Genomic DNA, 115,343 nt, shown 5'->3' with positions numbered 1-115,343 from the left:
TCAAAACAACTAAATCAACAAGATAAACCATATACAATTAGACAACTTTTAGATTTTGATTTTTCAAAAAGAAAAGCAATATCTATAGATGAAGTAGAAAGTATTGAATCAATTGTAAAAAGATTCAAAACCGGAGCTATGTCATATGGTTCAATTTCAAAAGAAGCACATGAATGCATGGCTATTGCCATGAATAAATTAGGTGGAAAATCAAATTCTGGTGAAGGTGGTGAAGAAATAGAACGCCTTTATGGAAAAGCTAATAGTGCAATTAAACAAGTTGCTAGCGGCCGTTTTGGAGTAACTAGTGAATATCTTGTAAGTGCAAAAGAAATTCAAATAAAAATGGCACAAGGAGCAAAGCCAGGTGAGGGTGGACATTTACCAGGAAAAAAAGTCTATCCTTGGATTGCTAAAACACGATATTCAACACCCGGAGTATCTTTAATCTCACCACCACCACATCATGATATTTATTCAATTGAAGATTTAGCACAACTAATTTATGATTTAAAAAACGCTAATCGTGAGGCACGAATTTCAGTTAAATTAGTTTCTAAAAATGGTGTAGGTACAGTAGCTTGTGGAGTAGCAAAAGCAGGAGCTGAAGTTATTTTAATTTCAGGATATGATGGAGGAACCGGAGCAGCAAATCAAAGTTCAATTCACCATGCTGGATTACCTTGGGAAATTGGTTTATTACAAACCCATCAGACATTAGTAGAAAATAATTTACGAACACGAGTGGTATTAGAAACTGATGGAAAATTAATGACGGGTCGTGATGTTGCAATTGCAACATTATTAGGAGCTGAGGAATTTGGTTTTGCTACTGCACCACTAGTTACCATGGGATGTATCATGATGCGAGTTTGTAATTTAGATACTTGTCCAGTTGGCATTGCAACTCAAAACAAAGAGCTTAGAAAAAGATTTAAAGGTAAACCGGAATATGTAATGAATTTCATGATTTTTATAGCTAGTGAGTTACGAGAAATTATGGCTAGTCTTGGTTTTAGAACGATTGAAGAAATGGTTGGTCATCTTGATTGTTTAAAAGTTAAAGATAAGATTGGTCAAGATATTGATTTAAAAGCAATTTTAAATCAAAAAGCTTATCCTGTTCATTTTAAAAAACAAGATATTTATCAATTTGAATTAGAAAATAAATTAGATATGAAAGAAATCTTACCACGTTTTAAAGATGCATTGAATAGAGGGACAAAACATCAAGAAACAATTCATGTTTCTAGTCTTGATCGAAGTGTTGGAACATTATTTGGTAGTGAGGTTACTAAAAAATATCAGCAAAAACTAAACGATGATACTTTTACCATTAATTGTATCGGTGGTGCCGGTCAATCATTTGGAGCATTTTTACCTAAAGGAATTACGATGAATTTAGTGGGTGATGCCAATGATTATTTTGGAAAAGGTTTATCAGGAGGGCATTTAGCGATATATCCTAATTCTAAAGCTAAATATAATAGTCATGATAATGTAATTATAGGAAATGTAGCTTTATATGGGGCAACATCTGGTGAGGTTTATGTAAATGGTCTTGCCGGAGAGCGATTTGCGGTAAGAAATTCTGGAGCAATTGCAATTGTAGAAGGGTGTGGAGATCATGGTTTAGAATATATGACAGGTGGAAAAGTTGTAATTCTTGGTAAAACAGGTAAAAATTTAGCGGCTGGAATGAGCGGAGGAATTGCATATGTTTTAGATCAGGATAACGATTTAGATAAACGGTTAAATAAAGAAATGGTCTTGATGGAAGAAGTTACTAATAGTCAAGATCAAGCAGAATTATATGATTTGATTAATAAACACTTTAAGGCAACAGCTTCATCTTTTGCTAAAACAATCTTAAATGACTATGCAAATTGGTTGCCTTGTTTTAAAAAGCTTGTACCAAAAGATTATCAAAAAATTATGACAATAATAAAAGAATATGAAGATAGAGGCTATCCACTTGAAGTAGCAAAACTTGAAGCGTTCAATAGAATTCACGGAATAAAGGAGGAATATCATGGCTAAACCAACAGGGTTTTTAGAATATCAACGTGTTGATAATTTTTCCATTAAACCACAAAAGCGAATTTTAAATTTCGATGAATTTCATCAGTCTTTAAATCCATCATTAAGGAAACAACAAGGTGCACGTTGTATGAATTGTGGAGTACCTTTTTGTCAATCTGCCATTTCTATAAAAGGAACAGTTTCAGGGTGCCCCTTACATAATTTAATTCCTGAATGGAATGATGAAATATATCGTGGTAATGAAAAACAAGCACTAGCAAGATTATTAAAAACAAATTGTTTTCCTGAATTTACTGGCCGTGTTTGTCCTGCTTTATGTGAAAAAGCTTGTGTATGTGGATTGAATGATGATCCTGTTACAATTAAGGATAATGAATTATATGTCATTGAAACAGCTTTTAAAAATAGTCTAATTAAAGCCAATTTACCAAGTTTTCGTACAGGTAAAAAGGTTGCAGTAATTGGAAGTGGTCCAGCTGGTTTAACGGTTGCATATCAATTAAATCAAAAAGGACATGAAGTTACTGTTTATGAAAAAGAAGATCGTTTAGGTGGCTTGTTAATGTATGGAATTCCAAATATGAAACTTGATAAAAAAATAATTGAACGACGTATTCAATTAATGAAAGAAGAAGGAATTATTTTTATTACCAATAAAAATGTCGGTGTTGATCTTACAAAAGAAGAATTATTGTTGAACTATGATGCGATAGTTTTATGTTGTGGGGCTAAACAAGCACGTGATTTAAAAGTACCTGGTCGAAATAGCAAAGGAATATATTTAGCAGTTGATTTTCTTGCATCAACAACTAAAGCCTTGCTTGATAATACTTATGAAAAAGGAAATTATATTAGTGCTAAAGATAAACATGTAGTTGTTGTCGGTGGTGGTGATACAGGAAATGATTGTGTTGCTACGGCTATTCGTCATGGTTGTATCTCAGTAACACAGTTGGAAATGATGCCACAATTGCCTTCGACAAGAACAAAAGAAGAGCCATGGCCACAATGGCCTCACGTTAATAAAATTGATTATGGTCAAGAAGAAAGTATGGAAATATTTCATCATGATCCACGTCTTTATAAAACAACTGTTAAAGAATGTATTGATGAAAAAGGACAACTTAAAGCAGTAAAAATTGTTAATATTGAAATTAATAATGGTAAGATAATTGAAGTTGAAGGTAGTCAAAAAATTATCAAAGCAGATTTATTGTTAATTGCTGCTGGTTTTACTGGTATTGATTTAGAATTAAAAAATACTTTTAATTTACAAACTACTGCTAAAAATACTATTGCAACTAAACAATTTTCTTATCAAACAACTGATGATAAAATTTTTGTTGCTGGAGATAGTCGTCGTGGTCAATCATTAGTTGTATGGGCGATTATGGAAGGTAATGAATGTGCTAATGAAGTAAATGAATATTTAATGAAAGATTTTGATTAAAAGAATTAACGATTAAAGTTAATTCTTTTTTGTTATAAGATTCTTTTTTTTGGTAAAATAAATATAAAGGGTGAATGAATAAATGAAACAAGATAAACGAATATATATGGCAATTGATTTAAAGTCGTTTTATGCATCAGTTGAATGTGTTGAAAGAAATCTTGATCCTTTAACAACTAATCTTGTTGTTGCTGACGTAAGTCGTAGTGAAAAAACAATTTGTTTAGCAGTATCACCATCATTAAAAAAATATGGAATTCCAGGAAGAGCAAGATTATTTGAAGTAATTCAAAAGGTCAAAGAAATAAATCAACAAAGAAAAAATAAACTAGGTAATAAAAAATTTACTGGTGAATCATATGATGATAATTTACTTAGTCAAGATCCAAACTTATCATTATCATATATTATTGCAACACCACGAATGGCTTTTTATATTGAATATAGTACTAAAATTTATGAAATTTACTTAAAATATGTTTCTGTAGATGATATGCATGTTTATTCGATTGATGAAGTTTTTATTGATATTACATCATATCTTAAAGTTTATAATGTAAAGCCCCGGGAATTTGCAAAAATGATTATTTTAGATGTTTTAAAAACTACTGGGATTACAGCTACCGCTGGAATTGGAACAAATTTATATTTGTGTAAAATTGCTATGGATATAGTTGCTAAACATACAAAAGCAGATCAAGATGGTGTTAGAATAGCTCAGTTAGATGAGATGATGTATCGAAAATATCTTTGGTATCATCAGCCAATTACTGATTTTTGGAGAGTCGGCAAAGGCTATCAAAATAAATTAAAAAAAGTTGGCTTATATACAATGGGAGATATTGCGAAATGTTCAATTGGTAAAGAAGATGAATATTATAATGAAGATTTACTTTATGATTTATTTGGCATTAATGCTGAATTATTAATTGATCATGCTTGGGGCTATGAACCATGTACGATTAATGATATTAAAGGCTATAAACCAGAAAATAATAGTATTGGTAGTGGCCAAGTTTTAGATTCACCATATGATTTTAATAAAGCAAAATTAGTTGTAAAAGAAATGCTTGATTTGCTTTCATTAAACTTAGTTGAAAAAAGATTAGTTACTGATCAAATTGTTTTAACAATTGGTTATGATATCGAAAATCTTTCAAAATATAAATATTACCAAGGAGAAATTACAACTGATTATTATGGTAGAAAAATACCTAAACATGCTCATGGAACAGTAAATCTTAATGAAAAAACTGCGTCTGCAAAATTAATTATTGATGCTGTAATGAAATTATATGATAAAATCATTGATAAAAACTTAACAGTAAAAAGAATTAATATTTCAGCTAATCATGTTGTAAGTGAAGCGACATTAATTAATCAAAAAACAATTGAACAATTAGATTTATTTACTGATTATGAAGCTTTAAAAAAACAACGAGAAAAAGAATCAAAAGAATTATTAAAAGAAAAAAAGTTACAGCAAGCAACATTACAAATCAAAAAGAAATATGGTAAAAATGCAATCTTAAAAGGAATGAATCTTAAAGAAGGTGCTACAACAATTGAACGTAATAAAACAATAGGGGGACATAAAGCATAAAGGAGAAAATAATGAAGAAAGATATTCATAACTATGATGATATTATAAATATGCCACGTCACATATCATCAAAACATCCTCAAATGAAAATAATTGATCGAGCTGCTCAATTTGCCCCTTTTGCAGCCTTGACAGGTCATAAAGAATCAATCGATGAAGCTAGTCGAATTACTGATTCAAAAAAAGAACTAGATGAAAATCAAAAAGAAATACTAAATAATAAATTAAACTATATTTTATTAAATCTTGATAAGTTATTTGAAATAAAAATAACTTATTTTCAAGCTGATTTAAAAAAATCAGGAGGAAAATATATCACAGTTTTAGCTAATATAAAGAAGATTGATGAGTATAATAAGGTATTAGTTTTAAACAATGGAATGAAAATAAAGCTAGATGATTTATATTGGCTTGAATGGTAAAAATAATGATAGAATCTATTAAAAATATGTGTTATAATAAATTTAAAGATAAGTAAATACTAGTGCTTGTTAAATGTTTTAGCTATTATTTTATAAATCTTCTTGTTAGTGTAGGTATTGCTTTTGATATTAATAAGAAAAATATAGTTAAAAAAGTCGTGTAAGAATTATTGCTAGTATTTACTTTTATTTTTATAAATGATTTTAACTAAACTTTAGGCTGAACTGTATTGAAAATTTAATCTATTAATATGTTTAGTAGAAACTATGATGATATTTCATCATAGTTTTAATTTATATAAAATAATGAGAAATTGCATATTTTTGGAAGATAATGTTTACTAGTGTTTTCTAAATTAAAAAGATGTATAATATATTAAAATAATATTTTATAAGTAATGATTGTATGGAGAATAAAATGGGTTTAAAAAAAATATTATATAAATTATATAGTTTATTAGAATTTGAACAAAAAAGAAATTTTATTATAATTATTTTTATTATGATAATATCAGCATTTTTAACGCAATTAACACCTAAAGCGATTGGTTGGTTGACAGATGATGTTTTATTACGAGAGCAGATTGATTTTTTAGAAATTATACCATTATTAATATTAATTTTAATTATTAATATAGTAAATGAATTAATTAAAATATTACGAAGAATATTGGTTGAAGATACAGCTACAAAAACTGAAAAAAAAGCTCGAGGCATTGTAATAAAGTCACTTTTAAAAGCACCGCTTTCATATTTTAAAAATAATATGACAGGGAATATTCATGGGCGCCTTAATCGATGTTTAGAAGGTACTGTAAAGCTTGAAAAATTAATATTTATGGATTTTGCACCAGCAATATTTAATAGTTTAGCGGCAATTATAGTTATTTTAACTACTTTACCAGTGGTTTTAGCTTTGATAATGTTACTAGTTATTCCAATTGGGATATTAATCGTATTTAGACAAATTAGTACACAAAGAGGAATACGAGTGGAATTACTGGATACTAAATCAGAAATGGATGGTAGTTTAGTAGAGTTATTAAATGGGATAGAAGTAATTAGAATTACTAATAGTATTAAATTAGAAGAAAATAGATTTGATAATAAATCTGAATTTTTGAGAAGTAAAGAGATGAAGCATCATTTACAAATGGCAAAATATGATAGTATGAAGTTTATAAATGAAGCAGTATTTACAGTTTTATTAATTGGTGCAGCAACTTTTTTAGCAACTAAAAATATTATTACAATTGGAAGTGTTTTAACTGCTTATTTATGTTTCGTTCAATTAATTAAACCACTAGAAGAATTACATCGTATTTTAGATGAGTTATCTGAATGTATGGTATTAACAGAAGATTTTTTTCAAATGACTGAAATCCCTAATGATTTTTCGTATGAGAATTTAGAAAATAACGAATGTATAAACTTAAATAATAATGAAATCATTAATATTCATAATTTACAATTTAGTTATGAAAACAAAAAAGAGATTATTAAAAATCTAGATCTTAAAATAAAAAAAGGGATGTTTTTAGGAATTGCAGGACCAAGTGGTTGTGGTAAATCATCATTAATCAAAGTTATTTGCAAATTAGAACAATGTAAAGGAAATGTTATTATAGATAATTATGATATTAATAGTTTGTCACGTAAAGATATTGCCCAAATTATTGCTTTGGTGCCTCAAAATCCATTTATTATTGCTGGCACTATTTATGAAAATATTTGTTATGGGTTAGATCGAAAAGTATCACAATTTGAAGTGGAAGAAGCAATAAAAAAAGCCTATTTATTTGATTTTATTAATAGTTTACCAAAAAAATTAGACACTTTACTTTCAGAAGGAGGAAGTAATTTATCTGGTGGTCAAAAACAGCGTATTGCAATAGCAAGAATATTTTTACGAAAACCAAAAATTTTAATTTTAGATGAAGCTACCTCGGCATTAGATAATACTTCTGAAAAATATATTCAATCAGAAATAGAAAAGTTAAAAAAAGAAAGCAAGATGACTATTATTTCTATTGCTCATCGACTCACAACTTTAAAAAATTGCGATGAAATAATTGTAATGAATCATGGTAAAATTGTGCAACATGGTAAATATAATGAATTAATAAAAACAGAAGGTATTTTTAGTGATATGTTTTATGGAAGGTTGAAATAATGAAATATATTTTATTACATGGCTTAGGACAAAATAGTTTTAGTTATAATAAAACAATTGAGTTTATGGAAATGAAAGATGATATAATTTGTTTAGATTTAGTTAAATTACTTCATTGCAAAGAGGTAAATTATGCTAATTTATATCTAGCCTTTGTTGGATACTGTAAACAAATTGATGAACCACTTAATATATGTGGTTTATCATTGGGTGGTATTTTAGCAATGCATTATACAATTGAAAATCCAGATAAAGTTAATTCTTTAGTATTAATTGCAACTCGATATATAATGCCTAAAAAATTATTAAATTTTCAAAATATATTATTTAAACTAATGCCAAATAATATGTTTAAAGAAATTGGATTTAATAAATATGAATTTATTAATTTATCAAAATCAATGATGAATTTAAATTTTGAAAATGATTTAGAAAAAATAACCTGTCCAACACTTATAGTATGTGGAGATAAAGATAAAACTAATAAACCAGCTTCATTGCAACTTAAAAAAAGAATAACTAATAGTAACATAGAAATAATTGAAAATGCAGGTCATGAAGTAAATATAGATAATCCTCAAAAATTAGGAATAATATTAAATAAATTTTTTAAAGAAGGAAATGAATATGAAAAAATGTAAGATAACTGTTGTAAAAATTGCATGTTATAAAGATTTGATGGAAAAATATGAAAATCCTATTGAACATGCTTGCAATATGAAAGAAGGACAAGTGTTTATTGCTAATGGTTGGCAAAAACCTGAAGAAATGTGTGAAAGTGCATGGACAAGTATTTCACCTTTTGTGATGACTTTAGCCCATGGTGGAAAAAATATTTATAATGGCTGGATGAAAAATCCAAAATCGGCACTGATATCGTGTAATGATGGATTTAGGCCGGTTAGTTTTTTAATAGAAACTTTAGATGAAGATGCCGATGCGTAAGAATATTTAAAAGGTATTGATGATGAGATGTATTTTGTATAATGATATCTTTACAAGTTGAAACAATATAAAAAGTAAAGAACATGTTGGTATACAAAAGTTTTGCTTTTGTATCAAATATGCGTAAATTATTTTAGTAGTGCGAGATTTGTAAGAGTAAGTATCTTTGATAGTATAAATGAATTTAAAATTTTTAGTTTTTTTAACCATATATCAAATGCTTTTTTAAAATATTATGTTATAAGCTATGATAACCTACAGTATGTAATTAAAAATATTGATAAAAATAAAGTGTATTTCAATGTTTTTTGATGTGTTTGACTTTTAACTATCAAATATTTAATAGTAAAAATAATTATAGAGTTAAGTAAAAATATACTATAATTTTTTTAAAAAAAATAAATATTAGTATTGTTGAATGCTTTGACTATTATTTCTAATGAGGTATTGCTTTTAATTAATGAGGAAAATATGGATAAAAAACTGTGCAAAAAATTATCGCTAGTTTTATTTTTATTAAATTTACTTATTTTATATGTAATTTAAAATAATTTGATTTAGATAAGGTGGAGGAGTAATCTTCCAGTTTTTTATTTTGATTACTATAGTATTATTCTATGTGACATTTGTCATGTAAAAATGTTACATATTATACATTACTAATCAAACTAATAATTATATAATAACCATGTAAGCGGTTTCCAAAAAAGAAAGGGGAAAAATATGATAAAGAAAGTATTGAGTTTTATATTAGTTTTTTCGATGTTTTTTACAAATCTAACGTTTGTAAATGCATTTAATATGCCAGATGAAAAAACTGATGTTCCTGATGGAACATTTGAAAGCAAATTAGAAGCAAAAGAATTATCAAATTTTGTTTCTAAGAGTAATGGTGAAGTTACATCAAATGAAGATGGTGTCATGTTGAGCAAAAAAAATAATGATGATCATCATGCTTTATTAAATGAAGAAAATAAATATAACAGCTTTATTTATGAAGGGGATGTAAAACTTATTGATGGGATTAGTGCAGGATTAGTAATAGGAGTTGCAGATCAAGAAAATGTTACTAATTCTTGGTATGCGATTAGTTTTAATACTGAGGATACACAAAATCGTGCTCGATTATTTAAAGTAGAAAATGATGTTACAAATTACGCTTACATTACAAGTGATGAAGCTAGTTCAATTGATTTTAGTGATACAGTTCATATGTATATTGAATTTGATGAAATAGGTAATTATGTTTTTAAGTTATCAAATAACGTTACTAATGAAGTTATTAAAACAGGTAAAGTTGATAATTGGAGTGGTGGATATATAGGATTATTGACATTTGATAGTAGTGCTTTATTTAGTAATATTAAAATTACAGATACTAGTAATTCTGATAATTTAAAGACAAACTTAGATGGTATTAAAGAAAATGACAATTATCCAATTAGTGATATTGGAATTACAGGAAATTCTAATGGAGTAAATGATGTGTTTTTGTTAAGTGAAACAGATGGAGATAACTTTGTTTATGAGGCAGATGTTAAGTTTAACGAACGTTGTGGTGCAGCATCATTAGTGTTTAGAGCAAGTGAAGATTTAAATAATAAAAGTATGTATGTAGCAAATATTAATGGTGCAAGTGGAGAAGTAAGGCTATTTAAATTTGGACAAGATGACAATTATGATTTAGCTAAATCACAATTTATCGCATTAGATGAAAATAATGAGTATCATTTAAAAATAACTGTTATTGATAAACATATTGTTTATTATATCAATGGTCAACTTGTAATAAATACAGCTGATTATACAATGAATGATCGTAATGAGGATTCTCATTATGGACAAAATGATGCTCTTACAAGTGGTAAGTTTGGTTTACTTACTTGGAATGGCAATGTAACATATCAAAATATTGAATATACACCTATAGATGATACTAATTCACCTCAATTAGATGATTTGAGTGTTGAAAGTATTAATGGTAAAGTTGATAAACAAATTGCATTTTCTAAAGGTCAATATGTTTACATTACATATGTTACAAATAGTACTACAGCAGTAAGTTTAATTCCGGAAATTAAAAATGATAGTGAAATTGTTGCGACTAATGAAAATGGAGAAATTGTCGATATTAATAATTTACCAGTTACAAAAGATTTACAAACTTATACATTAACAGTAAGAAATGGAAATGCAAAAGTTTTATATCGAATCCGTGTACATCGTATGCAAGTTGATGAATCATACTATAATGAAGATTATCGTGGTCAATACCACTATTCTGTAAAAAATGGATGGGGTAATGATCCATGTGGACTAGTATATTATAAAGGAAAATATCATTTATTTTACCAATACTATGATTCGCCAAATTGGGGACCAATGCATTGGGCTCATGCGACAAGTACAGATTTGATTCATTGGGAAGAACAGCCAATTCAATTTTATCCAGATGAATATGGAACAATGTTTTCAGGGTGTGCAGTAATTGCTGATCATGAAACAGCACCAGCAATATTTAATGAAGGTGAGGAAAGACTTGTATTCTTTATTACTTCTAATGGTGGTAATGGTAGTGATGTTCAAAAAATTACTGCAGCTTATAGTAAAGATGGTGAAACTTTTTATAAATATGATGAAGGAAAAGTTTTAATTAATTGGACAGATGATTCTTTAAAAAATACTGCATTTAGAGATCCAAAAGTATTTAGATATGAAAATAAGTGGTTTATGGTAATAGCTGGAGGACCACTAAGAATATATTCATCAGATGATTTGGTTAATTGGCAAGTTGAATCAGTTTATGGAGATTTACATACTGAATGTCCGGATTTATATCCATTAGTAGTTAAAGATGAAAATAATCAAGAAACAGGCGAAGTTAAATGGGTTTTAGATCGTGGAGGAAGAAAATATAAAATAGGTGATTTTAAACAAGTTAATGGTAAATGGTCTTTTGTTCCTGATGAACAATATGCAAGTACTAATGCTGATGGAATGGGAAATGAAGATAATGATGGAATTATGAATTTTGGTCCTGATTCATATGCAGCAATGACATATTATAGGGGAGATTTTGGAACTGCAGAAAACTTTAAAGCTCAAGATATTATTGCAATAAATTGGATGAATACTTGGGACAGTGGTTTTAATAATGCAATTCCTAATGCTAATGGTAATACTATTTTTAACGGAACATATAATTTACAGTTAAGATTAGGAATCAAGAAGGATAGTTATGGGAAATATTATTTAACTCAAACACCAATCGATGAATATAAAACATTAAGAGATGAAGCAAATAAAGTTGAATTAAATGGCGTTACTATTAATGAAACAAATAATCCATTAAATAATTTTAGTGGTGATAGTTATGAAATTGTTGCAAATTTAAAACCAGATAGTACATGTAGTGAAGTAGGTTTTAAAGTTAGAACAGGTTATGATCAAGAAACAGTTATTAAATATAATCTAGAAAATAAACAGTTAACTATTGATCGTTTAAAATCAGGAGTTATCGTTGTTGAAGGTGAACGACTTAATGTATGTAGTCAAAATGTTGAATTGAATGCTGATGGTTCAATTGATTTACATATTTATGTTGATCGCAGTTCTGTAGAAGTATTTACAAATGATTATACAGTTGCAGGAGCAATGCAAATTTTTGCTAGTCCAGTAAGTAAAGGTTTAAGTGTCTATAGTATAGATGGTAATGCTACTGGAAATATTACAATATATCCAATGAAAACAATTTGGACAGATAAATTAACACCAACTAAACCTCTATCTGTAGGAATTGATAAAACTAATATCAATGGCTATGTAGGTGATGAGTTTACATTAAATAGTTGGGTTTCACCAGCTGAATTATCTCAAGATTTAATTTATACAGTTGATAATAATGATGTTATTTCGTTAGAACAAAATGGTAGTCAAGCTACATTAAAAGCATTGAAAGCCGGTGAAGCAACAATCACTGTTGCAGCTAAACAAAATCCAAATATTACAAAAAAATGTTCTGTTCATATTTATGAAAATAATTTTAAAACAAACTTAAGCGATTTTGAAGCTGTAGGTGGTAACTGGTATGTTGATGATGAAACATATATAGCAAGTCATAATGACAATGGATTCATGTTTGCTAATAAAATTAGTACAAATAAATTTAAATATGAAATTGATGCTACATATCAAACAGGTATATTAAATTTTATTTTCCAATCACAAACAAAAAATGTATGGGATGGATGTTATTCATTACAATTAAATGGAAATACAGTACGTTTATTTGATTTTAAAGATGATTATACATTTACAAGTACAAATAATTTAGCAATAGCACCTGACAACAAATATCATATGGAAATTAATGTTGATGATAATAAAATTGTTGCATTAGTAAATGGTGTAGAATACATAAATCATGTAATTAGTGAATCTGATCGCCAATATGATGAAGGTTATGTAGGTTTAGGAATATTTAATACAAATGCTAAATATCAAAATTTCTACGTTACAACAGATACACCAATAACTCAAATAACATCTAAAATACCTGATCTATACCCATCTATCAATGCTAATTTAGAAGATATCAAAGCACTTTTACCAACAATGGTAACAGTTGCTGGGGATGATAATTTAAATAAAAAAGAAATGGCAGAAATTACATGGAATTTAGATACAATTGATGTTAATGTGCCAGATACTTATAGCGTAACAGGAACAATTGCAAATGGTGTTACAACAACTGTAAAAGTAATAACTCGTTCAAATAAAGCTTTAGCTGATTTAGTAGCTAAAACATATGATGAAAAAGATTATACATCAGTTAGTTATCAAGAATACTTGAAAGTATTAGCAAATGCTAAAGAAGTATTGAGTAATGATGATAGTAGTCAAAAAGAAATTGATACAGCATATTTAAATTTACAGTTAGCTATTGAAAATTTAATTCCAATCAATAGTATCAACAAAACGGCATTAAAAATTGCAATTGATTTAGCAAATGTAATCACAAATGAAGATTTAGAAAATGTAGTACCAGCAGTAGTAGAAGAATTCAAAGTGGCATTACAAGAAGCTAATGCAGTTTACGATAATGCAAGTGCTTCACAAGTTGAAGTAAATAATGCATTTGACAGACTTGCAAGTGCAATGCATATGTTAGACTTTGTAAAAGGTGATAAAGCAACAGTAGAAGCATTTATTAATAAAGTAAATGACTTAGAAGCTAATGTAAATACACCAGCTACTTGGGAATCATTTGCAGAAAAATTAGCTAATGCAAAAGTAGTATTAGCAAATGAAAATGCTATGCAAGAAGAAGTAGATTCTGCATACAAAGAATTAGTAACAGCATTCTTGAACTTAAGATTAATTCCTAATAAAGATTTATTAGAAGATTTAATTAATAAAGCAGAGGGATTAAACGTTGCAAATTATACTGCAGATTCATGGAATATTATGCAAGAAGCATTAAATAATGCTAAAAATGTATTTGCTAATCCAAATGTAACTCAAGAAGAAGTTGATAATGCAAAAGATGTTCTTATAAAAGCAATTGCCCAATTACAAACAGTAACAACTGATAACACAGTAAAAACACAAATAAGTAAAGGGGATACTGCAAGTGTAAAAACGGGAGACAATGGTTTAGTTGCAATGTTCGCTGGATTAGCATTATTAAGTGTAGCTGGATATGCAGTATTGAAAAGAAAAGAAAAACAATAAGAATTAAATAATTGGGTGTTTTCTTAGATAAAAGAAAGCATCCTTTTTATATATCTTGAAGTTTTAATATTTAATTTTAGCAGAACTTTTTGATTATCAATTTAGTATTTTATTATTGTAAATAGACATGTTAAAATAATGATATCAAAGGTGATAAGGAGGGATAAATTTTGCAATTTAATCGAAAAATTTTTTTGTCAATCGTAACTTTACTTACTATAATTGTATTTATTATTGCTTATTTATTTTATGTTATGCCAATAAATGGTCATAGGGTATTTGGTGTTACATATATGACGATGAATAATCCTTTTTATGAAATAATTAATAATGAATTGAAAAAAAATATTGAGAAAAATGGTGATCGATTAATTACACTAGATCCTCAATTAGATATTGATAAGCAAAATGAACAGATTTATTCATTTATTGAACAAAAAGTAGATGGAATATTTATTAATCCAATTGATGCTAAAAAAATTGAACCAGCATTGAAAGCTGCTAAAAAAGCGCATATTCCAATTATTACAGTCGATGCACCGGTTACAAATAAAGATTTGGTCAATTGTACGGTAGTTTCAGATAATTATAATGCTGGTGTACAATGTGCAAAAGATATGATGAGTAAATTGAAAAGTGCTAATATAGTATTACTAAAGCATACAACGGCTTTATCTGCCAAACAAAGAATTGAAGGTTTTTTAGATACAATTGATGCTCATTCAGAATATAAAATTATTAATCAAGGAGAATGTAAGGGACAATTAGAAAAAGCAATGCCGGTTATGCAAAGAATTTTAAAAGAAACACCAGAGGTTGATGTTGTAATGGCATTAAATGATCCTAGTGCCTTAGGAGCATTGGCAGCATTGGAATCAATGGGATATGAAGATGTGATGGTATATGGAGTTGACGGAACTCCTGATATTAAATCATTAATCGAAGAAAGTCCGATGGTAGCTGGAACAGTAGCACAATCACCAATTTCAATAGGTAAAATAGCTGCAAAAAATATGTATGATTTATTATCAGGTAAAGAGATTGGTTCAAATATTGTTATACCAGTAGAAATTATTACTAAAGAGAACATTGCACAGTTTAATAAAACGGGGTGGCAGTAATGAATAAAAATTATTTTCAGTCTTTATCGTCAGTTAGATATTTAATGATTTTATTGAATTTAATAATTGTTATATTTTATGGATTTGTTTTTTTATTTACAACAAAATATATAATTACAAATCAATTATCAAGAAATTTTTTAGATACTGTTAATAGTATACCAAGAAATCCTCTTTTTGTGCTTTTAGTTTCAATTTTATTATACCTAGTACTTGTTTTTATGATTTATTATCACAATGAAAACAAAATTATAAATAATAAATTTCATATTTTTTATAATGTTTTGGAATTAGTTATTTGCTTTGTTATAATTTATTTGTTGAATATGAGTTATAATGGAATTATTTTATTGGTATTTAGTGACTGTATTTATCATTTTAAAAATGAAAAAACAAAATGGTTTTTATTAGCATTAGTAATAATATATTTAATTTCTAATTATGATATTTTTTCGATGTTTATTTCTATCCCTAATCCTCAGGCTTATTTTGAAGCTTGTGAAGCTTCAATGACAGGTATGTTAATGGTAAGCAAAAATTTGTTAGAGACATTAAATATATTATTATTTGTTGCCTCTACGGTATTATATATTGCTGATCAAATTCAGGAAAATGAAAATATTTCTAAAGAATTAGATATGATTAATCAAGTAAATCAGGAATTACAAAATTATGCAGCTATTACTGAAAAGATTGGTGAAAATAATGAAAGAAAGAGACTTGCACGTGAAATTCATGATACTTTAGGACATGCACTAACAGGGATTGCGGCTGGAATTGACGCATGTATAGCAATGATTGATATTAATCCTCAAACAACCAAACAGCAACTACAACTTGTTTCAAAAGTTGTTCGCCAAGGAATTAGTGATGTTCGTAATTCCCTAAATAAATTACGTCCAGGTGCTTTAGAAGCTAATAGTTTTAAGGGAGCTATTGAAACAATGATTGATGAATTTACAAATTTGAGTGATTTAGTAATTAATTTACATTATCAAATTGATAAACTTGATTTAGAAAATACTACTGAAGATATATTATTTCGAATAATTCAAGAAAGTATAACTAATGCAATGCGCCATGGAAGAGCAAAATGCATTGATATTGAAATTTTTGAATATGAAAATTTATTGTATTTAAAAATAAAAGATGATGGGATTGGCTGTAAAGAAATTCATTATGGATTTGGTTTAAAGCAAATGCAAGAAAGAGTAGCAATTATTAATGGCGAAGTTATATATGATGGACATGATGGTTTTTTAACAGAAGTTAAAATACCAATAGGAAGAGGTGAAAGATATGATTAAAGTTGTTATAGCAGATGACCAGGAATTGATAAGAGAATCGTTAAAAATTGTTTTAGGTACCCATGAAGATATTCAAGTTGTTAATATTGCTGCTGATGGATTAGAAGTTTTAGATATTTTAAAAAGGGAATCAGTTGATGTGATTTTAATGGATATTCGTATGCCACGTATGGATGGGGTAGTTTGTACTAAAGCGGTTAAAGAACAGTATCCTAATACTAAAATTATTATTTTGACAACTTTTGATGATGATGATTTTGTGTTTAGTGCTTTGAAGTATGGTGCAAGTGGTTATTTGTTGAAAGGTGTGGGCATGGATGAGCTATATCAATCAATTTTAACAGTTTACCGTGGAGGTGGAATGATAAATCCTGATATTGCTACCAAAGTTTTTGGGATGTTTTCTAAAATGTCACAAAATAATTATTCTATTCAAGTTGATGAAACAAATATTGATGAAATTAGTAAACCAGAATGGAAAGTTATACAGCAAGTTGGTTATGGTTTTTCAAATAAAGAAATTGCCCAAAAATTATATTTATCTGAAGGAACAGTTAGAAATTATTTAAGTTCAATTCTTTCTAAATTAAATTTAAGAGATCGTACACAATTAGCGATTTGGGCTGTACAAACTGGGCAAACAACTAAGAGGGTTGATGATGAATAAAAAAATAATTGGTTTATTTATTTTAGCGGTTTGTATAGCTATGGCAATTATTTATCAACCGGAAAAGATTACTATAAAATTGGGTGTTTTTTCTGGTAGTAACTGGGATGTTCCTAGTGGTGAAAGTAATCAAATTGTAGATAATGCAATTAAAATATTTGAAGAAATTCATCCTAATGTTAAGGTAAAATATGAAAGTGGTATTTTAAAAGAAGATTATTCTTCATGGTTAGCAGATAAGATTTTAACTGGTGATACTCCTGATGTTTATATTATTTTAGAAGAAGATTTTAGTTTATTAAGTTCGATAGGAGCATTAAAAAATCTTAATTCATACATACTTAAAGATAAAAATTTCGATGAACAGGAATATTATAAAAGTGTTTTAGAGGCAGGAACGTATAATGGATATCAATATGCATTACCGTATGAGTGTGATCCAACCTTGATGTTTGTAAATAAAACGTTATTACAAAAAGAAGGAATTGAAATACCTAATAATGATTGGACATTAGATGATTTTTATGAAATATGTCAAAAAGTAACTCGTGATAGTAATAATGACGGTATTATTGATCAATATGGTTGCTATGATTATGATTGGTTAGACTCTATATATAGTCATGGAATTCAAATATTTAATGATCAAGGTACAAAATGTGATTTAAGTCAAGACAGTGTAAAAGAATCAATAACATTTGTTCAAAAAATAAATAATTTAAATCAAGGTCATATTGTTAGTAGTGATGAGTTTGATAAAGGTCAGGTAGCCTTTTCACCAATGCCCCTTTCTCAGTATCGAACATATCAGCCATATCCATGGAAAATAAAAAAATATTCACGCTTTGAATGGGATTGTGTAAAAATGCCTACACATGCTAAAAATGTTGAAAACAGTGAAGTTTCAACTTTGCTAATGGGAATTTCTTCACGCAGTAAGCATGACAGTTTAGCGTGGGATTTGCTTAAAACCCTTACATATAATCAACAGAGTCAAGCTAAATTAGTTGAATATTCTCAAGGTTTATCACCTTTAAAAACAGTTGTCGAATCAAAGGCAACAATTAATTTATTAAAAGAAGAGTCAGGCGATAGTCAGGTGAGTTTAAATTTACTTAATGAAGTCATGGAAAATACAACAAGTCATGGTAAATTTAAAAAATATGAATCGGCTCTAGATCTTATTAATACAAGAGTAGATCAGATTATTTTAAACAATGATGATTTAGATACTTCATTGACAAAATTACAAAAAGAATTAAATCAATATCTTAAAGAGTAGCACAAGCTACTTTTTTTATGACAAATGTCATATAAATATATGACAAATATTATAAAAAAAATATGACATGTCACAGATGGAATGTAAACGCTTAGATGTTAGAATAAATGTGTCCTAGAAAGGAAGGGGGAAAAGAAATAATGAAGTATGTAGTTTTAGTAAGTCATGGAGAATTTGCAAATGGTTTAAAAAATGCTTTATCAATGCTTACTGGGAATAAACCCGAAATTATATCAGCAGGATTAAAAGATGGTATGGATGCTGATGCTTTTGCTAAAGAATTATTAGATAAACTAGATGTAATTGATCAAGATGATGAGGTTATTTTACTAGGCGATCTAGTGGGTGGTTCACCATTAACAACAGCAATGGATATATTGAATCAAAAAGGAATGTTAAACAGTGCAATTGTTATTGGTGGAATGAATTTACCTTTAGCACTAACTACTGTGTTGATGAAAGATGCATTTGATAATGATACATTGATAAAACAAATTTTATCAGAAGCTCAAGAAGGTTTAAAACAAGTATGTATAACAACTGATGAAGAAGATGATATTTAAAAGGAGGAAAATAATATGTCAGTTTCATTTATTCGTATTGATGACCGAATGATTCATGGTCAGACTTGTACACGTTGGGCGCGTGAATATCCTTGTGATGGTTTAGTTGCTGTAAATGATAAAGCAGCATCAAACGATGTATTAAAAGCAGCTTATAAAGCTGCTAGTGGTAAAAAAACTTTTGTTTGGACATTAGACGCATTTGAAAAAAAATCACAAAAAGTTTTAGATAGTGATACACAATATTTTTTAATCACTAAAAATCCAATTGATATGTGTAAAATTTTAGTGGATCAAGGTTTTAAATGCGGAATTGATACAGTTATTGTTGGTCCATGTAATGATCGTGAAGGGGCGGTTAAACTAGGTAACAATCAATCAATTACTCAAGAAGAAGCAGATGCATTCGAAAAAATTGCTCAAGCTGGTTATAAAATTAAATTTGCTTTATTACCTGATGTTTCTATTGGAACATGGGATGATTTTAAAAGTAAATTTGGTTATTAAAATAAAGGGGGATAATTATTATGGAAATTAGTTGGATTCAAGCGGCCCTACTTGGTTTATTTGCTTGTTTATCAAGTATGCCAGGATTAGGAGGAACTTCTTTTGGTAACTATACATTGGGTAGACCACTAGTTGGAGGTTTAGTTTGTGGTATTATTTTAGGAGATGTTGCAACTGGAATCTTAGTTGGGGTAGCAATGCAAGTTGTTTATATCGCTTTAGTTACTCCAGGGGGAACAGTTTCAGCCGATGTTCGTGCTGTTAGTTATATTGGAATTCCTCTTGCGATGATTGCCTTAAAAAGTTATGGATTAGATGCTGCATCAAGTGATGGACAATCTTTAGCAACATCTTTTGGAACAATGGTTGGAACATTAGGAACTGTATTATTTTATGGAACAGCAACAATCAACTTGGCATGGCAACATATTGGATGGAAAGCTGTTGAAAAAGGTAATTTTAAAAAATTATATGTAGTTGATATGGTTTTACCATGGATTTCTCATATTATTTGCTCATTTATTCCTGCAATGATCATGTGTAAAATGGGAGCACCAATGGTTGATTTGATTAAAACATATTTACCAATGGATGGAATTGCAATGAAAACATTATTTACAGTTGGATCATTATTACCATGTGTAGGGATTGCTATTTTATTAAAACAAATTGTTACTAAAGCAATTGATTTTATTCCATTTTTCTTTGGTTTCACTTTAGCTGCTGCTTTAGGAATAAACTTGGTATCTGCAACAATTATTGCAAGTATGTTTGCTTTAATTAACTATAAAATTAAAATGCTTACATTAAGAAAAACAACGATGGTTAGTGAAAATACAAGTATTGATGATGATGACGAGGAGGATATTTAAGATGGAAAAGAAATTAACTAAGAAAACTCTAAATAAATCATTTCATAATTGGTATTATGGAAACTTAACTTGTTTTTCACAGGAGCATATGCAGACTTTTGGATATTTATGTTCAATGTTACCAATTGTAGAAGAGTTATATTCAAAAAAAGAAGATCAAGAAAATGCAATGAAGACATATACAGCATTTTTTAACACTGAACCACAGATAGGTTCTGTTATTGTAGGGATTACAGCAGGACTTGAAGAAGCTCGAGCTTCTGGTGCTGAAGATGTTGATGATGAAACAATTAATGGTTTACGTGCTGGTTTAATGGGACCATTAGCAGGAATTGGTGATTCATTAGTTGTTGGTACAGTGATTCCAATTTTATTGGGTGTTGCAATGGGAATGTCTACTGGAGGTTCACCATTAGGAGCAATTTTCTATATCATTGTATGGAATTTATTTGCCTACTTTGGAATGAAGTTCTTATATTTTAAAGGGTATGAATTAGGTGGTAAAGCAGTTGATTTTCTAGTTGGGGATCAAGGTAAAGCTTTAAGAGAATCAATTACAATGTTAGGTGGAATTGTAATTGGAGCAGTTGCTGCAACATGGGTTTCTATTAAGACATCATTTGAAATGACTGCAGCAGGTGCTAAAGAACCATTTTTAGAATTACAAAAAACACTTGATGGTGTTTATCCAGGTTTTTTAACTGCAACCTTTGTACTATTGTGTTGGTATTTGCTTGCAAAAAGAAAAATGTCACCAATTAAAGTTATGTTATTATTAGTAGTTATTGCTTTTATTGGGGTATTAATTGGATTCTTTAATCCAGGATTAACATATTAAAGGAGAAATCGTTTATGGAAGCTAAGTTAAAGCAATCATATATTGAAGAAATTAAGTTTCAAACAAAAATGTTAAATAATTTAAAAAGATGGTTAAAAGTATCAATTATCCTTTCCTCACTATCCTTCGCATTTGTTCTTTTTGGCCCATCACTTGATTTTGTTTGTCAGATTATTGGTATAATTGGAATGATTTTAAGTACTATTGCTTGTGTGTTGATTTTACTTGGCTATAAAAATGGTAGAAATAATGTTAATAAAATTATTGATAGTTTAAATAAATAAGGTTTTATTCTTTTGAGGATAAAACCTTTTTAAAAAGGAGAATATAAATGTATCAGGTGGTTTTTAGTGATGTTGATGGAACTTTACTTAATGATCAGCATTGTATAACGCCATTAACACTTCTTGCAATTAAAAAAATTCAACAACAAGGAATACCTTTTGTTATTGTATCTGCACGTAGTCCCTCAGGAATCTATCCAATTTTAAAAGAAAATAATTTAGTTTGTCCTATGATCTGTTATGGTGGTGGAATGATTTTAAATCATGAAAATGAAATTATTTATGAGAAGGGAATGGAAACATCGTTAGCATTAAAGATTATCAATTATATTGAAGCTAATAATTTTGATATAGCTTGGTGTATTTATTCATTTGATGATTGGCTTGTTAAAGATTGTTTAGATCCAAGAATTATAAAAGAAGAACAAATTGTTAGGGCCAAATCTCGTCAAGGGAATCAAATAGAAATTAAAAAATTATCTAAAGTACATAAAATATTGTGTATTTGTAATCATGAACATATAAATGATTTAGAAACAAAATTAAAAATAATGTTTAAAGAATGTCAAATTGTTAAATCATCAAATATACTTATTGAAATTACACATCAAAATATTTCTAAAGCATTTGCAATTAAAAAATATTGTGATTTATTAAACATTAATATTAAAAATACAATTGCTTTTGGTGATCAATATAATGATTTAGAAATGCTGAAAATAGTAGGTTGTGGAATTGCAATGAAAAATGCACCTTTAGGAATAAAAAAAGAAGTGAAACAAGTAACTAAAGATAACAATCATGATGGAATATATTTTGCATTATCAAAATTAAATTTATTTAAGGAGTTATAAAATGAGTTATGACCGTTTTCCAGAAACAAAAATAATTGGCTATGATCATGAAGTTTTTAATGATGAACAAGCAATTTATCAAGAATTATTAAAATATAAAGATCTACATTGTATAGTTGTAGACTGTTATCCAGGGGTTGATGATGAAATATTTAGATTAATTAAAAACATATATCAACCGGAAATCACTATTAAAAGTGAAGATATTTTTTATGATAGTAAGATACTTAATGACAAAATGAAATCGAACCTTACGGATGATCGAGTAAGGGGAGTAATGTATTATGGTGTTATGGAAGATTTTGTTGATCACGATAAATTAGTAGAAACAAAGAAATTATTAGCTAGTAAAGATAAAAAGATTTTAATTTATGGTGTTGGAGCTGGATTAATTAGTACAGGTGATTTATATATTTATTGTGATTTAGCACGTTGGGAAATTCAGCTACGGTATCGACAAGGAATGCCAAATTTTAAATGTGATAATTTTGATGAAGATATTTTAAAAAAGGTAAAACGTGGTTATTTTATAGAATGGCGAATTAGTGATAAACATAAAATAAAAATGTTTAATAGTATTGATTATATAATTGATAGTAATGAAAAAGGGCATCCTAAAATGATAACGGGTTTAGCATTAAGAGAAGGATTAAAGCAGCTTGTTAAACAACCATTTAGATTAGTACCATATTTTGATCCAGGTGTTTGGGGCGGGCAATGGATGAAAGAACATTGTAATTTAGATCCGCATGAAAAAAATTATGCTTGGAGTTTTGATGGTGTTTTTGAAGAAAATAGTTTATATTTACGTTACAATGATACCCGTATAGAAATACCAGCAATGGATCTTGTATTGTATTTACCAATAGAATTATTAGGAATGAAAAATTATTGTCGTTTTGGAGCAGAGTTTCCAATTAGGTTTGATTTTTTGGATACAATTGAAGGACAAAATTTAAGTTTACAAGTACATCCTTTAATGGAATATATTAAGTCCCATTTTGGAATGACTTATACTCAAGATGAAAGTTATTATATATTAGATGCTGATGATGGAGGTGTCTATTTAGGGCTTAAAGAAAGTATAAATTTTAATGAAATGGTTGATGATTTAAAATTAGCTCAAGATGGAAAGCGCATTTTTGATGCGGATAAATATATAAATTATTTTCCTGCTAAAAAACATGATCACTTTTTAATTCCCGCAGGAACTGTTCATTGTTCGTCATCGGGGTGTATGGTTTTAGAAATAAGTGCAACTCCATATATTTTTACTTTTAAACTTTGGGATTGGAATAGGTTAGGGTTAGATGGGTTACCTCGACCAATCCATCTTGATGACGGTATTAAAAATATTCAACAAAATCGCACAACTAGTTGGGTAGAAAAACAGCTTATTAATAACATTCAAGTTATTTGTGATGGTGATTATTTAGAAGAAAAAACTGGTTTACACGAATTAGAATTTATCGAAACGAGAAGATTTACTACATCTACAATAACTTATCATGATTGTCAAGAAGGCGTTCACATGTTAAATTTAGTAGATGGTAAAGAAGCACTTGTCGAAAGTCCAAATCATGCATTTGAGCCATTTGTTGTTCATTATGCAGAAACGTTTGTTATCCCTAGTGCAATAGGTAAATATACAATTAGACCTGTTGATAATGAAAAGATAATCTTTATTAAAGCTTTTGTTAGAAATTAAAATAATAAAAGAAAGCTAGCTTTATTATAAAGCAGGCTTTTTTTGTTATAATAGTTAATAGTATTTTTAAAAGATGTATAATGTATTTAAGATAATTGTTTTATTCAAATTATCTAGAGCGTTATAATTTTAGTGATATGCTTTATGGATGGTTAAAATAATGAAATTAAATTTATATAATGTAAAAAATATTAAAGATGATGAAATTATTGGTAGATGTGATTTTAAAGATATTTTATTAGATGGATTGGTTTTAAAAGATATTAGAAATGAAAATTATCCTAATTTAAAAAAATGGCTTCGTTATCAATTGTTTCAAAGAAAAGATGCAGATATGATATTAAAAAAATCAGATGTTATTTTAAAATTAGGGTGGTATAAAGAATGTGTTGATGTTAATAAACGATATTTTGATTGTATTTTTTCAATGAAAACATATTTAAATATGTTTTTAAAATTATATAATTTACAAGCAATTAATTATGCTTGGTTATTGATTTATTTTGATGATATTTTTAGTAATGAAAATATTAGTAAATTTTGTAGGAAAAATAATATTAAAATCAAAGATTTTAATGTTTTATTTAATGAACTTGAAAGATTTGCGAAAAATACACATACTTTAGGTAATTATATGCCTGTTGCAGATAATAAATATAATCAAATAAAAGGGAGTAAGTGGGTTTATAATGATCGAATAGAGTGGTTTTTAAAAGATATATTTAATGATGTAAATAATAATTATTATAAGTGGTTTGATAATAATATTGAAAAACTTGATTTAGATGGGTTGTTTGATGATGTTGATAAAAGAATAATTTCTAGTGAATTATTGAATTTTGAAATTCATAAAACAAATAAATTTACAGTAAATGATATAATAAAATATTATCAATATCTTAGAATTGTAAATAAATGGATTGAAAAAAGAACAAATATTTTAATTAATAAAATTATTATATAGAATAATTTGCTTAGAAAGTGAAATATAATTATTAATTGACGAATTTAGTAGATTCATATAGAATTAGTGATTGTGTGAAAAAAGGAGACAATTTATGAAAAGAGAAAAATTATCTTCACGTCTAGGCTTTATTTTATTATCAGCAGGATGTGCAATCGGGCTAGGAAATATCTGGCGTTTTCCATATATGGTAGGAGAATATGGTGGCGGTGCATTTGTACTTGTATACTTATTTTTCTTAATTGTATTAGGTCTGCCAATTATTGTTATGGAATATTCAGTAGGGCGTGCTTCGAAAAAAAGTATTGCTCAAAGTTTTCAATTATTAGAAAAAAAAGGACAAAAATGGCATTGGTTTTCTTATGTAGCGATGATTGGAAATTATTTATTAGTAATGTTTTATACTACTATTTCAGGATGGATGTTAGCTTATTTTGTTAAAATGTTAAAGGGAGATTTTACGGGGTTAACTACAGTAGAAGTTGGTAAAGTATTTACAGATTTACAAGCTGATCCAATGGCTAGTATTTTTTGGATGATTTTAGTTGTAGTAATAGGATGTTTGATTTGTGTTCTTGGATTACAACGTGGAGTTGAAAAAATTACTAAAGTAATGATGGGATTATTACTTGGTGTAATGATTTTATTAGTTATTAAATCACTTAGTTTAAGTGGGGCAATGAAAGGAGTTGAGTTTTACTTAATTCCAGATTTCAATGCTTTAAAGGAAAATGGAATCTTTAATGCAATATATGCTGCCATGGGACAAGCATTTTTTACTTTAAGTGTCGGAATGGGTGGAATGGCTATTTTTGGTAGCTATATTGATCGTGATCATTCTTTAACCGGAGAAGGATTGAGAGTTTTAGCTTTAGATACTTTTGTTGCGGTAATGGCTGGTTTTATTATTTTTCCAGCATGTATGTCTTTTGGTGTTGATGCTGGAAGTGGACCAGGGTTAGTATTTGTTACGTTACCAAATATTTTTAATGTTATGGATAATGGTAGAATTTGGGGAACGTTATTTTTTATTTTTATGAATTTTGCAGCATTATCGACAATTATTGCTGTATTTGAAAATATTGTTTCTTTTTCAATTGATTTATTATCTTGGTCAAGAAAGAAAAGTGTTATTGTTAATTTTATTATCATCGTAATTGGAAGTATTCCATGTGCAATTGGTTTTAGTGTTTTATCTGGTTTTCAACCTTTTGGACCTGGTAGTGCAGTGTTAGATTTATTAGATTTTCTTGTATCAAATGTAATTATGCCATTTGGTTCACTAGTGTTTTTATTTTTCTGTACTAAAAAGATTGGTTGGGGTTGGAAAAATTTTATTAGTGAAGCTAATGCTGGTAAAGGAATTAAATTTCCTGAAAAAACTAAATTTTATGTTAGTTGGATATTACCAGTTATTGTAGTTTTTATTTTTATTAGTGGTTTATGGGAAAAGTTGTTTATGTAATTGTTTGAAAATTATTTTATAAGATTGTATACTTAAAGTGACGATAATAAGAAGTGATAAATTTTAATAATTGATATTGAGGTGATTATTATTATTTATCTATTCATTATAGGAAGTGTGATTGCAAGTTTTGCGAATGCTTTAATATATCGAATGCCAAGACAAATTGCTATTTATAAAGGACGAAGTTATTGTGAAAATTGTTATCATAAATTATTTTGGTATGATTTGATTCCAATAGTTAGCTATTTATTATTAAAAGGGAAATGTCGATATTGTCATCATAAAATTTCAATTAATCATTTGGTATTTGAATGTTTTGGTGGATGTTTGATGATTTTTTGTTTTTATCATTTTGGTTTATCATTTAAGATGATTTTGATATTTTTGATAGTGATGAATTTAATTGTAATAGCAATAATTGATTATAATACAATGGATATTTATTTATCGACGATTTTGTCTTTATTAGTCTTAGTTATTACATATAGATATTTAATAGGTATGAATTTTGTTGAAAGTGCTATTGCAGCACTATTAATAAGTCTAACTATGTTTATTTTTAATTTCTTTATTCCTGATAGTTTTGGCTTCGGTGATATTGAATTGATGTTTGTTTCAGGAATTTTGTTAGGAATTAAAAGAAATATTTTAGCTTTTTGTTTAGGAGTTATTATTGCAGGATTATATGTAAGTTATTTATTGATATTCAAAAAAGTGGATGTTAAAAAACATATTGCTTTTGCTCCTTTTTTGGTTGTGGGAATTGTTATATTGTTATTTTATGGAAATCAAATAATTATGTGGTATATGTATTAAAAAGCTTAAAAGCTATCATTTTTGATAGTTTTTAAGCTTTTAATTTTTTAAGTTTTATTTATAATCAAATATTTTCTTTTTTGATAAATTATCTTTTATGTTTGCTTTTTTAATAATTTCTATTGTTTTTAAAGTAAAAAGAGTAGTCAACAAGGTGACCCCAAACAAAATTAAAGGGTGAAACGAAAACCTCAACAAAAATTAATGGAGGTCGTTCACCCCATTTTAAATTAAAGCGCCTTAAAATTTAGTGATAGTATTATATTTTAACATTTTTTTTATTCTCTTTTTTATATATTTTAATTTAAGGATATAGTAAGGAGGATATAATGGAAGCTTATCAAAAAACTTTTAGTCAAGTACAGCATGAATTATCAGTAAATGACCAGGGCCTTAGTCCAAAAGAAGCGTTAATTAGAATGCAAAAATATGGTAAAAATGAAATTATTGCAAGTAAACAACCGAGTGTGTTTTCAATATTTATTGACCAGTTTAAAGATCTTTTAGTAATTATTTTAATTGTTGCAGCTTTGATATCCGCGTTTACTGGCGAAATTGAAAGTACGTTAGTAATTATTGTAGTAATTACTATAAATGCTATATTAGGGACAATACAAAGCGTGAAAGCGCAAAAATCACTAAATAGTTTAAAGAAATTGTCAATTCCTAAAGTTAAAGTAATCCGTTCAGGAAAGAAAATGGAAATACCAGCAAATGAATTAACAATAGGCGATATTGTCGTTATTGTAGCAGGAGATGTGATTTCTGGTGACGGTCGTTTAATAGAAGCTAATAACTTAACGATAAATGAAAGTGCATTAACTGGAGAATCAGAAAGTGTCGAAAAACAAACTTTACCTTTACATCATGAATGTTCAATTGCTGATATGAATAATATGGTGTTTTCGGGTAGTTTAGTTACAAATGGAAGTGGCAGCTATGTTGTAACTAAAATAGGCATGAATACCCAAATTGGTAAAATAGCAACTATGCTTAATGAAACTAAGCAAAGAAAAACTCCTTTACAAAAGTCTTTAGATGAATTTTCATTAAGATTATCAATTGGAATCATAGTTATTTGTATTTTTGTTTTAGTGATGGATGTTTTGTTTGCTAAAGAACAGTTATTAGATGCTTTAATGGTGGCTGTTGCTCTAGCTGTGGCAGCTATTCCCGAGGCCTTAGGGTCAATTGTAACGATTGTATTATCTATCTCTACGCAAAAAATGGCTCAAGAAAATGCGATTATAAAGAATTTAAATGCAGTAGAAAGTTTAGGGTGTATATCGGTTATTTGTTCTGATAAAACAGGAACATTAACACAGAATAAAATGGAAGCTACTGACATATATACTCGTGATCGAAGAATTAAAATTAGTGAGTTGAATCATCGTGAATATAATCATAATATTTTATTGAAGTCTTTTGTAATCTGTAATAATGCATCAATTTCAAATGGTAAAAATATTGGTGATCCTACAGAAATTGCTTTGTTAGAAGCCTATCATAATTATTGTTTTAATCATGATTATGATTTAAAAACAAAGCGTCGTTTAGAACTTCCTTTTGATTCATCACGAAAATTAATGAGTGTTGCTTCGAATAATCATTTATATACTAAAGGGGCACCTGATGTTTTATTAAATCGTTGTAAGACTATTTTAAATGATGGTTATAAAGAGATTTTAACTAATCGAGATAAAAAGAAAATTTTAGAGCAAAATGATTTTCTAGCTAGTGAGGGGAAAAGGGTATTAGGCTTTGCTTATAAAAAATTTTATCGTAATACTTTGACGATTCAAGATGAATACGATTTAGTTTTTATCGGATTAGTTGCTTTAATAGATCCACCACGGCCTGAAAGTTTTCAAGCAGTTCAAGATTGTATTAGTGCTGGAATAAAACCAATTATGATTACTGGAGATCATGCAACGACAGCTTGCAGTATCGCTATGCAAATTGGAATATACAAACCCGGGGATAAATGTCTAGACGGTAAACAATTAGATAAAATGACTGATAATCAGCTATATGCTTATTTGCCACAAATTTCTGTTTATGCGCGTGTTGCTCCTGAACATAAGATTAGAATTGTTAAAGCGTGGCAAAAAAGTGGAAAAGTTGTTGCTATGACCGGTGATGGAGTAAATGATGCACCAGCTTTAAAACAAAGTGATGTTGGGGTAGCGATGGGGATTACAGGAAGTGAAGTTGCTAAAGATGGGGCAAGTATGGTTTTAACTGATGATAATTTTGCTACTATCGTTAACGCAATAATGACGGGACGAATTGTTTATACTAATATAAAAAATGCAATTATTTATCTATTGTCAGGTAATTTATCAGCGATTATCTGTGTATTAGTAACTTCATTTTTAATCTTACCGACGCCTTTTTTACCGGTTCATCTACTATTTATTAATTTAATAACTGATTCTTTACCGGCAATTGCAATTGGGATGGAAAAAGGAAATGAAGAAATTCTAAAGCAAAAACCACGGAATATCAATAAATCTTTATTGAATAAAGAAACAATTTTACAAGTCGGTTTTGAAGGTTTAATCATTAGTATTTTTACGATGTTGAGTTATTTTATGGGACTTCGAAATAATGAATTAACAGCTTCGTCGATGGCTTTTGGAACTCTATGTTTAGCACGATTATTACATGGTTTTAATTGTCGTAGTGATTTACCACTAATAAAATTACCGTTAAATTATTATAGTTTACTAGCATTTTTAATGGGAGGACTTCTACTAATCTGGATTCTTATTTCACCTAATTTTCATTCATTTTTTTCTATTAGTGAATTAACGTTAAGACAATTAGCGATGATTTTTATTTTTGCAACATTACCTAGTATTATTATCCAGTTTTATAAGATGATAGCTTCTAGACATAATTTTTAATTTATCATAGTATAATATATTGGTGATTAAATGAAAAAACGATATATATCATTGATTATAATAATAGTCTTGGCAATTATAATTCAATTAGTTTGTATTAGTATTACGCCAGCGTTAAAAACTATTGCCAGTAAAGAAGTCAATCGTTTTTGTCAGATGATCATCAATAATACACCATTTCCAGTAGAATTAGAACATGATGATTTAATTGCAATAAGCCGTAATGGTGATGAAATCGTCGCTATTAATTTTAATACTAATTATGCTTCAAGTCTTGGAGCAAAATTAGTGAATCAGTTAGAGGATCTTTTTTATTCAATTGAAGCAGGTACCTATCAAAAAGAAGATAATTCGTTTTATCAAAATAAATTGCAGCAAATGAGTGATGATGGAGGGGTAATTGCAACTATTAGATTAGGTCTTTTAACTGATAATCCGTTTTTGGCTAATGTTGGACCAAAGATAAATCTTAAATATAAAACCATTAGTGCCATTACTAGTACAGTTGAAGAAAATATAGAAAACTATGGTGTTAATCATGTTATGGTTTCGTTAAAGATTGTTATTAAGATTAGATTGATGGTGTTATTTCCTTTTTATAATGAAGAATTTTCACATGAATATGATTATCCACTTGTGATGGAAGTAATAGAAGGTGAGGTGCCAAATTGGTATCAAAACTAGATATTTTGCAACGTTTTTATCAATTTCTTTAGATAAAGAAATTGATTATTTTGAATATCAAGGGCAATTATATTATTTTAATAAAGTTAATAATTTTACTAATTATTATCCTTATTATGTTAATGCACTAGGGTTGAATGGGTTTCGGCTAGTAATGAATTGTTTTAATCATCCAGTTTCTATGGATTATATGTTGTATACTTATCAAATAGAAGAGTATCATCTTGATAGTTTTATTAATCTGTCTTTACAGTTGATTAATAAAACTATCGAAATTATAAAAATAAAAGAGAGCTGGTGTACAATTTTAGATTAGGCTAAAAGCAAATTAGGAAACTATGCTTCAAGAATTAGTCATTTTGAACATTTTATTATCTTGTTTTATTTTAGGGGAAACCGCTATTAGTATTTTAAATATGATTAATGAGGAAGTGTTTCATTTAGGAGTTGAACACTTTTATTTTAATAATTGTTATGAAGATTTGTGTAATCCTAATAATCTTATTTTTGCTTCGCGAATAAAAGATCTTACAAGCAGTTATAAAAAGGGAATAATTGATATAGAACAACTAGATAATTATATTAAAAGGGGAAATCTTAGTAGTAGTGAAATAATATATTTATATGCTCGTTTATTGTTCCCTAGTGAATTTATGGCGTTAGCTATAAATGAGGATTGTAATGATTTGCAGATTAAAAAGAAACTGTTATTAATGTATCAAAATATTTATTATGAAAGACAACGACTTATTATAGCTATTGATTTATTGAATAATTATGTAAAATTTCCACGAATAGCCTAGTTAGAACATTGACATCAAAAGACATAATGTTTACTATTTAGTTATGATTTAAAAGAGGTGCTGTTATGGAATGATTGAAAAGGTATTAACTAGGTTAGATAATTTAAATATTGATTATCAGTTAATAAAGCATAAGCCAGTTTATACAATTGATGAAATTGATATTAGTTTTATACTAAGAATATGATCGTAGGAAAAAACAACTAAAAATCTGATTGTCCGCTAAAACACTGTATTTATCAGCATATTCAAGGATTGAAATACTTCAAATTACTACGATTGAATGAGCCTTGATACGTTAGAAATCCCAGATTTGCAAAGATCATGGTACAGCACATCAGTATTGAATAGATGAAAAATTGAATATCGCAAGTAGATTATGGAACACCGATATGAAGTGAACCCAATTTGTTGGACACTTAATTAAAATTTGAGAGTGTAAAATTAACTGTGTAAGTCAGGAGCGCGCGGCCTGACAAGCACAGTTTTTATTATAACTATGGTATAATTTGGAGGAAAGAAGGATATGAACATGGCTAGAATTAAACGTGATCCTAAGAAAGTCGCACTTGCCCAAGCCATTCTTGAAGCTTACAACCCTGAATCGGTTGAAGACATGAATGACACTCTCAAAGATTTATTTGGACCTTTATTTGAATCAATGCTTCAAGGTGAAATTGAAATAGAATCACCTAGAGATAGAGATGGATCATTTGAGCCGATACTGATTCCTAAAAGAAAAAAGGTGTATCAGCTATTGAAGGAAAAGTACTGGCGATGTATGCAAGAGGAATGTCTCAAATAGACATCTCTAAAACCATAGAAGATATCTATGGCTTTTCAGTATCCCATGAAATGATATCAGATATTACTGATACAATATTACCAGAACTGGAAGAATAGACCTCTTAAAAAGTGCTATCCATTCTTATTTGTAGATTGTATGTATGTTTCACTTAAACAGGATTACGAAATTAATCAATGTGCAGTATATGTCATCCTAGGCTATGATTTTGAAGAGAATAAAGAAGTGTTAGGATTATGGTTATCTCCTACAGAAAGTAAGAATCAATGGATGCAGATCTTTGATGAATTAAAGGCCAGAGGCTTAGAAGATGTATTCTTTATTTCTATGGATGGTGTATCTGGATTAGAAGAAGGAGCTAAGGCAATCTTCCCTAAAGTGGTTGTACAGCGATGTATTGTACATCTAATTAGAAACTCAATTAAATATGTTCCATCTAAAGATTATAAAAAGTTTACTGCATCTATCAAACGCGTCTACTCTGCATCGAGTTTAAAAGCAGCACAGACTGCATTTGAATCATTCCAGAATGAATGGGGACAATATCCAGGTGCTGTAGATGTCTGGGTCAGAAATTTTAAATACGTCGAACAACTTTTCAATTATGGCAGTTCAGTAAGAAAAATCATGTATACAACGAATGCGATTGAAGCGGTGAATTCAAGTTTTAGAAAAGTAACGAAAAAAGGAACATTTGCAAATGAAAATGCATTATTTAAACTTCTTTATTTACGTATAAAAGAATTAAATAATAAATGGGAAAAAGGACATGTACCTAATTGGTCGATGGTACTTAATCAATTAATGATTGATGATAAATTTAAGACGAGAATTGATCATTATCTTACATTATAAACTGATAATTTAGAGTATTTGAAAGGCCAACATTTTTGTTGGCCTATGTGTGCGTGTGCCGGGCATGGCATGAATTCAGTTGGAGATAAACCAACCATAGGTAGTTACCGCCAAGTGTAGTGAACCACAAGCCGTTGATAGTGATGTCATGGGTGAAGGAAGTGGTGTAGCGATTCTTTCGAGCGTACGAACAGAAACTTGATGAGGCTAAATGGTGGATAAGGTTGCGCAACAAACTAAAGTCCAAAAGGTAAACGTAGAACCAAGACAGTAAATCAAGACGTTGTGAAAGAAATAGGATTCATGAATTACCCCGGGAGGTCTTATGGACGAGGAAGCCTAGTATACTTTAAAATCAGTGATAGTACCCTCGGTCGAAAAAGGTTTACCATAAGAAATCAGATGAAGTCATAGTAGGTAGAAATGCCGAAGGACTGAAACGTTTATAGAGTGCAAATCACTATAAGCAATGTTTGAATAGTCCGAATAGGAGGATAGCCTAGAACTATGGAACGTAACCATAGATGGTAAAAGTACTTGGGATGATTTCAAATATATTTACGAATAGAAGGAGGAGCAGCAAATGGAATTAATGGAAAAGATTATAAGTGAAAAGAACTTACAAATCGCAATCAAAAGAGTCAGACAAAATAAAGGAGCACCGGGTGTAGATAAAATGACAGTTCATGAGGTCGAACAATGGTTTAGTCAATACAGAGATGAAGTTGTTCACCAAATAATGAACAAAAAATATCGCCCAATGCCAGTTAAACGTGTTTATATCCCTAAACCGAATGGTAAACAAAGACCATTGGGAATACCTACCGTTGTCGATAGAGTAATACAACAAGCAATGTTACAAGTTCTTACTGAAGTTTATGAACCAATTTTTAGTGAACACAGTTATGGTTTTCGTCCAAAACGTAGTGCTCACATGGCTATGGAGGAAGTATTGTATTACTTAAATGAAGGTTATGAATGGATTGTTGATTTAGATATTGAGAAGTTCTTTGATACAGTAAATCATGATAAATTAATTTCAATCTTAAGAGAGCATGTCAATGATAGTAAAACATTACATTTAATACGTGCATATTTAAGAGCGGGAGTTCTTGATAAAGGTTTAATAAAGAGTACAACTACAGGAACACCACAAGGTGGGCCTATTAGTGTTGTTTTATCAAATATTTATTTAGATAAATTTGATAAAGAACTGGAGTCAAGGGGATTGAGATTTGTACGTTATGCTGATGATTGTATCATCTTCGTTAAAAGTGAAATGAGTGCAAATCGTGTAATGAAATCAGTGACAACATGGCTAGAAAGAAAACTATTCTTGAAAGTTAGTGCAACGAAGACAAAAGTCGTACGTCCAATGAAAGGACAATTTTTAGGATTTGCATTCTACAAGAATGGAGAACATTGGAAATGCACACCTACTAAAGATAGAAAGAAACGCTTGTATGAAAAGATAAAAATAATTTTATCAAGAAGACATGCCGTTTCGACACCTCTATCCATTACATTTACAAAGGTAAATCAGATTGTAAGAGGTTGGATAAACTACTTTAGAATAGGGAGCATTAAATTATTTCTCGATGAATTTGGACAATGGCTACGTCATAAAATACGATGTGTCATTATCAAACAATGGAAAATACCAACAACAATTTATAGAAATCTGATGAAATTAAACAAGGCATGTAAATGTAATTTCGATGAGGAAACCATCTATAAATGTGCTAACACAAGATTAGGATGGTACAGAAGAAGTGGACAAAATGTTGTCAACTTCATCATATCTCCCAAAATTCTAGCTATACAAAAAGGAGAAAGACCTGGTTTAGTCAATCCCCTTGAATACTATCTTAAGAGTTTGTGATTCGATATAAATGTAGAGCCGTATACGAGACCCGTACGTACGGTTCAATGAGAGGGGCGAAAAATAATTCATTTTCCCTCTACTCTATTTAAATCAACTTATGCACTCTTGAATATCTATCAATAATCAGTGTTCAGTAAAAAATTTACAAAAAATTAAATTTACTTACACACTTTTATTGACAAATCCGTTGAAAACGAATTTCAACCTTAAAAAGTTATTTTGTTACAACCTATTTTCTTTTTTCAATTTCTATTATATATGGGGCATTTTGTTTATTCATCATTTTAAATAATGATACATTATATGATTGATGATCTAATTTACTAACATATTCATCCACTTTAACACTTTCTTTTTTACCTTCATTATGACCAATATAAACAACGATATAAAGGTGACCATCTTTATTTAAACATTTAACAGCTTTATCAATAGCAATAAGTGTAGTATCTACCATTGTTGTAATATGATGATCACCTTGAGGTAAATATCCTAAATTAAATACACCGATATCGTAATTATTAACATACTTATCAAAATTTTCATGACTATCTAAAATAAGTTCAACATTATTTATATCTTTAATTAATTTTTTAGTATTCTTTAAAGCTAATTCTTGAATATCAAAACTATATACTTTTTTAGTTACTTTACTTAAAGTTAAAGTATCATTTCCATTACCCATAGTAAAATCAATTGCTGTAGTATAAGTACTACTTAATATTTTGTTTTTTACATATTCTGTCATTGTTTTCATATAAACCTCTTAATTTCATCACCGTTTTTTTCAAGATAACCTAAAACTTTATATCCGCTTAATTTTTCAATCATTTTATAATTATCTTGATGAATTATATTATCTTTATCAAAATAATTCATAATAAAACCTAACACCTTAAGTCCTAAGCTTTTAGCATATAAGGCAGTTAAAACAGCACTATTGATACTTCCTAAAGTAGCTGAAGTAACAATTATTAAAGGATATTTTGTAAGTTTCATTACATCACTAAGCATAATTAGTTCATCTTCAGCTTTCAAAGGACAAATAATTCCGCCACTACCTTCAACAACAATAATATCATGATTTAAAGATAAGTCATCTAAATCTTTTTTTATAACATTTAAATCAACAAAATTCTTATCATAGCGAGAAGCTAAATGTGGTGAAAAAGCCTGTTGATAAATAAAAGATACTTTACTACTATTTTCTTTTAAATTAGCATAATCACATACATATTTTAAATCACTAGAAATTATTTTTTCATCAACAATTTTAATTCCACTTAAAGCAGCTTTATAATAAGCTGTTTGATATATTTTATTTAATTCCTTAATGATTCTTGCAGTGACATAGGTTTTACCGACATCTGTATTAGTACCGGTAATAAATAATCCTTTTATCATATCTTTTTAATTTCAAATCCTAATTCATTAATTATTTCGATATCATCATCAATGCTAATTCCTTTAGTTGTAAGCATATCTCCAGTAATTGCACCATTAGCTCCACTTTTAAAAACACCTAGTCCTTTATCGTTTAATAATTCACGACCACCAGCTATTTTAATGATGGCTTTAGGGTTAATAAATCTAAAAATTGCAAAAATACGTTCAATTTCTTCTTTTGAAAGAGGTTTTATTTTTTCTAGAGGTGTATTTTTAATAGGGTTTAAAATATTGATAGGAATTGACATGATTTTTAATTGATTTAATTTAAAAGCTAAATCGATTCGATCTTGCCAAGTTTCATTCATTCCAACAATACCACCACTACATACTTGTAGACCAGCATTTGAGGCATCGTTAATCGTTTCAATTTTTTGTTGATAGGTATGGGTAGTACAAATTTCTTTAAAATATTTTTGCGATGTTTCTAAATTATTATGATATTTTATAACTTTTACATCTTTTAATTTTTTTAATTGATGATATTTTAATAAGCCTAATGAGGCACATAATGAAATATTTGTTGATTGATTAAGCTCCTGATATATTTTTAAAATATTTTCAAATTCTTGATTATTTAAACAACGTCCTGATGTAACAATTGAAAAACGTTGAACACCTTTTTTTTCATTATATAAAGCCATTTTTTTAATTTCATCGCTATTTAATAGATCATATGTTTGAATATTTGTATGGTAATGGATAGATTGACCACAAAACTTACAATCTTCTTTACATTTACCGCTTTTTCCATTAATAATTGAACATAAATCAAACTTGTTACCACAAAAATGTTTTCTTATTTGATTAGCAGCTTTTTTTAATTCTTCAAGATCAACATTAATCAAAGATATAGCCTCATCATTACTAATTTCTTGTTCATTTAAAACTTTATTTAAAATCTTTTTTAACATGTAAACCTCCATTTTTTTTGAGTTTTGTTGCTAAAATAATTGCTAAAATACTTAAAGCAATATCACAAGGCAAATCGATTGGAAAACATGATAATAAAACTAATTTCCATGAAATTGAAGTATTTAAATAAAAATTTCATCTAAATTATATATGTCTTTTTGACTATCTTTTCATATCTTCTTAAATGTCCGCAAAGCCTTATTTTATAGGCTCTACGGGCATTTTGCTTTTGTGGTAAACCTCACATATCTAGGTCTATCTTCTTATATTTTCCCTATCAATCGTGGTTAAAATCGTGGTAAATACTTCTATGCGATTAGACGCTGAACCTCTGATTTTGCGGTATCTATGGACGCATGAGCGTACCAGTTCATTGTGATACTGATGTTTGAATGTCCCATGATATACTGTAAATCTTTCGGGTTCATGTTCTTGCTTGCCAGCCTTGTGCAGAATGTATGGCGTAGCGTATGCGGTGTGATATGTGGCAAGGGCTTGTCCTTGTGGTGCTTGTTGTATTTCTTTACCATACGGACAAATAAGGCGTTGTAATCAATCGCAACTTTGGGCTTGCCTTTATGATTGACAAATAGGAAATTGCTCCGTCCGTCTATCACAAATGGTTCTGATTTTGGGCGTTTCTTCATAACCCGTTGAAATGCCTGTATTGTTTCTCTGCTTAATGGCACTTGCCTTATTCCGCTCTTTGTTTTAGGCGTTTCAATGTAATAGCCCTGTTCCTTGCTCTTTAGTAACTGGTGGTCGATAATCACAACTTCATTCTTGAAATCAATATCGGCTACTGTCAGTCCGCACAGTTCCGAGATACGAAGTCCTGTTTTTAATAATATCAGCACATCATCATAATGCTTGTGATACACATTGTCCGTCTTGATAAATGAGAGTAAGGCTTGTTCCTGTTCCTCTGTCAATGCGACTTTCTCTTTGGTATCATTTTCTAGGACTTCACTTAACTTGAAATCAAAAGGGTTTTTCCTTACACAATCGTCTTGAATGGCGATATAGAATGACGCTTTTAACGAGCGTTTATGGTTGTTAATGGTATTGTAGGAAAAGCCTTTGTCTTTCATGCGTAACGCCCATTCTTTAGCGTCAGAGGGTTTTATCGTATCAATGCTCCTAGCACCTAACTTGTCCTCTTTCAATAACCGCATGAGTTGTTCCCGTTGTTTCATTGTGCTTTTCTTCACATTTGCCCTCTGTGCGTTCTGTTTGGAATAGAGTTGACAAAGCGTCATTTTCTTGCCTGTGCTGTCGATACCGTCCTCAATATCCCGTCTTATCTGTTGTTCCAGTTCTCGAAGTGAGAGTTTTTCCCGTTTTCTGATGCTAGAATAAAAACTGTACCAGTTAAATGGAAGAACTAGCTAGTATATGATACAATGTCATAAGCTTAAATCAAAAATAGAAAAGGGGTATATGATGATGACTAAACCAACATTTACAGATGAATTTAAACAGGGAGTTGTTCAATATGTTTTAGAACATCCTGATGAATCTAAAGTAGCTATAGCTAAACAGTTTGGTATTGCTGATAGCACTGTTCATAAATGGCTTAAAGATGCCAGTAGTAATGACGGCGTAATTAATTCAAGAGGAAGCGGTAATTATTCAAGTGACGAAGCTAAAGAAATTGCCAGATTAAAAAAAGAACTGAAAGATACACAGGATGCTTTAGAAGTCCTAAAAAAGGCTATTGGCATACTGGGCAATTAACTAAGCAGGATCTTTATAAAAGGATAAAAGAAAAATCTAAAAAAGATAAACAGACTTCAGTTACCGGTATGCTAAAAAAATTACAACTGAGTAAATCAGGATATTATGAATATTTGAAAAGAAAACCATGTAAACAAAAAATCAGAAAAGCTAGAATCACAGAAAGAATCAAGAAAATCTATAAGGATTCAAAAGAAATATATGGAGCTCCTAAAATAACTGAAATACTAAAAAAAGAGGGAGAAAAAATAAGTGAAAAATATGTAGGAAACATAATGAGGGAAAACAATATTAAAGCTCATTATATCAAACCATATACAATAACAACAAAAGACTGTGATTTTTCAAATAAACTAAAAAATATTCTAAACCGAGATTTTAATCCAAAAGCACCAAATCAGGCATGGTGTACTGATATAACATATATCTGGACAGCAGATGAAGGATTTGTATATTTAACCAGTATAATGGATCTCTATTCAAGAAAAATAATAGCATGGACATTAAGCAAAACATTAGAAGTAGATGAAGTATTAAAATGTCTGGAAACAGCTAAAAAAAGAAGAAAAAGCGCAAAACCAATAGTAATCCATGCAGATCGCGGAGTGCACTATACATCGAAGAAATACAAAAGATTAACTAAGCAGATGAAAAGAAGCTATTCACAAAAAGGAACACCGTGGGATAATGCGTGTATAGAATCATATCATGCATTGATAAAAAGGGAATGGCTGAACAGATTTAAGATTATAAATTATAATCATGCATATAAGCTGGTATTTGAATACATAGAAGGATTTTATAATACAATAAGAGTACATTCACATTGTGATTATAAATCACCTAATGAATATGAGCATGATTATTTAATTAGTATCAATTAATTAAATTTCTTACATTTATGTGGTCCGAAATCTTGACATAGTACCAGAAATACTTTGTCAGCAAGTCCTGTTTTGCCTTTTCTAACAAGTTCCATTTCAACCAATATTCATATCTACGGGTTTAATCAGATAGTCATTTCTTTTTGAATGTTTTTGTATTTCATTCTATTGTGCTTATTTGATTACAAGAACATAGTAATTCTTATATGCTTATTTGTCAATATCTTTTTTTGCCTTTACAAATCATATTAAGCATGATAGACTTACAATAGTGAAGATATAACGAGATATGGAGGGTTATGCAATGAAAATAAGCCATTTAGGAAATAATATACAGACCATAAGAAAATTTAGGGGAATGAAACAACAGGAACTTGCGGACAAAATCGGTATCAATATGCAGAGCCTTTCCAAGATTGAAAGAGGGTTGAACTATCCTGCTTATGAAACGCTGGAAAAGATAATGGAAGTGCTGGACGTAACGCCGAATGAATTATTATCGGGAGAATGGAAGTATGTCAATCAGTCTGAAAAAGAAGTCTGTCAGTTTTTAAGAACAGAAGAACGTCTAAATGCAGAACTGAAACACGGACACTATGATAACTTCTTTGACAGCGAGGAAGAATGGCTGGAATATGAGTTGGAAAAGTTACGGGAATATATTACAGACTATATCAACGGGAAAAGCATTGAAGCGTCCGACCTTTACCCAATCAAAGAATTTATCCAGCATTTGAAATTCCAAAAATTACTAGACCGCTATGATGATTTATACAGTATGGATATGTTTGGGGAAAGCATAGAGGGACATAAATATAGGACACCTTATCAAGTCGTGAAAATGATAAATCCGAACTCAAAAGAGGATATGGAACTGTTACGGGAAGTATTAAGGAATAGCCATTTTGATGATGAGGACGAATAATCTTTTTCCTCTTGCATGGAAGATACAGCAAACAAAAAGCCCAGTAAAGAGTGCAAAGCACCACCAATGGTGGCAAGGCTCTTGACAGGGCTTTTTCTTTTCTGTGGTGGATAATCAAGAGGAAGAATAGATAAATTTATTTTTTCAAAAATTATTGACAATATGTGTGATTATGAGTATATTATAAGTGATATGTAGTTAGTTACTCAACTAACAAACATACAGACAAACAACTAAAGGTGGTGGTAAGGTGCATATCAATCCGAATATAGAAAAACCGATTTTCATTCAGATGGCGGAGCAACTGGAAGATTCCATTTTTACGGGTATGTTTCCAGAAGAAACAAAGATACCCTCAACAAATGAAATTTCTGCTTTACTGAATATCAATCCTCATACTGTTCTAAAAGGTATGAATATGTTGGTAGATGAAGAAATTATATACAAGAAAAGAGGTTTAGGTATGTTTGTAAAAGAGGGAGCAGTCAAAAAAATTCGATTAAAACGTCAAGGTCAATTTTATGAACAATATATCGCAACATTGATTGAAGAAGCGTCTAAATTACAAATGACCAAAGAAGAAATTATTTCATTGATAGAAAGGGGTTATGAACATGAACGCAATTCAAATTAAAAATATCACGAAAAAATACAACAATTTAACAGCATTAGATAATGTTTCATTTTCTTTTGAATTTGGAAAGATATACGGTTTTTTGGGAAGAAATGGTGCTGGAAAATCAACCTTAATCAATATTATTGCAAATAGAATTTTTGCTGATGAGGGGACTGTTCTTGTTGATGACATTCCAGCAAAGGAAAATATGCAGGTGCATGAAAAGATATTCTGTATGAGTGAAGCTGATTTATACGATAAAGAATTAAAAATCAAAGAGCACTTTAAGTGGATAAATCGGTTTTATGATAGTTTCGATTTAGATAAAGCATTTGAAATTGCTGAAAAATTCAATCTTGACATCAACAAGAAATTCAAAGCATTATCTAAAGGGTATCAGTCAATTTTCAAATTAACAGTTGCTCTATCATTGAATGTCCCTTATGTAATCTTTGATGAACCCGTTTTGGGATTGGACGCTAATCACAGAGAGTTATTTTATGATTTACTTTTGAAAGATTATGAAAATGATGAGCGAACGATTATTATTGCCACGCACTTAATTGAAGAAGTTGCGAATATTATTGAAGAAGTAGTTTTAATTGATAAAGGCAAAGTCCTATTACAAGAAAACGTTGAAACCCTTTTAGAAAAAGGATACAGTATTTCGGGAATTGCAAAAGATGTTGATGATTATTGCTCGGATAAAAATGTTATCGACTATGATGAATTGGGTAACATGAAAATTGCTTATGTATTGGGCGAAAAGACACCATTACCTAAAGATAGCAATTTACAAATCTCTACTATGAACTTGCAAAAATTATTTGTCAAATTAACAGAGAAAGGCGGTAAGTAATATGAATAAATTAAAATCTGCAATCCTATATGACTGCTCAACAACATTTAGAGCAATCGGTATATTCTATATCATTCAATATGCAATCGTTTCGTTTATAACTTTAATAATCGGAATTAGTTTAGGAACTTTTGACAATGTTGGTACAAATGGATTAGAAATTAACTCACTTATATTTGTTGGCATTGTAGGCGTACTCGGTTTTAAGGAAGATTTTAAAATGTTAATTCAAAATGGTTTTACCAGAAAGTATATCTTTATTACAATGACTTCTCTGTTTGTGTTTATGGCATCTGCAATGGCTTTTATTGATACTGTGGTCGGTCAATTTTTACACCGTTTAACAAATGATTATCAATCTTTATTTGGAAGTATATATGGATATGAAAGTGTATTTGCAAATTGGATTTGGTTAGCATTATTGTATATGGTAATATTAAATTTATTTTATCTTGGAATTTTGCTAATTAACAAAGTTGGAAAAAATACATCAATCTACCTAGGGGTTATTTTAGGTGGTTGTATATTATTTGTGATTGCATTATTCCGATATGTATTTTCCGCTGAGGTTGTAAGAAATATTACTGATTTCTTTATGAAAGCATTAGGTTTTATGACTGACGGAACAATCAATTATATCTTTCCCACTTTGACTTTGGTATTGATTATTTGTATTTTGGCAGGTGGGGCTTATACTATTATCCGACATACAGAACTTAAATAATCTATAATCATTGACTAAATTAAAAATATAACCTGTTTTTTAATCAAAGTTTCATGGCTCGTACAGACTTCGTGTTTTGTGCGAGCCTTTTTCATACCTTCTTTTCTGTATTTTACAAAACGATATAAATGGGTGGAATGTACTAAATGCAAATTATCCTATTTATATAATTTCAGCGTTTGCAGAAAGGAGGTGAGATTATGGACACATCTTCTTTCGAGCATATCGTTAGAATACAGTTTAATGCTTTGATGATGATTGTTATTAAATGCACAGTAAAAAACAGGAACAGACAGTTTGCAAGACGTTCCAAACGTGAAGTTTTATTCTGTGAATTATCAGATACGAAAAATCTTGAATGTGTAACTAAGGATAAATATTCTTGTGATTACATTTCTTTTGAAGTCTTGAATTTCACAATTCAAATATCAAATGAGAAACTTGCTGTTGCTTTATGTAAGTTATCATGTAAAGAGCGTGATGTAATATTATTACGCTATTTTCAAAGCATGAGCGACCAAGAAATCGCAGAATTGTATCATGTATCACATTCTGCTATTTATCGCAGAAGAAGTAACGGATTGAAAAAACTAAAAACAGTATTGAAAGAAAGGAATTGAACTAATGAAAAAAGAATACGGCTACCCTACATTAAAAATAATATGTCAAGCGTCTGCTGGAAATGAAACTGCCATAAGAGAGATTTTGAAGTTTTATGACGCTTATATCTGTAAATTATGCTTGCGTCCGTTTTACCACTCTGAAAGTGGTAAAATCACTATGCAGGTTGATGAAGAATTAAAAGGTCAAATTCATACAGAAATGATGAAAGCAATCTTGAAGTTTGAAATCAGAGTGAAGTAATCATATTACATGAATTGAAAAACGGGAGATACACAGATATTTGTGCTATCTCCCATGTTGTTTTTGTGTCATATCAAGGCTCATTCAATCGTGGTAAATTCGTGGTAAAATGAATGGTTTTCTATATTTCAAAATGCTTAAAAGTATAGTGTTTATGCGGATAATCAAAAATTAGATATATAATTTAAAATAAAATACTTGTAACTTAAACCAATAATATATGTAGCTAATAAACCACAAAAAACAGCTAAAGCATATTTTTTTAAATCAGTTAATGCAACTTTTTCACAGATTAAACCAGTAAAATAAGCACATGCAATAAATCCAATTAAATATCCAAAACTAGCTTTAAAAATATATCCAATCCCACCACCAGAAGCAAATATAGGGATACCAATCAACCCAATCAATACATATATTAAAACTGCTAAACCACCTAATTTAGAACCCAACAAAATTCCCGATAGTAAGACAAATAAAAATTGCAAAGTAAAATAATCCATATATGGAAGTGGAATTTGAATAAATGCTCCAATTGCAATTAAAGCTGTAAAGATACCACAATATGTCATTTTTAATGTATTATTCATAATTTTTTTGGATAATACTAACCTCTCCAGAATTTAATGTATATTCTTGATTATCACATTTAACAATAAGATTACCTAAATTATTAATATCTTTAGCAATTCCGTTATATATTTGACCTTTATATCTAAATTCAACTTTTTTATTTAAAACACAAGAAGCATCTTTATACTCATTTAAAACATTATCAAAATCTTCATCAATAATTTTAAATATTTCATTTACAATCAATGCAATAAATTTACTTCGATTAATATTTTCAATTCCTAAAGAAGTTGCTTTATCTAAAAGCTCTTCAGGAAATTGTTTGGTAGAAACATTTATTCCAATTCCAATAATAATTGCTTCAATCATTCCACTTTCAAAATCACTAATAGCTTCAGTTAAAATTCCACATATCTTTTTACTTTGATAATAAAGATCATTGACCCATTTTATCTTTGTATCAATTCCATATAATTTTTTTATCACGCGTTTAATAGCAACAGCACTTTGAATTGTAATTAATGTTGCATCATTAAATGTTTGATCGTATCTAAGTAATAAACTCATATATATGCCTTGTTTTTCAGGAGAATAAAAATTACGATTAAATCTCCCTCTACCAGCACTTTGATGTTCAGCAACAATTAAAGCATAATTAACATGATTATCAACAGCAAATTTTTTCATTTGAGTATTTGTCGAATCAATTGTTTTATATGCATAAATATCCATCTTTTTATCTAAATAACAACTAATTCCTTCACTAGATAAAATATCATTGTTGTTTAATAACATGTATCCTTTATTAGTAGAAGCTTCAATATTATAACCTTCTTCTTTTAGTTTTTTGATAACTTTACAAATTGACATTCTGCTAACATTTAATTGTTTAGCTAATTCTTGACCAGAAATAGAAATATTTCTATTTTGTTCTAATATTTTTAAAACATCACTTTTTATTGTCATTTAATCACCCCAATTTTAAGATAACAAATTATTTTACAATTGTAAACACTTTTATTAAGTTATGTTTACAATTGTAAAATAAAAAAACAGCATTAAGCTGTTTAGTGAAACATATCTTTTTTAATAAAAATAATTGTGGCAATAATACAGGCGATAATAGCAACAATAGTTGGAAACCACCATTGTGCAATTGGTAGACCAGTAACATTCATCCCATAGAAACTGAAAATAATATTTGGAATAGACATTACAATAGTAATAACAGTAAGAACTTTCATAACAATATTTAAATTGTTAGAAATAACTGATGCAAAAGCATCCATAGTTCCAGATAAAATATTAGAATAAATGTTACACATTTCAATTGCCTGATGTATTTCGATTAAAACATCTTCTAATAAATCTTGATCTTCATCATATAATTTGATAGTCTTACCACGCATTATTTTATTTAAAGTTATTTCATCAGTTTTTAAAGAAGTAGAAAAATAAACTAATGATTTTTCTAATCCTAACATTTGAATTAACTCTTTATTTTGCATAGATTTATGCAAACTTTGTTCGGTTCTAAGTGAAATGCGATCAATTTGTCTTAGATAAATTAAATATCGTTGTGAAATTCTTAATAATAAAAGTAACAAAAATCTAGTTTTCAAAGTAGTATTAATTCCACGTACTTTACCTTGAACCATATCATCGATACATAAATTATCATATAAAGAGATTGTAATGACATATCCTTTCATAATAACAATACCTAAAGGCAAAGTTGTATATTGAAGCAATTTATCATCATCATAGCTTACTTCGTTTTCTTCAGCACTAGGATAATCAACAATAACTAACTTTTGATTATAATCTTCATCATAATCAATATGTGAACTTTCTTCAGGGTCTAATGAAGAATTTATGAATTCTGGTAAAATGCCGATTTCTTCAATCAAAAAATTCTTTTCTTCTTCATTTGGAGATACTACATTGATCCAACATCCTATTTCAGGAGTTGATATTTTTTTTGTTATATTATCATAAGTTTTGTAGAATTCTATCATATTAGCCTCCTTACTTCAGGAGACTAATTATTATGTCTCCTGAATTTATTATTTAATTGTTTGAAATATTCCTGCTCGGGCTCAGGGGACATAATAACACCTTCTTTCAGCAAAATATTATAGCATAAATTATTTAATTTTACTAAAATTTTTTTAATAATTTAAGCTATTAAATTATATGAATTAGATTGAATATTTTTAATGAAATATTATATTTAAATTGAATATTCTGTATCAACAGTTACATTAATATTTTTAGCTTTCAGTAAAATAAAATAAATAAAATACAAAGCAATGATTGTTAAAATAACTTGAGCTATTGGATAAGCAAGCCATATCCCTGTTAATTTAAAAATATTAGAAAAATAAATAAGGCAGCCAGGGATTATTACACATGGTTCAAGATAGACAATAATTGATGAAAATAATGTTCTTTCAGTTGCATAAAATAAAGCACATGATAAACGATTGTTGCCAATAAATGGAAATGATAGTGCAGTAATTATTAGAGCATTGCGGCATTCATTATAGATAATATTATCAACATTAAATAATGATGTTAATATGTTAGGGAAAATAATCACAAGTATTGTTAAAGTAGTTGAAATAGCTAGGGATAAAGTGATTGCTTTTTTATAAATATATTTAATTAATTGCGGTTGTTTACAGCCATGATAATAACTTAATAACGGTTGAATACCATCGCCGACTCCTTGTAAAAATAATTGTATAGACGAAAGAACATAACTGATAATAGAAAAAATTGTTAATGCATTATCACCACCATAGCGAATGCACATCCAGTTAGTAATTACTGTAATGATACAAGGAATAAGAGTTTGACCAAAAGGGGAAATACCAATCGTTAAGATTTTTTTAATAGTTATTAAATTAGGAATATAATCGATTAAACTTAATTCTTTTAATTTAAAATAAATCAGCATTATAGTTCCACTAAATGCAACAACACCTTGGGCAATAATTGTTGCTAATGCCGCTCCATGTAAACCAAGTTGCATTTTATATACAAATAAGTAGTCTAAAATAATATTAACAATTAAACCACTACTCATACTAATAGTAGCATAAATGGTTTTACCTTGATTTCTTAATAGAGGATTAATTCCATTTCCTATTATTGGTAAGATACCACCGATTAAAATAATATGGATATATTCATAAGCACCAGTGTAAATATTTCCCTTAGCACCTAAAAAAACTAATAAATCATTTACAAAGTAATTTAAAATAATTGGTAAAATTATGCCACTGATCAATAATAATGAACAGGTACTACCGATTGTTTTATGCATTTGTTTTATTTTATTTTGACCATTATAATATGAATAATTAACAGCGCCACCAATTCCAATCCCAATTGCAGTAGCATTTAAAATTACTTGAATTGGATAAGCAATATTAATAGCAGCCAAAGCACTATCATTTACAGCATTGGCGACAAATAAACCATCAATAATTGAATAAAAACCACTAAGTAACATTGTAATCATTGATGGTATTACATATTTATAAAATTTTTGATTAATTATTTTTTTATTCATCATATCACTCCTTTACATTGCTAGTATAAAGGTTGGTGTTAGACAAGGGTCAAGGTTATTTTTAGATTATTGGTAAATATATTTCAGCGTAATAATTTTCTTTATCATGATAAAAGGTTAATGGAATTTCTTTGATTAAAAAATATGATGCATAATTTAAATTATTTATTTTAGCGTATTCTAAAAGTTTATTGATAGTAGTTTTATTGATCGTTTTATTATTCATAGCACAGGTCATATGAATACATTTAGTTAAATTGATAGTTTGGAGATCTAATGATAATTGTAAATTACTAGCAATATCTGTTTCTAAAGTTACATATGTTGCTTGTTGGTTTAAAGTATGATCGTATTTTTTAAAAATAGAACATAAAACAAATTCATCAGTAGTAATATGTCTAATTTTGTGAGTGAAGAATTCATCACTATCTTCGCTTTCAAATAAGATATATGATGTTGGAAATGTTGCTATTTCAATATTTTTATCTGTTTTGATTTGCAGATATAATGATTGAATATAATTGATTTTTTTTAATAATTGTTGTTCATATAAAATTCTTCTTTCAACTTTAATTTTTTGTGTTTCTACTAATTGATAGGCTTGAGTTGGATCTAAGTTTTGATATAATTCTTGAATTTCAATAATTGAAAAATCTAAGTGTCGATAGTAAATGATATCTAAAAGTTCTAAGACATTTTTTAAAGTGTACATACGATAGTTATTATGGGGATTAGTAGTAGGATGAACTAGGCCTTTTTTTTCATAGAAACGAATAGCATCATTTGTTAGACCTAATAGTTTACTTATTTGTGATATTGTATATGTTTTTTCCATGATATGCTCCTTTTAAAATAATAATTAAAAAACATGATTCATAGAAACATGTTTTTAGGGTTTGTTGATTAATTGTTTTATTTTTTCATTATTACCTTGAATATCGCCTAAATAGAAAGAAACGATAAATCCAATGATAACAAAGATAATACAGATTAATGAATGAACGTCCATTTGTAATGTACAACTTTCATTAAGAACATTAGGAATAATTGATAAAAATAATCCAAAAATAATAGAAAAAGTCATTGTATAAAATTTGTTAATTAATTTATTAATGATAAATGAAATTACCAATACCCCAATAACTAGTCCAACACCAGCAGGAATAAGAATAGAAAGATTAAAGCTAGCTAAAGAACTTACATATAATTCATATAGCCCTAAAGTAGATAAAATAACCGCACTATCAACTCCAGGAACAATTGATGATCCAGCAACAGCAATTCCTAATATTACTGATTGGAATAAGTTAGGGTCAGTAACTGTTGGAAACAAGTTACTATTAAAAGAAAATACACTTAAACCTAAGATAGCAACAATAATAATAACAATATAATATTTATTTGAAAAACCTTCTTTTTTAACTTCTTTATAAAATAAAGGAATAGTTCCTACTACTAGCCCTAAAAATGCAAATCTTGTTTGAGCTTCAAAGTTATTTAATAAAAAATTAACGATTTTACTAAAAATTATTGCCCCTATTCCAAATCCTAAACATAATGGAATTAAAAATAAAATATTTTTTTTAAAATCTTTAAACAATGTTGCAATTGCATTAATAGTTTTTTGATATAATCCAAAAATAACTAATAATACACTTCCACTTAAGCCAGGAGCAATTCCTCCTATACCAACAATCAACCCTTTTAGAAAAGTAATCATTTTATTTTCCTCCACTTATCTAAATAATAATTCACATTATATAATAGCTTAGATTGATTAATTTTACAACTTGCTAAAGCTTAATATTTTATTAATTTTTTAAATAATTTAGTAGATTATTTGAAAATTTAATCAATATTTGACTTTATTGATTTTAAAATGCTAGATTGACAAAATATTTATCATGTGATAAATTTATATTATATAATCAAACTATTGATTGGGAGATAAAACATAGTACGTGCTTATAGAGAGTCTAGGATGGTGGAATCTAGATAGAGATGCGACTTTGGTAAATGGACCCATGAAGGCAAAGGGGAAAGATTATTCGAGTATCTTTTGACGTTTAGCTTACGTTATAAAGCTGGAATGTGATAGCATTTTTTGACCATAAGGTGGCATAGCAGATTTTTACATCTGTCCTTTTAGGACAGATGTTTTTTGTTTAAAGGGGGAAATTATTATGAAATTAGATAGACGATGGTGTAGCTATAATTAAATTTATAAACATATGTATAAATAATTATAGAAAAGGGGTAAGTAAAATGAAAAAAATATTTAAGTTGATGGTTGTATGTATGTTAACGTTAGGAGTTTTAACTGGATGTAGTAACAGTAGTAGTGATAATTTAAAAGAAGTAGCGATTATTCAATATGTTGAACATACTTCTTTAAATACAATTAAAGATGCTTTTGATAAGCAAATGGAAAAATTAGGATATAAACAAGGTGAAAATATTAATTATACATTTAAAAATGCTCAAGGTGATGCAAATATTGCACCTTCGATCATTCAAGGTTTTCAAGCTAGTAAAAAAGATTGTGTGGTAGCAATTGCTACTCCAGTTGCAATGTCAGCTGCAGTCATGGCTAAAGATACACCAGTTATTTTTGCGGCGGTGACTGATCCAATTGGTGCGGGATTAACTTCATCATTGGAAAAACCAGATAAAAATATTACTGGTACTAGTGATGAAATTCAAGTAGATAAAATTTTAAGTAAAGCATTAGAAGTTAATCCAGAAATGAAAACATTAGGAGTTATTTATAATAAAGGTGAAGCAAATTCGGTTACTAATATAAATAAAGCTAAAGCATTTTGTGAAAAAAATAATATTACTTTAGTAGAAGGAACAATTAGTGCTGTTAATGAAATTCAAAGTGCAATTGATGTTTTAGCTAGCAAAAGTGATGCAATTTTTGCTCCTAATGATAATATGGTAGCTAGTGCTATGGATATTGTTTCAAAAACATGTGTAGATGCTAAAGTACCATTGTATGTGGGGGCTGATTCAATGGTACAAGATGGTGGTTTTTTAAGTGTTGGAATTAATTATGAAGCTTTAGGTAAAGAAACTGCTAATATGGTTGATAAGGTTTTAAAAGGTGATAAAGTTGAAGATATTCCTGTTAAAGTTTTTAAAGATGATTTAAGTATCTATGTAAATAAAGGTATATTGGATCAACTTGAAATTAATTTACCAGATAGTATTAAAAATGATAAATCATATGTAGAAATGTAGAGGATATTTATGAGTCAAGTAGTTATTTTAGGAGCATTAGAATTAGGAGGAATATTTGCTGTTTTATCACTAGGTTTATATATTAGTTATAAAGTGTTAAATATTCCGGATTTAACAGTTGATGGAAGTTTTACTTTAGGAACAGCTATAAGTGCTGTATTTACGATGAATTCAATGCCATATCTTGGTATACTAGCTTCGTTTGTTTTTGGACTTTTTGCAGGAATGGTAACTGGGTTATTGATTACAAAGTTGAAAATTATGCCATTATTATCAGGAATTCTTACAATGACTGGTTTGTATTCAATCAATTTGATGATTATGAATAATACACCAACCATTTCTTTGTTTGATCAAACTACTATTTTTAGTAGTTTAGATACTATTACGCCATATAGTAAGTTAATTGTTATTTATGTTATTGTAATTTTAATAGTTATTATTTTGAATTTATTTTTAAAAACACAATTAGGATTATCACTTCGAGCTTGTGGAGATAATGAAGCCATGGTTAGAGCTAGTTCGATTGATACTGATAAAATGAAAGTATTGGGATTAGCGCTTGCTAATGGTTTTGTTTCAATGAGTGGAGCAATATTTGCGCAACACCAAAGTTTTGCTGATGTTAATAGTGGTATTGGGATGATGGTTATTGGTCTTGCAAGTATTATTGTGGGAATGACCTTCATTAAAAAGGAGAAGATTATTTTTCAATTGATAGCAGTTGTTTTTGGAGCTATTTTCTATCGAGCAATTTTGACTGTTGCTTTACAGTTAGGTTTACCTTCAGGATATTTAAAATTACTTTCAGCTATACTGGTTGTTATTGCAATTGCTTCAACAAATGGAGCATTTAAAAGGAAAAAAAGGAGAAAATAGTTATGTTGGAACTAAAGAATGTTTCTGTTATTTTTAATGAAGGAACTGTTAATGAAAAAGTTGCTCTTAGTGATATTAATTTAAAATTAAATACTGGTGATTTTGTTACGATTATTGGAAGTAATGGAGCGGGGAAATCGACATTATTTCAAGCTATTTCAGGAGCAGTAGAAACAAAAAGTGGATCAATTTTATTAAATGATCGAGATATTACATTTGAACCTGAGTATAAACGTTCTCGAGTGATTGGAAGATTATTCCAAGATCCATTAAAAGGAACAGCTCCTAATATGACAATTGAAGAAAATCTTCATCTTTCTAATCAACGTGGTAAACATTTTAGCTTAAGTTTAATGTCACATCGTTATCGTGATACTTTTAAAAAAGCTTTAAAGGAATTAGATTTAGGATTAGAAGATCGTTTGGAAACAAAAGTAGGGTTATTATCAGGTGGGCAAAGACAGGCACTTACATTATTGATGGCTACTTTAGTAACTCCTGAGCTACTTTTACTAGATGAACATACGGCTGCTTTAGATCCTAAAACAGCTGAAAAAGTATTAGAATTATCTAAAAAGATAGTAAATGAAAATAATATTACTACATTGATGATTACTCATAATATGGAAGATGCTTTAAAATATGGAAATAAAACAATGATTATGAAAGATGGGAAAATTATAGCTTTGATTGAAGGTGAAAAAAGAGAAAAGATGACTGTTGATGAATTAATTCATCTATACTCCACTTCAGCTAATGCATATAGTGACAAAGTGTTATTAAGATAGTGTGACTTTTTTTAAGAAGATAAAATTATAATTTATCTATTTTTAGTTTTATTTTTATACGTAAAAGATACGGTCTTAAAGTTATAATATTTTAATTTAATGATATTGTGGTTTAATGTATTTTTAAGATTATTCATAGATGTTTCTAAAAAATCTTCATATATAAAAAATTTGACAGAAAGCACTGTCAATTTTTTTATATTTATTAGTTAATAAAAAGGTGATTCTAGACCAATATCAATAAGTTTTTAACCTAATGACATTGTCTAATAATTTGCTTTTCTTATTTTATTGGGTGAAAAAATTAATGATCGTTGTTATTAAGCTTGCCTCTTCCTTTTAATATAGCCTATAATATTAGCAAAGAATTATTTTTGATTAGGGGGATAGTAGTGAAACAATGCATAAATCAAATTAGTTCAATTTGTCACTTAGCTTGGCCAGCAATTGTTCAAGAGGCGATGAATGTAATAGTTTCTTATGTTGATACCGCCATGGTAGGAGCTTTAGGGGCTAGTGCTAGTGCTGCAGTTGGATTGACTTCTACAGTTGGGTGGTTGATTACTAGTATTGCAATTGCTTTTGGAATTGGAATTCTTTCGGTTTGTGCTAAGGCAAAAGGAGCTAATGATAATTTAAAAGTCAAGCGAGTTAGTCAGCAGGGGTTATTTATTACTTTGATTGTTGGAATAACTCTTACTATCATATGTTTGATTATTGGACCGTATTTACCTACGTGGTTAAATGGTGATGAAAAAATTAGAGGGACTGCTTCATCATATTTTATGATTATTTCATTACCGTTATTATTTCGCGTAACAGTTTTGGTTTTATCTTCAGTATTACGAAGTGTTAGTGATATGAAAACGCCGATGTTAATTAGCTTGTATATGAATTTGATTAATATTTGCTTGAATTTTATTTTAATTTATCCGACTCGTAAAATTATGGGAATAACTGTTTTTGGAGCGGGGTTAGGAGTTAATGGAGCAGCAATTGCAACGGCAATATCTTTTGTTGCTGGAGGAGTCATGATGTTTATTAGATATTATAAAAATGAAATATTTGAATTTTATAAAACTGGTTTTCATTTTTATAAAGAAGAATTTTTAGAATGTTTAACGATAGGGATACCGATTGTTTTGGAAAGAGGTGTTATTTGTTTAGGACATATTACATTTTCTTCATTGATTGCTAAACTTGGGGTTATTCAATTTGCTGCTCATTCGATTGCAATTCAAGCTGAGCAGGCATTTTATATTCCTGGATATGGTTTTCAAGCAGCTGAAGCAACTTTGGTTGGTAATGCTATAGGTGAAAAAAGTGAGCATAAAGTTAAAGAGATTACATATTTGATATGTGGAATAACAATGGTGTTGATGAGCATTTGTGGAATATTTTTATTTATTTTTGCAAAACAATTGATGATGATTTTTACGACGGATTTGAAGGTAATTGAGATAGGTGCAAGAGTATTAAGAATTGTTTCTGTATCAGAACCGATATATGGAATTTTAGTTATTCTTGAAGGAACATTTAATGGGATGGGAGACACTAAGGCGCCTTTTATTTTTTCATTGATTACGATGTGGGGAATTAGAGTATTGGGTACTTTTATAATGATCAATGTGTTTAATTTAGGAGTTGAATTTGTATGGTTGATGATGGTATTTGATAATGTTGCAAGATGTGGTTTATTGTTGTTTAGATTTTTAAAAGGAAAGTGGAAATATCGAATTTATCTTTAAAATTATTATTATTGGTAATAATTGTTTTGGAGGTATGATATGCTAGGATATTTATCGATATTTATATTAGGAGTAATTATTGGTGTTGTAATTATGTGTTTGTTTCAGATTAATAAAAAATAGTTTATATGATTTGCATTTAAATATAATAATGATTATTATATGATGGTAAAGGATGGATGAATTATGTTAGAAATTGGAAAAAAAGCACCTGATTTTACATTATTAAATCAGGATAATGAAAGTATGTCATTAAGTGATTTTAAAGGAAAAAAAGTTATTTTATATTTTTATCCTAGAGATAATACACCTGGATGTACTAAACAAGCATGTGGTTTTGGAGAGTTATATCCAAACTTTGTCGAACATGGGGTAGAGATTATTGGAATAAGTAAAGATAGTGTAGTTTCACATAAGCGTTTTAAAGATAAGTATCAGTTGCCATTTATTTTGTTATCAGATCCAGAATTAGAAGCTATTAAAGCATATGATGTTTGGAAAGAGAAAAATATGTATGGAAAAAAAGTGATGGGAGTTGTAAGAACTACATACTTAATTGATGAAGATGGTATGATTATAAAAGCTTTTGAAAAGGTTAAAGCTGCCAATAATCCGCAAAATATGTTAAAAGAAATAGAAGAATAAAATAATTGATGATTAATTATATAAATTATTTATTAGAATGAGGGAATACTATGATAAAACTTATTGCTACTGATATGGATGGGACATTTCTTGATTCAAATAAAAGGTTTGATTTTGAATTTATAGATATATTTTATGAACTTAAAAAAAGAGATATTAAGTTTGTCGTTGCAAGTGGTAATCAATATTATCGCCTTTTTCAAAAATTTGTGCCACTTAGTGAACAAATATATTTTATTGCAGAAAATGGTTGTTTTATAGCTAAAGGAGCAAGACAGTTATACTGTAATATAATTGAAAATGAAGATTTAATAAAAATAAAAAATGTTTTAGCTAATTATAAAGAATTAGTAATTGTATTATGTGGTAGAAAAGGGGCATATATTTTAAATAAGAATCTTAAATATAAAAATGAAATTATAAAATATTATTGTAATTATCGTTTTGTCGATTCGTTTGATGATATTAATGATGATATTATGAAAGTATCGATATATGATCAAAATGAAAAAATTAATGAAATAATAAAAATTGTAGAAAAATTATTGCCTGATCATATTAAAATAGTTACTTCTGGAAATGCTTGGATGGATATCCAAAATAAAAATATCAATAAAGGAATAGGAATGGCTTTTTTACAATCATTATATAATATCAAACCTGAAGAATGTATGGCTTTTGGTGATCAAATGAATGATTATGAACTTTTACAACAAGTTAAATATGGGTATGCAATGGAAAATGCAGTTGATTCAATTAAAGAAATAGCTTACCAAGTTATTGATTCTAATGATAATCAAGGTGTTATTCGTAAAATAAAAGAAATATTGGAAATATAAAAATTATATAGTTGAATATGTTATATTAAAAAAGACAATGAGATAGTATTATGCAAATACTAGTTTATTGTCTTTTTTAGTATAACTAAGTTTTCAATTATTGTAGTTAATTATCTTTTATTAATAACTAGACTTAATTTACCAATTATTCTAAATCCATTTTGATTTTCATAATTAATGATAAGAGGAGAATAGCTAGAATTAGCTGGTTGCAAAATAATACATTGGTTATCATCATCTTGATAAAATTTCTTACATGTTGCTATGTTATCTTCTAAAGTAAAGCAACCAATATCTCCATTTTTTAAATGATTACATTTTTCAAAAACAATTAAATCACCAGGATTAATATTTTCATCGATCATACTATCACCACTAGCATATTGACAAAAATATTCTTTATTTAAAGTTAATAATGATTCTGGTAAGGCAATGTATTCATCGATATTATCATCAACAAAAATACCAGTTCCACAGCTAATATCGTTATATAAAGGGATTGTAATAGAATTAGTTATAGTTGGCTGATTAGTTTCATCAATGCCTAAAAAATAAGTTGCTGGAACTTCAAATATTTCTGATAGTTTTTGAATTGTTTCTTTTTTTAAGTTTTCGACACGATTATTTTCATATTTAGCGATAGCAGATTTTTTGACTCCTAAAAGATTGCCTAATTGTTCTTGGGTCAAACCTTTTTCTTTACGTAATTTTTTAATTCGTTGCCCAGTCATGTATTATCACTCCTTGTGTCTTAATTTTACTATTAATTTTAATTTAATGCAAATATTATTTGAATAGTGTCTAAAAAAGATACTTTTTATTGACAAAGAATTATAAATGTTTTATATTAAAAGTGTCTTAAAAAGAAACTAATTTAAAATAAAAATATTTTGGAGGGATAATGATGAATTATAGGAAACTTAATTTAACAGGAAGAGGAATAATTACAGTAACTGCTAGTATTTTAGCTTTAGCATATTTAATGGCTGATTTATCTTGTTATTTAATTGATTTGATTTTATTATAATGGACATACTATTTATGGGTGATAATATGAAGGATAAAAGTATGAATCAAGATGATTATAAAAATCAAATTATAGATGAAAAAGAGCAGTATAAGAATAATTCTAATGCACAAGAATAATTATGTTTAGTGAAACTCATTGTTTAGAAATTTGTAAACCTTTCTAAAACATAGTATAATTATTAATAGGGGTTTTGGAGGAATTACTATGGATGAGTTTTATCTGGAAATTAATTCAATATTTTATCTTAAATGGATTGTGAACCAGGGAAAAAAATATAATTTGAAAATTAAATTTGAAAATGATAATGAGGATACGATTATTATAAAATACAATGATATTGAAGCAATGATTAAATATTATGGTGATGGAATATTTGAACAAAAGATAATTAATTGCTTGAATAATGATGTTGTTTTTTATTTACATTTTAAATTAAAATATTTAAATCATGCAATTAAACTTTTTGAAGATATGATCGATTGTATTTTTGAGGTAGCAAATCGTCCTTTTGTAAGTATTTTACTTTGTTGTAGTGGGGGATTAACAACAACGCTGTTTGCAAGTAAAATGATGGAGTTGGCTAAACTAAATAAATTATCTTATCAAATAACTGCTACTGGATATTCGAGATTACAAGATATTGCAAAAGATTATGATATTATTATGTTAGCACCGCAAATTAGTTATTTATTGCCTCAAGTGGAGGTACTTTTACCAGGAAAAGATGTCGTAGTGATTCCTACAAAAATATTTGCAATGAATGATTTTTCAGGTGCTTTAATGATAATAAATGAATTATTGGAAAATAAAGAGAAGAATTAAATTTAGATTCAATGGTGATTGTGTGTTAGAAGATGATGTTGATTTAATATTAAAGCGTTTGAAAGAGTATCTAAAGAATATTGACGGTGAAGAGTTTAAACAGATTTTTTTGAGCTATGTAGAATATATGGCGAGAAATTATGGCCAAGATTGTTTGATTTGTGAATATGCTCAAACAATGAGAGCTGTTAATAAATTTATAAAAAAATATAAATTAGATCTTGAAAGAATTTCACTGTATAAACGTGATATTTTATATCGATGGATAAAATTAGGCTTTAATGAAAGTGATATTTTACAATTATATTATTTTGATAAGAGTATTGAACTTTTAGAGTTATTTATTGATGAAATAGAGAATAAATACTTGTAAAAATTATTTTTATTTGTTATATTCTTATTGAAATGGGGTGGAAGGATGTATAGATTTTCTTGCTAAAAATTAAATGACAGTGATCAACTGTTTTTGCGTGCAAGAAAATATATCCTTTTATTTATACATGTTATCTAATATTTTTAGCTACGAGTATATATTTTCTTGTAGCTTTTTATTTTATTTATGGGAGGAATATTAGATGGGATTATTAGAAGTAAAGAATTTGACATTTGGTTATGATAATCAAACTGAAAATGTGTTTGATAATATTAGTTTTAAAATCGATACTAATTGGAAGTTAGGTTTAATTGGCAGAAATGGTAAAGGAAAAACAACTTTATTAAATTTGTTTTGTGGTAATTATGATTATCAAGGAGAGATTACACAAAATTATTTATTTGATTATTTTCCTTTTTTAATCAAAGATGAGAATTTAAAAACAATTGATATTATTGATAATATTTTAGATGATTATCAATTATGGGAAGTTGAAAGAGAATTGTCTTTATTTGCTGTTGATTTAATTGTTTTAGATCAAATGTTTTCAACTTTATCTAAAGGTGAACAAACTAAAGTACTTTTAGCTGTTTTATTTTTAAAACCACATGATATCGTTTTGATTGATGAACCTACTAATCATTTAGACTATCATGGAAGAAAGATTTTAAGTAATTATTTAAGAAAAAAGAAAGGCTTTATTTTAGTAAGTCATGATCGTAATTTTTTAGATAGTTGTATTGATCATGTACTTGTAATTAATCGAACTAGTATAGAGGTAATAAAAGGAAATTTTTCGCTTTGGTATGAGTTAAAAAATAATCAAGATGAATTAGAAATTCAAAAAAATAAACATTTAAAAAAAGATATAAAAAGATTAAAAACAGCAGCAAAACAAAATGAAAGTTGGTCACATAAAGTAGAAGCAACGAAAAGTGCTCGTGTATCTGGTGAAAAAGGTGATAGAGGTTTTATTGGGCATAAAGCTGCTAAAATGATGCAACGCTCAAAAAATGTTGAAATTGTTGAAAAATTAAAAATAGCACCATTAGTTTATTCTAAAAAATGCTTATGTTATTTAGAGAATATTAAAATAATTTATGACAATCGAGCAATTGTTGAAAATGTAAGTTTTAGTATAAATCGTCATGAACGAATTAATTTAGTAGGTAAAAATGGTTCTGGAAAATCAAGTATTATTAAATTGATTATGGGTGGAAATATTGAATATGAAGGTAAAATTAATATTGGATCTAATTTAAAAATTGCGTATTTGTCGCAAGATGACAGCAATTTATCAGGTAGTTTGGATGATTATGCCAGAAATAATGATTTGGATCTTAGTTTATTCAAAACGATTTTACGTAAAATAGATTTTTCTCGAGAGTTATTTTTACAAGATATTAGTACTTATAGTAAAGGACAAAAAAAGAAAGTAATGTTAGCTGGAGTTTTATGTCAATCTGCACACTTATATATTTTGGATGAGCCATTAAATTATTTAGATATTTTTACAAGAATGCAAATTCAAGAGCTGTTATTATCTTTCGATGCTACAGTTTTATTTGTGGAGCATGATCAATATTTTTGTGATAATGTTGCTACTAAAAAAGTATTAATATAAATAAAAAAGAATTGTGGTTTACTCTGCCACAATTCTTTTAAAATTCAAAATATTTGGATGTACAAACAAAATTAAATTAGCTATTTATCCCATCATATTACAATAATTATATTTCTTAACCATTTATCCAAATATTTCTTTATGAAGAATAGTTTTAATCACTTTTCTTTATCCACTTAAAATATAACTTAATAATAAAAGATATTCAAGTTTATTTCAAAAATTGTGCTTTTTGTATCTTTTTTATTGATTTATGATATAATTAAACTAATAAGGTTTTATATAAATAGTAATAATATTATTATAAGTAAAAAAGACACTACTTTTATTTTTATAATAAATTATAAAAAGGGTAGTTTTTATTTTTTAAAGAGAAAATAGCTAGTTAAATAAAACAAATTTATATTAATACAAAAAAGTTATTATTAGAAAAATAAATGAGATTATTTAAAATGTGGTTTTATAAAGTTATTTGTAGTAAAATATATGTATTAAAAAAGGTTATGAAAAGGAGGAACTATGAAAAAGATAATAAAAATATTGTTAGTATGTCTAGTAACATTTGGTTTAACTGCTTGTAGTCAAGAAAATCAAGATACAACAAAAACAATAAAATGGAACAAAGAAAATAAATTAGATAATTTAATATCATATCAAATAGAAAGTATTGGAAAACCAAAACAGATCATTCCTGATACGATCAACGATACTTATACTTATTATAAACCACAAAAAGAAAGTAATGTTTTATTAGATTTGATCGTAAATATTAAAAATTTAAAATCTACTGATCTAGATATAACAAAAAAATTAACTGCTTCTTTTAAAATTGGTGATGAAGAATATTTATCAGCATTAGCTATGGTAAGTGAAAATGGTACTTCATTAAGTCAAGATGGAATTATTGCTGGAGATAGTTCAAGAAGAGTACATTTTTATGCTGAGGTAAATCCCAAAAAATTAGATAAACAAGTTAATTTTATACTTTCAACAACAAAAGAAGAACCAGAAAAAGCTAGTTTAAAATTTAAATTAGATAATGTTGATGAAAAATATATAAAGATGAATTTAAATGAATTGACTGTATTTGAAGGTTATAGTGAAGTTACATTACAAGCAGTAAATACTACAAAAGAAATAAATCCAGCTAATCCAACTGGCTTATATACTTATTATAAGGTGGATGATGAAAGTAGTAGTTATGTTGATGTAAATGCTACAGTAAAAAATGTTTCTGGAAATGATTTGTTAGCAAGTAATCTTTTAACAATGAAATTAATTGATGCTGATGGAAATGAATATCCAGCAATTGTATTATGTGAAAATGATGAAAGAACTACTTTGGATAAAGGATTAAGTACTAATATCGCAAATGATCAAAGTAAATTTGTACATTTTGCATTCAATGTTCCTGATTCTATTGTTAATAATAAAAAACAACTTAGAATATCATGTCAAGGAAAAGTGTATATAGTAAATTTATAGGAATTAACATAAAATGTTAATTCTTTTTTATAAAAAAAGATAGTGATAGTATTTGTTGACTCTTTATATAGGTTGTGCTATGATTTGGGCGTTGAATAAGTGGTGGAGTCTGTCATAAAGCATATGCTTTATTTATTCAATGTAAAATTACGTTAAAACAGCTATTTATAGTTTAGTAAATTACGATACAGACAGATTCACTTGTGGATCTGTTTTTTATTTTGACAGGCTTGAAAGGAGATGAAAATGATATCATTAAAAATTAATTTTGTTTATAGATAAGAAAAACATAGTAATATTAGGAGATTTATTGTATGAATATGAATAAAAATAATAAATTTAATGATCATCAAATAATGTACCTGACACCTGTTGAAGCTTATACTTTAATGAATAGTAGCATGGAAGGTTTATCAGAAGTTCAAGTAAAAGAACGAATTGAAAAGTATGGTAAAAATGAAATAGCTAGTAAAAAAGAAACACCGATGATTAAAAAATTATTTTCAAATTTTACTAGCTTAATGGCATTACTTTTATGGGGTAGTGGTTTACTTGCAATTTTGTCAGGAACTATAGAATTAGGAATAGCAATTTTTTGTGTAAATTTAATTAATGGATTTTTTTCTTTTTTTCAAGAATTTAAAGCTGAAAAGGCAACCAATGCATTGCAAAAAATGATGCCTTCATATGCTCGTGTTGTTAGAAATGGTAAAGAAGTAAAAATTTTAGCAGAAGAAATTGTTCCTGGTGATATAATGATTTTAGAAGAAGGTGATCGTATTTGCGGGGATGCAAGAATTTTGCGTTGTAGTGATTTTCAAGTTGATCAATCTACTTTGACAGGAGAAAGTAACCCAATTAGAAAAAATTTTGAAGCTTTAAAAGAAGAAGTTTCATACCTTGAAGCTGAAAATATGATTTTTACAGGTACAACAGTTGCTTCAGGAACATGTCATTGTGTCGTTGTTGCTACTGGGATGAATAGTGAATTTGGAAAAATTGCTGATTTAACACAAAATACTGAAAAAACATTATCACCTTTACAAAAGGAATTGAATGTTTTAACAAAGCAAATAGCAATTATTGCTTTAAGCATAGGAATAGCCTTTATGTTAATTGCAATTTTTATTATCAAAGATCCCTTATTAGAATCATTTATTTTTGCTTTGGGTATGATCGTTGCTTTTATTCCTGAAGGGTTATTACCAGCTGTTACATTATCATTAGCCTTATCAGTACAACGAATGGCTAAAGAAAATGCATTAGTTAAAAAATTATCTGCAGTTGAAACATTAGGATGTACTAATGTTATATGTTCTGATAAAACAGGAACATTAACTCAAAATGAAATGACGGTTAATCATTTATGGACAGTTGATTGTCAAATGGATGTTAGTGGTGAAGGATATGCACCAATAGGAAAAATTTATAATGGTAATCAAGAAATAGATGCTAAAAAAGTAATAGTTTAAATTTATTGTTAAGTGGTGCTGTTTTATGTTCGAATGCAAAATTAATCGCACCTGAAAAAGATAGTATCAATGGACGCTATACTGTTTTAGGGGATCCAACTGAGGCATGTTTAGAAGTTGTTGCTCGAAAAGGAAAAATAGATTTGGATAAGTTAAATAGTTATTATCCCCGAATTTTAGAATTACCATTTGAATCGAGAAGAAAGAGGATGACAACTATTCATCAGTTGAAAGAACCATTTGAAGGTAGTCAGCGAATTGCTTTTGTTAAAGGGTCACCAAAAGAAGTAATGGAATTATGTACTCATTGTTTTCAAGGAAAAGCCAGAGCAATTAGTGATGAAGATCGTATAAATATTATGAAGGCTAATGATATGTATGCTCGCGAAGGTTTAAGAGTATTAGCAGTTGCGTATCGAACATTAAAACCTCAGGATAAAGATTTACCAAGTTCAATTAGAGATTATAGTCCAGAAGTAATTGAAAAAGATTTAACATTTTTGGGTTTAATTGCAATGCAAGATCCACCTCGAAAAGAAGTGAAAGAGGCAGTAGAATTATGTCACAGTGCGGGTATTAAAATAGTTATGATCACAGGTGATTATGGATTAACAGCAGAAAGTATTGCACGTAAAATTGGAATCATCAGAAGTAATGATGCAAAAATTATTTCAGGTGTAGAATTAAGTAACATGAATGATGAAGAGCTAAAAGAAGTACTTAAAGGTGAAGTTGTTTTTGCTCGAATGGCACCAGATCAAAAATATCGAATTGTTTGTGCTTTACAGGAAATGGGAAATATTGTTGCTGTTACTGGAGATGGTGTTAATGATTCACCAGCTTTAAAGAAAGCAGATATTGGTGTTGCAATGGGAATTACTGGAACTGATGTTGCTAAAGAAGCTGCTGATATGATTTTAACTGATGATAATTTTGCATCAATTGTAAAAGCAATTGAAGAAGGAAGAGCAGTATATAATAATATTCGAAAATTCTTACGTTATATTTTTGATAGTAATACTCCAGAAGCGGCCGCACCAGCATTATATTTATTTTCGGGTGGTTTAGTGCCAATGCCACTTACAATTATGCAAATTTTAACAATTGATATTGGTACTGATATGATTCCTGCACTAGGTTTAGGTGCTGAACTTCCAGAAGATAATATTATGAATCAACCACCTCGTAAGGTTAATGAACGTTTACTTAATAAAAAAGTTATTTTAGTAGGTTTTATATGGTATGGATTATTAATCACATTATTTGCTTTAGGGGGATATTTCTTAGTTAATTACTTAAATGGTTGGCCTCAAAAACCGCTAGCAATGGAAGGTAGTACAATTTATTATAAAGCAACAACAATGATGTTAGTTGGAGTTGTATTTGCTCAAATGGGAATGGTAATGAATAACCGTACTGAAAGTGAATCTGTATTTAAACGTGGTATTTTTACAAATAAATATATTAATTTAGGACTAGTCGTTGAATTTTTGATTTTGATAGCAATAATATATATTCCTATATTAAATAATGTATTTAATACATCACCAATTGGAATAATCGAATGGCTTTATGCATTACCAATACCTTTTGTAGTTTTTGCAATTGAAGAATTAAGAAAAAAAATAATTAGAAATAGACATAAAAGAAAGGGTGTAAAAAAATGAAAATTATAATTGTTGGATGTGGGAAGTTCGGTACTCGCTTAGCTAACTATTTAAACAATCAAAATCATGATGTGACTGTTATTGATAATCGTCTAGAAGCATTTAATAATCTTGGAACTAATTTTACAGGTCGTACATTGTTAGGAATGGGTTATGATAAAGATATTTTAGAAGCTGCAGGAATTAAAATGGCTGATGCTTTAATTAGTTGTTCAAGTAGTGATGCAATTAATGCAGTTGTTAGTAATATTGCACATAATATTTATCATGTTAATAATGTTGTTGCAAGAATGTATGATAAATCAAAAGCACGTATTTTTCGTTCAATGGGAATTCATATTATTTCAATTACAGATTTAGGTGTTGAAAGAATTTTGGATTATTTTGATAATAATCGTTTGCAAGTTGTAAAGAAGATTGGGGAAAATAGTGAAATAAAAATAATTAAATTAAAGGCACCATTGGTTTTAATAAATAAAACTGTTGAAGAAATATCATCACGTGGTGAATTTGAAATTGTTGCAATTGAACGGAATGATAATACAATGATGCCTTTAAAGGATACAAAAATAAAAGATAATGATACAATTTATTTTTCAGTATTAGACGAATCGATAGCAAAATTTAAGCAAACTTTATATTAAGAGGTGATAAAAATGGAGATAATTATTGTTGGTGGAGGCCAAATTGGTTCATATATTGCAGGATTATTGTTAAAAAATAATCATACCGTAAAAGTTATTGAAAATCGTGTTAAAGCAATTGAAAATTATAAAAAATCCGGATTACCAGAAGAATGTCTGATAATTGGTGATGGAACTGACATTGAAGTATTAGAAAAAGCAAATATTAGAACTTGTGAGGCTTTGGTTTGTGTCACTGGATTAGATGAAGTCAATTTAACAACAGCCATGTTAGCAAAATTTGAATATGGTGTTTTAAGAGTTATTGCACGAGTTAATAACCCTAAAAATGCTTGGCTATTTAATACCGGAATGGGTGTTGATGTTAAAATCAACCAAGCTGATATTATTGGTCATATGATTGCTGATGAAATGAATTATCGATCAATTATGACTTTAATGAAGCTATCAAAAGGGGATTATTCAATTGTACGAATTCATGTAGATTATAAGTCAAGTTATGTTGGTAAAACTATTTCAAATATTGTTTTGCCTAATAATGCAATTTTAATTGCAATTTATGATGATAATGATGAAATGGTTATTCCACATGGAGATACAGTTATTGAAGCGGGTCAAAATATTTTAGCTTTTGGTGATGAAAATGCAATTAAAGAACTAAATAAATTATTTATTGGTTAGAGGCTGTAACGCATTAAAATAATGTGTTTGACCAAAAATAAAAAAATAGCACTTAAACTCAGATGAGTATAAGTGCTATTTTTGGTATAATTAGATTATGCAAAATATAAAAATAATAGAATCTAATTACCCGATTGACAATTCTTATTATAATACATTTCAATGTAAACTTCCACTAGATTTTTTTACAGTTGTTCCTGTAGATGATCCGGTGACATCTTTCGTAGAAATTATGAAAGGAATTAACACTTCAAAGTATTTTAACTGCCCCCATAGAGGCAACAGGGGCTACGACCCTAATATGATGTTACAGGTTACATTGTTTGCATTTATAAACGGTCAATATGAATTAAGAAAAATGGAAGAATTATGCAGATATGATATCCGATATATGTGGCTGGCTAATGATGAAACTCCTTCTTTCATGGCTTTTCAAAGATTTATATCAGAAAAATTATCGATGTCTATCGAAGATATTTTTTATGATGTTGTTAAAAGAATCATTGAATTAGATGATGTTGATATTTCTAAACTTTATATTGATGGAACTAAGATAGAAGCCAATGCAAGGAAAAACAGTTTTGTTTGGAAAAAAGCTATTCTAGGCTATCAGGAAAAAGCATTTCTTAAAGTGACAGATCTGATCATAAGATTAAATGATGATCTTAACTTTAAATATGATATAAAATCAAGATATTCTGCTGATGATACAGGACTGATTGCAGAACAGTTAATGGAACTGATGATAAGACAAAATATAGAAATAGTATACGGAAAAGGCAAAAGACGTTCCTTATTACAGAAATATTATGATGAATTTCTTGAAATCTATATAAAATTAATGAGATATGAAGAATCATTGAACATATGTGGCGACAGGAACAGTTATTCAAAGACTGATCATGATGCTACCATGATGAACATGAAGTATGACTATTATAATCATACAGGTATATTTAAACCGGGATATAACCTGCAAATAGGTGTAAGTGATGAATATATTATGCATATGGATATATTTTCAAATCCTGCTGATACAAAAACATATATACCGTTTATGAAAAAATATAAAGAAAGATACGGCTGTTATCCAAAATGGCCAATAGGCGATGCCGGATATGGAAGCTATGATAATTTGCTTTTTAATGTCATAAACGGGATGGAACTGGGATTAAAGTATAATTATTATGCAAAAAAGAATACAAAGGAATTTAAAAAGAAAATATATAATCAGATGAACTGGGAATATGATGAAAAGGGATTTAAAGTCTGCCCACAGGGACATTCATTTAATATTGAAAAAGAAGAAAGATGGAACACAGCAGGTGAATATCTACAAATCAGCAGAGTATTCGAATGTGGTAAATGTCATGACTGTAAAGTAAAAGAAAAATGCACAAAGGCAAAGGAGCAAAGAAAAATACAGATAAATTATGCCTTAAATGAAATGCAGGAAAAAGTAGATGAAAATCTTGGAACCGAAGAAGGAAAAGAGATGAAAAAGCAAAGAAGTATACAGTCAGAAGGGACATTTGGAATAATAAAGCAGAATATGGATTATGTCCGATTAAAAAGAAGAGGAAACATAAATGTAAAAACAGAACTGCTGTTAATAGGGATTGCCTATAATATACGCAAATACCACAATAAAAAGATGAAAAAGAAGGAAATATCAATTTCCTAAAAAGCTAAATAAAAACATGTAAAAAGCACATGATGTTTTTATAGTACCAAAAAAGTTATCTAAATATGGATAACTTTGTTTTTTATCTAAATATACTGTATCAAGCAAAAAAAGGCGTAACGCCTAAAGATTAAAAATCCTTATTCGTTACAGCCCCTTTTAATTTGTAGTATTTTTGGATAATTTATAAATATTTAAATAAATTTAGCACTCTTATTGACAAAGTGCTAGAAAGGAGTATAATATACTTAGCACTTAGGTATGGCAAGTGCTAAAAAGGAGTGATTAAAATGATTAAGCCATTACATGATAATGTTGTTTTGAAAAAAGAAAAAGTAGAAAATAAAACATCAAGTGGAATTATTTTAACGACTGAAAGTAAAAGTATGCCAAGTGTAGCAACAGTTGTTGCAATTGGAAAAGATTGTAAAGCTGAAATTAAGGAAAACGATCAAGTAGTTTATAAAGAATATTCAGGTACGAATATTAAAATTGATGTAGTTGAATATATTGTTATTAGTGAAAAAGATATTTTAGGATATCTTGCATAGGAGGTAGTTAGTTATGAGTAAAGAAGTTAGATTTTCAAGCGATGCCCGTAAGGCAATGTTAAAGGGTGTTAATATTCTTGGAGATGCTGTATGTGTAACTTTAGGACCTAAAGGAAGAAATGTTGTATTGGAAAAAAGTTATGGTTCTCCATTAATTACTAATGATGGTGTAAGTATTGCAAAAGAAATTGAATTAGAAGATAAGTTTGAAAATATGGGAGCAAAATTAGTATATGAAGTTGCAAATAATACTAATGATGTAGCTGGAGATGGAACAACTACTGCTACAATTCTTGCTCGTGATATGATTAATAATGGAATTAAAGCAGTTGATAAAGGAAGTAATCCAGTTTTAATGCGTGAAGGTATTGAATATGCAAGTAAAGAAGTTGCTAAAACAATTTTGAAAAATTCACGTAAAGTGGAAACAAGTAATGATGTTGCTAGTGTTGCAACAATTTCTGCGGGAAGTAAAGAAATTGGTGATTTAATCGCTCAAGCAATGGATAAAGTTGGTCGCGATGGAATTATTAATGTAGATGAAAGTAATGGATTTGATAATGAATTAGAAATTAGCGAAGGAATGCAATATGACAAAGGTTATGTATCACCATATATGGTATCTGATCGTGAAAAAATGCAAGTTGAATTAGAAAATCCATATGTTTTAGTTACTAATCATAAAATCAATAATATTCAAGAAGTATTACCGGTTTTAGAACAAGTATTACAAGCTAATAAACCATTGTTATTAATTGCTGAAGACTTTGAAAATGAAGTTGTTTCAACACTAGTATTAAATAAATTAAGAGGAACATTTAATGTTGTGGCAACAAAAGCACCTGGTTTTGGTGATAATCAAAAAGAAATGCTTCAAGATATCGCAGCATTAACTAATGCTAAATTCTATAACAAAGAATTAAACATGAAATTAGAAGATATGAAGCTTGAAGAATTAGGTACTATAAAAAAAGTAATTGTAACTAAAGATAATACAACAATGATCAGTAATAATGAAGCAAGTGAAGAACTAAAAGCTCGTATTGAAGAAATCAAAACAAGAATTGCTAATACAACTAGTGATTATGATAAAAAACAATATCAAGAAAGATTAGGTAAATTAACTAATGGAGTTGCTACAATTAAAGTTGGAGCAACTACAGAAAGTGAATTAAAAGAAAAGAAATTAAGAATTGAAGATGCTTTAAATGCCACTAAAGCAGCGGTATCAGAAGGTATTGTAATTGGTGGAGGAGCAGCATTAGTAGAAGCTTATAAAGAATTAAAACCAGTATTGAAAAATGATAATGTTGATATTCAAAAAGGTATTAATATTGTTATGAGTGCATTACTTGCACCAATCAGTCAAATTGCACAAAATGCGGGATACAATTGTGAAGATATTGTCGAAGAACAAAAAGTAGCTGATAAAAATATTGGTTTTGATGCTAAGGATGGTAAATGGGTAGATATGTTTGAAGCTGGTATCATTGATCCAACTAAAGTAACACGAAGTGCATTATTAAATGCAGCTAGTATTTCAGCTTTATTTATTACTACTGAAGTAGGTGTAGCTGAAATTAAATCTGACGAACCTCAAACTCCTGCAATGCCTGGAGGAATGTACTAATAGATAATAAAAACAGGTAGTTAAATGCAAAACATTTAATTACCTGCTTTTTTTAATTATTTTCTAATTCATGAATCCATTCTTTTACACTAGCATCACTAGGCATTCTCCAGTCTCCACGTGGAGAAAGTGAAACACTACCAACTTTAGGACCATCAGGAATACAACTGCGTTTAAATTGTTGGGTGAAAAAACGCCAATAAAATTTAATTAACCATTTTTTAATTGTTTCATTATCGTATTTATCTTTAAAAGCTAATTTAGTTTTTCTTAATAGTTTTTTTGGTTCATCGCTAAAACGAATCATATGATAAATAAAGAAATCATGTAATTCATATGGTCCTACGATATCTTCAGTTTTTTGAACTATTTTATCATCTTGTTGAGGTAATAATTCAGGTGAAACAGGAGTATCTAAAACATCTTTTAAAATAGCTTCTAATTTTTGACCACGATATAAACTAGATACATAATCAACTAAATAACGAACTAAAGTTTTTGGAACAGAAACATTAACAGCATACATACTCATATGATCACCATTATAAGTTGACCAACCTAAAGCAACTTCAGACAAATCACCTGTTCCAATAACTAAACCACCAACTTGATTTGCTTTATTCATTAAAATTTCAGTTCTGGTACGGGCTTGAACATTTTCATAAGTAACATCATGAATGGTTTCATCTTGTTCAATATCTCTAAATTGTATTTTTACAGATTCACTAATATCAATATCATAACTTGTAACATTTAATTCTTTCATTAATCCTAAGGCGTTATTTTTAGTTCTAGAAGTTGTTCCAAAACAAGGCATTGTAATTGCGATGATATCTTTAGTATCATAATTTAATTTTTTAAATGCCATTGTACAAACAAGTAATGCTAAAGTAGAATCTAACCCTCCAGAAATACCAATTACAACTTTTTTAATATTTGTTGCTTTTAATCTTTGCATCAATCCATAAGTTTGAATATCAAAAACTTCTTTACAGCGTTTTTCTCTAAGTTCTAAATTATTAGGTACAAAAGGATGAGGGTCATAATAATATGTTGTATCTAGATCAATATTAGTTGAATCAAAATATATTGTTTCATACTCATCTTTTGATTTAAAAGTGGTCATTTTACGTCTTTCGCTAGATAATTTTTTCAGATCTAAATCGCCATATATTATCTCACTATTAAATCCTTGACTTTCATTGATGATGGTACCATTTTCGCTAATAATATGATGACCACTAAATACTACATCAGTAGTACTTTCACCATTTCCAGCGTTACAATAAACATATCCACAAATTAATCGTGCAGATTGTGATTTTACTAATAAGCGACGATAGTCTTTTTTAGTTGTTATTTCATTACTAGCTGAAGGATTTAAAATTAATGTTGCACCATTTAAGGCAAGATCAATACTTGGGGCATCAGGCAACCAGAGATCCTCACAAATTTCAACTCCAAATTTAAATTCACAATTAGTTGATGAAGCAAAAATATATTTAGTACCAAATGGAGTAGTTTGACCATTAAAAAATACGGTTGTATTTTTTGATGGTGCTTTTTCAAAACGTCTAGCTTCATAAAATTCTTGATAATTAGGAACATGAGTTTTAGGAACTAGACCTAATAATTTACCACTATGAATAATTGCTGCTACATTATATAGACTATTTAAATGCTGATATGGTAAACCTACTACCACAATAATATCTTTATTAATTGTTTTTTCAATAATATTTTGTAATTGAAATTTAGCTTCATTTAATAAACGATCTTGATTAAATAAGTCTTCACATGTATATCCTGTTAAACATAATTCTGGAAATACAATTATTTTTGCTTTATTTTCATAAGCTTGTTCAATTAGTTTACAGATTTGTAAACTATTATTTTTAATATCTGCAATATTTGTATCAAACGAGGCTGCAGCTATACGTATATATCCATCTTTCATTATCATTCCTCCAATGATTATATTGTACACTTTTAATTATTTGTAAACAATCTAAACTAAATATTTTATTAAAATAATTTCCTGGGAAATACAAAAATCAACAAAATACAAGCTGATAAAAATACTGAGAAATTAGATAATTTGTTGAAAGTACAAATAATTTAGTTTATAATAAAAAAGATTTGGAGGGTTTTTATGAGTTTTGAGATGTTATCAGATTTAGGAATAAAAAAATATGAAATGTGTCGAGACGAACCAGGGAGATTTTTTGCACGTGCAATTGTAGCAGGGTTATATTTGGGAATAGCAACTATTTTGTCTGTTACTTTAGGTACTTTGTTGTTTCAAACTAATTTAATTGCATCAAAGATAGCGGTAGCTGGTTCATTTGGGATTGGTTTAGTAATTATTGTTATTTTAGGTTCGGAATTATTTACAGGTAATTGTTTTACAACAATGATACCTATATATGGTAAAAAATTAAAATTTAAACAAATTATTCCGATGTGGATTATTTGTTATATTGGAAATTTTATTGGGATTTCGTTAGTTTGTTTTTTATTTGTTAAAAGCGGAAGTAACCATGATTTATTTATTCCTTATATTGAAAGTATTGTAAGTGGAAAATTAACTTTTAGTGTTGGGGAACTTTTTATTAAAGGTGTTTTATGTAATTTTATCGTATGCGTTGGAGCATATGTAGGAATGAAAATGCAAGATGATACTGCTAAAACAATTATTATGATGATTGTTGTTATGGCGTTTGTATTACCTGGCTTTGAACATAGTATTGCTAATATGGGATATTTTACATTAGGAATTACTGGCTTAGGAACAAGTTTTGATTGGTCGTTATTACCACTACATATGTTAATTGCTACAGTTGGAAATATTGTTGGTGGTGGTGTTTTACTTGGACTACCACTATATATGATGATTAAACCTAAAAAATAGATTTACAGTTGTTTGTAAATCTATTTTTTATTTATTCAAATTTAAAATAATGTTAAACTATAAAAAAGGGGGTGTATCAATGTCTAAAAATATTTATGTGTTATCAGATTTACATGGACATTTTGATATTTTTATACAAATGCTTAAAAAGATTAATTTTAATGATAACGATGAATTATATATTTTAGGCGATTGTTGTGATCGAGGACCAGATAGTTTAAAAATATACATGTATATAGAAAAACTAAAGAATGTTCATCTGATTAAAGGAAATCATGAATTGATGATGCGTGATGCTTTTAAAGCAGGAGATTTAAATACTTCACAAGGGAGATTATGGTTTCAAAATGGAGGTAGTAAAACATGCACTAGTTATCATCAATATTTAAAAAAGAAAGCCTTCGATGAATATGAATATAGTATTTTAAAAGCGGCTTTTTATAAGATGATGATTGAATATGTTGATAGTTGTCCTTCATTTATTGAGATAAATTGTAATAATCAAGATTATGTTTTAATTCATGCAGGAATAAATCCTGAAAAAGATCTGTATCATCAAACTGAAGAAGAATGTGCTTGGATGCGTGAATATTTTTTTATGTCAAAAGGAATAGATAATAAAATAATTATTTTTGGGCATACACCAACTTGTTACATTCATCATGATAGTTCTTGTTTTGATATTTGGTATGATCCAATTTATAAAGATAAGATAGGAATTGATGGTGGTTTAGGACCATTTGATAATGGGCAATTGAATTGTTTATGTCTAAATACAATGGAAGTATTTGTTATTAAAAAGGAGGGGAAATAATGAATCTTTTACTTAGTAGAATTTTGACTTATTTAAATGGTAGTTTAGTAGATGATTGTTATTATCGTTTTTGTAAGTTTGTTGTTTATAATTATTTAGAATTTGAAGATATGAGTTTTGATGACGTTTGTTTAAAAAGTAGGATTGATAAAGATAAAATTATAAATTTTTGTAATTTATTGGGTTTTAAAAATTTTGATGAATTTAAAAGTAGTTTGCTTCGAGATTATATGATTAGAATTGATCAAATTAGAGCTAGAATGCTAGGGATTGATAGTGAATGGATAATTAAAAAAATAGGAAATAATTGTTTTGATGATAACATCAATGAATATATTTCAATTATATGTAAAGCGATTTTTAAAGCAAAGCAAATCATCTTAGTTGGTGCTTTATATCCAATGTCAATTACAGTTGAATTACAGACAGATTTAGTAACTTTTGGAAAACCAGTAATTCAATATCGTTTTTTCGATAAAAATATTAAAATTAATCAAGACGATGTAATTATTTTTATTTCTGCTACAGGTCGTTCAATGAATACATTTATGCAAATAAAAAAAGAATTTGATCTAGATCAAACAATGTCAATTTTAATTACACAAAATAAAGCTTATACTCTTGATGAATACAAAATATCAAAATATGTAATTCAAGTTCCTGGTAAATTTGATGGAATAGAATTTAACTATCAGATAATGACTATTTGTGATTTACTTCGAGTTTGCTATTATCAAAAGTATTATTTATAAAAAAAGAAGTTTAATTAAACTTCTTATAGTATATATTATTTTGAGGGATTTATTTCCCTTTTTTTATTTAATAAGATATTTTTCAATTGCTTCTTTACAACCATCATGATCATTATCATCAACAATTACATCACAAATTTTTTTAACGTTATCATTAGCATTTTTCATAGCTACTGCTAAACCTGCAGTTTTTAACACATCTAAATCATTATCAGCATCACCAACAGCAATTGTTTTACTAAGCTCAATGTCTAAAAAATGACATAACTTAATTAATCCTTGTCCTTTAGTTACATTTGATGGAGAAATTTCTAAAGAAGTTGTTTCAGCAAAAGCAAATGAAAGTGATAAATCTTTTAATTTTTCAAAAGTTTCAGCTCTTGCTGCTTCATTTTGATGATATAGATTTATTTTTTCAATCGGATGATTTTTAGCGTAATCGATTATATCATCTACTGTAGTTGCAACACGTTTGAACATTGGTTGATAAATGCTCATTTGATATTTATCCATATTGGAAATATCTTTTTTTGAAACAATTGATCTACCACTTGAAAAGAAATGAATCATGATGTTTTCTTGATTGATAGCTTTAAAAATTTTATTGATTTGTGATGTTAAAAAAGTTTCATGATGAATAATTTTGTTATCTTTAAAATCATAAATTAAAGCTCCACTTGCTAAAATACCATAAGGAATATCAGTAAGTTGTTGATGATAATCACGTAATTCATCTAAAGCTCTGCCAGTTGATAAAACAATGTATTTATTTAGTTTTAATGCTTTTTTTATTGTTTCAATAGTTGAAGGTGTAATATTTTTTTGGCTATTTAATAAAGTACCATCCATATCTAATGCAGCTAACTTGTATTTACCCATTTTCGTTCCTCACTTTAAAAATTCATTATTAACATGTCAAATTATACAAAATAACTACATTTTTCGCAAATAAATATTTTATCAATATGTAACTATTTTTTTAAATAACTGCACAGTTTTAATTAACCGTGTTATAATATCCTCTAAATAGGAGGTAATTATGGATTCAAGAATTAGTGCAACAACAAGCTTATATGCATTTATTGGTAGTCCTGCACACCATTCAAAATCACCAATCATGCATAATTTAGCATTTAAAGAATTGAATATCGATAGTGTTTATTTGGCTTTTGATATTAAATCTGAGCAATTAAAAGATACTATTAAAAGTTTTAAAATATTAAAAGTAGAAGGAAGCAATGTTTCTATGCCACATAAAGAAGCCATTATTCCTTATTTAGATGAAATTTCAACTGCTTCTAGATTATGTAATGCTGTAAATACAATTAAATTAATAGAAAATCGCTATTATGGTACAATTACAGATGGAATAGGCTTTATTAAAGCTATAAATGAACAAGGTTGGGATATTGTAAATAAAAAAATAACGATTGTTGGAGCTGGTGGGGCATGTAAGGCTATTATGGTACAAATGGCATTAGATGGAGCTAGTGAGATAATTGTTTATAATCGAAGTAAAAAAGCTGAATTTATTAAAATTATTAATAATACAATCAAAGAAACAAATTGTAAAATTAAATTTAAATTATTAAGCGATTTGGATTCATTAAAACAAGATATGCATAATAGTTACTTATTTATAAATACTACTGGTGTTGGAATGGAACCAATGCTAGATCAATCAGTAGTACCTGATGAATCATATTTTTCTAGTCAATTAAAAGTAGCTGATATAATTTATCAACCAGCAACTACAAAACTTTTACAAATGGCTAAAAATGCGGGATGTAAAGTTATGAATGGTGAATTAATGTTATTGTATCAAGGGGCTGAATCATTTAAGATTTGGACAGGAAAAGATATGCCAATTGATAAAGTAAAAAAAGTTTTAGGAATAGGGGTAAAAAAATGAAAGAATTAATTTTAGCAACAACTAATCAGGGAAAATTAAAAGAAATTAAAGCAATGTTAAAAGATATTGATATTAATGTATTATCAATGAAAGATGTCTTAGATCAGGAAATAGATATTGAAGAAACAGGAACATCTTTTAAAGAAAATGCATTAATAAAAGCTAGTACAATTGCTAAAATTGTCAACAAACCAGTTTTAGCTGATGATAGTGGTTTAGAAGTAGATGCATTAGATAAACAACCAGGTATATATTCATCACGTTTTCTTGGTGAAGATACAAGTTATGATATAAAAAATAAATATATTATTGATGCAATAAAAGGAAAAGAGCGTAGTGCTCGTTTTGTTTGCGCAATGGCTTTGGTTATTCCTGATAAAGAGCCAATCATTATTGAAGAAACGATGGAAGGTTTAATCAATGATAAAATTGAAGGAGAAAATGGTTTTGGTTATGATCCAATTTTCTATTTTCCACCATGTAAAATGACTTCAGCAATGATGCCAATGGAAGAAAAAAATAAGTATTCACATCGTGCTAAAGCACTTAAAAAATTATATTCAATATTAAAGGAGATGTTATAATGAATCATATAGTTTTAGTTCATCCAGCAATCCCTCAAAATACAGGAAATATTATGAGAACTTGTGTAGCAACAAACACTGTTTTACATATTATTAAACCAATGAGTTTTGATTTAGATGATAAAAAAATGAAAAGAGCTGGTTTAGATTATGTAAAAGATTTAGATTTACGTGTATATGAAAATTACGAGGAATTTGTTCGAAAGAATCCTGGTGAATATCACTTTTTTACCCGCTATTCACATTTATGTTTTACTGATCAGGATTTTAGTGATTCATCTACAGATCATTATTTATTCTTTGGTCATGAACATGATGGAATTCCAAAGGAAATATTAACTAAACATCTAGATAGTTGTTTAAGAATTCCAATGAGCGATAAGGTAAGAAGTCTTAATTTATCAAATTGTGCAGCAATTTGTATTTATGAGGTATTAAGACAACAAAATTATCCTAATTTATCTAAAGTAGAAGTACAAAAAGGGGAAGAATTTTTATATGACTTATAATAAAAAAGATATTATTTTATCAATTGTATTAATGATTTTTATTATTTCATTTGCAATTGTATTTACTGTCTTTTTTAAACAGTTATACTATTTTGATATTAATTATTTAAATATTGATAAAATCAGTGGGCTTCCAGTTGAAACAATAAAAGATAATTATGATATATTAATAAATTATCAGTCTATTTTTTATCAGGGAAATTTGAATTTACCTGATTTTGCAATGTCTGTAGCTGGTAGAATTCATTTTCAAGAAGTAAAAACAATTTTTGAAGTAATTCAAGTAAGTATGTTGATTAGTGGAATAATATCAATAATTTTACTAATTAAAAGATTTAAAGAAAAAGAATATCGTTTTTTACGATTGACAGGAATCATAACAATCTTAATTCCTTCTATATTAGGTTTTTTAGTAGCAATAGATTTTGATCAGGCATTTATAATTTTTCATAAACTCTTTTTTAGAAATGATTTTTGGATTTTTGATTATCAAACTGATCCGGTTATTACAATTTTACCAGAAACATTTTTTATGCATTGTTTTATCTTGATTGTTTTAATAATTGTGGTTTTTGCTTTACTTTGTTTGATTTTTTATCGATATAAACAAAAACAAATAATTAGCGATACTAATTTATAGTATCGCTATAATCATGGATTTTTGGCTTTGTGGTAATAAGCAAAGTCTTTTTTTTGTTGTTGATCATTTTAATTAAAATACTTATAAAAATAAAGATACTAATCAATAAAATTATTAATAATTGATTATATATAAAATAAACATAACACAATAAAATAGTTATTAATAAAGAAATAATAGGATAATAAAAAGGGATGTTTTTTGATAACAATTTTGACTTCTTTAAAAAATAGCATAACATATCATGATCCCATAGTTCAACATCATTAATATTAGCTAAATTTATAGCTGCTTTAGAAAAAATATTATTAGTAAAAACAACCGGGATGTCACATTGATAATAAACACAGCCAGCAATTGCTTCTTGAATAGCTTTAATGCCAACGGGTTTATTATATCGTTTACATTGAATTGCGTATGTATAATTATCTTTTTTTGCAAGGATATCAATACCATAATCATTACTGCTTTTTGAAATATGAACATCTTTAAAGCCATTTTTTTCTAATAATATTTTTGTAAATGCTTCAAATTGGTAACCATCAAGATTATTGATATAGTCCAAATTTAAGTTATTAAAATAGATATTTTTAATAATTTGATAAATAATTTTAATAACTAATCTAATGACTTTAAAAGGCAAAACAATAATAGTATTAATTAACCAAACAAATAAAAGTTTCATAAACTACCTCCGTTTGCATATTATACCACAACTACAAACAAAGTTTTAAAAGAAAAATATTTGTAGATAATTATATATCAAAGTAACAAAATACAATTTATTCTTGTTCCTTTGTAAATGTGATTTTCTCTTTGGTATTATTTTTTACCTCACTCAATTTGAGATTAAAGGAGGTTTTTTCTTACATAATCATCTTACTTGGCTATGTAGAAGGTGCTTTTAACATGCATATTATTATAAGAAAAGCCTTTATCTTTTATGTATAATACCTATTTCTTTAGTATCAGAGGGCTTGATTGTATCAATGCTCCTAGCACACATATATTTTGTGTTTCCAAATGTGTTCACATATTTATATAAGTATTTTTCGTTTGTTCGTTGGCTCTTTCTAGTATGCAGATATGCTAATTTTGGTTGTGGCGGATATATGGAATTGTTATAATATTGGTATGAAGAAACGGATAAATTAGAATTTATAAATGAGGTGTTAGATATGAATGTTGAGCTAAGAAAATGGACTCTTGAAGATAAAGACTCTCTTATCGCAATGTGTAATTCGATTGATAGAGGTTATTTATCAGACAGGCTACCTAACCCATATACAAATAAATCTGCCCAATGGTGGTTGAATATGGTCAAAGAAAATGATGATAAAAAAGGCGTATTTCGAGAAATTGTTTTTAATGGAAAAGTCGTAGGTACAATATCAGTCGAACAAAAGGAAGATGTATATCGAAAAGATTCTGAAATTGGTTATTATCTATTACAAGAGGTATGTTCAAAAGGAGTCATGAGCGAAGCTGTAAGACAGGTTTGCGAAATTGCTTTTGAAAAATTAGATATTATTCGTATTACAGGACTTGTATATAAACCAAATATTGCGTCAAGAAAAGTGCTAGAAAAGAATGGTTTTATACTTGAAGGAGTAATGGAAAAAGCAGTTATTAAAAACGAAAACATTTATGATTTATGTATTTATGGAAAAGTAAGGTAAATTAATAAGAAAGATTTAATTGTATGATAGGTTTAAAAAGAGGTACTGTAAAATTGATAATTCATCAGGAAAAATGGGACAACGAAGCAAATCGAACAATTAAAGAGTTAAAAGACTTCTTAGGTAATGTTGCTATTGATATTCAGCACATTGGAAGCACAGCTATTGCTTCAATACATGCAAAGCCCATTATTGATATTGTGATTGGTGTATATAATTTAATTGATATTGTACCATATATTGATGTATTAAAAGAAAAAGAATTAATTTATCGAGGAAATGATGTTTCTAATCAAATATTATTTGTAAAAGGTGATTTTGAAAAAGATATTAGAACGCATCATATCCATGTAGTTAAATGGGATGGGATTGAATGGAATAATTATATTAATTTTCGTGATTATTTAAATGCTTTCCCTTTAAAAGCTAAACAATATGATAATTTAAAACAAGGACTTGCAAATAAGTTTTATAATGATCGTAAACAATATACTAAAGGAAAGCAACAGCTAATAGATAACTTTCTTATAGAAGCAAGGATATGGAAAGGTAAATAATGATGATTCAAACCCTTATTTACAACACTGAAAAAATTATATAAATTTTGAGGAGAAAATAATTATGACTATAAATGAAAAAGCAGACTTAATTATAAATGATATAAAGAGAGAAATTAGTATAAACCCTATTCAAATTTTTAAAAATATTACCAAAAATGACTATATTAGTATTCATGGTCCAGAACATCATATTTTAGATGGAGCAAGTATACTTGTTGCTTATAAAAATGCTGGTGGTAATATCGATTTAGATGAGGCACTTTTGAAGCTAAAACAAGAAGGATTAAGAATGCCAGGAGCTATGTGTGGTTTATGGGGAGTTTGTGGTGCTATAACATCCATAGGTGCAACATTATCTATCATTGATGGTACTGGACCGTTAACTAAGGATGGAACTTGGGGAAATCATATGCAGTTTACTTCAAAAGCAATCTCAACATTAGGAAAAATCAATGGTCCAAGATGTTGTAAAAGAGATGCAATGATTGCTTTTAAGTATGGTGTAGAATATATCAATTCTCATTATGAAGTTAAACTTGAATATGAAGATATTAAGTGTGAGTATTCAAATTTAAATATGCAATGTATCAAAGAAAGATGTCCATTTTATGAGTAAGAAAAAAGTAGCTTTTATTTGTATTCATAATTCTTATCGTAGTCAAATATCGGAAGTACTTGGTAAACATTTAGGTTTTGATGTATTTGAAAGTTATTCAATAGGAACGGAAACTAAATCTTAAATCAATCCAGACGTAGTTCGTATTATGAAAGAGTCATATGGAATTGATATGGAACAAAATCAATATTTGAAATTGATATCAGATATTCTTAAAGTAGATATTATTATTTCTATGGGATGTAATGTAAGTTCTCCTTTTATAGGAAGAATTTTTGATAATAATTGGTAACTAGAAGATTCTGTTGAAAAACAGATGAAGAGTTTAAAATCACTATTAAAAAGATAGAACAAAATATTATTGAATTGAAGAAGAATATTTAACTAAAAATTTCAGTTTGACAATTTCATATCTATACATATAAAGCAGTTAGTTTTAGAATTGACTACTTTTTAACAAAAGACATTACTGAGATATCAATGATGTCTTTTTAGTGTTGTTCTATTGTCATATCAAGGTTCATTCAATCGTGGTAAAATGAGAGTTTTTCTTATATTTTAAAATACTTGAAATTATAGTGTTTATGAGGATAATCAAAAATTAGATATAAAATTTATTATAAAATGTACTAATATAAACAATAAAGATAGTCTAGAATTTTGACTAGTGATAGTAATAAACAAAGTGTTAAATATTTTTTTGCTATCATAGTATTTTGTTTTAAACTGTATTTTAAAAAGTAAGTTTTTAATAGTTGGAAAAACTGATTTTAAAATTAGTACATGTTATAATGTATTTAAATAAAATTTGTAAATGATAATTAATGGGGGTTTACACTATGAATGATATAAAAATTATTTTTTTTGATATCGATGGAACATTGATTGATATGAAGAAAAAACAAATTTCAAAAAAAGTATTAGAAACATTAGTGAAACTTAAAAATAATGGAATTAAGATTTGTATTGCTACTGGAAGATCACCAATGCAAGTACCACATTTTCCAAATGTTGAGTTTGATGCTTTTTTAACTTATAACGGTTCTTATTGTTTTAATAAATATATAGATATTTTCAGTAATCCTTTAAAAAAAGAAGATGTTTATATTATTATAAATAATGCTAAAAAAATTGGACGTCCACTATCTTTAGCTACAAAAAATAGATTAGCTGCAAATGGTAGTGATAAAGATTTAGATGAATATTATGGATTCAGTGGAAATAAAGTTAAAGTTGCAGATGATTTTGATACAGTAGTAAATACTGAAGAAGTTTATCAAATTATGTTAGGATGTTATAAAAATGAGTATGACTTGATTATGAAAGATGTTAAAGATGCTAAAATTGTAGCATGGTGGGATCGGGCGATCGATATTATTCCTTTAAGTGGTGGTAAAGGTGTGGCAATTAATAAAATATTAGACTATTATCAATTAACTAAAGAAGAAGCAATGGCTTTTGGTGATGGTAATAATGATATTGAAATGTTAGAGGCTGTTGGTAGAGGTGTTGCTATGAAAAATGCTTCATTAGAATTAAAATCTATTGCTGATGATATATGTGATGATGTTGCAAATGATGGAATTTATTCCTATTGTAAAGCTATTGGGTTGATATAAGATTACATAAAGAAAGCTGGTTTTATAAATGGAAAAATGGTTGAAATGGGCAATAGAAATACAAAGTCTATCACAAATTGGATTAACTTATACAAAAGATGTATATGATAGAGAAAGGTATCAAAGATTACGAGAAATATCAGCGGAAATGCTTGCAGAAAAGACAGAAGTAAGCATAGAAAAAGTTAAAGATTTATTTTGTCATGAAACAGGTTATCAAACACCAAAACTAGATACAAGAGCTGCAATATTTAGAAATAATAAAATATTGCTAGTTCATGAAAATAATGGGACATGGTCTTTACCGGGCGGTTGGTGTGATGTTTTGGAATCTGTTAAATCAAATACTGAAAAAGAAGTTAGAGAAGAAACAGGACTTAATGTAAAAACTGTAAAAATTATTTCTATACAAGATAGAAATAAGCATAATAAGCCTGTTTATGCTTATGGTGTGTGTAAAATTTTTGTTTTATGTGAAGTCATAAATGGTAAATTTGTTGAAAATATAGAAACAACAGAAATTCGTTATTTCTCTTTACAAGATTTACCACATAATTTAGCAGAAGAAAAAACGAATAAAGAACAAATTGAAATGTGTTTTAAAGCTTATTTAAACGAAAATTGGCAAACTCAGTTTGATTAAGTTATAAATGTTTATTAATATATGGATTTAAAAATATTGGATAGGGTTGATAAGGAAAATAATATGATGTAGGTGTTTTTTATTCCATTTTAGTGGATACATTAAAAAATATAGCTTATCATAGGTGAAAATAACAGGGACAACATGTAGATATGATGATTTATAAATGATTTTTATATATAATGGAATTTTATCGCCTCAAGTTATAAATTATATCTAAAATTTAATTTTATTATCACAGTTAATGCAAGAAAGATTATGGATTATAAAATTATGCAAAAAGAAGCATTTAATTTTATAAGAGTAAGCAAATGGATATCACTATAATTTGAAAGTGTAAATAATGAAATTGTAGAATTAACACAAGGTATAACGGAAGAATAGAAAAAGTAATATATAAACTACAAAACATTGAATTGTGTGAAATAGATAATGTATCATATAATTCTAATACTAATTTTCTTAAATTAAAAGAAAATGATGCATATAGTGAGTTTTTGATTTCTTTCAAACTTAATATAAAAGTGATGTTCAAATTTATATAAAGATATTTATAAGAGTTATGTGCAAAACCTCTTTAAAAAATTATATACAAATAGTTTGCAAAGTACTCAAAATAGAAGTATTAATTTCAATATTCGATAAATCAATAAGGATAATTAATGGATACGCAACTTTTATTAGTGAAAATTTACTTTTGATTAATTGGATTGAAATTAAGAAATAGTAAAATTATTTAGAGGTGATTTAAATGAAAATAAATGAAATTATTAAAGAAAGAAGATTAGAACTAGGTTATACTCAAGAACAACTTGGAGCTCTTTTAAATCTTTCATCTTCAGCAGTTAATCGTTGGGAAAAGGGAAATTGTTATCCTGATATTACGATATTACCTATTTTAGCTAGAATATTAAAAACTGATTTAAATACACTTTTATCTTTTAAAGAAGATTTAACAGATATGGAAATTGGATTGTTTTTAAATGAGCTTGCAAACAAAGAGATTGATGAGGCTTTTTTGTTAGCGAAAAATAAAATTGATGAATATCCAACTTGTTATAAGTTATTACTAAATTGTGCATTAGTCTTAAAAGGAATGTTATGTATTGATGATAAACAAGATGACGAAACTTATTATCCAACGATTGAAAAATGGATATTAGATTCTTTAAAAAGCGATGATTTGCAAATCAGAAATTTAGCTAAATCAATGATGATAGATAATTATTTAAAAAACAACCAATTAGATTTGGCTAAAGAAATGATTGAAAGTTTACCAGAACAAAACGTGATTGATAAACGTCAAAAGATGGTTTCTTTATATCGAGTACAAGGAGAGAATGATCTTGCACTAAAATTAACTGAAGAAAAATTATATCAGCAAATTTCAATTATTTTATCATTATTAATCCAAATGATTGAAATAGCATTTGAACAAAATAATGAATATGCTTATAATTATTATGCTAAAGTATATAAACAAGTAGGAAAATGTTTTGATTTAGCCAATTATTTACCGTATTTAGGAATATTACAAGTTGCAATTTTAAAAAGAGATGAAAAAACGAGTATTTCAATTTTAAAGAAATTGTTTACTGTTTTATTTGAAAATGAAAATTTTCTTACTTCACCACTTTATTCACATTTAACAATTAAAGCTAATAAACAAAAACTTGTAAAAGAGGCTAAAGACTTACTTTCTACTTTATTAAAAGATAAAGATTTTGATTTTTTAAAAGAAAATGAAGATTTTATACAAATGTTGAAAAGAATCTAGTATATATTAAAGAAGATTATATCTTAGACATTATAATCTTCTTTTTAATGTCATATTTATTTCTATAAAATAAAAACTCTCTGTAAAATAAGAGCAATAACAATCTATTTTACAGAGAACAATTTATCTAGCTATATATTTATTATCCTAAAAAGAATGTATTAACTTCAAAATGTGCTTTTGGATGATCACATGCTGGACATCTTTCAGGTGCTTCTAAACCTTCATAAATAAATCCACAGTTATTACATTTCCATACTACAGGTGATTCACGCTTAAATGTAGTACCATTTTCTAAAGCTTCAAGTAATTTTAAGTATCTAGCTTCATGATGTTTTTCAGCAATTGCAATACTTTCTAAAGCAGTAGCAATTTCTTCGAATCCTTCTTCACGTGCAGTTTTAGCAAAACTTGGATACATATCAGTATATTCTTCGTTTTCACCAGCTGCAGCAGCTTTTAAGTTTTCAGCAGTAGTTCCTAATAATACAGGGAAGTTTCCATCTGTATATAAAGTTTCACCTGCTAAGTCTTTATTCATGAATTTCATTAATCTTTTAGCATGTTCTTTTTCTTGATTAGCTGTTTCTAAGAAAATATTTTGAATTTGTACAAATCCTTCTTTTTTAGCAATTGAAGCATAATAAGTATAGCGATTACGTGCTTGACTTTCTCCTGCAAATGCATGCATTAAGTTATTAGCTGTTTTAGTTCCTTTAAGTGTCATTTTAATTTTCCTCCATTTTTTGAATTTCTAAACATTTTTTGCAAACACCACTGAAAACAAGTTCTACTTTTTCAATTTTATGTTCAGTTTGTTTTTGCACTTCATTACTAATATTTTCACTATAAGCAATATCAAATACTTGTTGACAGCGATTACAAATAAAATGATGGTGTGCTGAAAGATCAGCATCAAAATGTACAGTAGATTGACCAACATCTAATTTACGTATCTTATTTGTGGCTACTAAAAAATTTAAATTACGATAAACGGTTCCTAAACTTAATCCAGGATTATCTACTTTTAAATCGCTATAGATACTTTCTGCTGTAGGATGATCACATCTAGCTTTTAAATTTTGATATATTAGTTCACGTTGTTTTGAGTATCTGGTTATTTTTGTCATTGAGCCTCCTTTATTTTTATTATAATAGTAATGGTTACTATTATAATATATTAAAACATTTTATTAGTCAACTATAATGCTCATAGAATAAAAGTATATATAAATAAACATAAACAAAAAGAACTAATACCATGATATAATCGAGCAAGAAAATATTTTTTAAAACTATAATCAATATTGTCTAATAAATTATCAGTTTGCATCATAACACTGATACTACTAAATGATAAATTAAAACATATTAAACTATAAATAAGAGGAGTATGTTTAAATTGTAATAATTGTAAACTACCGGAACTAAATTCTAAAACTCCCTGAATTACAGCATTTAAAAAATCATTGTTAATAATATTAGATAAAGCATAACCAATAAATTGAAAAACAAGCATATATCCTAAAATAAAAATAAAGGCATAACAAGAACTGAGAATACTTTGTTTTAATGCAACTACAAAACTTAAATGAGGTTGAATGAGAGTAGTTAATGATTCTTTAAGTGTTTGAAAATTATATTGTTTATGATAGAATAATGCTTTAGTAAGGCTGGGTAAAATATGACATAAATATATTATCATAGGATTTTCTAAATTCAGTGATACAAAAATAAATGATATTGAAGCAAATGAAGCAATTGATAATAAATGTTGTAATTCACTGTCATTAATGTATTTTAAAGTATAGGCTTCTTTGATCATCTTTACGTTTGTAGGATAACCACAAAAAAATGAGATAAAGTATATTGATGACATGATTGGTGATAATTTAAAAAGAGGCTTGAATAAAAATTGAATAAAATAACTAAATAAATTTAATAAACCTAATGATAAACATAAAGATATCAAGATCATAAAAGGTAATAGAGAGGGTAAAAGATTATTAATAACTATTTTAATGACATTATTAGATAAAGCGACGATTTGAAACATATTAAAAAATGAAAATAAAGTAATAAATGTAACTAATAATAAAGTGAAATAATAATTTAATTTTTTCATATGTTTTCCTTCTAGCAAAATTTATTTGGATAAGATAAAATTAGATGAGGTGAAAGAATGGATGCATTAATAGTTGGAGTTAAATACAAAGAGATGGATTATGATTTAGATAGCTCTTTAGTTGAATTAGAAGAGTTATGTAAAGCTTGTAATATTAAAGTAATAAAAAAATGTGTTCAAAACTTAGATAAAATTAATCCATCATTATATATAGGTACTGGGAAAGTACAAGAAATTAAAATGCAATTAGATGATATTGACATTGTAATTTTTGATGAAGAATTGTCACCTTTGCAAATAAAAAATTTGACTGATGGTTTAGATATTGAAGTTACTGATCGAACAGATTTAATTTTACGTATTTTTGAGCAGAGAGCTAAAAGTAAAGAAGCAAAGTTACAAGTAGAAATAGCTAAGGGTCAATATTTACTACCGCGTTTAGCAGGGATGAAAGAACACTTATATAGTCAACAAGGTGGATCAGGTTTTAGAGGTAGTGGTGAAAAACAGATTGAATTAGATCGAAGAATGATTGCTAATCAAATATATCAAGCTAAAAATCAGTTGGCTAAAATTGTAAAACAAAGACAAACGCAAAGAAAAAAACGTAAAAATAACGAAATGAAAGTAATTGCTTTAGTAGGTTATACTAATAGTGGAAAAAGTACATTGATGAATGCTTTTTGTATTGATAAAAACAAACAAGTATTACAAAAAAATATGCTTTTTGCAACTTTACAAACAGCTACTCGTAATATCAAGATCAATCATCATCCTTGTTTATTAACTGATACAGTTGGTTTTATTAATCGATTACCTCATCATTTAGTACAAGCATTTCGTTCAACTCTTGAAGAAGTTGTTGAAGCTGATTTATTGATTCATGTTGTTGATACGACAAATGAAAATTATGAAATGTGCATAGAAACAACAAATCAAGTTTTAAAAGAGTTAGGCATAAAGGACACACCAATGATTTATGCATATAATAAAATAGATTTAAATAAATATGCTTTTATTATTCCTAAAGATCCGTATGTCTTTATTTCTGCTAAAGAACAAATTGGTTTTGAGCAATTAGAAAAAATGATTAGTTCGATCCTGTTTAAAGATTATGCAATTTATAATTTAAATATACCTTATCGAGATGGTGAAATATTTAGTTATTTACATCAACATTGTTTGGTGTTAGAATTTGAGTATTTAGAAGATAGCATTTATTTAAAAGTAGAAATGCATCCTAGTATGATTAGTAGATATAGTAAATATATATTAAAAAATTAAAGGAGAGATTATTATGGATGATAAAAAATTATATAAATTAGATTTATCGATTGCAGTAGAAGCTAGTAGCGCAAAAGAAGCATTTGATATTTTAGTTACTGATGAAACATTAAAACATGTTCGAGAATTAATTATTCAATCTAAAGATAACATTAAAGAAATGTTTGAAAAAGAAGATAATCCAGCAGTAATCAATTAGTTGATTATTGCTTTTATTTTTGTTAGAATCTAGAAAAAGGGGGACTTACAATGAATTTACATGGAAGAAGTTTTTTAACACTTAAAGATTATACTAAAGAAGAAATTAGATACTTATTAGATCTAGCTCATAAATTAAAAGCTGATAAGAAAAAAGGAATTCTAGGTAAAAGTTTGGTAGGAAAAAATATTGTCCTATTATTTGAAAAAACGTCAACTAGAACAAGATGTGCTTTTGAAGTTGCTGCTTTAGATGAAGGCGGACATGTAACATATTTATCAAATTCACAGATGGGGAAAAAAGAATCGATTGAAGATACTGCTAAAGTACTTGGAAGAATGTATGATGGAATTGAATTTAGAGGTTTTAAACAAAGTACAGTTGAAGCATTACGTGATTATTCTGGGGTTCCGGTTTGGAATGGGCTAACAGATGTTGATCATCCAACTCAAACATTAGCAGATTTTCTAACTATTGAAGAACATTTAGATAAGCCATTAAATGAAGTTAAATTTGTATTTACTGGTGATATTAGAAATAATGTTTGTTATGGTTTAATGTATGGTGCGGCAAAAATGGGAATGCATTTTGTGGCACTTGGACCAAGTGAATTACAAATGGATCAAGAAGTAGTTGAGTATTGTAAACAAGAAGCTTTAAAATCAGGTGGAACTTTAACAATTACTGATAATGTAGATGAAGCTGTTAAAGATGCTGATGTAATTTATACTGATATCTGGGTTTCAATGGGAGAGCCAGAAGAATTATATCCAAAACGTGTAAAACTATTATCACCGTATAAAGTTACTCAAGAAATGATGGCAAAAACTAATAATCCTAAAACTTTGTTTATGCATTGTTTACCATCATTTCATGATTTTGAAACGGATGTTGCTAAAGAAAAATATGAACAAGGTATTGATATTCGTGAAGTTGAAGACGAAGTATTTAGAAGTGAAAATTCAGTTGTTTTTGATGAAGCTGAAAATAGAATGCATACAATTAAAGCGGTTATGGTAGCCACTTTAGGTAATCAATAAGACGGAACAGTGTTCCGTTTTTTTTGTTGTAATTAATAAATATTTTATTTATAATTGAGTGTAATTATATTATGATATATACAGGTGGTAGAAAATGGGACGTATTTTTGTCATAAGTGATGTACACGGATATTATGATTTATTTATAAAATTATTAAATGAGATTTCTTTTAATGATCTCGATAAGCTATATATTGTTGGTGATGTTTGTGATCGAGGAGAAGATAGTTTAAAGTTATTATTTTATATTCAAGAACATGATAATATTATTTTAATTAAAGGTAATCATGAATATATGATGCAAGAAGCTTTGTCTTGTAATCTTGAAAATGATGATTTTGATTATTCTATGAATGTAGTTAAGTTATGGATAGCAAATGGTGGAGATAAGACAATTAATAGTATTAATGATTATCTTGAAAAAGATACGATGAAATATGAAGATTATTGTATTATTAGAAGAGAATTTTTAAAAAGGGTATATGAATATTTAAAAAGTTTACCTAATTATTTAGAAATATCTGTTAATGAACAAAATTATGTTTTAGTTCATGCAGGTATTGATGTTAGAAAACCATTGAATCAGCAAGTTGAAAATGATTTATTATGGATTCGGGAAAAATTTTATTTACAACGTGGTGATTTAACTAAAATATATATCTTTGGACATACACCAACAGTTTTATTAAATGATGATTTTAGCTTTGATATCTGGTTTGATACAATTAATCATAATAAGATTGGAATTGACGGTGGATTGGCATGTGGAACAGTAGGCCAATTAAATTGTTTATGTTTAAATGATGGAAAAATTACAGTGATTGAAAAAAATTTAATATAAAACCCAAGGAGAGAAATCCTTGGGTTATAATTTTGAATAGGCCCATAGTGCTTTGATTTGTGGGGCTAATGTTTCATATGTCCAGGTACGTTTGCTGTTTTCCTTGCTATTTGGATCATTTACATAAAAATTACCATTTACAGTTTCAGTAATTACAATGAAGTGACCACCATTAGTAAAATCACCTGGTCTTACACTACAGATAATTGGGTGTCCCTGATTTAATTGTTCAATCATTATATTTTTATTTAAAGCAATAGCGTTAGCTTTTAAACCAAATGCTTGACATCCTTGCTCCATTAATGACCATCTTGTTTTACTTCCTTCAAGATAATCATTTTCAATAGCATATTTTGCAATATAACGTGGATTATATTTAGTATTTTGAGTTAATCCAATTGCAACCATTGACAAACAAGTAGGACCACAACCTGCAGTTCCAACTATTTCATCACCATAATGAGTATATGCCCAACGTTTATCCCATTGAATTAGTAAAGGAATGTTATCATTGGTAATAGATATTTTAATTGGTTCGTTGTTTTCATATGGTTGATAGTTAGTTTTTAGTTCTTTAGCTTGTGGATAGTTTTGAACAAATTCATCAATATATTCAGGACATTTATTTTTATTGATAAAAGTATAACCAATAAATAATATAAGCAAGATAATAACTAATTTTTTTATTTTCATACCATCATAGAATAATATTTAGTAATAATTGAAAATATAATGATTGCCCCTAAAATTATAAAAACAAATACTTTTTCTTTTGTAGTTAGTTTTTCCATATTAACAGACTCCTTTATAAAATTGATAATAGTGATGGTTTATATGTGTATAATGAAATATAACCAATTATTCCAAAATTAATTAAAAAGATTGTAGAAGTAAAATTATTTTGTTTAAAGTTAAATAGTCGATAAATTATTAAACCGATTATTCCTCCAATTGTGTTTAATAAAATATCATCAACATCAAAAATTCCCCATCCAGTTGATAACTGGATTAATTCAAATGAAAAACTAGTAAAAAAACTAATAAAAATAATATTAGTATTATTTAAACATTTGCAATAATTTAAAAGAATAATACTTAAAGGAACAAATAATGCAATATTACCTAATACATTAATTAATAAAGTTGCATCAATTCCCTTATCATACCATTGATTAATAAAATCAAAGAAATGAAGATTATAATTATAATCATAACTATTAAATCCATTTTTAAAAATAATTATTCTTAATAAAAATAAAAAATAAGCAAATGAACAAATCATTAAAACAATACTAAGAATTCTTTTTTTCATCATTACACATCTACACCCCCTAAACTTATTTTACGATATTATAATAACAAAAAGAGGGATATAATCTATTAACAATTACTAAAGATATTCTTACAAATTTCTTACATCGGTATTTTTATTGTAAAATAAATCAAGTTATTATCTAAATCAACATCAATTGTTCCACCATGAAGCTCGATAATTTTTTTAGTGATAGTAAGTCCTAAACCAGCACCACCTGTTCGACTATTTCTTGATTTATCTAAACGGACAAATGGCTCAAAAATATGTTTAAGTTTATTTTTATCGATAAGATTAACTGTATTTGATAATTTAATGATAATGTAATTAGTTTCTTTTTTAGCACTGATATTTATCAATGAATCATTGATACTATAATTAATAGCGTTACGAATTAAATTATCAAATACCCTTTCAAACTGATTCACATCGATTGATACATTCAAATTATCTTCAATATTTGTAACACATTCAATATTTTTTTCACGATACATGGGCATAAATTCATAAGCAATTTGAGCCAACATAATTGATAAATTGACGGATTTTTTTTCAAGTTCAATATCGCTAAGATTATATTTAGCGATTACAAAAAATTCTTCAATTAATTCTTCTAAACGAATTGTTTTATCATAAGCAATTTTTGCATAAGTTCTTTTTTCTTCAGGTAATAAATTAGGTTGATTATTTAATAAATCTAAATAACCAATTATTGAAGTTAACGGAGTTTTTAAGTCATGAGCTAGATATAATAATAAATCATTTTTTTGTTTTTCTGCCTGTCTAATAGCAATCTTATTTTTAAGTGAATCTTTTTTTATTTGATTCATTTGATCTTCGATTTCTTTTAATTCATGAGGTAAGTTGATTAGAGTATCATTATCTTGTACTAGTATTTTTCCAGCTTCAAGCATTTTTTCAATATATTGCAAAGATTCTCGATATCTAAGCCAAAAAATAATGATTATATCTAAAGCAACTAAACTAATAAAAATAGTTAATAAATTTCTTTTTATTGATTGTGCAAATAAATACACAAAATCATATGCTTGAAAGACATATTGATGATAAATTTCATATGAATATAGATATAAAATTATAAAAATAAAGATAGAAATAGAAGTTGTAACAGTTATTTTTTTTATTAGATTGGCAGTTAAACTTTTTTTAAAATGAGAACTATTCAATGGTATAACCTACCCCCCAAACAGTTTTAATAAATTTTGGTTTGCGGGCGTTTTCGTGCATTTTTTCTCGTAATCTAGCTACATGTGCCATGACAGTATTATTGTTGTCTAAATATTTTTCTTGCCAGACAGCTTCAAATAACTCTTCTGAAGTTACAACATTACCGCGTTTTGAACATAAATACCAAAGAATAGAGAATTCTATTGGGGTTAGATTTAATGGTTGGTCATATAGTGTACATTTATGTGTATGATTATTAATTACTAAACCGTTAAAATCATAAATATGTTGATTAGTAGATGGATTTTGATTATATCGTAAATAACGTCTAAGTTGAGTTTTTACTCTAGCTGCTAATTCTAATGGATTAAATGGTTTGGTTAAATAATCATCGGCTCCTAGAGTAAGACCATTGATTTTATCTAAATCATTACTTTTAGCAGTCAACATAATTACTGGAAAGTAATAGTGTTTACGAATTTTTTTTAGTAAGCTAAAACCATCTAAATCAGGCATCATTACATCTAAAATAGCTAGATCATAATGATTTTTTTGTAAACTTTCTAAAGCATCTTTACCACAATAATATTTAAAAATATGATAATTTTCATTTTGTAAATATAATTCAATTAAATCAGCAATTGATTGTTCATCATCAACAACTAATATATTATATGCCATAATATCACCTCATTTTTCATCTTATCTTATTTCAATTAAAAATACAAACCAATCGTAAATTCTTAAGAAAATTGTAAGAAATAAAAAATACTAGTATTAATCACTAGTATTTTTAAAAGTTTCTAAATATTTATCATTTAAAGCAATCACTTGTTTCATTGCTTCATTTCCTGGAGCTCCAATTGTATTTCTCTTATTAACACATGTTTCAACACTTATTGCTTCATAAATATCTTCTTCAAAAACATCACAAATATTTTTAAATTCACTGATTGTTAAATCATCTAAATCTTTATTTTGACTAATTGCATAAAGAACTAATTGACCAATAATACCATGAGCATCTCTAAATGGAACACCTTTATTAACAAGATAATCAGCAGCATCAGTAGCATTAGTAAAACCACCGGTTGCCGATTTACGCATTTTTTCTTTATTAAATGTTGTAGTATTTAACATATCATTTAATAATTGTAAACAACCTTTAGTTGTTGTTAAAGCATCAAAAAACAATTCCTTATCTTCTTGCATGTCTTTATTATAAGCAAGTGGTAAACCTTTCATTGTTGTAAGTAAACTAGTTAATGCTCCATAAACTCTACCTGTTTTACCTCTAATTAATTCAGCAATATCAGGGTTTTTCTTTTGTGGCATAATTGATGAACCAGTTGAAAAAGTATCATCTAATTCCACAAACTGATACTCATTAGTATTCCAAATAATTATTTCTTCACTAATTCTAGACATATGCATCATCATCGTTGACATAGCACTTAATAACTCAATTAAATAATCACGATCACTAACACCATCAATACTATTTAAACATGGACCATCAAAACCAAGTAGTTTTGCACTATATTCACGGTCTAATGGATAAGTAGTTCCAGCTAGTGCTCCTGAACCAAGTGGACAAACATTCATACGATGATAAATATCTTCTAAACGACTGCTATCACGTTTAAACATTTCAAAATAAGCACCTAAATGATGAGCTAGAGTAATTGGTTGAGCTTTTTGTAAATGGGTAAAGCCAGGCATAATTGTATCAATATGTTCTTTCATTAAATTATTAATAGTATTTAATAAGTTATGGATCAATGTATTTAACATTATTACTTGATCACGTGTATATAAACGCATATCTAAGGCAACTTGGTCATTTCTACTTCTACCGGTATGTAATTTTTTACCAACATTACCGATTCTTTGAATTAAAGTAGATTCAACAAAGCTATGAATATCTTCTTGTGTATTATCGATTTCAAGTTTATGATTGTTTAAATCATTTAGGATTTGTTTTAAAGCTTCTTCAATTTGCTCGCCTTCTTCATCGCTCAAGATTTTTTGTTTAGTTAGCATTTTTACATGGGCAATACTTCCTTGAATATCTTGTTGATAAAATGTTTGATCAAATTCAATCGATGCATTAAAATCATATACTAATTGGTTAGTAGGTTTAGTAAATCTTCCGCCCCATAAATTCATTTTATTTCCTCCTGTTTAGAAAAAAGGGCATTAGCCCTTTTTGTTATTTAATTTCATTGCTCTAACTTTTGTTGAAAGACCATATAAAGTAATAAATCCTTCAGCATCATGATGATCATATAAATCACCGGTTGAAAAACTTGCAATTCCTTCATCATATAAAGAATATGGAGAAGCAGTTCCTTCTTTAATAATATTTCCTTTATATAATCTAAATTTAGTTGTTCCGCTAACAACTTCTTGAGTTTTACTTACAAATGCTGATAAAGCTTCACGTAATGGTGAAAACCATTTAGCAGCGTATACTAATTCAGCAAATTCTACTGAAACCAAACGTTTATATTTTAATGTTTCACGATCTAACACTAATTCTTCTAGTTGACGATGTGCTTCCATTAAAATAGTTCCCCCAGGTGTTTCATAAACACCACGTGATTTCATTCCAACAACACGATTTTCAACAATGTCAACAATACCAATACCATGTTTTCCACCAAGTTCATTCAATTCTTCAAGAATTTTAGTTGTTGACATTTCTTTACCATTTAATTTAACGGGAACACCTTTTTCCCATTCAATTTCTACATGTTCAGCTTGATCAGGTGCTTTTTCTGGTGATGTTGACAAAACTAATAAATGATCATAATTTGGTGTATTTTCAGGATTTTCAAGTTCTAAACCTTCATGTGAAATATGCCAAATATTACGATCGCGAGAATAACTAGAATCCACTGAGAATGGTAAATCAATTCCGTGTGCACGGCAATATTCGATTTCTGATTCACGAGAATCCATAGTCCAATTAGGATCACGCCAAGCAGCAATAATTTTTAAATCAGGTGCTAATGCTTTAATTCCAAGTTCAAAACGAATTTGATCATTACCTTTACCAGTTGCCCCATGACAAATAGCACTAGCTCCTTCTTGTCTAGCTACATCAACTAATACTTTAGCAATCAAAGGTCTAGCTGTTGCAGTTCCAAGTAAATATTTGTATTCAAATACAGCATCAGCTTGAACAGTTGGGATGATATAATCATCAACATATTCTTCAACAACATTTTTGATATAAAGTTTTGTTGCTCCACATTTTTTAGCACGTTCTTCCAAACCGTCCAATTCATCTTTTTGTCCAACATCGATACAGCAGCAAATTACTTCATAATCATAGTTTTCTTTTAACCATGGAATAATTGCAGTTGTATCAAGTCCTCCAGAGTATGCAAGAATTACTTTTTCTTTCATTTAAAATTTCCCCCTTAAAATAATCTAAATTATCATTATAATAAACTATAGAAAAAATAATTGCAATAATTTATCATAATTATACTATAATTTTATTAATTGTTCATATTAGAGAAATAGATGTAAAATATAATGTGAAAAGATTAATTGGGGGAATTATATGAATGAAAATAAATTAAATTACCGTAAGATTTTAGAAATTGTAATATTAGGTATTATCTGTTATTGGGGGCTTAATCATTATGAAATGATTTTTAAGTCTATAAGTAAATTAATATCAGTTATTATGCCTTTTATTCTTGGATTTATCATTGCTTTTATTTTAAATGTTTTAATGATCAGAGTAGAAAAAGTTTTAAATAAATTTTTTACTACTAATAAATTTCAAATTATAAAGAGAATAGCTAGTATTATTTTATCAATTTTAATTTTATTAGGAGTTTTATTGTTAGTAGTAAAATTAGTAATTCCAGAAATATCAAATGCAATTAAATTAATTACTACAAGTTTACCGGAAGTATTTGAAACACTTGAAAAATGGAGTAAAGGTGACTCAGGAATTTCTTTACAATTAAAATCTTTCTTCGATACAGTTGATGTTCAGTCACTTACAAGTGAATTTAGCGAATTTGCTAAAATAGGATTTACTGGTGTACTTGGTTCAACTGTTGATATTTTATCAATGTTTGTAAATGGCATTTTCAATATTATTGTTGGATTTGTTTTTGCAATATATATATTAATGAGTAAAGAAACATTGAAACGTCAAACTCGTAAATTATTAAGTGCTTGTCTTCCGCCAAGGATTACTAATAAAATTATTGAAATTGCGACTATTTCAAGAACAACATTTACTAATTTTATTATTGGTCAGACAATTGAAGCGATTATTTTAGGTAGTCTATGTGCACTTGGAATGAAAATTTTTGGTTTCCCATATGCTCCAATGGTCGGTACATTAGTAGGGATAACAGCTTTTATTCCAATTATTGGCGCTTTTATTGGTGGTGGAATTGGTACGTTTATGATTATGACAGTTGATCCAATGCAAGCTTTGTTATTTATAATCTATTTAGTTATTCTACAGCAAATTGAAGGCGATTTAATTTATCCAAGAGTTGTTGGTTCTTCAGTAGGATTACCTTCAATCTGGGTATTGTTTGCAGTTACTGTAGGTGGTGGATTATGGGGAATTGTCGGTGTTTTATTTAGTGTGCCAACGTTATCAGTAATTTATTTGTTATTAAAGGAATATATTAATAATCGTAGTAAATCACTCGAATGAGTGATTTTATTTTTTAATAATTTATTAAAATTTTCTTAAATAAGAAGACTTTTGTTGAAATTTTAAAATTATTGGAATAAAATAATAATATAAATAATAAAAATAATTATAAAGGGGAAAAGTTATGTTAAAAATTGAAAATCTTACCAAAACATATGGTCATAAAAAAGCTGTAGATGATTTATCATTGCATATTGAAAGTGGTAATATTTATGGTTTTATTGGACATAATGGAGCTGGTAAAACAACTACATTAAAAGCAATTGTGGGAATTATGAATTTTGATTCAGGAGATATTCTTATTGATGGAAAATCAATCAAAAAAGATGCTTTAGCTTGTAAAAAGATTATGGCATATATTCCTGATAATCCTGATTTATATGAATATTTAACGGGAATTAAATATTTAAATTTTATTTGTGATGTTTATGGAGTTGATCAAGAAAAAAGAACGGAAAGAATTAAAAAATATAGTGATATGTTTGAATTGAGTGATTCTTTAGGAGAGGTTATTAGTGCTTATTCTCATGGGATGAAACAAAAACTTGCAATTATTGCAGCTTTAGTTCATGAACCAAAGTTAATTATTATGGATGAACCATTTGTAGGTTTGGATCCTAAAGCTACACATTTATTAAAACAATTGATGCGTCAAATGTGTGATCAAGGAGCAGCTATCTTTTTTTCAACTCATGTTTTAGAAGTTGCTGAAAAGTTATGTGATAAAATTGCAATTATTAAAGCAGGAAAATTAATTGTAAGTGGAAATACTCAAGATGTTATTGGTGATGAATCATTAGAAGATGTATTTTTAGAGTTGGAGGATGACCATGCTTAAATCATTAGTTAAAATTCGCTTACAAGGTTTGTTTTTTCGGTCATTAAAAACAGCAAAAAAAGAATCACCATCATTTGGTAAAATTATTTTTATGTTATTAATTATTGGTTATGTGGCAGTTGTATTTGGTTTAATGTTTGGGGTAATGTTTAATGAAATTTTAAAACCATTTAGTTTGATTGGATATGAGTGGTTATATTTTGGAATAATGGGAATTTTAGTTGTTTTGCTGTGTTTTATTGGTAGTGTTTTTGTTACTCAGCAGGAAATTTATGGGGCTAAAGATAATGAATTATTGCTTTCAATGCCAATTAAGACAAAAGATATTTTGTTAAGTAGGGTATTTGTATTATTGATTGTTAATTATTTGTATGAAGCTTTAATTGTTGTACCAGGAATGATTGTTTATTTTTATCAAACATCATTTGATTTAATTAAGTTTTTATTTTTTCTAATCGTCATTATTACATTACCGTTACTTGCTTTAGCATTATCGTGTGCTTTTGGTTGGGTAATGGCGATGATTATGAAAAGAATTAAAAATAAAACAGTTATTACAGTAGTAATTTCTTTAGCATTTTTAGGAGCATATTTTTATTTAATAAATAAAGTACCAGAATATATTATGGCCTTAGTTGCTAATGGAAAGTCAATTGGTGAGGCAATTGAAAATACATTATTTCCAATATATTATTTATCAATTGCAATAAGTGACGTAGATATATTAAGTTTATTAATGTATTTATTGTGGGTATTTGTTCCATTTGCATTAGTAATCTATTTACTTTCAAAAAATTTTATTTCAATAGCTACAACTAAACCTAAAACTAAAAAAGTAAAAATGAAAGATAAAGATATAAAATATTCAAGTCAAAAATTGGCTTTATTTAAAAGAGAATTAAGACATTTTGTATCTAATCCAATGATTATGTTAAATGGGGCATTAGGAATTGTTTTTACGGTGATTTTAGCGGGAGCATTATTGATTAAAGGACAAGAATTAATTAACGCATTAAATATAATACCACTACAATTTGAAAATATGGTAAATGAATTAGTTGTGCCATTACTTTGTTTAGGAGTAATTGCTACTAATTCACTTAATGATATTAGTGCATTTTTAATTTCTATAGAAGGTAATCGTTTATGGATTATTAAATCATTACCAATTAAAACAATCGATATTTTAAATAGTAAACTGTTTTTACATTTAGCTTTATGTATTCCACCAGGAATAATATTTTCTATAGTTGGGTGTATAATTTTTTCTTTGAATCCGATTGATTGTTTGGTTGTAATTATTGTACCAATGATCTTTACTACATTTGTTGCCTTATTTGGTTTACTTGTTAATCTTTGGAAACCAAAGTTTGATTGGGTCAATGAAACTGTAGTGGTTAAGCAAAGTGCATCAGTAACTATTTCTATTTTAGTTACAATGGCATTAGTATTTTTTATTGTGATTGGTTATATTAATTCTAGTGTTAATCTTACTAGTTATTTTTATGGCTGGGTCATTTTATTTATTATTGCTGATCTTGGATTTTATCATCTACTTAGAACATGGGGCGTAAAAAGATTTGAAGAATTATAAAAATATTTTTAATTTAAAACATTATTTAAAAATAATTGATTATATCATTGTAAATCTTAAGTATAAATTTTTCAAATTAGTAAATATTTTTGAAAAAATATTTGACAAAAAGATTTTTAGTAATATAATAATAGACAACTCGATGACTAAAAGAGTAGTTTTGATGATGATTTTTAGCGAGCTAATGGTGGTGGAAGATTAGTAATATAGTCAAAATGAAGCGCATTTACGAGAGGAAAGTGGGAAATTATAGTATCACTTTCGGGTAATCGCCCTTAACGATGAAAGAGATCATAAGGTCAACTTATGATAAATAGAGTGGTAACGCGGTAATTCGTCTCTTGTTTAAGAGACGATTTTTTATTTTAAAAGGAAGTGGGGGATCATGATGATTAAAGCAGGAATTGTAGGAGCAACAGGATATGGGGGATGTGAATTAGTTCGTTTTTTATTAACGCATAAAGAGGTTGAAATTAAATGGGTTTCTTCAAGAACATATACTGATGAAGAATATAGTTCAATTTTTGGTGGATATTTTAATGTCTTAGACCAAAAGTGTGTTGATGAAAATATTGAAGCTTATTTGGGTGATATCGATGTTGTCTTTTTTGCGACACCTCAAGGGGTATGTGCAAAAATGATCAATGAAAATGTTTTAAGTAAAGTCAAAGTTATTGACTTAAGTGCAGACTATCGAATTAAAAATGTCGATACATACGAAAAATGGTATGGAATTAAACATGCATCACCTGAATATATTAAAGAAGCAGTTTATGGACTATGTGAAATTAATCGTAAGGATATTAAAAATGCACGATTGATTGCTAATCCAGGATGCTATCCAACATGTTCGATATTATCAATTTATCCTTTGGCTAAAGCGGGATTAATTGATATGGATACTTTAATAATTGATGCAAAAAGTGGTGTTAGTGGAGCTGGACGAGGTGCTAAAGTAGCTAATTTATATTGTGAAGTCAATGAAAGTATTAAAGCTTATGGTGTAACTAATCATCGTCATACTCCAGAAATTGAAGAACAGCTTGGGTATGCAAGTAATAGTGATGTCATATTGAATTTTACACCTCATTTGATACCAATGAATCGAGGAATTTTAGTTACTGCATATGCTAAATTAAAACCAAATGTTAGTATGGACGAAATTGAAAAAGCATATCATTGTTATGATGATGAATATTTTATAAGAGTTTTAAAACCAGGAATATTACCTGAAGTAAGAAATGTAAAAAGTAGTAATTTTGTTGATATTAATTATAAAATCGATAAGCGTACTAATCGTGTTGTTATGATGGGGGCAATGGATAATTTAGTAAAAGGTGCAGCTGGCCAAGCAATTCAAAATATGAATATTATGTTTGGGTTTGATGAAAAAGAAGGATTACAGTTGATGCCAACTGTTTTATAGGGGGAATTAAAATGAAAATAATTGATGATGGAACAGTTACTTTACCAAAAGGATTTTATGGAGCTGGTGATCATGTTGGAATTAAAAAAGAGAAAAAGGATTTAGCCTTGATTTATAGTGAAGTTGATGCACTGGCAGTAGGGACTTTTACTCAAAATGTAGTAAAAGCAGCGCCAGTATTATGGGATAAAATGGTTGTTGAAAATTATGATAGTGCAAGAGTTATTGCAATCAATAGTGGGGTAGCAAATGCTTGTACAGGGGATGAAGGAATTTATAATAATGAATTATTTGCTAGTAAGGTAGCTGATAATTTTGGAGTGAAGAAGGAAGAAGTATTAATTTGTTCAACTGGTGTTATTGGAAAACAATTACCAATGGATAAGATAATTGAAGGGATTGCTAAGGTAAAGGCATTATTGAACGATGATCAAAAATCTGGAGAAATAGTTGCTCAATCAATTATGACAACAGATACAAAGCCTAAACATATTGCTGTAACAATTGAACTAGGGGGAAAAATTGTTACTATTGGGGCATGCTGTAAAGGATCGGGAATGATTCATCCTAATATGGCAACGATGTTAGGTTTTATTACAACTGATTGTAATATTTCTAAAGAATTATTAAATAAAGCTTTAAAAGAAGTGATTACAGATACATTTAATATGGTATCAGTAGATCGAGATACTTCGACTAATGATACAGTATTATTATTAGCTAATGGCTTGGCTAATAATGAAAAAATTACTAGTGAAAATGACGATTATTATAAATTTAAGGAAGCTTTATATTATGTTAGTGAATATTTAGCTAAAGCGATTGCTGGTGATGGTGAAGGAGCAACAAAGTTATTAGAAGTTCAAGTACATGGTGCTAATAGTATTAAACAAGCTAAAGTAATTGCAAAAAGTGTTTGTACTTCACCGCTTGTAAAAACAGCAGTTTATGGGAATGATGCAAATTGGGGAAGACTTTTATGTGCTATGGGTTATTCGGGGGAAGAATTTGATCCATATAATGTTGATTTAAGTATCGCAAGTGAACATGGAACATTACAGTTAGTAACCAAGGGGATGGCAACTGACTACAGTGAAGAACTTGCAACAAAAATCTTGTCTAGTAGCGAAGTAAAAGCTATCATTGATATTCATAATGGGGAATATAAAGCAACAGCATGGGGATGCGATTTAACATACGATTATGTTAAAATCAATGCTGATTATCGTTCATAAAGGGGGAAAAGTATGCATACAAAAGAACAAAATAAAGCTCAAGTATTAGTTGATGCTTTAAGTTATATTCAAAAATTTGCTGGGGATACTGTTGTAATTAAATATGGCGGTAGTGCAATGACTAATGAAGTAGTTAAGCAATCTGTTTTAAAAGATATTGCAGTTTTAAAATCAGTTGGAATCAAACCAGTGATTGTTCATGGTGGGGGCAAAGATATTAATACTTGGCTAAATAAAGTAGGGATTGAAAGTGAATTTAAAAATGGATTAAGAGTTACAACTAAAGAGACTTTAGAAGTAGCTGAAATGGTTTTATCTGGTAAATTAAACAAAGGTTTAGTTCAACATATGGAAAGAATTGGTACTCATGCTGTTGGGTTATCTGGTAAAGATGGGGACATGCTTACGGTTAAAAAACATTTATCTAATGGTGCGGATATTGGCTATGTTGGTGAAATTATTGATGTTAAGACGGATTTAATTGAAACTTTGTTATTAAATGGATATACACCAATTATTTCTACGATTGGTTTAGATGATAAATATAATGCTTATAATATTAATGCAGATGATGTTGCAACTGCAATTGCTCGAGCATTGAAAGCTAGTAAATTAGTTTTTTTAACTGATATTGAAGGAGTGTTAAAAGATCCTAATGATCCAAGTACACTTATTTCTAAAATTGATACTAAATCAGCAAAAGAATTATTTGCTTCAGGAGCTATTCAAGGGGGAATGATTCCTAAGTTACATAATTGTATTGATGCAGTTCAAGATGATGTAAAAAAAGTTCATATTTTAGATGGACGAATGGAACATAGTTTATTAATTGAAATATTTACTACTAATGGGATTGGAACAGAAATAAGAAAGTAGTATTAAAAATATTAAATTAAAGTGTGTAAGGAATGTTGCAGTAATAAAAATAGAATTACACCACTATTAAATCTTTAAGACAATTAAAAAAATCATACATAATGTATTTATAATGCTTGTGGCATACTATTTGTATTAAATAAGATTCAAAGTGAAGTTTATAACAATAGAATTTTCCGTTTAAATCATTAGAGATTGTTAATCTATTTATAAACTGTTGATTATATATAAATAAAAAAGCATGTTAGATTTATTAAATAAAAAGAGAAATAATAGAGTATTTTACAAAATTTATTTATAATAAGTAATATTATATTAAAAAACAAAGATAAAAACTTGTTTATTAATCCTGTTTTTAAAGAAGTTAGGTATAAAGAAGATTTAAACACACAAATAGAAAAATATATAGGGCATAAAAATACCTTCTAGTAAACTAGAAGGTATTATCTTTTTAAACAAATAATATCAATTTGATTAGGACAAAATAATCGGAAATTAACATTGTTTTCTAAAGATAAACCATTAGAAATAATCAACTGACTATTATTTTTTTTATGATAACCATGAACATAATTAACGTTATAGATCTTTTTTAACAACCCTTCAATTCCTGGCAAATAAATATATCCTCCCATGGTATGACCTGATAGCTGTAAAGCAATATCACTTTCACTTGTCTCATCAAAATAATCAGGTTCATGAACAGCAACTAATTTATATACATCTTGATTATTTTCATTAATTAACCCAGCAACATTTCCTGAACTCTCTAAACCAAATAATCCAATTACAGCGTTATTATAATAAATAGGACGATATTCATTGTGTAATATTTCAAAACCACCTTCATTTAAAATGACCGAAACATCATTTAATGAAGCTAAATCCTTTTCACCTAATACTGCAAATTTTCCATACGAAGATTTTATTTTAGATAATAAATTAATAACTTCATCATTATCAAAAGGATTACTATCGAATAAATCACCACCAAAAATTACCATTTCAACTTGTTGTTTATTTAATGTTGAAATAATATTATCTAATCTATCGAGATCATTTGTATTTTTAAGATTAATATCACTAATAAAAGCAATTTCAAAATCTTCAAATTCTTTCGGTAATTGTTTATTGTTAATTGTAGTTCTTTTGATTTTATAATCATTAGGAGCGATATATCTTGCGTGATAGTAACCAAAACTACCGATTATGATGATAATTATGAATATAAGAAACTTAATTATTCTTGCTTTTTTTCTCATACTTTTTTATTCATAATGACAGGAATAATCATTGGATTACGTTTTGTTTTTCGATAAAAATATGATGATAAAATATCACGAGTAGTATTTTTAATTTCCCCAAAAGTAGTTTTACCTTGTAATAACTTAGTCAAAGAATTTTCAACTAATTTTTCAGCCTCACGAATCATATGAAAACTATCTTTCATATAAACAAATCCACGGGAAATAATTACTGGATGCGTTAATAATTTACCGGCACGAGAATCCATACTGATTAAGATAGAAACCATACCATCTTCAGACAAAATTTGACGATCACGAAGCACAGCAGTTGATAAACCACTAATATCATTGCCATCAACATAAATATCTTCAACGTGAATTCTTGGACCTAATCTTGCTTCACCGTTATTTAATAAAATAGTATCTCCATTTGAAAGAACAAAACTATTTTCAGCAGGTACTCCAACTTCTTGTGACAGGGCAGCGTGAATTTTTAACATTCGATATTCACCATGAACTGGGAAAAAATATTTTGGTTTAGTTAATAACATCATTAATTTTTGTTCTTCTTGCGAAGCGTGACCTGAAGTATGTAAATTATTAAAAGCGGTATTGATTAGTACTTTAGCTCCGGCTCTAAATAATTTATTAACAACTACATTAACGCTATAAGCATTACCAGGGATTGGATTTGATGAAAAGACAACAGTATCTCCTGGTTTTATTTTTACATATTTATGAGTACCATTAGCGATTCGACTCAAGGCCGCAAGAGCTTCTCCTTGAGAACCAGTACATAATATTAAAATCTCGTTATCTGGTAATTTTTTTGCTTGATCATTTTTTATAAAGAAACGATCAGGACATTTAATGTATCCCATAGCTCTTGAAACTTGAATATTATTTTCCATTGAACGTCCATAAACAAGAATTTTACGGTTAAATTTAACCGCTGCTTCAACAATTTGTTGGACACGATGTACATTAGATGCAAATGTTGCAACAATTAATCGTCCTTCTGTTTTTCTAAATTCTTCTTGAACACTGTTAGCAACTTTCTTTTCACTAATTGAAAAAGTTGGCACTTCAGAGTTAGTTGAGTCACTCATTAATAAAGTGACACCAGTTTCACCTAAAAATGACATTTTTTGATAATCAGCAACATCTCCAACCGGTGATAAATCAAATTTAAAATCGCCTGTTTCTACAATTCGACCATTGGGTGAATTAATAATGATTCCCATTGATTCAGGAATAGAATGATTTGTTTTAAAAAATCCAATATTGAAATATTTAGATTTAATTTGATATTCATCATTTATTTGAATGATTTTAGTAACATTAGTAAGTCTTTTTTCATCTAACTTTCTTTTGATCATTGCACTTGCAAGCGGTGTAGCATAAATAAATGGAATCTTTACAACTTGCAATAAAAATGGGATTCCACCAATATGATCTTCATGACCATGAGTAATCATTAACCCACGAATTTTCTTTTCATTTTTCTTTAAATATGAATAATCAGGAATTACATAATCAATTCCAGGTAATCCTTCTTCGGCAAACTTAACCCCAGCATCAATAATAAATAATTCATTATCGTGTTCAATACAATACATATTTTTACCGATTTCATTAAGTCCTCCTAAAGCAAATACTTTAGTATCAATATTATTATTTTTTTTACTTATTGTTCTTCTAGAAGTAGTTGTTTTAGATTTACTAGTATTTCTTTGATTAGTTTTGCCAGATTTTCTATTATTTGTATTTGGCTTTTTTTCCATAATTACCTCCTTATTTATATTTTGTCTTCTTTTAATTTATTATAACATATAAAAAGCAAGAAACTCAGTTTCTTGCCTAGATAATTTTTTTACATGCAGCAATTGCTAGAGCATGTGGTCCGATATGACATGAAACACTTAATGATAATGGGTCACAGATAATATTTGAATTTGGATATAACTGTTGTAATTCTTCTTTTAATTCTAATGCGGGTTGTGGATCATATGTATAAGCTATACAAATATGAACATTCTTTCCTTTTTCAATTGGATCAAGACGTTCTTCAATATCTTTTTGAATTGCCTCAATCATTATTTTTGTTGCTTTAGATAAAGTTCTTGATTTACTAAATGTATCAAGTTTTTCACCTTGGATTTGTAGAATAGGCTTGATTTTCATCATCCCACCTAATATTGCTACAGCTGGTGTAATTCTACCACCTTTACGAAGATATTCTAATGTATTTACTGTGATATAGATAGAAGCGTTTAATTTATTAGCTTCAAGAATTTCTTTTATTTCTTTAGCTGATTTTCCTTGTTTACTAAGTTCAATCGCATCAAGGACATCCCATTTTTGAGTCACTGAGATTCTTTGTGAATCAACGACTTGGACTTTTCCATCATATTCATTAGCTAACATTATAGCGGTTTGACATGAACCACTTAAACCGCTAGACATTGGAATATATACGATTTCATCATATTCTTTTAATACATCATCCCATAGCTTACTTACATCACCTACTAATGGTTGACTAGTAAAAACTTCAGCACCACTCATTAGCTTATCAAAAAATTCACTATGTGTTAAATTGATATCTTCATAGAAGGTTTCACCATCAATAGTAAAGGGCATCGGTAAAACATAAATACCTAACTTTTTCCCTTCTTCCTGTCTTATTCCAGAATTACTATCAGTAACAATTGCAACTTTACTCATAAAAAACCTCCTATCTCTAAAACATATTTTACTTAAAATAATAAAAATTGCAAACTATTTAAGTATTATTACCAAAATATTTCAATTAAATCAATATCAAAACACCAAACTGTATTATAACTTGTAATACAGTTTTAAGTTTGTTATACTTTAAATGTAAAATAAAGGAGTTGGATATATGAAAATAGATAATAGTAGTGCAATACCAATTTACGAACAAATATATAAACAATTATTAGAATACATAACAACTGGTTTAATGCAACCTGAAGAAAAATTACCATCTGTTAGAGAATTATCGTCAGATATGCATATTAATCCCAATACAGTTGTTAAAGCGTATCGGATTTTAGAACAACAGGGATTTATTTATTCAATTCCAGGAAAAGGGAGTTTTGTAAGCTCAAAACAAAATTTTCAAACACAGTTATTTACGGAACAAATCAATGAATTGATTCAAGAGATAGTTACTAAGGGAAAGTATATTGGAATAAGTTTTGAACAATTATGTGATTTAATTAAACAAGTATGGGAGGAAAAATAATGTTAGTAATAAAAGAACTTTCAAAGAAAATAGGCAATAAACAAATACTTAACAATATTAATTTAAAAATACCAAAAGGATCAATATATGGAATAATCGGTAAAAATGGTGCTGGAAAAACTACTTTAATTCGACATTTAGTCGGGGCTTATCGTGGTGATAGTGGCTATGTTGAACTGGAAGGAATGCGTATTTATGAAAACTCACACGCTAAAAGTAGGCTAGTTTATATACCGGATGAGTTTTTTGATACATTTGGTTCAAATGTCAATGATGTAAAGCAATTATATCAAGGATTGTATCCAAGTTTTGATGAAGACAGATATTATAAGTTAATGAAAATGTTTAATCGTGATGATTTACAAAATTTTAATAATTTTTCTAAAGGAATGAAAAAACAAGTAATGTTTATTTTAGCTCTTTCAATCATGCCTGAATATTTAATTATGGATGAACCATTTGATGGTTTGGATCCTAATGTTCGTAAGATTATCTGGGATATTTTAATTCAAGATGTAAGTGAACGACAAATGACAATTTTTATTTCTAGTCATCATTTAAACGAATTAGATAGTATGTGTGATCATATTGCATTGATTGATGAAGGTAAAATTGTTTTTGAAGAGTCATTAGATGAATTAAAAAATGATTATCATAAATTACAAATTGTTTTAGAATCAGGTAAAGATATGTATTTATTAGAAAAAGAGCTTAATATTTTATCTCATCAAATGATGGGACGAGTTCATACATTGATCGTAATGGGAGAATATGAAAAAATTGATGAAATAGTCTCTAAGTATAATCCTATTATTAACGAAGCATTGTCCTTGTCACTAGAAGAAATCTTCTTGTATACGATGAAAGGAGAATATGATGAGTTTATTTAACTTGGCATTATTTAAAAATACAGTTAAAAGTAATTTAGTTATTTCTAAAGCTTCTTTATTGATATTTTTAGGTTTCTTTATTTTAAGTATTATTGAATCTAGTATAGGATACATATGCATAGTTGCTTTTGTACTTAGTTCAGTTATTTTAACTACTGCTTATCCATGTATTATACAAGGATATTTTATTGATAAAACTAAATCAACTTTATTAAAATCCTTGCCTTTGGATACTAGATGTATTTGGTTTACTAATTATTTATCAGGTTATTTAATTGTTTTAGTAACGCTATTGATTGAAGGAATTGGATTAATATTATTAAGTTTAATTGAAAAAAACAATTATTTTTTTGATCTTTCAACATCAACTGGTTGGCGATTTATTTTAATGATTTTTGTTTTATTATTTATTTATTATACAATTGTTTTCCTTTTTTCAAGTATAGCTGGTAATCGTTTAGGACAAGTTGTTTTTAGTATTTTTGGTTATACTTTTCCAGTAATTATTTTAATTAGTTTGATATTATTTACAACATATTTAGTTCCTTGCCATACTGATTTAATATTACAGTATAGTAGTTTGCTGTTTCCAATTGTTTCAGCAATGGAATATATACAAGATGGTAGTAATTTAATTATTTTATTCCATGTTTTTGTTGCACTAATATTTTTGTTATTAAGTTATTTTGTTTATAAAAATCGTGATGATGAATATATTGGTGAACCGCTTGTTTATAGTGAGATAACATTATTTTTTAAAGCTGGGGTTATTTTAGGAATTACAACACTTGTATTTTATTTAATTGTTGGTTTAGGAAAATTAGACATTTCTTTAGATAGTAATAGTATTATTTTATTACTTTTAATATATTTGATTATTGGAATCATTGTTGGAATTGTTGTTGAAACTATTTTTGAAAATCAATACATTTATCGTAAAATAACAATTTATGCAGTGATTTTAATAGTAAGTTTTTTGATGAATTATTTTGTTGCAAATAATATCTATGAACGTAGTATTGATAGTATCTTAGAAGAATCAAACGTTATAGGATTGATGTATGATAATTATAGTATTTATGGAGGCATTGAGTTTAAAGATACTGATTTGAATGATTTAGTTAATTGGTTGGATAATAATCGTGAAAATATTAAAAGGAATAATGGTTATAATGAAAATAATTTAATCTCTTTGCATATTTATGATGAAGCTGGTTCTAATAGTAATGCATATACTTATACTTTTACAAAGCAAGGAATTTATGAATATTTTAATCAAAGAAAAAATGATTATTTTAATGATTTAGTTGGTAATTTTAGAAATGAAAAATATTTAAATGTTTATTTTGATGATAAAAACTATTATTTAAATGCTAATCAGGTGAATAAGCTTTATCAAATGTGTAAAAATCAAAGTTTAAAAATACAAGATTATTTTAATGAAGATGTTATTAATTTAATTGATTTTGAAGGTAAAAGCTATTTTATTAAAGATAATGATGAAGTTAAAGAATTTATTATAAATGAATGTAGCGGTCAAACTGAATTAATTAATAAGTGTGATGAATTTTTAGATGATGAAAATAATTATTTGGATATTAATAATAGTTTAATTAAAAACTATATTGAAGAAAATTATGATATAAAAAATATTAATGATTTATATTTTACAGGATATCAAATGCTTGGTTTTGATGAAACTAAAGTAAGCTATTCATTAGAATTATCAGCTACAAGTGAAGAAGATAGTTATAGTGGTAACGTTATTATTGATTTAAAAGAAGTTGATAATGAAATTGTTATTGCTTCAATTGGGGGAGGTGAATAAAGTGCTTAGTTTGTTTAAAAATGATTTAAAACAGTTAAAGAATGTTATTGTTATTTTTATTAGCTGTCTTTTATTAAATTATTTGATCGGGACAATGTCTTTTGATAAAGATATTATAAGAGTAATGTTTTATTTAACTGTTTTTATATTTTCATTGATTATGCCAATGATTAATCTTCAATATTTGTTTAATTTGACTAAACAAACACATTTTAATTCCTTGCCGATAACCAGAATTCAAGGTTTTATTGTTCATTATTTAAGTGGAGTTATTTGTTTAATTATTCCTACTATAATATATTGCTGGTTAATGAAATTAAATTGTTTAGATTTATTGATATTGATTTTTGTTTATTATAGTTTAGTAAATTTAACCGCGTATTGTACAACTTCTTTTATTACTAATATAATTTTACTTCTAGCGATTATTTTAATTCCAATAGTTTTATATTTGAGTTTGTTTGGTATTTTTACTACATATATTAGAGGTGTAGTATTTGATGGTTTGTCATTGAACATAATAAAATATTTATTACCATTTATTGGATTTATTATCGATGTTAAAAATGTAATTGAATTAAAAGATGTTTTAGTGTATTTAGGGTATATTTTAATTATTTTATTTTTAGCGGTATGTGCTTGTAAATATCGCAGGCTTGAAAATAATTATCATGGTTTTAGTTATAAGTTTGTTGCAAATGTAATTATATTATTGATTATTGTTAGTATCTCTTGGGGGATTTTAGCTATTATTGGAATGAACTATGTTACAGCAAAAGAGTTTATTGCTTTAAATATTATTATTACGTTGATTGTTGTTTTTATAATTCAATTTATTCGTTATCATAGGGTTAGATATGGACTATATGTACTGCAAACAATTGTGATAAGTATTATTACAACATGCATCTTTTTTTCATCAATGGATTATATTGAAAACTACATTCCTGCTACAATTAAAGCAGTTGCCATTAATCCAATATCAAATAATCAAAATACTAAATTAAAAGATCAACAAAGTATTGATAAAATCATTAATATTCATCAGCAATTATTAGCTTCTGAGGATGGAAATCATGAAATTAATATTACATATTATACAAATAGAACTAAAATAGTTAGAAAATATAATGTTAATGAAAAAGTCTTTAATAGTGTACTTGATGAAATAGATGATAATTTATTAAAGAGTTGGTTGAATGAAAGTTATCAGCTTTTAAAAATACTTGATCAAAATACTGAATTGGTCGTTTATGATAATAATGTAACATATTTAAATGAAGATATTGAGCTTTTTAAAAGTATTTTAAAAACTAAATTAAATGATTTTGAAAATAATCATACATTAATCGATCAAATAAATTATGTGCCAGGATATAATAATGTTGATGTAATTAAAAATAAAACTACTAAAACATTTATGTACTATTCAAATGATCCAATCGCTCTTACGATAAAAGAAATTAATAAAATAAAAGCAAATTAGTTGTAATTATTTTAATAATTGGCATAATGTAGATAGAGGTGAATGAAATGAAAATATTAAATAGTAGTGAATTTGATAATGCAATTGCTAGTGGCGTTGTATTAGTTGACTTTTATGCAGATTGGTGTGGACCATGTAAAATGTTAGCACCTGTATTAGAAGGATTATCAGAAAAAATGGATAAAGTTACTTTTTATAAAGTGAATGTTGATGCTTCATCTGATTTAGCTGGTTGTTATGGAATCCAGGCGATACCTAATTTAGTTATTTTTAAAGATGGTAAAGCAGTAGATCAAATTACAGGATTTGTACCAGAAGGTGAAATTGTTAGTAGATTAGAAAAAGTATTTTAATTAAGATAGACATATGTCTATCTTTTAATTTAAAGTTAAAATGTTTAAATTTGTAAGATTTTGTAGTTAGGATGTTATATAATATAATGCAAGGGGGATGAATATGGCTAAAAAATCACTTAAGTTATCAAAAAATGCAATAATGTTGATGTGCTCAATTATTTTAATTACTTTAGTTGTTTTAGTTTTTATAATATTGAAGTACGATGATAGGCAAATAGAAAAACCGGAAGTTAAAAGTGAGCAATTAAGTTCGTTAGTAGTTGAAAATCAAGTTTTGAAAGTTGAATTAGTGGATTTGATTTCAAATAAAAATTATCATAAGGGATATCAAGAAGTTACGATGGATATTCAAAAAGATGAAGAAATATTAGGTTATAAAATAGATAAAAAACAAAGTTTTGAAAAAATCATGCAATTATTACCACCAAATGATCAATCACCATTGTTGAATAATAGCAGTGAAAAACCAACTCATGAAGCTTATGTTTTAGTGTTAGTTGGCGATATTGCTTTATATAAAGATGATAAAGGTAATGATAGATATCAAATTGTTAATGCAAAAATCGACTATTATAAACAATCATTATTATTAGAAGAAGAGTATAATAGCGTTTATATTGCTTCAATAGATGGAAGAAAAGAAAAGATGGTTAAGTTTGATGAATATAAAGAGGCATTGTCAAGTGTTGATACATATATGACAATGTTGCAGTGGTAATAAAAAATATTTGACCTTTTAATTAATAAGTAGTAGAATGTTTGTTGGTTAAATGAATAGAAAATAATTTATCGCCGGATAAAGATTTAGACGTTTATTTTTGTATCGTAGGCCTTTGAAGATACAAAATATAAACGTCTTTTATTTTAAGGAGGAGCTAATGGATAAAAGAGATTTAAAAAAAGAATTTTTAATGTATACAAGTTTAAATATTTTAGGAATGGTAGGATTATCTTGTTATATTCTTGCAGATACTTTTTTTGTTTCAAATGGACTAGGAATTAATGGTTTAACTGCACTAAATCTGGCAATACCAATTTATAGTTTAATTCGTGGTGTTGGATTGATGTTAGGAATTGGTGGTGCTACTAAATACACTATTTTTAATAGTCAAGGAAAGTTAAAAAGAGCTAATAAAATATTTACAACAACAATTTTAATATCTTTTATATTTTCTTGTTTATTTATTATTTCAGCAATATTTTTTTCTGATACAATCACGACTTTTTTAGGTGCTGATCAGACAGTTTTTGCAATGACAAAGAAATATTTATTAACTTTGCTATTATTTTCTCCGGCATTTCTTTTAAATGATGTATTTGTTTGTTTTACAAGAAATGATAATTCACCTAAATTATCGATGTTATCAATGTTGATAGGTAGTATGTGTAATATAGTTTTAGACTATATATTTATATTTCCTTTAAATATGGGAATTTTTGGAGCTGCTCTAGCAACAGGACTTGCTCCAATTATTGGATTATTAGTTTTAAGTATTCATATTATTAAAAAGAAAAATAATTTCTATTTTATAAAAACAAAATTATCAATCCAACAAGTTAAATCGATTTTAGTATTAGGTTTTCCATCATTTGTTACTGAATTGTCTTCTGGAATCGTTATAATTGTTTTTAATATAATTATTCTAAGAATTTTAGGTAATATTGGTGTAGGAGCTTATGGTGTTGTTGCAAATTTATCATTAGTTGTTACGGCGGTTTTTACAGGAATTGCTCAAGGGGTTCAACCGTTGCTCAGTCGTTTTTATGGGCAAGGTAATGTTATTCATGTTAAAAAGATTTTGCACTATGCACTGTATTTAATGTTATTGTTATCAGTAATTTTATATGTAATCATGTTTGTTTATAATAAACAAATCGTGTCGTTGTTTAATAGTGAGAATAATGTACAATTACAATTAGTTGCAGAAGCTGGATTACGTTTATATTTTCTTGCTTTGCCATTTGCAGGTTATAATATTATAATGTCAATCTATTTTACATCTGTTGAAAAACCCATTCCATCACAGTTGATTTCGTTATTAAGAGGTTTGTTTTTAATTATTCCGGTTGCAATTTGTTTAGCATTTATTTTAAAAATAAATG

General features: G+C 27.8%; 110 protein-coding genes, 3 pseudogenes and 1 other annotated feature (2 of these 114 running past the window's edge). Of the genes and pseudogenes, 86 read left to right on the top strand and 27 right to left on the bottom strand.

Annotation, left to right across the window (positions count from 1 at the left end; genetic code table 11):
* The 28 genes and pseudogenes from gltB to ltrA form a co-directional block, all read left to right on the top strand.
* Positions 1–2,040, top strand: partial view of a glutamate synthase large subunit gene (gene gltB, locus NQ543_RS09925; protein WP_039903949.1) — the final stretch only. Its footprint begins 2,463 nt before the window's first position; only the last 2,040 of its 4,503 coding nucleotides appear in the window; its start codon lies off the left edge, out of view; it ends in the stop codon at positions 2,038–2,040.
* Complete coding sequence (locus tag NQ543_RS09920; RefSeq protein ID WP_004609512.1) at positions 2,033–3,493, top strand: glutamate synthase subunit beta; 1,461 nt, start codon at positions 2,033–2,035, stop codon at positions 3,491–3,493. Before gltB ends, NQ543_RS09920 begins: the two co-directional genes overlap by 8 nt.
* Before the next feature lie 82 nt (positions 3,494–3,575).
* On the top strand, positions 3,576–5,096 hold the full coding sequence (locus NQ543_RS09915; protein ID WP_004609513.1) for a Y-family DNA polymerase: 1,521 nt from the start codon (positions 3,576–3,578) through the stop codon (positions 5,094–5,096).
* An 11-nt stretch (positions 5,097–5,107) separates the two neighbouring features.
* Positions 5,108–5,518, top strand: a complete 411-nt coding sequence (locus NQ543_RS09910) for a YolD-like family protein (protein WP_004609514.1) — start codon at positions 5,108–5,110, stop codon at positions 5,516–5,518.
* A 418-nt stretch (positions 5,519–5,936) separates the two neighbouring features.
* Positions 5,937–7,691, top strand: a complete 1,755-nt coding sequence (locus tag NQ543_RS09905; protein ID WP_222848069.1) for an ABC transporter ATP-binding protein — start codon at positions 5,937–5,939, stop codon at positions 7,689–7,691.
* Positions 7,691–8,332, top strand: a complete 642-nt coding sequence (locus NQ543_RS09900; protein WP_004609516.1) for an alpha/beta fold hydrolase — start codon at positions 7,691–7,693, stop codon at positions 8,330–8,332. The genes NQ543_RS09905 and NQ543_RS09900 overlap by 1 nt, the downstream gene beginning before the upstream one ends.
* On the top strand, positions 8,319–8,636 hold the full coding sequence (locus tag NQ543_RS09895; protein ID WP_039903953.1) for a TIGR04076 family protein: 318 nt from the start codon (positions 8,319–8,321) through the stop codon (positions 8,634–8,636). The genes NQ543_RS09900 and NQ543_RS09895 overlap by 14 nt, the downstream gene beginning before the upstream one ends.
* A gap of 723 nt (positions 8,637–9,359) precedes the next feature.
* The gene (locus tag NQ543_RS09890; protein WP_004609518.1) at positions 9,360–14,369 is read left to right on the top strand and encodes a GH32 C-terminal domain-containing protein; all 5,010 of its coding nucleotides are present in this window, start codon (positions 9,360–9,362) and stop codon (positions 14,367–14,369) included.
* Positions 14,370–14,539: 170 nt separating this feature from the next.
* Entirely contained in the window at positions 14,540–15,490 is a 951-nt protein-coding gene (locus tag NQ543_RS09885) for a sugar ABC transporter substrate-binding protein (protein WP_230197291.1), read from the top strand.
* Positions 15,490–16,797: a sensor histidine kinase gene (locus tag NQ543_RS09880; protein WP_004609520.1), complete on the top strand. Its 1,308-nt coding sequence runs from the start codon at positions 15,490–15,492 to the stop codon at positions 16,795–16,797. The genes NQ543_RS09885 and NQ543_RS09880 overlap by 1 nt, the downstream gene beginning before the upstream one ends.
* A complete protein-coding gene (locus NQ543_RS09875) occupies positions 16,790–17,464 on the top strand; it encodes a response regulator transcription factor (RefSeq protein WP_039903957.1) in 675 nt (224 codons plus the stop codon). Before NQ543_RS09880 ends, NQ543_RS09875 begins: the two co-directional genes overlap by 8 nt.
* The gene (locus tag NQ543_RS09870) at positions 17,457–18,746 is read left to right on the top strand and encodes an extracellular solute-binding protein (protein WP_039903958.1); all 1,290 of its coding nucleotides are present in this window, start codon (positions 17,457–17,459) and stop codon (positions 18,744–18,746) included. Before NQ543_RS09875 ends, NQ543_RS09870 begins: the two co-directional genes overlap by 8 nt.
* Positions 18,747–18,886: 140 nt before the next feature.
* Entirely contained in the window at positions 18,887–19,309 is a 423-nt protein-coding gene (locus NQ543_RS09865; protein ID WP_039903960.1) for a PTS sugar transporter subunit IIA, read from the top strand.
* A 15-nt stretch (positions 19,310–19,324) separates the two neighbouring features.
* A complete protein-coding gene (locus tag NQ543_RS09860) occupies positions 19,325–19,816 on the top strand; it encodes a PTS sugar transporter subunit IIB (RefSeq protein WP_004609524.1) in 492 nt (163 codons plus the stop codon).
* Between the two features lie 20 nt (positions 19,817–19,836).
* A complete protein-coding gene (locus tag NQ543_RS09855; RefSeq protein WP_004609525.1) occupies positions 19,837–20,688 on the top strand; it encodes a PTS mannose/fructose/sorbose/N-acetylgalactosamine transporter subunit IIC in 852 nt (283 codons plus the stop codon).
* 1 nt (position 20,689) lies between these two features.
* A complete protein-coding gene (locus tag NQ543_RS09850; RefSeq protein WP_039903963.1) occupies positions 20,690–21,526 on the top strand; it encodes a PTS system mannose/fructose/sorbose family transporter subunit IID in 837 nt (278 codons plus the stop codon).
* 14 nt (positions 21,527–21,540) lie between these two features.
* A complete protein-coding gene (locus NQ543_RS09845) occupies positions 21,541–21,810 on the top strand; it encodes a hypothetical protein (RefSeq protein ID WP_004609527.1) in 270 nt (89 codons plus the stop codon).
* Positions 21,811–21,857: 47 nt separating this feature from the next.
* Positions 21,858–22,664, top strand: a complete 807-nt coding sequence (locus NQ543_RS09840) for a Cof-type HAD-IIB family hydrolase (RefSeq protein WP_004609528.1) — start codon at positions 21,858–21,860, stop codon at positions 22,662–22,664.
* Position 22,665: 1 nt separating this feature from the next.
* Complete coding sequence (locus NQ543_RS09835; RefSeq protein ID WP_004609529.1) at positions 22,666–24,372, top strand: class I mannose-6-phosphate isomerase; 1,707 nt, start codon at positions 22,666–22,668, stop codon at positions 24,370–24,372.
* 160 nt (positions 24,373–24,532) lie between these two features.
* Positions 24,533–25,336 carry a hypothetical protein gene (locus tag NQ543_RS09830; RefSeq protein ID WP_039903966.1) on the top strand — a complete coding sequence of 268 codons (804 nt, stop codon included), beginning with the start codon at positions 24,533–24,535 and terminating at the stop codon, positions 25,334–25,336.
* Positions 25,337–25,430: 94 nt separating this feature from the next.
* The gene (locus NQ543_RS09825) at positions 25,431–26,801 is read left to right on the top strand and encodes a sodium-dependent transporter (RefSeq protein WP_004609531.1); all 1,371 of its coding nucleotides are present in this window, start codon (positions 25,431–25,433) and stop codon (positions 26,799–26,801) included.
* A 117-nt stretch (positions 26,802–26,918) separates the two neighbouring features.
* Positions 26,919–27,620, top strand: a complete 702-nt coding sequence (locus NQ543_RS09820; protein ID WP_004609532.1) for a prepilin peptidase — start codon at positions 26,919–26,921, stop codon at positions 27,618–27,620.
* Positions 27,621–27,949: 329 nt separating this feature from the next.
* Positions 27,950–30,529: a cation-translocating P-type ATPase gene (locus tag NQ543_RS09815; RefSeq protein WP_004609534.1), complete on the top strand. Its 2,580-nt coding sequence runs from the start codon at positions 27,950–27,952 to the stop codon at positions 30,527–30,529.
* Positions 30,530–30,559: 30 nt separating this feature from the next.
* Complete coding sequence (locus NQ543_RS09810; RefSeq protein ID WP_004609535.1) at positions 30,560–31,213, top strand: sporulation protein YunB; 654 nt, start codon at positions 30,560–30,562, stop codon at positions 31,211–31,213.
* A complete protein-coding gene (locus tag NQ543_RS09805; RefSeq protein WP_004609536.1) occupies positions 31,185–31,529 on the top strand; it encodes a hypothetical protein in 345 nt (114 codons plus the stop codon). Before NQ543_RS09810 ends, NQ543_RS09805 begins: the two co-directional genes overlap by 29 nt.
* 22 nt (positions 31,530–31,551) lie before the next feature.
* The gene (locus NQ543_RS09800; protein WP_004609537.1) at positions 31,552–32,016 is read left to right on the top strand and encodes a hypothetical protein; all 465 of its coding nucleotides are present in this window, start codon (positions 31,552–31,554) and stop codon (positions 32,014–32,016) included.
* Between the two features lie 532 nt (positions 32,017–32,548).
* A pseudogene (locus NQ543_RS09795) lies at positions 32,549–33,676 on the top strand (IS256 family transposase).
* A gap of 583 nt (positions 33,677–34,259) precedes the next feature.
* Complete coding sequence (gene ltrA / locus NQ543_RS09790; RefSeq protein ID WP_004609541.1) at positions 34,260–35,558, top strand: group II intron reverse transcriptase/maturase; 1,299 nt, start codon at positions 34,260–34,262, stop codon at positions 35,556–35,558.
* A gap of 232 nt (positions 35,559–35,790) precedes the next feature.
* On the opposite strand, the gene mnmM is transcribed toward ltrA, so the two are convergent.
* The 4 genes and pseudogenes from mnmM to NQ543_RS09770 form a co-directional block, all read right to left on the bottom strand.
* On the bottom strand, positions 35,791–36,318 hold the full coding sequence (gene mnmM, locus NQ543_RS09785) for a tRNA 5-(aminomethyl)-2-thiouridylate-methyltransferase MnmM (RefSeq protein ID WP_004609542.1): 528 nt from the start codon (positions 36,316–36,318) through the stop codon (positions 35,791–35,793).
* On the bottom strand, positions 36,315–36,965 hold the full coding sequence (gene bioD / locus NQ543_RS09780) for a dethiobiotin synthase (RefSeq protein WP_004609543.1): 651 nt from the start codon (positions 36,963–36,965) through the stop codon (positions 36,315–36,317). Before bioD ends, mnmM begins: the two co-directional genes overlap by 4 nt.
* The gene (gene bioB / locus NQ543_RS09775; protein ID WP_004609544.1) at positions 36,962–37,921 is read right to left on the bottom strand and encodes a biotin synthase BioB; all 960 of its coding nucleotides are present in this window, start codon (positions 37,919–37,921) and stop codon (positions 36,962–36,964) included. Before bioB ends, bioD begins: the two co-directional genes overlap by 4 nt.
* A gap of 309 nt (positions 37,922–38,230) precedes the next feature.
* Positions 38,231–39,265: pseudogene (locus NQ543_RS09770) on the bottom strand (tyrosine-type recombinase/integrase); the annotation flags it as partial.
* A gap of 52 nt (positions 39,266–39,317) precedes the next feature.
* Here NQ543_RS09770 and NQ543_RS09765 point away from each other — a divergent pair.
* The 8 genes from NQ543_RS09765 (at position 39,318) to NQ543_RS09730 (ending at position 44,531) form a co-directional block, all read left to right on the top strand.
* Positions 39,318–39,659: a transposase gene (locus NQ543_RS09765; protein ID WP_004609083.1), complete on the top strand. Its 342-nt coding sequence runs from the start codon at positions 39,318–39,320 to the stop codon at positions 39,657–39,659.
* The gene (locus tag NQ543_RS09760) at positions 39,584–40,543 is read left to right on the top strand and encodes an IS3 family transposase (protein WP_333790947.1); all 960 of its coding nucleotides are present in this window, start codon (positions 39,584–39,586) and stop codon (positions 40,541–40,543) included. The genes NQ543_RS09765 and NQ543_RS09760 overlap by 76 nt, the downstream gene beginning before the upstream one ends.
* A 289-nt stretch (positions 40,544–40,832) precedes the next feature.
* Positions 40,833–41,468 carry a helix-turn-helix domain-containing protein gene (locus tag NQ543_RS09755; protein WP_004609546.1) on the top strand — a complete coding sequence of 212 codons (636 nt, stop codon included), beginning with the start codon at positions 40,833–40,835 and terminating at the stop codon, positions 41,466–41,468.
* 250 nt (positions 41,469–41,718) lie between these two features.
* The gene (locus NQ543_RS09750; protein WP_004609547.1) at positions 41,719–42,102 is read left to right on the top strand and encodes a GntR family transcriptional regulator; all 384 of its coding nucleotides are present in this window, start codon (positions 41,719–41,721) and stop codon (positions 42,100–42,102) included.
* Positions 42,083–42,943: an ABC transporter ATP-binding protein gene (locus NQ543_RS09745; RefSeq protein ID WP_004609548.1), complete on the top strand. Its 861-nt coding sequence runs from the start codon at positions 42,083–42,085 to the stop codon at positions 42,941–42,943. The genes NQ543_RS09750 and NQ543_RS09745 overlap by 20 nt, the downstream gene beginning before the upstream one ends.
* Position 42,944: 1 nt before the next feature.
* Positions 42,945–43,667 carry a hypothetical protein gene (locus NQ543_RS09740; protein ID WP_004609549.1) on the top strand — a complete coding sequence of 241 codons (723 nt, stop codon included), beginning with the start codon at positions 42,945–42,947 and terminating at the stop codon, positions 43,665–43,667.
* Between the two features lie 200 nt (positions 43,668–43,867).
* The gene (locus tag NQ543_RS09735; RefSeq protein WP_039903971.1) at positions 43,868–44,287 is read left to right on the top strand and encodes an RNA polymerase sigma factor; all 420 of its coding nucleotides are present in this window, start codon (positions 43,868–43,870) and stop codon (positions 44,285–44,287) included.
* 4 nt (positions 44,288–44,291) lie between these two features.
* Positions 44,292–44,531 (top strand): helix-turn-helix domain-containing protein, encoded by a 240-nt coding sequence (locus NQ543_RS09730; RefSeq protein ID WP_004609551.1) that lies wholly within the window; start codon positions 44,292–44,294, stop codon positions 44,529–44,531.
* Between the two features lie 164 nt (positions 44,532–44,695).
* On the opposite strand, the gene NQ543_RS09725 is transcribed toward NQ543_RS09730, so the two are convergent.
* The 6 genes from NQ543_RS09725 to NQ543_RS09700 all read right to left on the bottom strand — a co-directional run bounded on the left by NQ543_RS09725 (position 44,696) and on the right by NQ543_RS09700 (position 50,404).
* Positions 44,696–45,121: a biotin transporter BioY gene (locus NQ543_RS09725; RefSeq protein WP_004609552.1), complete on the bottom strand. Its 426-nt coding sequence runs from the start codon at positions 45,119–45,121 to the stop codon at positions 44,696–44,698.
* The gene (locus NQ543_RS09720) at positions 45,114–46,070 is read right to left on the bottom strand and encodes a biotin--[acetyl-CoA-carboxylase] ligase (protein WP_004609553.1); all 957 of its coding nucleotides are present in this window, start codon (positions 46,068–46,070) and stop codon (positions 45,114–45,116) included. The genes NQ543_RS09725 and NQ543_RS09720 overlap by 8 nt, the downstream gene beginning before the upstream one ends.
* Before the next feature lie 101 nt (positions 46,071–46,171).
* The gene (locus NQ543_RS09715) at positions 46,172–47,122 is read right to left on the bottom strand and encodes a magnesium transporter CorA family protein (RefSeq protein ID WP_004609554.1); all 951 of its coding nucleotides are present in this window, start codon (positions 47,120–47,122) and stop codon (positions 46,172–46,174) included.
* A gap of 215 nt (positions 47,123–47,337) precedes the next feature.
* Complete coding sequence (locus NQ543_RS09710) at positions 47,338–48,684, bottom strand: MATE family efflux transporter (RefSeq protein WP_039903973.1); 1,347 nt, start codon at positions 48,682–48,684, stop codon at positions 47,338–47,340.
* Between the two features lie 61 nt (positions 48,685–48,745).
* Positions 48,746–49,519, bottom strand: coding sequence for a helix-turn-helix domain-containing protein (locus tag NQ543_RS09705; protein ID WP_004609556.1), 774 nt, complete (start codon positions 49,517–49,519; stop codon positions 48,746–48,748).
* A 54-nt stretch (positions 49,520–49,573) separates the two neighbouring features.
* On the bottom strand, positions 49,574–50,404 hold the full coding sequence (locus NQ543_RS09700) for a DUF368 domain-containing protein (RefSeq protein WP_148344869.1): 831 nt from the start codon (positions 50,402–50,404) through the stop codon (positions 49,574–49,576).
* 545 nt (positions 50,405–50,949) lie between these two features.
* Between NQ543_RS09700 and NQ543_RS09695 the strand changes: the two genes are divergently transcribed.
* From NQ543_RS09695 to NQ543_RS09670, 6 genes are all read left to right on the top strand, one after another.
* Positions 50,950–51,927, top strand: a complete 978-nt coding sequence (locus NQ543_RS09695; protein WP_004609558.1) for an ABC transporter substrate-binding protein — start codon at positions 50,950–50,952, stop codon at positions 51,925–51,927.
* Between the two features lie 9 nt (positions 51,928–51,936).
* Positions 51,937–52,806: an ABC transporter permease gene (locus NQ543_RS09690; protein ID WP_004609559.1), complete on the top strand. Its 870-nt coding sequence runs from the start codon at positions 51,937–51,939 to the stop codon at positions 52,804–52,806.
* Between the two features lie 2 nt (positions 52,807–52,808).
* Positions 52,809–53,594: an ABC transporter ATP-binding protein gene (locus NQ543_RS09685; RefSeq protein ID WP_004609560.1), complete on the top strand. Its 786-nt coding sequence runs from the start codon at positions 52,809–52,811 to the stop codon at positions 53,592–53,594.
* A gap of 392 nt (positions 53,595–53,986) precedes the next feature.
* Positions 53,987–55,342, top strand: a complete 1,356-nt coding sequence (locus NQ543_RS09680; protein ID WP_039903976.1) for an MATE family efflux transporter — start codon at positions 53,987–53,989, stop codon at positions 55,340–55,342.
* Between the two features lie 186 nt (positions 55,343–55,528).
* Positions 55,529–55,987, top strand: coding sequence for a thioredoxin-dependent thiol peroxidase (gene bcp, locus NQ543_RS09675; protein WP_004609562.1), 459 nt, complete (start codon positions 55,529–55,531; stop codon positions 55,985–55,987).
* A 50-nt stretch (positions 55,988–56,037) separates the two neighbouring features.
* A complete protein-coding gene (locus NQ543_RS09670; RefSeq protein WP_004609563.1) occupies positions 56,038–56,826 on the top strand; it encodes an HAD family hydrolase in 789 nt (262 codons plus the stop codon).
* Between the two features lie 110 nt (positions 56,827–56,936).
* Here the strand turns inward: NQ543_RS09670 and NQ543_RS09665 are convergent, their stop codons facing one another.
* Positions 56,937–57,557 carry a LexA family protein gene (locus tag NQ543_RS09665; protein ID WP_004609564.1) on the bottom strand — a complete coding sequence of 207 codons (621 nt, stop codon included), beginning with the start codon at positions 57,555–57,557 and terminating at the stop codon, positions 56,937–56,939.
* 173 nt (positions 57,558–57,730) lie between these two features.
* Here NQ543_RS09665 and NQ543_RS09660 point away from each other — a divergent pair, with 173 nt between their 5' ends.
* The 12 genes from NQ543_RS09660 to groL all read left to right on the top strand — a co-directional run bounded on the left by NQ543_RS09660 (position 57,731) and on the right by groL (position 70,489).
* Positions 57,731–57,853, top strand: coding sequence for a hypothetical protein (locus NQ543_RS09660; RefSeq protein ID WP_259295584.1), 123 nt, complete (start codon positions 57,731–57,733; stop codon positions 57,851–57,853).
* 207 nt (positions 57,854–58,060) lie between these two features.
* The gene (locus NQ543_RS09655; RefSeq protein ID WP_004609567.1) at positions 58,061–58,678 is read left to right on the top strand and encodes a PTS sugar transporter subunit IIB; all 618 of its coding nucleotides are present in this window, start codon (positions 58,061–58,063) and stop codon (positions 58,676–58,678) included.
* 22 nt (positions 58,679–58,700) lie between these two features.
* The gene (locus NQ543_RS09650; RefSeq protein WP_039904067.1) at positions 58,701–59,051 is read left to right on the top strand and encodes a hypothetical protein; all 351 of its coding nucleotides are present in this window, start codon (positions 58,701–58,703) and stop codon (positions 59,049–59,051) included.
* A gap of 202 nt (positions 59,052–59,253) precedes the next feature.
* The gene (gene abc-f, locus NQ543_RS09645; protein WP_004609569.1) at positions 59,254–60,675 is read left to right on the top strand and encodes a ribosomal protection-like ABC-F family protein; all 1,422 of its coding nucleotides are present in this window, start codon (positions 59,254–59,256) and stop codon (positions 60,673–60,675) included.
* Positions 60,676–61,194: 519 nt separating this feature from the next.
* Positions 61,195–62,160: a hypothetical protein gene (locus NQ543_RS09640; RefSeq protein WP_004609570.1), complete on the top strand. Its 966-nt coding sequence runs from the start codon at positions 61,195–61,197 to the stop codon at positions 62,158–62,160.
* Between the two features lie 314 nt (positions 62,161–62,474).
* On the top strand, positions 62,475–63,632 hold the full coding sequence (locus tag NQ543_RS09635) for a cation-translocating P-type ATPase (protein ID WP_004609571.1): 1,158 nt from the start codon (positions 62,475–62,477) through the stop codon (positions 63,630–63,632).
* Positions 63,633–63,637: 5 nt separating this feature from the next.
* Positions 63,638–65,299 (top strand): cation-translocating P-type ATPase, encoded by a 1,662-nt coding sequence (locus tag NQ543_RS09630; RefSeq protein ID WP_004609572.1) that lies wholly within the window; start codon positions 63,638–63,640, stop codon positions 65,297–65,299.
* A complete protein-coding gene (locus tag NQ543_RS09625) occupies positions 65,296–65,943 on the top strand; it encodes a potassium channel family protein (RefSeq protein WP_004609573.1) in 648 nt (215 codons plus the stop codon). Before NQ543_RS09630 ends, NQ543_RS09625 begins: the two co-directional genes overlap by 4 nt.
* A 12-nt stretch (positions 65,944–65,955) precedes the next feature.
* Positions 65,956–66,624 (top strand): potassium channel family protein, encoded by a 669-nt coding sequence (locus NQ543_RS09620; protein WP_004609574.1) that lies wholly within the window; start codon positions 65,956–65,958, stop codon positions 66,622–66,624.
* Positions 66,625–66,721: 97 nt separating this feature from the next.
* The gene (locus NQ543_RS09615; RefSeq protein ID WP_004609179.1) at positions 66,722–68,308 is read left to right on the top strand and encodes an IS1182 family transposase; all 1,587 of its coding nucleotides are present in this window, start codon (positions 66,722–66,724) and stop codon (positions 68,306–68,308) included.
* Positions 68,309–68,598: 290 nt separating this feature from the next.
* On the top strand, positions 68,599–68,859 hold the full coding sequence (locus NQ543_RS09610; protein WP_004609575.1) for a GroES family chaperonin: 261 nt from the start codon (positions 68,599–68,601) through the stop codon (positions 68,857–68,859).
* 13 nt (positions 68,860–68,872) lie between these two features.
* Positions 68,873–70,489 carry a chaperonin GroEL gene (groL, locus tag NQ543_RS09605; RefSeq protein WP_004609576.1) on the top strand — a complete coding sequence of 539 codons (1,617 nt, stop codon included), beginning with the start codon at positions 68,873–68,875 and terminating at the stop codon, positions 70,487–70,489.
* A 52-nt stretch (positions 70,490–70,541) separates the two neighbouring features.
* On the opposite strand, the gene NQ543_RS09600 is transcribed toward groL, so the two are convergent.
* Complete coding sequence (locus NQ543_RS09600; protein WP_039903978.1) at positions 70,542–72,446, bottom strand: NAD(+) synthase; 1,905 nt, start codon at positions 72,444–72,446, stop codon at positions 70,542–70,544.
* A gap of 195 nt (positions 72,447–72,641) precedes the next feature.
* Between NQ543_RS09600 and NQ543_RS09595 the strand changes: the two genes are divergently transcribed.
* The 3 genes from NQ543_RS09595 to NQ543_RS09585 all read left to right on the top strand — a co-directional run bounded on the left by NQ543_RS09595 (position 72,642) and on the right by NQ543_RS09585 (position 74,966).
* Entirely contained in the window at positions 72,642–73,400 is a 759-nt protein-coding gene (locus tag NQ543_RS09595; RefSeq protein WP_004609578.1) for a formate/nitrite transporter family protein, read from the top strand.
* A 79-nt stretch (positions 73,401–73,479) separates the two neighbouring features.
* The gene (locus NQ543_RS09590) at positions 73,480–74,214 is read left to right on the top strand and encodes a metallophosphoesterase (protein ID WP_039903980.1); all 735 of its coding nucleotides are present in this window, start codon (positions 73,480–73,482) and stop codon (positions 74,212–74,214) included.
* Positions 74,214–74,966, top strand: coding sequence for a MurR/RpiR family transcriptional regulator (locus NQ543_RS09585; protein ID WP_004609580.1), 753 nt, complete (start codon positions 74,214–74,216; stop codon positions 74,964–74,966). The genes NQ543_RS09590 and NQ543_RS09585 overlap by 1 nt, the downstream gene beginning before the upstream one ends.
* 63 nt (positions 74,967–75,029) lie before the next feature.
* Here NQ543_RS09585 and NQ543_RS09580 read toward each other — a convergent pair whose 3' ends face one another.
* Entirely contained in the window at positions 75,030–75,845 is an 816-nt protein-coding gene (locus NQ543_RS09580) for a Cof-type HAD-IIB family hydrolase (RefSeq protein WP_004609581.1), read from the bottom strand.
* A 160-nt stretch (positions 75,846–76,005) separates the two neighbouring features.
* Here NQ543_RS09580 and aroE point away from each other — a divergent pair, with 160 nt between their 5' ends.
* From aroE to NQ543_RS09560, 4 genes are read left to right on the top strand one after another with little or no spacing between them, the layout of a single operon-like run.
* The gene (aroE, locus tag NQ543_RS09575; RefSeq protein ID WP_039903984.1) at positions 76,006–76,878 is read left to right on the top strand and encodes a shikimate dehydrogenase; all 873 of its coding nucleotides are present in this window, start codon (positions 76,006–76,008) and stop codon (positions 76,876–76,878) included.
* Positions 76,875–77,462: an RdgB/HAM1 family non-canonical purine NTP pyrophosphatase gene (gene rdgB / locus NQ543_RS09570; protein ID WP_004609584.1), complete on the top strand. Its 588-nt coding sequence runs from the start codon at positions 76,875–76,877 to the stop codon at positions 77,460–77,462. The genes aroE and rdgB overlap by 4 nt, the downstream gene beginning before the upstream one ends.
* Positions 77,462–77,971, top strand: coding sequence for a tRNA (cytidine(34)-2'-O)-methyltransferase (locus NQ543_RS09565; RefSeq protein WP_004609585.1), 510 nt, complete (start codon positions 77,462–77,464; stop codon positions 77,969–77,971). Before rdgB ends, NQ543_RS09565 begins: the two co-directional genes overlap by 1 nt.
* Positions 77,961–78,611: a TIGR01906 family membrane protein gene (locus NQ543_RS09560; protein ID WP_004609586.1), complete on the top strand. Its 651-nt coding sequence runs from the start codon at positions 77,961–77,963 to the stop codon at positions 78,609–78,611. The genes NQ543_RS09565 and NQ543_RS09560 overlap by 11 nt, the downstream gene beginning before the upstream one ends.
* On the opposite strand, the gene NQ543_RS09555 is transcribed toward NQ543_RS09560, so the two are convergent.
* Positions 78,601–79,296 carry a restriction endonuclease gene (locus NQ543_RS09555; RefSeq protein WP_004609587.1) on the bottom strand — a complete coding sequence of 232 codons (696 nt, stop codon included), beginning with the start codon at positions 79,294–79,296 and terminating at the stop codon, positions 78,601–78,603. The two genes, NQ543_RS09560 and NQ543_RS09555, sit on opposite strands and share 11 nt — an antisense overlap.
* Positions 79,297–79,396: 100 nt before the next feature.
* Positions 79,397–79,725, bottom strand: a pseudogene (locus NQ543_RS09550) (hypothetical protein); the annotation flags it as partial.
* A 64-nt stretch (positions 79,726–79,789) separates the two neighbouring features.
* On the opposite strand from NQ543_RS09550, the gene NQ543_RS09545 reads away from it, so the two are divergent.
* From NQ543_RS09545 to NQ543_RS09515, 8 genes are all read left to right on the top strand, one after another.
* A complete protein-coding gene (locus NQ543_RS09545; protein WP_004609588.1) occupies positions 79,790–80,290 on the top strand; it encodes a GNAT family N-acetyltransferase in 501 nt (166 codons plus the stop codon).
* Between the two features lie 23 nt (positions 80,291–80,313).
* Positions 80,314–80,847, top strand: a complete 534-nt coding sequence (locus NQ543_RS09540) for a GrpB family protein (RefSeq protein WP_004609589.1) — start codon at positions 80,314–80,316, stop codon at positions 80,845–80,847.
* A gap of 64 nt (positions 80,848–80,911) precedes the next feature.
* A complete protein-coding gene (locus NQ543_RS09535; RefSeq protein ID WP_004609590.1) occupies positions 80,912–81,466 on the top strand; it encodes a DUF5714 domain-containing protein in 555 nt (184 codons plus the stop codon).
* Positions 81,459–81,590, top strand: coding sequence for a low molecular weight phosphatase family protein (locus NQ543_RS12170; protein ID WP_004609591.1), 132 nt, complete (start codon positions 81,459–81,461; stop codon positions 81,588–81,590). The genes NQ543_RS09535 and NQ543_RS12170 overlap by 8 nt, the downstream gene beginning before the upstream one ends.
* A 24-nt stretch (positions 81,591–81,614) precedes the next feature.
* Positions 81,615–81,758: a hypothetical protein gene (locus tag NQ543_RS12165; protein ID WP_004609592.1), complete on the top strand. Its 144-nt coding sequence runs from the start codon at positions 81,615–81,617 to the stop codon at positions 81,756–81,758.
* A 547-nt stretch (positions 81,759–82,305) separates the two neighbouring features.
* Complete coding sequence (locus tag NQ543_RS09525; protein ID WP_039903990.1) at positions 82,306–83,085, top strand: Cof-type HAD-IIB family hydrolase; 780 nt, start codon at positions 82,306–82,308, stop codon at positions 83,083–83,085.
* 28 nt (positions 83,086–83,113) lie between these two features.
* Entirely contained in the window at positions 83,114–83,728 is a 615-nt protein-coding gene (locus tag NQ543_RS09520) for an NUDIX hydrolase N-terminal domain-containing protein (RefSeq protein ID WP_004609594.1), read from the top strand.
* A gap of 751 nt (positions 83,729–84,479) precedes the next feature.
* A complete protein-coding gene (locus NQ543_RS09515) occupies positions 84,480–85,505 on the top strand; it encodes a helix-turn-helix domain-containing protein (RefSeq protein ID WP_004609595.1) in 1,026 nt (341 codons plus the stop codon).
* Between the two features lie 142 nt (positions 85,506–85,647).
* On the opposite strand, the gene rbr is transcribed toward NQ543_RS09515, so the two are convergent.
* From rbr to NQ543_RS09500, 3 genes are all read right to left on the bottom strand, one after another.
* A complete protein-coding gene (gene rbr, locus NQ543_RS09510; protein ID WP_004609596.1) occupies positions 85,648–86,232 on the bottom strand; it encodes a rubrerythrin in 585 nt (194 codons plus the stop codon).
* Position 86,233: 1 nt separating this feature from the next.
* Positions 86,234–86,635, bottom strand: coding sequence for a Fur family transcriptional regulator (locus NQ543_RS09505; protein WP_004609597.1), 402 nt, complete (start codon positions 86,633–86,635; stop codon positions 86,234–86,236).
* 80 nt (positions 86,636–86,715) lie between these two features.
* The gene (locus NQ543_RS09500) at positions 86,716–87,630 is read right to left on the bottom strand and encodes a nucleoside recognition domain-containing protein (RefSeq protein WP_039903992.1); all 915 of its coding nucleotides are present in this window, start codon (positions 87,628–87,630) and stop codon (positions 86,716–86,718) included.
* A 57-nt stretch (positions 87,631–87,687) separates the two neighbouring features.
* On the opposite strand from NQ543_RS09500, the gene hflX reads away from it, so the two are divergent.
* The 4 genes from hflX (at position 87,688) to NQ543_RS09480 (ending at position 90,994) form a co-directional block, all read left to right on the top strand.
* The gene (hflX, locus tag NQ543_RS09495) at positions 87,688–88,914 is read left to right on the top strand and encodes a GTPase HflX (RefSeq protein ID WP_004609599.1); all 1,227 of its coding nucleotides are present in this window, start codon (positions 87,688–87,690) and stop codon (positions 88,912–88,914) included.
* Between the two features lie 13 nt (positions 88,915–88,927).
* Positions 88,928–89,113 carry a hypothetical protein gene (locus NQ543_RS09490; RefSeq protein WP_004609600.1) on the top strand — a complete coding sequence of 62 codons (186 nt, stop codon included), beginning with the start codon at positions 88,928–88,930 and terminating at the stop codon, positions 89,111–89,113.
* 50 nt (positions 89,114–89,163) lie between these two features.
* Positions 89,164–90,153 carry an ornithine carbamoyltransferase gene (argF, locus tag NQ543_RS09485; protein ID WP_004609601.1) on the top strand — a complete coding sequence of 330 codons (990 nt, stop codon included), beginning with the start codon at positions 89,164–89,166 and terminating at the stop codon, positions 90,151–90,153.
* A 94-nt stretch (positions 90,154–90,247) separates the two neighbouring features.
* On the top strand, positions 90,248–90,994 hold the full coding sequence (locus NQ543_RS09480; protein WP_004609602.1) for a metallophosphoesterase: 747 nt from the start codon (positions 90,248–90,250) through the stop codon (positions 90,992–90,994).
* Between the two features lie 24 nt (positions 90,995–91,018).
* On the opposite strand, the gene NQ543_RS09475 is transcribed toward NQ543_RS09480, so the two are convergent.
* The 6 genes from NQ543_RS09475 to NQ543_RS09450 all read right to left on the bottom strand — a co-directional run bounded on the left by NQ543_RS09475 (position 91,019) and on the right by NQ543_RS09450 (position 96,908).
* Complete coding sequence (locus tag NQ543_RS09475; protein WP_004609603.1) at positions 91,019–91,687, bottom strand: C39 family peptidase; 669 nt, start codon at positions 91,685–91,687, stop codon at positions 91,019–91,021.
* A 112-nt stretch (positions 91,688–91,799) separates the two neighbouring features.
* Positions 91,800–92,309: a VanZ family protein gene (locus NQ543_RS09470; RefSeq protein ID WP_004609604.1), complete on the bottom strand. Its 510-nt coding sequence runs from the start codon at positions 92,307–92,309 to the stop codon at positions 91,800–91,802.
* Positions 92,310–92,407: 98 nt separating this feature from the next.
* Positions 92,408–93,493, bottom strand: a complete 1,086-nt coding sequence (locus tag NQ543_RS09465) for a sensor histidine kinase (RefSeq protein ID WP_004609605.1) — start codon at positions 93,491–93,493, stop codon at positions 92,408–92,410.
* Positions 93,486–94,175, bottom strand: a complete 690-nt coding sequence (gene vanR / locus NQ543_RS09460) for a VanR-ABDEGLN family response regulator transcription factor (protein ID WP_004609606.1) — start codon at positions 94,173–94,175, stop codon at positions 93,486–93,488. Before vanR ends, NQ543_RS09465 begins: the two co-directional genes overlap by 8 nt.
* A gap of 96 nt (positions 94,176–94,271) precedes the next feature.
* The gene (argH, locus tag NQ543_RS09455) at positions 94,272–95,663 is read right to left on the bottom strand and encodes an argininosuccinate lyase (RefSeq protein ID WP_004609607.1); all 1,392 of its coding nucleotides are present in this window, start codon (positions 95,661–95,663) and stop codon (positions 94,272–94,274) included.
* Between the two features lie 30 nt (positions 95,664–95,693).
* Positions 95,694–96,908, bottom strand: coding sequence for an argininosuccinate synthase (locus tag NQ543_RS09450; protein ID WP_004609608.1), 1,215 nt, complete (start codon positions 96,906–96,908; stop codon positions 95,694–95,696).
* A gap of 160 nt (positions 96,909–97,068) precedes the next feature.
* Between NQ543_RS09450 and NQ543_RS09445 the strand changes: the two genes are divergently transcribed.
* From NQ543_RS09445 to argB, 6 genes are all read left to right on the top strand, one after another.
* A complete protein-coding gene (locus tag NQ543_RS09445; RefSeq protein WP_004609609.1) occupies positions 97,069–98,193 on the top strand; it encodes an AI-2E family transporter in 1,125 nt (374 codons plus the stop codon).
* 124 nt (positions 98,194–98,317) lie between these two features.
* A complete protein-coding gene (locus NQ543_RS09440) occupies positions 98,318–99,031 on the top strand; it encodes an ABC transporter ATP-binding protein (RefSeq protein ID WP_004609610.1) in 714 nt (237 codons plus the stop codon).
* A complete protein-coding gene (locus tag NQ543_RS09435; RefSeq protein WP_004609611.1) occupies positions 99,024–100,625 on the top strand; it encodes an ABC transporter permease in 1,602 nt (533 codons plus the stop codon). The genes NQ543_RS09440 and NQ543_RS09435 overlap by 8 nt, the downstream gene beginning before the upstream one ends.
* 133 nt (positions 100,626–100,758) lie before the next feature.
* Positions 100,759–100,970: a binding site (T-box leader), on the top strand.
* A gap of 40 nt (positions 100,971–101,010) precedes the next feature.
* Complete coding sequence (gene argC, locus NQ543_RS09430) at positions 101,011–102,051, top strand: N-acetyl-gamma-glutamyl-phosphate reductase (RefSeq protein ID WP_004609613.1); 1,041 nt, start codon at positions 101,011–101,013, stop codon at positions 102,049–102,051.
* Positions 102,052–102,062: 11 nt separating this feature from the next.
* Complete coding sequence (argJ, locus tag NQ543_RS09425) at positions 102,063–103,286, top strand: bifunctional ornithine acetyltransferase/N-acetylglutamate synthase (protein ID WP_004609614.1); 1,224 nt, start codon at positions 102,063–102,065, stop codon at positions 103,284–103,286.
* A 12-nt stretch (positions 103,287–103,298) separates the two neighbouring features.
* Positions 103,299–104,162, top strand: a complete 864-nt coding sequence (argB, locus tag NQ543_RS09420; RefSeq protein ID WP_004609615.1) for an acetylglutamate kinase — start codon at positions 103,299–103,301, stop codon at positions 104,160–104,162.
* 443 nt (positions 104,163–104,605) lie between these two features.
* On the opposite strand, the gene NQ543_RS09415 is transcribed toward argB, so the two are convergent.
* The 3 genes from NQ543_RS09415 to NQ543_RS09405 form a co-directional block, all read right to left on the bottom strand.
* The gene (locus NQ543_RS09415; RefSeq protein ID WP_004609616.1) at positions 104,606–105,424 is read right to left on the bottom strand and encodes a metallophosphoesterase; all 819 of its coding nucleotides are present in this window, start codon (positions 105,422–105,424) and stop codon (positions 104,606–104,608) included.
* A complete protein-coding gene (gene rnjA, locus NQ543_RS09410) occupies positions 105,421–107,193 on the bottom strand; it encodes a ribonuclease J1 (RefSeq protein WP_004609617.1) in 1,773 nt (590 codons plus the stop codon). The genes NQ543_RS09415 and rnjA overlap by 4 nt, the downstream gene beginning before the upstream one ends.
* A gap of 76 nt (positions 107,194–107,269) precedes the next feature.
* Complete coding sequence (locus tag NQ543_RS09405) at positions 107,270–108,136, bottom strand: DegV family protein (RefSeq protein ID WP_004609618.1); 867 nt, start codon at positions 108,134–108,136, stop codon at positions 107,270–107,272.
* Between the two features lie 178 nt (positions 108,137–108,314).
* Between NQ543_RS09405 and NQ543_RS09400 the strand changes: the two genes are divergently transcribed.
* From NQ543_RS09400 to NQ543_RS09370, 7 genes are all read left to right on the top strand, one after another.
* Entirely contained in the window at positions 108,315–108,680 is a 366-nt protein-coding gene (locus tag NQ543_RS09400; protein ID WP_004609619.1) for a GntR family transcriptional regulator, read from the top strand.
* Positions 108,680–109,570 carry an ABC transporter ATP-binding protein gene (locus NQ543_RS09395; RefSeq protein WP_039903999.1) on the top strand — a complete coding sequence of 297 codons (891 nt, stop codon included), beginning with the start codon at positions 108,680–108,682 and terminating at the stop codon, positions 109,568–109,570. Before NQ543_RS09400 ends, NQ543_RS09395 begins: the two co-directional genes overlap by 1 nt.
* Complete coding sequence (locus tag NQ543_RS09390) at positions 109,557–111,398, top strand: ABC-2 transporter permease (RefSeq protein WP_039904002.1); 1,842 nt, start codon at positions 109,557–109,559, stop codon at positions 111,396–111,398. The genes NQ543_RS09395 and NQ543_RS09390 overlap by 14 nt, the downstream gene beginning before the upstream one ends.
* A 1-nt stretch (position 111,399) precedes the next feature.
* On the top strand, positions 111,400–112,884 hold the full coding sequence (locus tag NQ543_RS09385; RefSeq protein ID WP_039904003.1) for an MmcQ/YjbR family DNA-binding protein: 1,485 nt from the start codon (positions 111,400–111,402) through the stop codon (positions 112,882–112,884).
* Positions 112,885–112,931: 47 nt separating this feature from the next.
* Complete coding sequence (gene trxA / locus NQ543_RS09380) at positions 112,932–113,237, top strand: thioredoxin (protein WP_039904006.1); 306 nt, start codon at positions 112,932–112,934, stop codon at positions 113,235–113,237.
* 103 nt (positions 113,238–113,340) lie between these two features.
* Positions 113,341–113,958, top strand: coding sequence for a hypothetical protein (locus NQ543_RS09375; protein ID WP_004609624.1), 618 nt, complete (start codon positions 113,341–113,343; stop codon positions 113,956–113,958).
* A gap of 160 nt (positions 113,959–114,118) precedes the next feature.
* Positions 114,119–115,343 carry the 5' portion of an MATE family efflux transporter gene (locus tag NQ543_RS09370; protein WP_004609625.1) on the top strand. It continues 95 nt past the right edge of the window, so the window shows 1,225 of its 1,320 coding nt (coding positions 1–1,225); it begins with the start codon at positions 114,119–114,121; its stop codon lies beyond the right edge, outside the window.

The organism is Thomasclavelia spiroformis DSM 1552 (assembly GCF_025149465.1).
In the GTDB taxonomy this organism is placed as follows: Bacteria; Bacillota_I; Bacilli_A; order Erysipelotrichales; family Coprobacillaceae; genus Thomasclavelia; species Thomasclavelia spiroformis.
The sequence above is the reverse complement of the archived record's forward strand: the minus strand, read 5'-3'. Positions and strand labels throughout refer to the sequence as shown.

Coding starts and splice junctions, on each gene's coding strand:
- NQ543_RS09835 (WP_004609529.1), top strand. CDS start 22,666: ATGAGTTATGACCGTTTTCCAGAAACAAAAATAATTGGCTATGATCAT.
- NQ543_RS09520 (WP_004609594.1), top strand. CDS start 83,114: ATGGAAAAATGGTTGAAATGGGCAATAGAAATACAAAGTCTATCACAA.
- NQ543_RS09690 (WP_004609559.1), top strand. CDS start 51,937: ATGAGTCAAGTAGTTATTTTAGGAGCATTAGAATTAGGAGGAATATTT.
- NQ543_RS09440 (WP_004609610.1), top strand. CDS start 98,318: ATGTTAAAAATTGAAAATCTTACCAAAACATATGGTCATAAAAAAGCT.
- argB (WP_004609615.1), top strand. CDS start 103,299: ATGCATACAAAAGAACAAAATAAAGCTCAAGTATTAGTTGATGCTTTA.
- NQ543_RS09840 (WP_004609528.1), top strand. CDS start 21,858: ATGTATCAGGTGGTTTTTAGTGATGTTGATGGAACTTTACTTAATGAT.
- bioD (WP_004609543.1), bottom strand. CDS start 36,965: ATGATAAAAGGATTATTTATTACCGGTACTAATACAGATGTCGGTAAA.
- NQ543_RS09755 (WP_004609546.1), top strand. CDS start 40,833: ATGGAGGGTTATGCAATGAAAATAAGCCATTTAGGAAATAATATACAG.
- NQ543_RS09655 (WP_004609567.1), top strand. CDS start 58,061: ATGGATGAGTTTTATCTGGAAATTAATTCAATATTTTATCTTAAATGG.
- NQ543_RS09865 (WP_039903960.1), top strand. CDS start 18,887: ATGAAGTATGTAGTTTTAGTAAGTCATGGAGAATTTGCAAATGGTTTA.
- NQ543_RS09640 (WP_004609570.1), top strand. CDS start 61,195: ATGAAAAAGATAATAAAAATATTGTTAGTATGTCTAGTAACATTTGGT.
- NQ543_RS09400 (WP_004609619.1), top strand. CDS start 108,315: ATGAAAATAGATAATAGTAGTGCAATACCAATTTACGAACAAATATAT.
- NQ543_RS09875 (WP_039903957.1), top strand. CDS start 16,790: ATGATTAAAGTTGTTATAGCAGATGACCAGGAATTGATAAGAGAATCG.
- NQ543_RS09735 (WP_039903971.1), top strand. CDS start 43,868: ATGGACACATCTTCTTTCGAGCATATCGTTAGAATACAGTTTAATGCT.
- NQ543_RS09725 (WP_004609552.1), bottom strand. CDS start 45,121: ATGAATAATACATTAAAAATGACATATTGTGGTATCTTTACAGCTTTA.
- NQ543_RS09700 (WP_148344869.1), bottom strand. CDS start 50,404: ATGATTACTTTTCTAAAAGGGTTGATTGTTGGTATAGGAGGAATTGCT.
- NQ543_RS09595 (WP_004609578.1), top strand. CDS start 72,642: ATGAGTTTTGAGATGTTATCAGATTTAGGAATAAAAAAATATGAAATG.
- NQ543_RS09720 (WP_004609553.1), bottom strand. CDS start 46,070: ATGACAATAAAAAGTGATGTTTTAAAAATATTAGAACAAAATAGAAAT.
- vanR (WP_004609606.1), bottom strand. CDS start 94,175: ATGGCATATAATATATTAGTTGTTGATGATGAACAATCAATTGCTGAT.
- rdgB (WP_004609584.1), top strand. CDS start 76,875: ATGAAAGAATTAATTTTAGCAACAACTAATCAGGGAAAATTAAAAGAA.
- NQ543_RS09475 (WP_004609603.1), bottom strand. CDS start 91,687: ATGAAAATAAAAAAATTAGTTATTATCTTGCTTATATTATTTATTGGT.
- NQ543_RS09445 (WP_004609609.1), top strand. CDS start 97,069: ATGAATGAAAATAAATTAAATTACCGTAAGATTTTAGAAATTGTAATA.
- NQ543_RS09620 (WP_004609574.1), top strand. CDS start 65,956: ATGGAGATAATTATTGTTGGTGGAGGCCAAATTGGTTCATATATTGCA.
- NQ543_RS09435 (WP_004609611.1), top strand. CDS start 99,024: ATGCTTAAATCATTAGTTAAAATTCGCTTACAAGGTTTGTTTTTTCGG.
- NQ543_RS09705 (WP_004609556.1), bottom strand. CDS start 49,519: ATGGAAAAAACATATACAATATCACAAATAAGTAAACTATTAGGTCTA.
- NQ543_RS09870 (WP_039903958.1), top strand. CDS start 17,457: ATGAATAAAAAAATAATTGGTTTATTTATTTTAGCGGTTTGTATAGCT.
- NQ543_RS09715 (WP_004609554.1), bottom strand. CDS start 47,122: ATGATAGAATTCTACAAAACTTATGATAATATAACAAAAAAAATATCA.
- NQ543_RS09625 (WP_004609573.1), top strand. CDS start 65,296: ATGAAAATTATAATTGTTGGATGTGGGAAGTTCGGTACTCGCTTAGCT.
- NQ543_RS09600 (WP_039903978.1), bottom strand. CDS start 72,446: ATGAAAGATGGATATATACGTATAGCTGCAGCCTCGTTTGATACAAAT.
- NQ543_RS09545 (WP_004609588.1), top strand. CDS start 79,790: ATGAATGTTGAGCTAAGAAAATGGACTCTTGAAGATAAAGACTCTCTT.
- NQ543_RS09405 (WP_004609618.1), bottom strand. CDS start 108,136: ATGAGTAAAGTTGCAATTGTTACTGATAGTAATTCTGGAATAAGACAG.
- NQ543_RS09375 (WP_004609624.1), top strand. CDS start 113,341: ATGGCTAAAAAATCACTTAAGTTATCAAAAAATGCAATAATGTTGATG.
- NQ543_RS09830 (WP_039903966.1), top strand. CDS start 24,533: ATGAAATTAAATTTATATAATGTAAAAAATATTAAAGATGATGAAATT.
- NQ543_RS09710 (WP_039903973.1), bottom strand. CDS start 48,684: ATGAATAAAAAAATAATTAATCAAAAATTTTATAAATATGTAATACCA.
- hflX (WP_004609599.1), top strand. CDS start 87,688: ATGGATGCATTAATAGTTGGAGTTAAATACAAAGAGATGGATTATGAT.
- NQ543_RS09765 (WP_004609083.1), top strand. CDS start 39,318: ATGATACAATGTCATAAGCTTAAATCAAAAATAGAAAAGGGGTATATG.
- bcp (WP_004609562.1), top strand. CDS start 55,529: ATGTTAGAAATTGGAAAAAAAGCACCTGATTTTACATTATTAAATCAG.
- NQ543_RS09635 (WP_004609571.1), top strand. CDS start 62,475: ATGAATATGAATAAAAATAATAAATTTAATGATCATCAAATAATGTAC.
- NQ543_RS09525 (WP_039903990.1), top strand. CDS start 82,306: ATGAATGATATAAAAATTATTTTTTTTGATATCGATGGAACATTGATT.
- NQ543_RS09505 (WP_004609597.1), bottom strand. CDS start 86,635: ATGACAAAAATAACCAGATACTCAAAACAACGTGAACTAATATATCAA.
- NQ543_RS09905 (WP_222848069.1), top strand. CDS start 5,937: ATGGGTTTAAAAAAAATATTATATAAATTATATAGTTTATTAGAATTT.
- NQ543_RS09895 (WP_039903953.1), top strand. CDS start 8,319: ATGAAAAAATGTAAGATAACTGTTGTAAAAATTGCATGTTATAAAGAT.
- trxA (WP_039904006.1), top strand. CDS start 112,932: ATGAAAATATTAAATAGTAGTGAATTTGATAATGCAATTGCTAGTGGC.
- ltrA (WP_004609541.1), top strand. CDS start 34,260: ATGGAATTAATGGAAAAGATTATAAGTGAAAAGAACTTACAAATCGCA.
- NQ543_RS09730 (WP_004609551.1), top strand. CDS start 44,292: ATGAAAAAAGAATACGGCTACCCTACATTAAAAATAATATGTCAAGCG.
- NQ543_RS09665 (WP_004609564.1), bottom strand. CDS start 57,557: ATGACTGGGCAACGAATTAAAAAATTACGTAAAGAAAAAGGTTTGACC.
- NQ543_RS09395 (WP_039903999.1), top strand. CDS start 108,680: ATGTTAGTAATAAAAGAACTTTCAAAGAAAATAGGCAATAAACAAATA.
- NQ543_RS09585 (WP_004609580.1), top strand. CDS start 74,214: ATGAATCTTTTACTTAGTAGAATTTTGACTTATTTAAATGGTAGTTTA.
- NQ543_RS09670 (WP_004609563.1), top strand. CDS start 56,038: ATGATAAAACTTATTGCTACTGATATGGATGGGACATTTCTTGATTCA.
- NQ543_RS09540 (WP_004609589.1), top strand. CDS start 80,314: ATGATAGGTTTAAAAAGAGGTACTGTAAAATTGATAATTCATCAGGAA.
- NQ543_RS09515 (WP_004609595.1), top strand. CDS start 84,480: ATGAAAATAAATGAAATTATTAAAGAAAGAAGATTAGAACTAGGTTAT.
- aroE (WP_039903984.1), top strand. CDS start 76,006: ATGGATTCAAGAATTAGTGCAACAACAAGCTTATATGCATTTATTGGT.
- NQ543_RS09860 (WP_004609524.1), top strand. CDS start 19,325: ATGTCAGTTTCATTTATTCGTATTGATGACCGAATGATTCATGGTCAG.
- NQ543_RS09660 (WP_259295584.1), top strand. CDS start 57,731: ATGAATTATAGGAAACTTAATTTAACAGGAAGAGGAATAATTACAGTA.
- argH (WP_004609607.1), bottom strand. CDS start 95,663: ATGAATTTATGGGGCGGAAGATTTACTAAACCTACTAACCAATTAGTA.
- rbr (WP_004609596.1), bottom strand. CDS start 86,232: ATGACACTTAAAGGAACTAAAACAGCTAATAACTTAATGCATGCATTT.
- NQ543_RS09825 (WP_004609531.1), top strand. CDS start 25,431: ATGAAAAGAGAAAAATTATCTTCACGTCTAGGCTTTATTTTATTATCA.
- NQ543_RS09910 (WP_004609514.1), top strand. CDS start 5,108: ATGAAGAAAGATATTCATAACTATGATGATATTATAAATATGCCACGT.
- NQ543_RS09685 (WP_004609560.1), top strand. CDS start 52,809: ATGTTGGAACTAAAGAATGTTTCTGTTATTTTTAATGAAGGAACTGTT.
- NQ543_RS09480 (WP_004609602.1), top strand. CDS start 90,248: ATGGGACGTATTTTTGTCATAAGTGATGTACACGGATATTATGATTTA.
- argJ (WP_004609614.1), top strand. CDS start 102,063: ATGAAAATAATTGATGATGGAACAGTTACTTTACCAAAAGGATTTTAT.
- NQ543_RS09745 (WP_004609548.1), top strand. CDS start 42,083: ATGAACGCAATTCAAATTAAAAATATCACGAAAAAATACAACAATTTA.
- NQ543_RS09555 (WP_004609587.1), bottom strand. CDS start 79,296: ATGAAACTTTTATTTGTTTGGTTAATTAATACTATTATTGTTTTGCCT.
- NQ543_RS09565 (WP_004609585.1), top strand. CDS start 77,462: ATGAATCATATAGTTTTAGTTCATCCAGCAATCCCTCAAAATACAGGA.
- NQ543_RS09535 (WP_004609590.1), top strand. CDS start 80,912: ATGACTATAAATGAAAAAGCAGACTTAATTATAAATGATATAAAGAGA.
- NQ543_RS09450 (WP_004609608.1), bottom strand. CDS start 96,908: ATGAAAGAAAAAGTAATTCTTGCATACTCTGGAGGACTTGATACAACT.
- NQ543_RS09615 (WP_004609179.1), top strand. CDS start 66,722: ATGCAAAATATAAAAATAATAGAATCTAATTACCCGATTGACAATTCT.
- NQ543_RS09490 (WP_004609600.1), top strand. CDS start 88,928: ATGGATGATAAAAAATTATATAAATTAGATTTATCGATTGCAGTAGAA.
- NQ543_RS09415 (WP_004609616.1), bottom strand. CDS start 105,424: ATGAGAAAAAAAGCAAGAATAATTAAGTTTCTTATATTCATAATTATC.
- rnjA (WP_004609617.1), bottom strand. CDS start 107,193: ATGGAAAAAAAGCCAAATACAAATAATAGAAAATCTGGCAAAACTAAT.
- NQ543_RS12165 (WP_004609592.1), top strand. CDS start 81,615: ATGAAAGAGTCATATGGAATTGATATGGAACAAAATCAATATTTGAAA.
- bioB (WP_004609544.1), bottom strand. CDS start 37,921: ATGTTAAAAAAGATTTTAAATAAAGTTTTAAATGAACAAGAAATTAGT.
- NQ543_RS09695 (WP_004609558.1), top strand. CDS start 50,950: ATGAAAAAAATATTTAAGTTGATGGTTGTATGTATGTTAACGTTAGGA.
- NQ543_RS09920 (WP_004609512.1), top strand. CDS start 2,033: ATGGCTAAACCAACAGGGTTTTTAGAATATCAACGTGTTGATAATTTT.
- groL (WP_004609576.1), top strand. CDS start 68,873: ATGAGTAAAGAAGTTAGATTTTCAAGCGATGCCCGTAAGGCAATGTTA.
- NQ543_RS09880 (WP_004609520.1), top strand. CDS start 15,490: ATGAATAAAAATTATTTTCAGTCTTTATCGTCAGTTAGATATTTAATG.
- NQ543_RS09850 (WP_039903963.1), top strand. CDS start 20,690: ATGGAAAAGAAATTAACTAAGAAAACTCTAAATAAATCATTTCATAAT.
- NQ543_RS09845 (WP_004609527.1), top strand. CDS start 21,541: ATGGAAGCTAAGTTAAAGCAATCATATATTGAAGAAATTAAGTTTCAA.
- NQ543_RS09590 (WP_039903980.1), top strand. CDS start 73,480: ATGTCTAAAAATATTTATGTGTTATCAGATTTACATGGACATTTTGAT.
- NQ543_RS09800 (WP_004609537.1), top strand. CDS start 31,552: ATGCTTCAAGAATTAGTCATTTTGAACATTTTATTATCTTGTTTTATT.
- NQ543_RS09390 (WP_039904002.1), top strand. CDS start 109,557: ATGAGTTTATTTAACTTGGCATTATTTAAAAATACAGTTAAAAGTAAT.
- NQ543_RS09740 (WP_004609549.1), top strand. CDS start 42,945: ATGAATAAATTAAAATCTGCAATCCTATATGACTGCTCAACAACATTT.
- NQ543_RS09900 (WP_004609516.1), top strand. CDS start 7,691: ATGAAATATATTTTATTACATGGCTTAGGACAAAATAGTTTTAGTTAT.
- NQ543_RS09915 (WP_004609513.1), top strand. CDS start 3,576: ATGAAACAAGATAAACGAATATATATGGCAATTGATTTAAAGTCGTTT.
- NQ543_RS12170 (WP_004609591.1), top strand. CDS start 81,459: ATGAGTAAGAAAAAAGTAGCTTTTATTTGTATTCATAATTCTTATCGT.
- argC (WP_004609613.1), top strand. CDS start 101,011: ATGATGATTAAAGCAGGAATTGTAGGAGCAACAGGATATGGGGGATGT.
- NQ543_RS09560 (WP_004609586.1), top strand. CDS start 77,961: ATGACTTATAATAAAAAAGATATTATTTTATCAATTGTATTAATGATT.
- NQ543_RS09500 (WP_039903992.1), bottom strand. CDS start 87,630: ATGAAAAAATTAAATTATTATTTCACTTTATTATTAGTTACATTTATT.
- NQ543_RS09855 (WP_004609525.1), top strand. CDS start 19,837: ATGGAAATTAGTTGGATTCAAGCGGCCCTACTTGGTTTATTTGCTTGT.
- NQ543_RS09815 (WP_004609534.1), top strand. CDS start 27,950: ATGGAAGCTTATCAAAAAACTTTTAGTCAAGTACAGCATGAATTATCA.
- NQ543_RS09890 (WP_004609518.1), top strand. CDS start 9,360: ATGATAAAGAAAGTATTGAGTTTTATATTAGTTTTTTCGATGTTTTTT.
- argF (WP_004609601.1), top strand. CDS start 89,164: ATGAATTTACATGGAAGAAGTTTTTTAACACTTAAAGATTATACTAAA.
- abc-f (WP_004609569.1), top strand. CDS start 59,254: ATGGGATTATTAGAAGTAAAGAATTTGACATTTGGTTATGATAATCAA.
- NQ543_RS09470 (WP_004609604.1), bottom strand. CDS start 92,309: ATGATGAAAAAAAGAATTCTTAGTATTGTTTTAATGATTTGTTCATTT.
- NQ543_RS09610 (WP_004609575.1), top strand. CDS start 68,599: ATGATTAAGCCATTACATGATAATGTTGTTTTGAAAAAAGAAAAAGTA.
- mnmM (WP_004609542.1), bottom strand. CDS start 36,318: ATGAAAACAATGACAGAATATGTAAAAAACAAAATATTAAGTAGTACT.
- NQ543_RS09580 (WP_004609581.1), bottom strand. CDS start 75,845: ATGGGTAAATACAAGTTAGCTGCATTAGATATGGATGGTACTTTATTA.
- NQ543_RS09810 (WP_004609535.1), top strand. CDS start 30,560: ATGAAAAAACGATATATATCATTGATTATAATAATAGTCTTGGCAATT.